General features: G+C 46.6%; 113 protein-coding genes (2 of these 113 cut by a window edge). 104 read left to right on the top strand and 9 right to left on the bottom strand.

From position 1 onward, the window contains the following. The 59 genes from pyrH to FS628_RS02950 all read left to right on the top strand — a co-directional run. Window positions 1–74, top strand: the final stretch of a protein-coding gene (gene pyrH / locus FS628_RS03225) for a UMP kinase (protein WP_017689153.1). The gene continues 655 nt to the left of window position 1, outside the view; the window shows 74 of its 729 coding nt (coding positions 656–729); its start codon lies beyond the left edge, outside the window; it ends in the stop codon at window positions 72–74. After that, entirely contained in the window at window positions 74–628 is a 555-nt protein-coding gene (gene frr / locus FS628_RS03220) for a ribosome recycling factor (RefSeq protein WP_017689152.1), read from the top strand. The genes pyrH and frr overlap by 1 nt, the downstream gene beginning before the upstream one ends. A gap of 89 nt (window positions 629–717) precedes the next feature. Next, entirely contained in the window at window positions 718–1,485 is a 768-nt protein-coding gene (locus FS628_RS03215; RefSeq protein ID WP_017689151.1) for an isoprenyl transferase, read from the top strand. 16 nt (window positions 1,486–1,501) lie between these two features. Further along, complete coding sequence (locus FS628_RS03210) at window positions 1,502–2,296, top strand: phosphatidate cytidylyltransferase (protein WP_145318849.1); 795 nt, start codon at window positions 1,502–1,504, stop codon at window positions 2,294–2,296. A gap of 68 nt (window positions 2,297–2,364) precedes the next feature. Next, window positions 2,365–3,504: a 1-deoxy-D-xylulose-5-phosphate reductoisomerase gene (locus FS628_RS03205; protein WP_145318847.1), complete on the top strand. Its 1,140-nt coding sequence runs from the start codon at window positions 2,365–2,367 to the stop codon at window positions 3,502–3,504. 113 nt (window positions 3,505–3,617) lie between these two features. Continuing rightward, window positions 3,618–4,889: an RIP metalloprotease RseP gene (gene rseP, locus FS628_RS03200; protein WP_145318845.1), complete on the top strand. Its 1,272-nt coding sequence runs from the start codon at window positions 3,618–3,620 to the stop codon at window positions 4,887–4,889. Between the two features lie 62 nt (window positions 4,890–4,951). Continuing rightward, window positions 4,952–6,406 carry a proline--tRNA ligase gene (proS, locus tag FS628_RS03195; RefSeq protein ID WP_145318843.1) on the top strand — a complete coding sequence of 485 codons (1,455 nt, stop codon included), beginning with the start codon at window positions 4,952–4,954 and terminating at the stop codon, window positions 6,404–6,406. A 382-nt stretch (window positions 6,407–6,788) separates the two neighbouring features. Further along, on the top strand, window positions 6,789–11,108 hold the full coding sequence (locus FS628_RS03190; RefSeq protein ID WP_145318841.1) for a PolC-type DNA polymerase III: 4,320 nt from the start codon (window positions 6,789–6,791) through the stop codon (window positions 11,106–11,108). A gap of 257 nt (window positions 11,109–11,365) precedes the next feature. Then, window positions 11,366–11,827, top strand: a complete 462-nt coding sequence (gene rimP, locus FS628_RS03185; protein WP_062833826.1) for a ribosome maturation factor RimP — start codon at window positions 11,366–11,368, stop codon at window positions 11,825–11,827. Window positions 11,828–11,950: 123 nt separating this feature from the next. Next, window positions 11,951–13,048, top strand: a complete 1,098-nt coding sequence (gene nusA / locus FS628_RS03180) for a transcription termination factor NusA (protein ID WP_062833827.1) — start codon at window positions 11,951–11,953, stop codon at window positions 13,046–13,048. A gap of 25 nt (window positions 13,049–13,073) precedes the next feature. Next, a complete protein-coding gene (rnpM, locus tag FS628_RS03175; RefSeq protein WP_036609307.1) occupies window positions 13,074–13,379 on the top strand; it encodes an RNase P modulator RnpM in 306 nt (101 codons plus the stop codon). Then, window positions 13,372–13,701: a YlxQ family RNA-binding protein gene (locus FS628_RS03170; RefSeq protein WP_145318839.1), complete on the top strand. Its 330-nt coding sequence runs from the start codon at window positions 13,372–13,374 to the stop codon at window positions 13,699–13,701. The genes rnpM and FS628_RS03170 overlap by 8 nt, the downstream gene beginning before the upstream one ends. After that, entirely contained in the window at window positions 13,694–16,279 is a 2,586-nt protein-coding gene (gene infB, locus FS628_RS03165) for a translation initiation factor IF-2 (protein ID WP_145318837.1), read from the top strand. Before FS628_RS03170 ends, infB begins: the two co-directional genes overlap by 8 nt. A 25-nt stretch (window positions 16,280–16,304) precedes the next feature. Next, entirely contained in the window at window positions 16,305–16,664 is a 360-nt protein-coding gene (gene rbfA, locus FS628_RS03160; RefSeq protein ID WP_017689140.1) for a 30S ribosome-binding factor RbfA, read from the top strand. Between the two features lie 19 nt (window positions 16,665–16,683). Then, on the top strand, window positions 16,684–17,661 hold the full coding sequence (locus tag FS628_RS03155) for a DHH family phosphoesterase (protein WP_145318834.1): 978 nt from the start codon (window positions 16,684–16,686) through the stop codon (window positions 17,659–17,661). After that, window positions 17,655–18,578 carry a tRNA pseudouridine(55) synthase TruB gene (gene truB, locus FS628_RS03150; RefSeq protein WP_145318831.1) on the top strand — a complete coding sequence of 308 codons (924 nt, stop codon included), beginning with the start codon at window positions 17,655–17,657 and terminating at the stop codon, window positions 18,576–18,578. Before FS628_RS03155 ends, truB begins: the two co-directional genes overlap by 7 nt. Before the next feature lie 70 nt (window positions 18,579–18,648). Then, complete coding sequence (locus tag FS628_RS03145; protein WP_440131239.1) at window positions 18,649–19,587, top strand: bifunctional riboflavin kinase/FAD synthetase; 939 nt, start codon at window positions 18,649–18,651, stop codon at window positions 19,585–19,587. Window positions 19,588–19,745: 158 nt separating this feature from the next. Further along, on the top strand, window positions 19,746–20,015 hold the full coding sequence (gene rpsO / locus FS628_RS03140; protein WP_056700672.1) for a 30S ribosomal protein S15: 270 nt from the start codon (window positions 19,746–19,748) through the stop codon (window positions 20,013–20,015). A 257-nt stretch (window positions 20,016–20,272) separates the two neighbouring features. Next, the gene (pnp, locus tag FS628_RS03135; protein ID WP_145318828.1) at window positions 20,273–22,375 is read left to right on the top strand and encodes a polyribonucleotide nucleotidyltransferase; all 2,103 of its coding nucleotides are present in this window, start codon (window positions 20,273–20,275) and stop codon (window positions 22,373–22,375) included. A gap of 174 nt (window positions 22,376–22,549) precedes the next feature. Beyond that, a complete protein-coding gene (locus tag FS628_RS03130; protein WP_145318825.1) occupies window positions 22,550–23,545 on the top strand; it encodes a polysaccharide deacetylase family protein in 996 nt (331 codons plus the stop codon). A gap of 97 nt (window positions 23,546–23,642) precedes the next feature. Then, on the top strand, window positions 23,643–24,926 hold the full coding sequence (locus tag FS628_RS03125; RefSeq protein ID WP_062833834.1) for a M16 family metallopeptidase: 1,284 nt from the start codon (window positions 23,643–23,645) through the stop codon (window positions 24,924–24,926). Beyond that, window positions 24,886–25,332: a dUTP diphosphatase gene (gene dut / locus FS628_RS03120; protein ID WP_186327706.1), complete on the top strand. Its 447-nt coding sequence runs from the start codon at window positions 24,886–24,888 to the stop codon at window positions 25,330–25,332. Before FS628_RS03125 ends, dut begins: the two co-directional genes overlap by 41 nt. A gap of 154 nt (window positions 25,333–25,486) precedes the next feature. Continuing rightward, complete coding sequence (gene dpsA / locus FS628_RS03115) at window positions 25,487–26,386, top strand: dipicolinate synthase subunit DpsA (RefSeq protein WP_145318818.1); 900 nt, start codon at window positions 25,487–25,489, stop codon at window positions 26,384–26,386. After that, window positions 26,383–26,979 (top strand): dipicolinate synthase subunit B, encoded by a 597-nt coding sequence (locus FS628_RS03110; RefSeq protein ID WP_145318815.1) that lies wholly within the window; start codon window positions 26,383–26,385, stop codon window positions 26,977–26,979. Before dpsA ends, FS628_RS03110 begins: the two co-directional genes overlap by 4 nt. Window positions 26,980–27,019: 40 nt before the next feature. Further along, entirely contained in the window at window positions 27,020–27,157 is a 138-nt protein-coding gene (locus tag FS628_RS31870) for a hypothetical protein (protein ID WP_222125172.1), read from the top strand. Window positions 27,158–27,358: 201 nt separating this feature from the next. Next, complete coding sequence (gene dapG, locus FS628_RS03105) at window positions 27,359–28,576, top strand: aspartate kinase (RefSeq protein WP_062833837.1); 1,218 nt, start codon at window positions 27,359–27,361, stop codon at window positions 28,574–28,576. A 47-nt stretch (window positions 28,577–28,623) separates the two neighbouring features. Next, window positions 28,624–29,502, top strand: coding sequence for a 4-hydroxy-tetrahydrodipicolinate synthase (dapA, locus tag FS628_RS03100; protein ID WP_145318812.1), 879 nt, complete (start codon window positions 28,624–28,626; stop codon window positions 29,500–29,502). Window positions 29,503–29,974: 472 nt separating this feature from the next. After that, complete coding sequence (locus FS628_RS03095; RefSeq protein WP_076208870.1) at window positions 29,975–31,654, top strand: ribonuclease J; 1,680 nt, start codon at window positions 29,975–29,977, stop codon at window positions 31,652–31,654. Window positions 31,655–31,934: 280 nt separating this feature from the next. Further along, window positions 31,935–32,642, top strand: coding sequence for a ClpP family protease (locus tag FS628_RS03090; RefSeq protein WP_145321357.1), 708 nt, complete (start codon window positions 31,935–31,937; stop codon window positions 32,640–32,642). Further along, the gene (locus tag FS628_RS03085; RefSeq protein ID WP_145318809.1) at window positions 32,639–32,869 is read left to right on the top strand and encodes a YlzJ-like family protein; all 231 of its coding nucleotides are present in this window, start codon (window positions 32,639–32,641) and stop codon (window positions 32,867–32,869) included. Before FS628_RS03090 ends, FS628_RS03085 begins: the two co-directional genes overlap by 4 nt. Before the next feature lie 90 nt (window positions 32,870–32,959). Then, window positions 32,960–35,698, top strand: a complete 2,739-nt coding sequence (locus FS628_RS03080) for an FtsK/SpoIIIE family DNA translocase (RefSeq protein ID WP_145318806.1) — start codon at window positions 32,960–32,962, stop codon at window positions 35,696–35,698. 190 nt (window positions 35,699–35,888) lie between these two features. Next, the gene (gene sleB / locus FS628_RS03075) at window positions 35,889–36,722 is read left to right on the top strand and encodes a spore cortex-lytic enzyme (protein ID WP_145318803.1); all 834 of its coding nucleotides are present in this window, start codon (window positions 35,889–35,891) and stop codon (window positions 36,720–36,722) included. A 128-nt stretch (window positions 36,723–36,850) separates the two neighbouring features. Further along, window positions 36,851–38,131, top strand: coding sequence for an EF-P 5-aminopentanol modification-associated protein YfmF (gene yfmF / locus FS628_RS03070; protein ID WP_145318800.1), 1,281 nt, complete (start codon window positions 36,851–36,853; stop codon window positions 38,129–38,131). A gap of 3 nt (window positions 38,132–38,134) precedes the next feature. Beyond that, on the top strand, window positions 38,135–39,415 hold the full coding sequence (gene yfmH, locus FS628_RS03065; protein ID WP_145318797.1) for an EF-P 5-aminopentanol modification-associated protein YfmH: 1,281 nt from the start codon (window positions 38,135–38,137) through the stop codon (window positions 39,413–39,415). A 1-nt stretch (window position 39,416) separates the two neighbouring features. Then, a complete protein-coding gene (gene ymfI / locus FS628_RS03060) occupies window positions 39,417–40,187 on the top strand; it encodes an elongation factor P 5-aminopentanone reductase (protein WP_145318794.1) in 771 nt (256 codons plus the stop codon). Window positions 40,188–40,308: 121 nt separating this feature from the next. Beyond that, complete coding sequence (locus FS628_RS03055; RefSeq protein ID WP_145318791.1) at window positions 40,309–40,572, top strand: DUF3243 domain-containing protein; 264 nt, start codon at window positions 40,309–40,311, stop codon at window positions 40,570–40,572. A 197-nt stretch (window positions 40,573–40,769) separates the two neighbouring features. After that, the gene (locus FS628_RS03050) at window positions 40,770–41,537 is read left to right on the top strand and encodes a DUF3388 domain-containing protein (RefSeq protein ID WP_145318788.1); all 768 of its coding nucleotides are present in this window, start codon (window positions 40,770–40,772) and stop codon (window positions 41,535–41,537) included. 66 nt (window positions 41,538–41,603) lie between these two features. Beyond that, complete coding sequence (locus tag FS628_RS03045; protein ID WP_145318785.1) at window positions 41,604–42,647, top strand: helix-turn-helix domain-containing protein; 1,044 nt, start codon at window positions 41,604–41,606, stop codon at window positions 42,645–42,647. Window positions 42,648–42,744: 97 nt separating this feature from the next. Beyond that, window positions 42,745–42,909, top strand: coding sequence for a hypothetical protein (locus FS628_RS31250; protein ID WP_167350848.1), 165 nt, complete (start codon window positions 42,745–42,747; stop codon window positions 42,907–42,909). 153 nt (window positions 42,910–43,062) lie between these two features. After that, the gene (locus tag FS628_RS03040; RefSeq protein WP_017689115.1) at window positions 43,063–43,554 is read left to right on the top strand and encodes a YajQ family cyclic di-GMP-binding protein; all 492 of its coding nucleotides are present in this window, start codon (window positions 43,063–43,065) and stop codon (window positions 43,552–43,554) included. Window positions 43,555–43,582: 28 nt separating this feature from the next. Beyond that, window positions 43,583–43,735, top strand: a complete 153-nt coding sequence (locus FS628_RS31245) for a hypothetical protein (protein ID WP_186327705.1) — start codon at window positions 43,583–43,585, stop codon at window positions 43,733–43,735. Between the two features lie 139 nt (window positions 43,736–43,874). Further along, window positions 43,875–44,462, top strand: coding sequence for a CDP-diacylglycerol--glycerol-3-phosphate 3-phosphatidyltransferase (gene pgsA / locus FS628_RS03035; protein ID WP_145318782.1), 588 nt, complete (start codon window positions 43,875–43,877; stop codon window positions 44,460–44,462). 107 nt (window positions 44,463–44,569) lie between these two features. Then, window positions 44,570–45,826, top strand: a complete 1,257-nt coding sequence (locus FS628_RS03030; protein WP_145318779.1) for a competence/damage-inducible protein A — start codon at window positions 44,570–44,572, stop codon at window positions 45,824–45,826. A gap of 243 nt (window positions 45,827–46,069) precedes the next feature. Further along, entirely contained in the window at window positions 46,070–47,134 is a 1,065-nt protein-coding gene (gene recA / locus FS628_RS03025; RefSeq protein WP_062833851.1) for a recombinase RecA, read from the top strand. Between the two features lie 278 nt (window positions 47,135–47,412). Then, window positions 47,413–48,150: a regulatory protein RecX gene (locus FS628_RS03020; RefSeq protein WP_145318777.1), complete on the top strand. Its 738-nt coding sequence runs from the start codon at window positions 47,413–47,415 to the stop codon at window positions 48,148–48,150. Between the two features lie 311 nt (window positions 48,151–48,461). Next, window positions 48,462–50,003: a ribonuclease Y gene (gene rny, locus FS628_RS03015; protein ID WP_036670418.1), complete on the top strand. Its 1,542-nt coding sequence runs from the start codon at window positions 48,462–48,464 to the stop codon at window positions 50,001–50,003. A gap of 163 nt (window positions 50,004–50,166) precedes the next feature. Further along, window positions 50,167–50,961 (top strand): TIGR00282 family metallophosphoesterase, encoded by a 795-nt coding sequence (locus FS628_RS03010; protein ID WP_062833853.1) that lies wholly within the window; start codon window positions 50,167–50,169, stop codon window positions 50,959–50,961. A 117-nt stretch (window positions 50,962–51,078) separates the two neighbouring features. After that, on the top strand, window positions 51,079–51,339 hold the full coding sequence (locus tag FS628_RS03005; protein ID WP_007430104.1) for a stage V sporulation protein S: 261 nt from the start codon (window positions 51,079–51,081) through the stop codon (window positions 51,337–51,339). 86 nt (window positions 51,340–51,425) lie between these two features. Then, the gene (locus FS628_RS03000; protein WP_440131238.1) at window positions 51,426–52,427 is read left to right on the top strand and encodes a dipeptidase; all 1,002 of its coding nucleotides are present in this window, start codon (window positions 51,426–51,428) and stop codon (window positions 52,425–52,427) included. 194 nt (window positions 52,428–52,621) lie between these two features. Continuing rightward, window positions 52,622–53,194 carry a phosphate propanoyltransferase gene (pduL, locus tag FS628_RS02995; protein ID WP_053783855.1) on the top strand — a complete coding sequence of 191 codons (573 nt, stop codon included), beginning with the start codon at window positions 52,622–52,624 and terminating at the stop codon, window positions 53,192–53,194. 313 nt (window positions 53,195–53,507) lie between these two features. Beyond that, on the top strand, window positions 53,508–55,064 hold the full coding sequence (miaB, locus tag FS628_RS02990; RefSeq protein WP_145318775.1) for a tRNA (N6-isopentenyl adenosine(37)-C2)-methylthiotransferase MiaB: 1,557 nt from the start codon (window positions 53,508–53,510) through the stop codon (window positions 55,062–55,064). A 302-nt stretch (window positions 55,065–55,366) separates the two neighbouring features. Continuing rightward, window positions 55,367–55,780 (top strand): RicAFT regulatory complex protein RicA family protein, encoded by a 414-nt coding sequence (locus FS628_RS02985; RefSeq protein WP_272907590.1) that lies wholly within the window; start codon window positions 55,367–55,369, stop codon window positions 55,778–55,780. A 211-nt stretch (window positions 55,781–55,991) separates the two neighbouring features. Beyond that, window positions 55,992–56,396 (top strand): PaaI family thioesterase, encoded by a 405-nt coding sequence (locus tag FS628_RS02980; RefSeq protein WP_145318772.1) that lies wholly within the window; start codon window positions 55,992–55,994, stop codon window positions 56,394–56,396. A gap of 78 nt (window positions 56,397–56,474) precedes the next feature. After that, window positions 56,475–57,278: an NUDIX hydrolase gene (locus tag FS628_RS02975; protein ID WP_145318769.1), complete on the top strand. Its 804-nt coding sequence runs from the start codon at window positions 56,475–56,477 to the stop codon at window positions 57,276–57,278. 67 nt (window positions 57,279–57,345) lie between these two features. Beyond that, window positions 57,346–57,903, top strand: a complete 558-nt coding sequence (locus tag FS628_RS02970; protein WP_145318767.1) for a cysteine hydrolase family protein — start codon at window positions 57,346–57,348, stop codon at window positions 57,901–57,903. Between the two features lie 194 nt (window positions 57,904–58,097). Continuing rightward, the gene (locus tag FS628_RS02965) at window positions 58,098–59,552 is read left to right on the top strand and encodes a nicotinate phosphoribosyltransferase (protein ID WP_145318764.1); all 1,455 of its coding nucleotides are present in this window, start codon (window positions 58,098–58,100) and stop codon (window positions 59,550–59,552) included. Between the two features lie 329 nt (window positions 59,553–59,881). Next, window positions 59,882–60,526, top strand: a complete 645-nt coding sequence (locus FS628_RS02960; RefSeq protein WP_145318761.1) for a hypothetical protein — start codon at window positions 59,882–59,884, stop codon at window positions 60,524–60,526. Window positions 60,527–60,637: 111 nt separating this feature from the next. Beyond that, window positions 60,638–61,657, top strand: coding sequence for an oxidoreductase (locus tag FS628_RS02955; protein WP_145318758.1), 1,020 nt, complete (start codon window positions 60,638–60,640; stop codon window positions 61,655–61,657). 74 nt (window positions 61,658–61,731) lie between these two features. Next, complete coding sequence (locus tag FS628_RS02950; RefSeq protein ID WP_145318755.1) at window positions 61,732–62,286, top strand: hypothetical protein; 555 nt, start codon at window positions 61,732–61,734, stop codon at window positions 62,284–62,286. A gap of 67 nt (window positions 62,287–62,353) precedes the next feature. Here FS628_RS02950 and FS628_RS02945 read toward each other — a convergent pair whose 3' ends face one another. After that, a complete protein-coding gene (locus FS628_RS02945) occupies window positions 62,354–62,872 on the bottom strand; it encodes a MogA/MoaB family molybdenum cofactor biosynthesis protein (protein ID WP_145318752.1) in 519 nt (172 codons plus the stop codon). Window positions 62,873–63,042: 170 nt separating this feature from the next. Between FS628_RS02945 and FS628_RS02940 the strand changes: the two genes are divergently transcribed. From FS628_RS02940 to FS628_RS02910, 8 genes are all read left to right on the top strand, one after another. Next, window positions 63,043–64,161 carry a CobW family GTP-binding protein gene (locus tag FS628_RS02940; RefSeq protein WP_145318749.1) on the top strand — a complete coding sequence of 373 codons (1,119 nt, stop codon included), beginning with the start codon at window positions 63,043–63,045 and terminating at the stop codon, window positions 64,159–64,161. Window positions 64,162–64,234: 73 nt separating this feature from the next. Then, a complete protein-coding gene (locus tag FS628_RS02935) occupies window positions 64,235–64,570 on the top strand; it encodes a four-helix bundle copper-binding protein (protein ID WP_145318746.1) in 336 nt (111 codons plus the stop codon). Between the two features lie 123 nt (window positions 64,571–64,693). Continuing rightward, a complete protein-coding gene (locus FS628_RS32545; RefSeq protein WP_256704105.1) occupies window positions 64,694–64,828 on the top strand; it encodes a hypothetical protein in 135 nt (44 codons plus the stop codon). Between the two features lie 278 nt (window positions 64,829–65,106). Further along, window positions 65,107–66,837 (top strand): arginine--tRNA ligase, encoded by a 1,731-nt coding sequence (argS, locus tag FS628_RS02930; RefSeq protein WP_145318743.1) that lies wholly within the window; start codon window positions 65,107–65,109, stop codon window positions 66,835–66,837. Window positions 66,838–66,842: 5 nt separating this feature from the next. Then, complete coding sequence (locus tag FS628_RS02925; RefSeq protein WP_186327704.1) at window positions 66,843–67,898, top strand: ATP-binding cassette domain-containing protein; 1,056 nt, start codon at window positions 66,843–66,845, stop codon at window positions 67,896–67,898. Continuing rightward, window positions 67,895–68,605 (top strand): hypothetical protein, encoded by a 711-nt coding sequence (locus tag FS628_RS02920; RefSeq protein WP_145318737.1) that lies wholly within the window; start codon window positions 67,895–67,897, stop codon window positions 68,603–68,605. Before FS628_RS02925 ends, FS628_RS02920 begins: the two co-directional genes overlap by 4 nt. 98 nt (window positions 68,606–68,703) lie before the next feature. Beyond that, the gene (locus tag FS628_RS02915; protein WP_145318734.1) at window positions 68,704–69,249 is read left to right on the top strand and encodes a hypothetical protein; all 546 of its coding nucleotides are present in this window, start codon (window positions 68,704–68,706) and stop codon (window positions 69,247–69,249) included. Next, window positions 69,246–69,872 (top strand): YdcF family protein, encoded by a 627-nt coding sequence (locus FS628_RS02910; protein WP_145318731.1) that lies wholly within the window; start codon window positions 69,246–69,248, stop codon window positions 69,870–69,872. Before FS628_RS02915 ends, FS628_RS02910 begins: the two co-directional genes overlap by 4 nt. 147 nt (window positions 69,873–70,019) lie before the next feature. Here the strand turns inward: FS628_RS02910 and FS628_RS02905 are convergent, their stop codons facing one another. Together FS628_RS02905 and FS628_RS02900 are read right to left on the bottom strand one after the other, a co-directional pair. Beyond that, window positions 70,020–72,110, bottom strand: a complete 2,091-nt coding sequence (locus tag FS628_RS02905; protein ID WP_145318728.1) for an ABC transporter ATP-binding protein — start codon at window positions 72,108–72,110, stop codon at window positions 70,020–70,022. Between the two features lie 12 nt (window positions 72,111–72,122). Further along, the gene (locus tag FS628_RS02900; RefSeq protein ID WP_145318725.1) at window positions 72,123–73,868 is read right to left on the bottom strand and encodes an ABC transporter ATP-binding protein; all 1,746 of its coding nucleotides are present in this window, start codon (window positions 73,866–73,868) and stop codon (window positions 72,123–72,125) included. 481 nt (window positions 73,869–74,349) lie between these two features. On the opposite strand from FS628_RS02900, the gene FS628_RS02895 reads away from it, so the two are divergent. Both FS628_RS02895 and FS628_RS02890 read left to right on the top strand, forming a co-directional pair. Next, on the top strand, window positions 74,350–74,646 hold the full coding sequence (locus FS628_RS02895) for a HesB/YadR/YfhF family protein (protein ID WP_017689086.1): 297 nt from the start codon (window positions 74,350–74,352) through the stop codon (window positions 74,644–74,646). A gap of 99 nt (window positions 74,647–74,745) precedes the next feature. Continuing rightward, entirely contained in the window at window positions 74,746–75,195 is a 450-nt protein-coding gene (locus tag FS628_RS02890) for an NUDIX domain-containing protein (RefSeq protein ID WP_145318722.1), read from the top strand. Between the two features lie 91 nt (window positions 75,196–75,286). On the opposite strand, the gene FS628_RS02885 is transcribed toward FS628_RS02890, so the two are convergent. The 3 genes from FS628_RS02885 to FS628_RS02875 all read right to left on the bottom strand — a co-directional run bounded on the left by FS628_RS02885 (window position 75,287) and on the right by FS628_RS02875 (window position 77,440). Next, entirely contained in the window at window positions 75,287–75,799 is a 513-nt protein-coding gene (locus FS628_RS02885) for an ADP-heptose synthase (RefSeq protein ID WP_145318719.1), read from the bottom strand. A 193-nt stretch (window positions 75,800–75,992) separates the two neighbouring features. Beyond that, complete coding sequence (locus FS628_RS02880) at window positions 75,993–76,436, bottom strand: DUF441 domain-containing protein (protein WP_017689083.1); 444 nt, start codon at window positions 76,434–76,436, stop codon at window positions 75,993–75,995. A gap of 5 nt (window positions 76,437–76,441) precedes the next feature. Beyond that, entirely contained in the window at window positions 76,442–77,440 is a 999-nt protein-coding gene (locus tag FS628_RS02875) for a YpdA family putative bacillithiol disulfide reductase (RefSeq protein ID WP_145318716.1), read from the bottom strand. A 178-nt stretch (window positions 77,441–77,618) separates the two neighbouring features. Between FS628_RS02875 and FS628_RS02870 the strand changes: the two genes are divergently transcribed. From FS628_RS02870 to FS628_RS31240, 6 genes are all read left to right on the top strand, one after another. Continuing rightward, window positions 77,619–78,212: a metalloregulator ArsR/SmtB family transcription factor gene (locus FS628_RS02870; RefSeq protein ID WP_145321353.1), complete on the top strand. Its 594-nt coding sequence runs from the start codon at window positions 77,619–77,621 to the stop codon at window positions 78,210–78,212. A 531-nt stretch (window positions 78,213–78,743) separates the two neighbouring features. After that, window positions 78,744–79,769, top strand: coding sequence for a ribosome small subunit-dependent GTPase A (gene rsgA / locus FS628_RS02865; RefSeq protein WP_440131259.1), 1,026 nt, complete (start codon window positions 78,744–78,746; stop codon window positions 79,767–79,769). 56 nt (window positions 79,770–79,825) lie between these two features. Then, on the top strand, window positions 79,826–80,164 hold the full coding sequence (locus FS628_RS02860; protein WP_145318713.1) for a L,D-transpeptidase: 339 nt from the start codon (window positions 79,826–79,828) through the stop codon (window positions 80,162–80,164). Between the two features lie 297 nt (window positions 80,165–80,461). Continuing rightward, a complete protein-coding gene (locus tag FS628_RS02855; protein WP_145318710.1) occupies window positions 80,462–81,001 on the top strand; it encodes a GNAT family N-acetyltransferase in 540 nt (179 codons plus the stop codon). Window positions 81,002–81,169: 168 nt separating this feature from the next. Further along, the gene (locus tag FS628_RS02850) at window positions 81,170–82,645 is read left to right on the top strand and encodes an aldehyde dehydrogenase family protein (protein ID WP_145318707.1); all 1,476 of its coding nucleotides are present in this window, start codon (window positions 81,170–81,172) and stop codon (window positions 82,643–82,645) included. A 246-nt stretch (window positions 82,646–82,891) separates the two neighbouring features. Beyond that, window positions 82,892–83,044, top strand: coding sequence for a hypothetical protein (locus FS628_RS31240; protein WP_186327703.1), 153 nt, complete (start codon window positions 82,892–82,894; stop codon window positions 83,042–83,044). A gap of 119 nt (window positions 83,045–83,163) precedes the next feature. Here FS628_RS31240 and FS628_RS32540 read toward each other — a convergent pair whose 3' ends face one another. Beyond that, window positions 83,164–83,403, bottom strand: a complete 240-nt coding sequence (locus FS628_RS32540; RefSeq protein ID WP_074094612.1) for a hypothetical protein — start codon at window positions 83,401–83,403, stop codon at window positions 83,164–83,166. Between the two features lie 421 nt (window positions 83,404–83,824). On the opposite strand from FS628_RS32540, the gene FS628_RS02840 reads away from it, so the two are divergent. The 11 genes from FS628_RS02840 to FS628_RS02790 all read left to right on the top strand — a co-directional run bounded on the left by FS628_RS02840 (window position 83,825) and on the right by FS628_RS02790 (window position 98,496). Continuing rightward, entirely contained in the window at window positions 83,825–84,145 is a 321-nt protein-coding gene (locus tag FS628_RS02840) for a hypothetical protein (protein WP_145318704.1), read from the top strand. 54 nt (window positions 84,146–84,199) lie between these two features. Next, window positions 84,200–88,204, top strand: coding sequence for a type VII secretion protein EssC (gene essC / locus FS628_RS02835; RefSeq protein ID WP_145318701.1), 4,005 nt, complete (start codon window positions 84,200–84,202; stop codon window positions 88,202–88,204). A gap of 16 nt (window positions 88,205–88,220) precedes the next feature. Then, complete coding sequence (locus FS628_RS02830; protein ID WP_145318698.1) at window positions 88,221–89,051, top strand: hypothetical protein; 831 nt, start codon at window positions 88,221–88,223, stop codon at window positions 89,049–89,051. A gap of 6 nt (window positions 89,052–89,057) precedes the next feature. Then, window positions 89,058–89,606: a WXG100 family type VII secretion target gene (locus tag FS628_RS02825; protein ID WP_145318696.1), complete on the top strand. Its 549-nt coding sequence runs from the start codon at window positions 89,058–89,060 to the stop codon at window positions 89,604–89,606. A gap of 183 nt (window positions 89,607–89,789) precedes the next feature. Then, window positions 89,790–90,065, top strand: a complete 276-nt coding sequence (locus FS628_RS02820) for a WXG100 family type VII secretion target (protein WP_017689071.1) — start codon at window positions 89,790–89,792, stop codon at window positions 90,063–90,065. Between the two features lie 158 nt (window positions 90,066–90,223). After that, window positions 90,224–92,302, top strand: coding sequence for a hypothetical protein (locus FS628_RS02815; RefSeq protein ID WP_145318692.1), 2,079 nt, complete (start codon window positions 90,224–90,226; stop codon window positions 92,300–92,302). 217 nt (window positions 92,303–92,519) lie between these two features. Beyond that, entirely contained in the window at window positions 92,520–93,272 is a 753-nt protein-coding gene (locus tag FS628_RS02810; protein ID WP_145318689.1) for a vWA domain-containing protein, read from the top strand. A 10-nt stretch (window positions 93,273–93,282) separates the two neighbouring features. Further along, window positions 93,283–94,125: a hypothetical protein gene (locus tag FS628_RS02805; RefSeq protein WP_145318686.1), complete on the top strand. Its 843-nt coding sequence runs from the start codon at window positions 93,283–93,285 to the stop codon at window positions 94,123–94,125. A 188-nt stretch (window positions 94,126–94,313) separates the two neighbouring features. Beyond that, entirely contained in the window at window positions 94,314–95,120 is an 807-nt protein-coding gene (locus FS628_RS02800; protein WP_145318684.1) for an SDR family oxidoreductase, read from the top strand. Between the two features lie 142 nt (window positions 95,121–95,262). Further along, the gene (hrpB, locus tag FS628_RS02795) at window positions 95,263–97,782 is read left to right on the top strand and encodes an ATP-dependent helicase HrpB (RefSeq protein WP_145318682.1); all 2,520 of its coding nucleotides are present in this window, start codon (window positions 95,263–95,265) and stop codon (window positions 97,780–97,782) included. A gap of 108 nt (window positions 97,783–97,890) precedes the next feature. Beyond that, window positions 97,891–98,496: a general stress protein gene (locus FS628_RS02790; protein WP_145318680.1), complete on the top strand. Its 606-nt coding sequence runs from the start codon at window positions 97,891–97,893 to the stop codon at window positions 98,494–98,496. A gap of 116 nt (window positions 98,497–98,612) precedes the next feature. Here the strand turns inward: FS628_RS02790 and FS628_RS02785 are convergent, their stop codons facing one another. Next, entirely contained in the window at window positions 98,613–99,014 is a 402-nt protein-coding gene (locus tag FS628_RS02785) for a YidH family protein (protein ID WP_145318677.1), read from the bottom strand. A gap of 62 nt (window positions 99,015–99,076) precedes the next feature. Here FS628_RS02785 and FS628_RS02780 point away from each other — a divergent pair, with 62 nt between their 5' ends. From FS628_RS02780 to FS628_RS02750, 7 genes are all read left to right on the top strand, one after another. Continuing rightward, on the top strand, window positions 99,077–100,225 hold the full coding sequence (locus tag FS628_RS02780) for an acyltransferase (protein ID WP_145318673.1): 1,149 nt from the start codon (window positions 99,077–99,079) through the stop codon (window positions 100,223–100,225). A gap of 368 nt (window positions 100,226–100,593) precedes the next feature. Continuing rightward, window positions 100,594–100,968, top strand: a complete 375-nt coding sequence (locus FS628_RS02775; protein ID WP_145318670.1) for a helix-turn-helix transcriptional regulator — start codon at window positions 100,594–100,596, stop codon at window positions 100,966–100,968. Between the two features lie 2 nt (window positions 100,969–100,970). Next, window positions 100,971–101,978: a Gfo/Idh/MocA family protein gene (locus FS628_RS02770; RefSeq protein ID WP_145318667.1), complete on the top strand. Its 1,008-nt coding sequence runs from the start codon at window positions 100,971–100,973 to the stop codon at window positions 101,976–101,978. Between the two features lie 265 nt (window positions 101,979–102,243). After that, on the top strand, window positions 102,244–102,684 hold the full coding sequence (locus FS628_RS02765; RefSeq protein WP_145318664.1) for a ribonuclease: 441 nt from the start codon (window positions 102,244–102,246) through the stop codon (window positions 102,682–102,684). A gap of 14 nt (window positions 102,685–102,698) precedes the next feature. Beyond that, the gene (locus FS628_RS02760; protein ID WP_145318661.1) at window positions 102,699–102,974 is read left to right on the top strand and encodes a barstar family protein; all 276 of its coding nucleotides are present in this window, start codon (window positions 102,699–102,701) and stop codon (window positions 102,972–102,974) included. A gap of 245 nt (window positions 102,975–103,219) precedes the next feature. Further along, entirely contained in the window at window positions 103,220–104,509 is a 1,290-nt protein-coding gene (locus tag FS628_RS02755; RefSeq protein WP_145318658.1) for an MFS transporter, read from the top strand. A 134-nt stretch (window positions 104,510–104,643) separates the two neighbouring features. Continuing rightward, window positions 104,644–105,336 carry a winged helix-turn-helix domain-containing protein gene (locus tag FS628_RS02750; RefSeq protein ID WP_145318655.1) on the top strand — a complete coding sequence of 231 codons (693 nt, stop codon included), beginning with the start codon at window positions 104,644–104,646 and terminating at the stop codon, window positions 105,334–105,336. A 190-nt stretch (window positions 105,337–105,526) separates the two neighbouring features. Here the strand turns inward: FS628_RS02750 and FS628_RS02745 are convergent, their stop codons facing one another. Next, window positions 105,527–106,093, bottom strand: a complete 567-nt coding sequence (locus FS628_RS02745) for a TraR/DksA C4-type zinc finger protein (protein ID WP_145318652.1) — start codon at window positions 106,091–106,093, stop codon at window positions 105,527–105,529. Between the two features lie 200 nt (window positions 106,094–106,293). Here FS628_RS02745 and FS628_RS02740 point away from each other — a divergent pair, with 200 nt between their 5' ends. From FS628_RS02740 to FS628_RS02690, 11 genes are all read left to right on the top strand, one after another. Then, entirely contained in the window at window positions 106,294–106,671 is a 378-nt protein-coding gene (locus FS628_RS02740) for a DivIVA domain-containing protein (protein ID WP_024630343.1), read from the top strand. A 42-nt stretch (window positions 106,672–106,713) separates the two neighbouring features. Next, on the top strand, window positions 106,714–107,148 hold the full coding sequence (locus FS628_RS02735; protein WP_145318648.1) for an Rrf2 family transcriptional regulator: 435 nt from the start codon (window positions 106,714–106,716) through the stop codon (window positions 107,146–107,148). 37 nt (window positions 107,149–107,185) lie between these two features. Further along, a complete protein-coding gene (locus tag FS628_RS02730) occupies window positions 107,186–107,683 on the top strand; it encodes a metallophosphoesterase family protein (RefSeq protein WP_145318645.1) in 498 nt (165 codons plus the stop codon). A gap of 251 nt (window positions 107,684–107,934) precedes the next feature. After that, the gene (locus FS628_RS02725; protein ID WP_145318642.1) at window positions 107,935–108,849 is read left to right on the top strand and encodes a sugar phosphate isomerase/epimerase family protein; all 915 of its coding nucleotides are present in this window, start codon (window positions 107,935–107,937) and stop codon (window positions 108,847–108,849) included. Further along, window positions 108,846–110,018: a Gfo/Idh/MocA family protein gene (locus FS628_RS02720; protein WP_076330735.1), complete on the top strand. Its 1,173-nt coding sequence runs from the start codon at window positions 108,846–108,848 to the stop codon at window positions 110,016–110,018. The genes FS628_RS02725 and FS628_RS02720 overlap by 4 nt, the downstream gene beginning before the upstream one ends. A gap of 246 nt (window positions 110,019–110,264) precedes the next feature. After that, a complete protein-coding gene (locus FS628_RS02715) occupies window positions 110,265–111,362 on the top strand; it encodes a Gfo/Idh/MocA family protein (RefSeq protein WP_145318639.1) in 1,098 nt (365 codons plus the stop codon). Window positions 111,363–111,673: 311 nt separating this feature from the next. Beyond that, window positions 111,674–112,165 (top strand): NUDIX hydrolase, encoded by a 492-nt coding sequence (locus tag FS628_RS02710; RefSeq protein WP_145318636.1) that lies wholly within the window; start codon window positions 111,674–111,676, stop codon window positions 112,163–112,165. Between the two features lie 272 nt (window positions 112,166–112,437). Next, window positions 112,438–113,034: a GNAT family N-acetyltransferase gene (locus FS628_RS02705; RefSeq protein ID WP_222125171.1), complete on the top strand. Its 597-nt coding sequence runs from the start codon at window positions 112,438–112,440 to the stop codon at window positions 113,032–113,034. A 215-nt stretch (window positions 113,035–113,249) separates the two neighbouring features. Further along, entirely contained in the window at window positions 113,250–113,828 is a 579-nt protein-coding gene (locus tag FS628_RS02700; protein ID WP_145321347.1) for a histidine phosphatase family protein, read from the top strand. Window positions 113,829–114,069: 241 nt separating this feature from the next. Further along, window positions 114,070–114,942 (top strand): DUF2971 domain-containing protein, encoded by an 873-nt coding sequence (locus FS628_RS02695; protein WP_145318633.1) that lies wholly within the window; start codon window positions 114,070–114,072, stop codon window positions 114,940–114,942. A 225-nt stretch (window positions 114,943–115,167) separates the two neighbouring features. Beyond that, on the top strand, window positions 115,168–115,343 hold the 5' portion of the coding sequence (locus tag FS628_RS02690) for a hypothetical protein (RefSeq protein ID WP_145318630.1). The gene runs 25 nt beyond the window's last position; the window shows 176 of its 201 coding nt (coding positions 1–176); the start codon lies at window positions 115,168–115,170; its stop codon lies beyond the right edge, outside the window.

Genomic DNA, 115,343 nt, shown 5'->3' with positions numbered 1-115,343 from the left:
CGGAACAAGGTAACATCAAACGTGTTGTTCTGGGTGAACGTATCGGAACAATCGTTAAAGGGAGTGTAGATTAATGCCACAAGCGGTTAAACAACATGCCGAAGAGCGTATGGAAAAAGCAATTCAAGCATTGCGTCGTGACCTGGCTACTTTGCGTGCAGGCCGTGCAACTCCAGCTCTTTTGGACCGAATTCAGGTAGAGTATTATGGAGCAATGACGCCATTGAATCAACTCGCTAATATCAGTACTCCGGATTCCCGTACACTGATGATTCAGCCGTGGGACAAATCTTCCATGGGTGATATCGAGCGTGCCATCATGAAATCGGACCTGGGTCTTACTCCAGCGAATGATGGTAGCATGATCCGTCTGTCCATTCCGGCATTGACGGAAGAACGCAGAGCGGAACTTGTGAAGCTGACGAAGAAGTTCGGTGAAGAAGGTAAAGTAGCGATTCGTAACATTCGCCGTGACGCGAATGATGACATCAAGAAAATGGAGAAGTCAGACATTTCCGAGGATGAATCCCGGAGACATCAGGACGATATCCAAAAATCGACCGACAAGTTTATTGCTGAAGTCGATAAGGTACTTGCTGCCAAAGAAAAAGAAATCATGGAAGTGTAAGACAAGCGCAGCCCCTCCAATACGGTGGGGTTTTGTCTCTTTTTCCAAGCTTCAGATAAAGAAACTTCAGGGATTTTGGAGGAACAGGAATGATCAAACGGGTTCGGTCGTGGTGGAATGGGGCTGACAAGCAGGAAACGCTGACTATATCCGAGGACAATATCCCGCAGCACGTCGCCATCATCATGGACGGCAATGGACGATGGGCCAAACGTTTGGGACTCCCGCGTATAGCCGGACACCAAAATGGCATGAAGGCGGTCAAACGTGCGACCATCGCGGCGGATGAACTGGGCATCAAATATCTGACGATGTACGCTTTTTCGACAGAAAACTGGACGCGTCCAAAAGAAGAAGTGGATTTTCTGATGCGACTTCCGCAAGAATTTCTGGCCATTGAGCTGGATGAACTTATAGAAAAAAATGTGCGCATTCGCATGATGGGCCAAGAGGAACATTTACCTTCTCATACCATCAATGCCTTGCGGGAAGCCATTCGTCTTACGGAACATAATACTGGTCTCGTTTTGAACTTTGCAATGAATTATGGAAGTCGTCGAGAAATGACAGACTGTGTTAAACAGATCGCTCTGCAGGTGAAATCGGGGGAACTATCGGCTGAGGACATAACACCTGAACTCATTGATAGACATATGTTGACGGTTGACATGCCTGATCCGGATCTGCTAATCCGGACGAGTGGGGAGTTGAGATTGAGTAACTTCATGCTCTGGCAACTTGCATATAGTGAATTATGGTTTACGGATATATACTGGCCCGAATTTGGCAAAAAGCATTTGCTTGAAGCAGTAGCCGAATATCAGCGCAGAACAAGGCGTTACGGCGGTTTGAAATAGATGGAGGATGAAGCCGTTGAAACAGCGATTAACGACAGGAATCATAGCAGGTGTGTTGTTTTTAGGTTTTTGCATGCTGGGCGGACCCTGGTACCATGGTTTGGTATTGCTTATGGCTCTCATCGGTTATTATGAATTTGTAAAAATGACCGGGGTGATGCCTTTTTCAGGTGTGGCCCTGATTGGATATGCGGGTGTTTTTGCCATAGTGTTTCCTTGGGAAATGCTTTGGGAAGCAAGACCGCTATCCTTATTTCAGGTCATCTGGATTGTAATGCTTGTACTAATGACAGCTTCGGTTGTCACTAAGAATAAGGTTCCCGTGAATACAGTAGCCATGCTTTTCCTTGGCGTACTGTATATAGGGATTGGTTTCTATTACATTGCAGAATCCAGACACCTGCATCATGGATTGTTCTGGACGTTCCTCTTGCTTGGCTCTATATGGGCAAGTGATGCAGGGGCTTATTTTGTAGGGAAATGGATTGGTAAAAACAAACTGTGGCCTTCCATCAGTCCAAACAAGACTGTAGAGGGTGCATTGGGTGGCATAGTGATTGCAATTATAACTTCTGTTGTTTTTGCATTAGTGTCAGATGGTTTGCTTTCTTGGCAGAGAGCGATCGTGATCGGAATTGCCTGCGCAGTTGTAGGACAGATGGGCGATTTGGTCCAGTCTGCTTACAAACGTGTATATAATATCAAGGATTCAGGCAGTCTTCTCCCGGGGCATGGAGGTATTCTTGATCGGTGCGACAGCTGGATTGTTGTTTTTCCATTCGTACATATACTAATGCTACTGCCCTACTAAAAAAGAACATGGTCTGAGATAACAGCATTGTTCACTGTAGCATTGGATAATTAAAGATGAGGTGCAGCATGAAAAAAATTGCGATTCTCGGGTCGACTGGTTCCATTGGAACTCAGACACTTGATGTAGTAGACATGCATCCAGAACTTTTTCAAGTGGAGGGATTGGCTGCCGGAGGCAATACAGACCTGCTGATTGAGCAAACCAAACGTTACCGACCGAAGAAAGTATCGGTGGGATCCAAAGAATTGGCAGAGAAGGTAGCTCCACATTTGCCTGCAGGAACGCAGCTGTTTTACGGCAACGAAGGACTCGTAGAAGTTGCAGCAGGAACCGATGCGCATACGGTTGTTACAGCGGTAGTGGGGAGTGTTGGATTGGAGTCAACGCTTGCTGCCATAGACGCAGGCAAACAGATTGGACTGGCTAACAAGGAGACATTGGTTACGGCGGGGCATATTGTCACTACAAGAGCTTCTGCTAAAGGAGTCTCTTTACTGCCTGTTGATAGTGAGCACTCTGCTATATTCCAATGCTTGAATGGTGAAAACAGAGAACGCCTGACAGGCATCACACTCACCGCTTCAGGTGGATCATTTCGTGATCTTACCCGTGAACAGTTGAAAAACGTTACTATAGAGGATGCGCTCAAGCATCCAAATTGGTCAATGGGCTCCAAAATCACGATAGATTCCGCAACGATGGTAAACAAGGGGCTTGAGGTCATTGAAGCACACTGGTTATTTGGTCTTCAATATGATCAGATTAACGTATTGCTTCACCCGGAGAGTGTTATTCATTCGTATGTGGAATTTGATGATACCAGCATCATCGCTCAACTAGGGAATCCGGATATGCGAGTTCCTATTCAATATGCACTGACTTACCCTGACCGTCTGCCATCACCAGCACAGCGTCTGTCTCTTGCTCAGGCGGGGAAATTACATTTCCGTGAGATGGATATGGAACGTTTCCCATGTTTAAGAATGGCGTATGAGTGTGGTAAAATGGGAGGAACCGCAACAACGGCGTTTAATGCAGCCAACGAGGTTGCTGTAGCCCGTTTCTTGCGTAAAGAGATTTCGTTCCTTAAAATAGAAGATATTATTGCTTCTGTGCTGGAAGCGCACCACAATGTGGACGAGCCTGACATGCAGGAGATCGCCCAATGTGATCTGGAGAGCCGTAAGCTTGCATCCAGTCTGTAATCTCTTTTTTCATAACAAAATGGAAGAAGTGATTCTCTTGTGCGACATCAGAGAATAATGATAATCTAGAGGGACAGACTGCGGTATGTGCCGTGAAGGAGGATGGATAGGGATTGGAAACCATACAAGTGGTATTTCTAACGGTGCTCATGTTCTTTGTCATCGTGACGGTTCATGAATGGGGGCATTATTACTTTGCCAAACGCGCCGGTATTCTTGTACGGGAATTTGCGATCGGTTTTGGTCCCAAATTGTTCTCATATAAAAGAAACGAGACCCAGTTTACATTGCGTTTGTTGCCTTTTGGCGGATATGCACGGATGGCAGGGGAAGACCCGGAACTGGTAGAGATCCAGGAAGGTCAGACCATTGCGGTAAGATCTGCAGACGATCAGGTGAAAATGATTTATCTGGATCAGTTGGATAACCGTAAAAATGTAATACGTGGTGAAGTCATCTCCATTGATATGGAGAGGGCCCTGAAGCTTCAACTGGATGTAGATGGTGAGATTCAGGAGTATCGCATACACCCCCAAGCCATGTTGGTGAGTCGTGGCAAACAAACACAGATTGCACCGAAAGATCGCCAATTCGGCAGCAAAACCGTTGGGCAGCGTGCATTGGCTATTTTTGCGGGACCCCTGATGAACTTTATCTTGGCATTTGTGCTGTTTGCTGTATATGCGCAGATGGCAGGAGTTCCGGTGGAAAACCCGAAAAATCTTGAAATTGGTGAAGTGCTTGAAGGTGGGGCAGCCGATCAGGCGAACCTGCAAAAGGGCGATATTATTGAAACCATCAACGGTACTGCTATTGGTACGGATTCACAAAAAATGGTAACAATGATTGCTGATTCCAAAGACAAGCCGATGGAGTGGACGCTGCGACGAGGCAGTGAAACGTTTAATATTACGATTACTCCACGTACCGTAGAAGGACAAGAGGGCGGGAAAGTGGGAATTGTGCCTACGTTACCTACCCGATCTGTTGGATTTGTAGAAACATTTACAGTATCCGGCGTAGCAATGGTTGATACAACCAAAGTGATATTTGAAGGTTTCAAACATTTAATCAATCAATTTAACATGGACGATATTGGTGGTCCGGTTCGTACATTTGAAGTGACAGGACAGATTGCAAAACAAGGAATTGAGCAGTTAACGAGATGGGCAGCTATTTTGAGTCTGTATCTTGGAATTTTCAACCTGTTGCCAATACCTGCACTTGACGGTAGCCGTCTTGTATTTTTGGGGATTGAAGCGCTGAGAGGCAGACCTGTTGATCCAAACCGTGAAGGCATGGTACATTTCATCGGATTTGCGATGTTGTTTGTTTTGATGCTGGCAGTAACATACAATGATATATTACGTTTAATTAACGGATAATTACGGTTGGACTACGCTCTGAGCATTCAGAGCTAGTCGTTATGGGAGGACGCTGGAGTCTTATGTCAAAGGAAAATGATAAACAATTCGTGACTGAAATTACACCACAGGGTGAGGATTTCTCGCGCTGGTATATTGATGTTATCAAAAAAGCGGATCTCATGGATTATGCACCCGTACGTGGTTGTATTGTGTTCAAACCAGACGGATTTGAAATCTGGGAGCATATCAAAGATGAGTTAGATCGTCGTTTCCGGGAAACGGGTCATCGCAATGCGTATTTCCCGATGTTCATCCCTGAGAGTTTCTTCCAAAAGGAAAAAGAGCATGTGGAAGGCTTTAACCCTGAACTACCATGGGTTACGGAAGCTGGCGGAGAGAAGCTGGAAGAACGTCTGGCGATCCGTCCTACATCTGAAACGATTATTGGTCACATGTATTCCAAGTGGATTCAGTCTTATCGGGATCTACCTGTACTGATCAATCAGTGGGCTAACGTGGTCCGTTGGGAAAAAAGAACGCTGCCTTTCCTTCGCACAAGTGAGTTCCTGTGGCAAGAAGGTCACACTGCACATGAGACTGAAGAAGAAGCGCGTGAAGAAACGATGAAAATGCTTGAAATTTATCGTGAAGTGGTTGAAGAGTATTTGGCTATCCCTGTAATTGTGGGTCAGAAAACCAAATCCGAGAAGTTTGCGGGTGCAGTGGATACGTACTCGATCGAAGCCATGATGAAAGATGGACGTGCTGTACAAGCAGGTACATCACACTACATGGGAACGAACTTCGCAAAAGCATTTGAAATTCAGTATCTTAGCCGAAACAATGTGTTGGAACTGGCTTACACCACTTCATGGGGGGTAAGCACACGTTTGATTGGTGCGTTAATTATGGTTCACGGAGATGACCGTGGTCTCGTGCTTCCGCCAAAAGTAGCACCGACGCAAGTGGTTATGATTCCAATTGGACCTCCGAAAACGCGTGATGCTGTTGTGGGACGTGCAGATGAGTTGTTCACTGAGTTGAAAAAAGCTGGCGTCCGTGTGAAAATGGATGACCGCAGCGATGTTCGCCCAGGTTGGAAATTCAATGAATACGAGATGCGCGGTGTTCCGATCCGTCTGGAAATCGGTCCACGTGATATGGAAAATGGCGTTTGTGTGCTCGTATCACGCATCACAGGTGAGAAGAAAGTGGTAGAACAAGCGAACTTGGTAGAAGAAATTCAGTCTATGTTGACACAGATACAGGTAGATATGCTGGAACGTGCTCGGACATTTATGTCGGATAACTTCTACTCTGTGGATACACTTGATGAGATGAAAGAACTAATGGAAAATAAACGCGGGTTTACACTGGCTGGCTGGTGCGGTTCAGAAACTTGCGAAGATAAAGTAAGAGAAGTTACAGGTGCAACAAGCCGGAACATCCCGTTCCAGCCTGCGGAAGAAAAGCATACGTGCCTGGCTTGTGGTGAACAGGCAAAACACACGGTTGTGTTTGCAAGAGCGTATTAAGTCAGGATAACCTGACTATATACATTGAACTAAACATTTACATGAGAACGTAGAGAACAGAAATAATCTGAAGAAGCGGAGCTAAAAGCTTTCTGAAAGAAAGCTACATCGGAAGCATACGCTGCGCCTTTATCCCCGGATTTTCCCCTTTGTAAAAGGGAATCAAAAAATCTGGGGATAACAGCGATCGGAAGGTTGTTCTGTTATCGGAGTGGTAAGTGTAAATATCTTTTTGTTCAATTTATATAACGGCACGTACGGACTGTAAGAGTAATGAATGGAGAGCTTCTGTCGGATAAAATGAGTCGGTGCGAGTTCGGATCGGTGACATTTTTGAATGCAGGGGCTTTTCATGCTTTAAGGGGGTACAAGGAGGAACACGATGAGCGGATTCGAAGAGAAGAGAAAACGGTTTGAGTTGTTGATGAAACAGGCAGAGCTTCCAGCTGGTCTGTTAGAGCCCTATTTTTTGGATGGATGGATTGAACAAGTAGAGACTAACCGCAGTAATCGGGAGTGGAATATCCTGATTGCGAAGGATACATTGGTACCCGCTCCAATTTATCGCACATTTTGTCTGCATATTCAGGAGAAGATGAATCATATCGCCAAGATCTCATTTGGCTTCAAATATACGGACCAAGTACAAAATGGCGATATCGTCAGTGAATATTGGAATCTGTTTCTGGAGTGGGTAACCCGTGAGATTCCATCTGTAAATGGTTGGATGAACCGGACAACCTTTAAATGTGAAGAGGATCTCCTGCAACTGACAATGAGTGATGCAACGTCGATGGAATTGGCTCGTAAGAAACAGATTGATCAGGCTATTACGAAATTCTATGACAAGTACTTTCATCTTCCTCTTCGCATCAAGATGCAAGTGGGCGAAGTGGCAAGCAATAAAGAGGCCATGGAACAGTTCCAGGCCCAAAAACGTGTAGAGGAACTTGAGGTCATCGAGAAGATGATGAGTGAAGTGGACACAGAAATCCCGGTGGATGAGGAGCAGGGCGATCTGCGTTTGCAGATGGGTTACGATATTAAGGAGCCAGCAGTGCCCATGCAGGAAATCCAGGATGAAGAGAAAAAGGTCACGCTTCAAGGTTCTGTATTTGGTCTGGATCGCAAAGAACTGCGAAACGGAAATACGTTGTTTACCTTCTACCTGACCGACTTCACAGACTCCATGCAAATGAAGATGTTTGCCAAAACAAAAGAGGATGTTAAAATTCTCAGTTTGCTGGCTAACGGTAAATGGGTGAAAGTGCGTGGCCGTGTAGAGTATGACCGGTTTATGCAGATTCCTGAACTCGCCATGATCCCTTCAGATCTGATTGAAGTCAAAGCACCGCCGTCTCGCAAGGATAATGCACCAGAGAAACGGGTAGAGTTCCATTTGCATTCTACGATGAGCACGATGGATGCTGTAACTTCGATCGACAAATACGTGAAAATGGCAGCGGAGTGGGGACACAAGGCGATTGCTGTCAGTGATCATGGTGGTGTACAGGTATATCCTGAGGCTTCCAAGGCTGCCAAGAAAAATGGGATTAAAATGATCTACGGCCTTGAGGCCAATGTAGTGAATGACTCCGTTGCAGTCGTAATGGCTCCACAGCCATTGGATCTCCAAACAGCGACATACATCGTATTTGATATCGAGACTACAGGTCTTTCAGTTACACAGAACAAAATTATTGAGATCGCTGCTGTTAAGATGCAAGATGGTAAAGAAATCGACCGGTATGCGACTTTTGTGAATCCGCATGAACGCATTCCCTACAATATTCAGCAATTGACTAATATTAATGATGACATGGTAAAAGACGCACCTGAATTGGAGCCAGTTATCCGAGAGTTTGTACAGTTTGCCGGAGATGGTGTACTTGTTGCGCATAATGCACGTTTTGATATGGGCTTTATTCAAGCTTCCCTGAAGCAGATTGGAATGCCAGAGCTTCCTAACCCTGTCCTTGACACGTTGGAACTGGCACGATTATTATTTCCAAAAAACAAGAACCACCGTCTGAATACGATGGCGGATAAATATAAAGTTGGACTTGAAAGTCATCACCGGGCCATTGATGATACGGTTGCTCTTGCAGGTATACTGATCGGATTACTAAATGATGCTGCCCAGATGAAAGGAATAACGAGGCTTGATCGCCTGAACGATTATGTAGGTGTCGACTTGTCGAATACAAGACCTTTCCATTGCGGAATCTATGCACTGAATGAAGTCGGCAAGAAAAATCTCTATAAACTGGTATCTCTCTCTCATACGGAACATTTCAAGCGGGTACCTTGCATTCCCAAGTCGAAACTGATTAATTTGCGTGAAGGACTCGTTATTATATCGGGTTGTGAAAAAGGTGAGTTCTTTGAAGCGGTGCTTAACAAATCGCTCGAAGAAGCGGAAGAGATCGCCGAGTTCTATGACATATTGGAGATCCAACCACTTACAATGTATATGCATTTGGTGGATAAAGGGTTGGTGGCTACACCCGAAGAAATCAAAACAGCGATCCGTAAAGTCATTGATATCGGGTCGAAATTGGGTAAGCCGGTTATAGCGACAGGCAATGTGCACTATTTGGAACCTCGTGACAAACTATATCGGGATATCACCATTCACGGCATTACAGGATTTAGTCCACTGAAAGATCAACGGAAACCAGATGCACATTTCAGAACGACGGAGGAAATGCTGGAAGAGTTCCAGTTCCTGGGCCAAGATAAAGCTTACGAAGTCGTTGTTACGAACACGGTGGAATTGTCTGACCGATTTGAAGAAATCAAACTGTTTCCGGACAAACTGTTTACTCCGATTCTGGAAGGTGCCGACGATGAAATTCGTAATACCTGCTATGACACTGCCAAGTCCATCTATGGTGAGGAATTGCCTGAAGTTATCGTGGCACGATTAGAGAAAGAACTGATTCCAATTATTAAATATGGTTTCTCTGCCAACTATCTGATCTCGGAACGGTTGGTTAAAAAATCGAATCAGGATGGTTATCTTGTAGGTTCGCGGGGATCGGTCGGCTCCTCTGTCGTGGCTACATTCCTAGGTATATCCGAAGTTAATCCATTGCCCGCTCACTATATTTGTGTGAATTCAGAATGCAAGCACAGTGAGTGGTTCCTAGACGGTAGTGTTCGGAGTGGATTTGACCTTCCCGAGAAAGAATGCCCAGATTGTGGTGGCACACTTAAAGGAGAAGGCCAGGATATTCCGTTTGAGACCTTCCTTGGATTTAAAGGAGATAAAGTTCCCGATATTGACTTGAACTTCTCTGGTGATTATCAGCCTCATGCGCATAACTATACGAAAGTACTGTTTAGTGAAAAAAGTGTTTTTCGTGCGGGGACCATTGGTACGGTGGCTGAGAAAACAGCATTTGGTTTTGCCAAGAAGTATGAGGAAGAACATCACAAGAAATGGCGCGGAGCCGAATTGAATCGTTTGGCTTCCGGGTGTACTGGGGTAAAACGGAGCACCGGACAGCACCCTGGCGGTATTGTCGTGGTACCCGATTATATTGAGGTCGAAGATGTTACACCCGTTCAGTTCCCGGCAGATGACGTTAATGCGGAGTGGAAAACAACACACTTTGATTACCATGCTTTTGAGGAAAACTTGCTGAAACTTGATATTCTGGGGCACGATGATCCAACTATGATGCGGATGTTGCAGGATTTGACAGGTGTTGATCCTACAAGCATTCCGATGAATGATCCCAAAGTTATGAGCATGTTTAACTCAACCGAGGCTCTGGGTGTTACACCTGAACAGATTCGCTCCCCTGTTGCGACGTTTGGGGTGCCGGAGATGGGGACGAAATTCGTTCGTCAGATGCTTATCGAATCCCAGCCGACATCTTTTGCCGATTTACTTCAGATTTCGGGATTGTCTCATGGTACAGGTGTATGGCTTGGGAATGCTCAGGATCTGATAAAGAATGGAACATGTAACATCAAGACGGTAATTGGCTGTCGGGATGACATCATGTTGTTCCTAATTTATAAGGCAGGTATGGACGCGAGTCTGGCCTTCAAAATTACGGAGAGTGTTCGTAAAGGGCGTGGTCTGCCTCAGGAATGGATCGATGAGATGAAGAATTGTAAAGTGCCTCAATGGTACATCGATTCATGTCTCAAAATCCAGTACATGTTCCCGAAGGCCCACGCGGCCGCTTATGTTATTTCGGCAGTACGTACTGCGTTCTTCAAGCTGTATCATCCCATTGAATATTACGCAACTTACTTTACCGTTCGGGCGGATGAGATTGATATTGAACTCATGTGTCAGGGATATGAAGCGATCTATCGCAAAATTGTAGAGATCGAGCAATTAGGTTTCCAGGCACCACCGAAAGAGAAAAACATGTTACCTGTCCTTGAAATGGGTTTGGAAATGGCAGCGCGCGGATTCTCACTTAAACCGATTGACTTATATCGTTCGGAAGCTACGAAATTTATCGTTGACGGGAAAACATTAATCCCTCCGTTCTCCGCGTTGGCAGGAATCGGAGACAATGCTGCACGTAATATTGCTGCGGCAAGAGAACATGGTGAATTCCTGTCAGTGGAAGATTTCCAGCAGAAGTCGAAAGCGAGTAAGACGATTGTTGAACTCCTGTCGACTATGGGGTGTTTCCGCGGTTTACCAGAGAGCAACCAGCTTTCCCTGTTCTAGGATTAGATTTGAATCATGGACAAGTGATTGGTGGGGGATGCGTAATTTTTCCTTCATTAGTAAGTAAACTGTCTGAATCATCGCTTACTTGTCACTATTACCAGACTATGTTATAATTTTTGAAGTGAACGAGATAGTACGAATTTCTAAAGAGTGGGGAAACCCACTCTTTAGTCTTTGGTATACAAGAATCTTGGGTATTTAATAATCTGCCAGTGCTTTTTTGCTGGTGTAACCTAAGTTGGAGGTTATTGGTTTTGAGCACAACGAACATTAAATCTACCGTGGAAGAAATGATCCAACCCTACTTGAACGAACAAGGCTTCGAGCTGGTTGACATCGAATACGTCAAAGAAGGCAGCAACTGGTTTTTGCGGGTGTATGTCGACAAAGAGGGTGGCATCGACATCGACGATTGCGTCTTGATCAGCGAAAAGCTGAGCGCCAAGCTGGATGAGAACGATCCGATTCCAACCATCTATTTCCTTGAAGTGTCTTCTCCCGGTGCGGAGCGTCCACTGAAAAAACCTGAGGACGTTACCAAAGCTGTAGGAAAAAATGTTTTTGTTACAACCTACGAGCCGGTGAACGGATTGAAGGAATTTGAAGGCAAGCTGCTTTCTTTTGATGACGGGGAACTCGTGATCGAGGCAGGCAAGAAACAGCATGCCATTTCTTATGATAAGGTTGCCAGTGCGCGCCTAGCTATTTTGTTTTAAGTGCCTTGTTCACTTTATTAATGAAAAAGACACATCTCACGATAACGGCAAGGTGCTCACGAGTTCAGAGCCTTTCGCCGTTTTACGTATGAGATGCCATGTTTGAAAGGGGGATCAACATTCATGAGTATGGATTTTATTGAAGCAATGAATGAATTGGAACGGGAAAAAGGGATCAGCAAGGATGTGCTGTTTGAAGCGATCGAGGCTGCACTAATTTCCAGCTACAAGCGGAATTTCAACACGGCCCAGAATGTGCGTGTTGACATGAACCGTAATACGGGAGTTATCCGGGTGTATGCCCGTAAATTGATCGTGGAAGAAGTCCTGGATTCACGTACCGAAATTTCATTGCCTGCTGCACGAGAAATCAACCCTCACTTCCAGCTGGAAGATATTGCGGAGATTGAAGTTACGCCGCGTGATTTCGGACGTATCGCCGCACAAACTGCCAAACAGGTGGTGACCCAGCGGATTCGTGAAGCCGAACGCGGCCTGATCTACAACGCTTTCGTAGACAAGGAAGAGGATATCGTTACGGGAGTGGTGCAGCGTCAGGATTTGCGCAATATCTACATCGATCTGGGCAAAATCGAAGCGGCTTTACCGCTGACCGAATTGATGCCGAACGAGAAGTTTGTTCATGGTGACCGTATTAAGGCGTATATCACCAAGGTCGAGAATACGACCAAAGGGCCGCAAATCATATTGTCCCGTACTCATCCGGGCCTCTTGAAACGTCTCTTTGAACTGGAAGTGCCTGAGATCTTCGACGGTGTAGTTGAGATTCGCTCCGTCGCTCGCGAAGCAGGGTTCCGCTCCAAGATTGCCGTTCATTCCCGCAACGAGGAAGTTGATCCAGTTGGATCTTGTGTAGGTCCTAAGGGAATGCGCGTGCAGACCATTGTGGGTGAGCTGCGCGGTGAAAAAATCGACATCGTTCGTTTCTCCGATCAGGTAGACGAATATGTTGCTAATGCACTGAGTCCTTCCAAAGTATTGGAAGTTCATGTATTTGAGGAAGAAAAGATGGCTCGGGTTATCGTTCCGGACTATCAACTGTCGCTCGCAATTGGTATCAAAGGCCAAAATGCCAGATTGGCAGCCAAATTAACCGGCTGGAAAATCGACATTAAGAGCGAGAGCCAGGCGGAACAGGAATTCGGCAGAGAAAAAGATTCTTCTTCTGAAATGCATCAGGATTCCGTCTCCGTCGACTAAAGTAAAGTACGGGGGGCGCTGACGTATGAAACCAAAAAAAGTGCCGCTGCGCAAATGTGTGGCATGCCAGGAAATGATGCCCAAAAAGCAGCTGATCCGCATCGTTAAAACGCCAGAGGATGAAGTGCTGATCGATTTGACTGGCAAAAAATCCGGACGTGGTGCCTATTTATGCGGCAAAGAGTCCTGTTTTAAGCTCGCACTCAAAAACCGGGCTTTGGATCGGGCGTTAAAAGGCAAAGTCTCACCTGAAATTTACGAGCAATTAGCAGCTGATTTCATCGCGGTTGAGGATGAATTCATAGCAGCACAGGAGCGTGAACATGACTAATATTAAAACGCTGTCTTATCTGGGACTCGCTATGCGTGCAGGTAAACTTGTAACAGGTGAAGAAATTGTACTTAAAGCGATCCGTTCTTCCGAAGCTAAGATGGTTATTGTTGCGGGTGACGCCTCAGCCAATACACAAAAGAAATTTCGCGATAAATGTGGAACTTATAAGGTTCCTCTGTTAATCGGATTTGACCGGGATAATTTAGGTTCAAGTATCGGTAAAGACACGCGTGTTGTTCTTGCAGTAACGGATCGAGGGTTTGCAAAAATGATCTCCAAGCAAGTCGGTATAATGTCGGAGGTGGAGTATATTGAGTAAACAGGAAAACAAGGATAAATTGCGAGTTTATGAATATGCGAAGTCCCTTAATATGAGTAGTAAAGAAATTATAACCATTCTTAAAAAGCTGGAAATTCCCGTAAACAATCATATGAGTGTCATGGAGAATGGATCAGTCGGTAAGGTGGAACAATTTTTTAAAGATATAAAATCCACTGCTGCTTCCAAACAAGGCAACGAAGCAAAACCAGTTGCTACTTCGGCAGTACGCAGTGACAAAACAGTGGACAGCAACAAGCCGGCCGGCGGAGTGAACACGCCGAATAGCAGTAACACATCCGGTAGTCCCGTACAAACAAAAATACAACAGGAAAAGCAGGTAGGTATGAACAATAGACCAAATTCCAACAATAACAATGGCACCCAAAGACCCAGCGGCCAAGACAGCCGCAACAGAACGAACTCTTCCCAAGGCTCAAGCCAAGGAGGACAATCAACTAACCGTCCTAGACCAGCTCAAGGTGGACAAAGCAGTACTGCATCCCGTCCGCAAGGATCGGGTCAACGTCCGGCTAACAGCGGTGGCGGCCAAGTAAGACCTTCAGGACCTAACAGTGGTGGCAATACAGGTACTGGCGGCAACCGTAGCGGTAGCCAAGGTCAGAGCCAAGGACAAGGCCAACGTAGAAGCGGCCCAGGTGGCACAACTGGCAACAACAATAATAGTGGCAACCGTTCTAACAGCGGTGGCGGTGGACGTCGTTATGATGACAATCGTGGCGGTAACTTCCGTGGTAACCGTGGTGGTAAGAACAACCGCAACAGAAATCAACAACAGTACCAACAACGCGAGAAAATTGATAACACACCTAAGAAAATCATCGTTCGTGGTGATATGACTGTAGGCGAAACGGCGAAGTTGCTCCATAAGGATGCTTCCGAAGTTATCAAAAAGCTCATCGCTATGGGTGTTATGGCAACAATCAACCAAGAGCTTGATATCGAAACGATCCTTCTGCTTTCAGGTGAATTCGGTGTTGAGGTTGAAGTGAAGATTGTGCTTGAAGATGACCGTTTCGAGACGCTGGAAGAGAATGATGATGCTGCTGACTTGCAGGCTCGTCCACCAGTAGTTACGATCATGGGTCACGTTGACCATGGTAAAACGACTTTGCTGGATGCTATTCGTTCCACGAATGTAACAGGCGGCGAAGCAGGCGGTATCACGCAACATATCGGTGCATACCAAGTCGAGATCAACAGCAAAAAGATCACGTTCTTGGATACTCCGGGTCACGAAGCGTTTACAGCGATGCGTGCGCGTGGTGCACAGGTTACGGATATGACGATTATTGTCGTAGCAGCAGATGACGGTGTTATGCCACAAACCATTGAGGCCATTAACCATGCCAAAGCTGCTGGACTTCCAATTATCGTTGCTGTCAATAAAATTGACAAACCGGGTGCCGATCCGGATAAAGTGAAACAAGAATTGACCAACTATGAACTCGTTCCGGAAGAGTGGGGCGGAGATACCATCTTTGTTAACGTATCAGCGAAACAAAGAATGGGTCTGGAAGGTCTGCTTGAAATGATTTTGCTCGTTGCAGAAGTGAACGAATACAAAGCGAACCCGGACAAACGTGCCCGTGGTACAGTGATTGAAGCTGAGCTGGATAAAGGACGTGGCCCAGTTGCCCGTATCCTCGTACAGCACGGTACATTGAAAGTCGGAGATGCTTTCGTAGCAGGTAACTGCTTCGGTCGTGTTCGCGCGATGGTCAATGACAAAGGTCGCCGTCTGAAAGAAGCTGGACCTTCGACACCTGTAGAAATCACAGGTCTGACTGAAGTTCCAGGTGCGGGAGATCCATTCATGGTGTTTGAAGATGAGCGCAAAGCGCGTTCCATCGCTGACAAACGTGCGATTACGCAACGTGAATCCGATCTGGGTACGCATACTCGTGTAACATTGGATGATCTGTTCCAGCACATCAAAGATGGCGAGATCAAAGATCTGAACGTAATCATCAAAGGTGACGTACAAGGTTCGGTTGAAGCATTGAAAGGTTCCCTTGCGAAGATCGAAGTTGAAGGTGTACGCGTGAAAATCATTCATAGCGGCGCTGGTGCAATCACCGAGTCCGACATCATTTTGGCTGCAGCATCCAATGCCATCGTGATTGGTTTCAACGTTCGTCCTGATAACCAGGCGAAAGCAACTGCAGATCAAGAGCAAGTAGACATTCGTCTGCATCGCGTAATCTACAGTGTTATCGAAGAAATTGAACAAGCGATGAAAGGTATGCTTGATCCGATCTACAAAGAAAAAGTTATCGGTCATGCTGAAGTTCGGAGCACATTCTCCATCAGTAAAGTGGGTACCATCGCTGGTTGTATGGTTACCTCGGGTAAAATTACGCGTTCTGCGGAAGCACGCCTGATTCGTGATGGCATTGTCCTTTACGAAGGTAAGCTGGATTCCCTGAAACGTTATAAAGATGATGCCAAAGAAGTAGCCCAAGGTTACGAGTGTGGTATCACACTGGATAAATATAATGATCTCAAAGAAGGCGACGTTATCGAAGCCTTCATTATGGAGACAGTACAACGATAAGCAAGGAAGCATGAGGTGAACAACGATGGCTAAGATTCGTACAGGTAGAGTGGGCGAGCAGATCAAGAAAGAAATAAGTCTGCTCATCCAGTCTGAACTGAAAGATCCACGTATCGGCTTTATTACGGTAACGGGAGTCGAAGTGACAGGAGACTTGTCGCAAGCCAAAGTTTATCTGAGTGTCTTCGGTGAGCAGGAACAAAAAGATAACACGCTCAAAGCTCTGGCAAAAGCAAATGGATTTTTGCGTTCCGAGCTGGGCAAACGTATCCGGTTCCGGCATGTTCCCGAGTTGATATTTAAGATTGACGAATCCATCGCTTATGGCAGCCGAATTGAGAAGCTGCTTGGCGATATTGGTTCCGACAAGAACGAATCCCAGTAACAGAATAGAGGAGACGGCAATGCACACTTATGAACAGGCGCTCCAGGCCGGAAAGCAATTTCTGCTGGAGCATGATGATTACCTGGTCGTGTCGCATGTACAGCCGGACGGTGACGCAGTCAGCTCGACGGTAACGGTGGGCTGGCTGCTGTCATGTCTGGGTAAGACATTCACGATGATTAATGAAGGTGAAATCCCGCAACGCATGCAATTTTTGTGGGAAGCAGGCAACATTGTGAACATGACCGAACAACCACCGCAGCGAAAATATAAAGCTGTGATCTGTGTGGATTGTGCAGATTTTGCCAGAGTAGGCTTGACGCGTCATTATTTCGAAGAAGATGCTGTTATCTTGAATATTGATCATCACCCTACAAATGACGGTTATGGTACAGTCAACATCATTAAGTCAGATGCTGCTGCAACGGCTGAAATTTTGTTCGATTTTCTTAATCTGTTCCAAGTAACATGGGATAAAGATGTTGCCACGGCAGTTTATACCGGATTGCTTACGGATACAGGTGGGTTCCGCTATGCCAATACCAGTCCAAATGTAATGACAACCGCTTCCAGACTGCTAGAACATGGCGTGGATGGACCTTATCTCGCCCAGACCTTGCTGGAGCAGGTGACTCTTCCACAAGTTCGGATTTTGAATCAAGCACTATCAAGCCTGAAGATGACAGATGATGGCAAGATAGCCTGGGTCGTTATTACACCAGATGATATGGTGGCTTGCGGAGCAGCTAATGAAGATCTTGAAGGAGTAGTGAACTATCCCCGCAATATTCAAGGCGTGGAAGTTGGTATCTTTTTCAAAGTCATCAATGATAATGCCGTCAAGGTTTCTCTTCGTTCGGCTGGCAAAATTGATGTTGCTGCGTTAGCACAGACCTTTGGTGGAGGCGGGCATGTTCTCGCAGCCGGATGTCGCCTGGAAGGCAATCTTGAAGATATTGTGGCTAAAGTGCTGAAGCAGGTGAATTCACAATGGTAAAACCATTTGAAGGTATACTTCCTGTGTATAAACCGGCAGGATTTACGTCTCATGATGTCGTGGCCAAAATGCGTCGTATTCTCAAAATGAAACGCATTGGTCATACAGGCACACTGGACCCGCAGGTTACTGGTGTTCTGCCGCTCTGTCTCGGAAGGGCAACACGCGTCGTTGAGTACATGCAGGAGCTCCCGAAGGAATACCTGGCAACGCTCAGATTGGGTCTGTCTACAGACACAGAGGACATGACTGGGGAAGTTATTGAACGGTCTGAAACGACTGTAGAAGTAACAGAGGAACAGGTTCAACAGGTACTTGAGCAGTTCCTGGGCACGATCTCTCAGGTCCCACCCATGTATTCTGCGGTAAAAGTAGATGGCAAACGTCTCTATGAACTTGCTCGTGAAGGGAAAACGGTAGAGCGTAAGAGCCGTGAGGTCACAATCTATGAGCTTGAGCTTACAGGGATTGAGACTCAGGGCGATACCATCGATATATCCTTCCGGGCCTTATGTTCAAAAGGTACCTATATCCGGACGTTGTGTGTAGACATCGGCCGACAACTCGGATATCCATCGACCATGGTTCGACTGGAGCGTACGATATCAGCGGGTATCTCTGCAGATCGTTGTCTTCGGATTGAAGAAGTGGAACAACTTATGGCCGACGGAACTTTGGCAGATGCGCTGATTCCAGTTGACGAGGCAATTGCTTCTATTCCAGCCCACAAGGTTGGAGAAGAACAGACCAAAGGAGCACTCCAAGGTCAGAAACTGGCTGCACGTCTTCTGGAACCGCCTGTAGAGCAACCTGGTTTACTACGGTTGTACGCTCAGGATGGTACGTTTCTGGGGATATTTGAACGGGATGAACTAAAACCAACGGTGAGGGCAGTTAAAGTCTTTTTGCCGGAATAAAGAGGTCTCGGACTTGGAGTCATGGTGATGATCAAGTTTGGCCTATCAAGTGAAATGCAGGTGAATGATTGTGAAAACCGTAATGCTAACCTATCCGCAGACGTTACATTCGACTGAGCTGAGCCCACTTCCCCAAGTGCTCGCGATCGGTCAATTCGACGGACTGCATCTCGGACATGCAAGTGTCATTTTGTCAGCTGTCCGCATTGCGCGCGAAACGGGCATGCAGGCAGCGGTCATGACCTTTCATCCACATCCGAAGGAAGTTATGCGCAAAGGGGATTACGAGGGTAGTTTAACTCCCTTGAGAGATAAAAAAGACATCTTGGCAGGAATGGGCGTTGATGTGCTCTATGTGGTGGAATTCAATGAAAAATTCTCACAGCTGACCCCTCAACAGTTCGTTCATGATCTGTTGATCCCTCTTCAGACACGAACAGCCGTGGTCGGTTTTGACTTCCGTTTTGGTCACAAGGGAGCAGGGGATGAACAGCTTCTTCGTACATTGGGAGAAGGACAAATGACGGTGGAGACCGTTCCTGCCTTTCTGTTAAATGGTCAAAAAGTGAGCAGCTCTCTCATTCGTGGTCTGTTGAAGCGCGGGGAGATGGATGAGGCCAGTCAGTGGCTTGGTCGACCTTATAGCATCAGAGGAACTGTCATTCACGGGGAGAAGCGTGGACGAACCATTGGATTTCCAACAGCGAACCTTGAACTCACGGATCATTACGTTACACCGTCGAAGGGTGTTTACGCTGTTCGGGTACAGCATGGCGAACAGGAACTGCATGGTGTGATGAATCTCGGTGTGAAACCTACGTTTCACGAAAGTGGGATGAAACCTACGTTTGAAGTGCACTTGCTGGATTTTGATGGACAATTGTATGACCAGGAATTAAAAGTTGAGCTTGTTCACTATATCCGCGCAGAACGAAAGTTTGACTCCATTGATGCATTGATTAGTCAGATTCGGGAAGATGCATTAACTGCTGGTCGCCTGTTATCTTAAGGTTTAGGAATTAATGCATGTTTACATTTACTTTGACTGGGCAATTATGATATACTGTACTACGTTGTCGTTTAGGACAACAATAACCTTGGCTTGGTTACTTGCTCTCACCGGCGGTGACGAGGCTAATGGCGATTATATTGAAGGAGGTGAACAGGATGGCATTGACTCAAGAACGTAAACAACAACTGATCGACGAGCACAAAACTCACGAGTCCGATACAGGATCTCCAGAGGTGCAAGTTGCTATCCTTACGGAAAACATCAGAAGTTTGACAGACCACTTGCGTACGCATAAGAAAGACCACCACTCACGTCGTGGACTTTTGAAAATGGTAGGTCAACGTCGTAAGCTTTTGGCTTACGTGAAAAACAAAGATGTTAAACGTTACAGCGCACTGATCGAAAAACTCGGATTGCGTCGTTAATTATCGTACATGTTTTCAAAACCAACCTGGCTGTTATCCGTCATTCTTTTGTCTAAAAGGACAAGCGGAACTTACAGCCGGGTTGTTTTGTAGATGAACATGTTGCCATATATTTGTAGATGGGGCTCCGTGAGGAGCTTTTGTTGTGCAGATTAGCATGTTTTAAGATCTTACATAGCTAATGAATGCAGGACAAGCAGGAAATACTGTGAATATGCAGAATCCATTGAGTTAGGACGAATAAAAGGAGGAATTTCATGGAACAGCGTGTTGAAATGCAGCTTGGCGGAAGAAAGCTTACGTTTGAAACCGGGCGTTTGGCCAAGCAGGCTAATGCTGCCGTTAAGGTAACATACGGGGATACCGTTGTATTGTGTACCGTGACAGCATCAAGTGAGCCGAAAGATTTGGACTTTTTCCCATTAACGGTGAACTATGAAGAAAGATTGTACGCCGTAGGTAAAATCCCGGGTGGATTTATTAAACGTGAAGGCAGACCGAGTGAGAAAGCCATTCTTTCAAGCCGTCTGACAGACCGTCCAATTCGTCCATTGTTCCCCGAAGGCTTCCGGAATGATGTACAAGTTCTGAATATCGTTATGAGTGTGGATCAAGACTGTGAACCGCAAATCGCTGCAATGATCGGTACATCAGCTGCACTGAGCATCTCGGATGTTCCATTCAGCGGACCTATTGGTGGCGTGAAAGTTGGACGTATTAATGGCGAGTTCATCATTAATCCAACGATTGCACAGCTTGAAGTCAGTGAACTTGAGTTGGTGGTTGCAGGAACTAAAGATGCCATCATGATGGTTGAGGCTGAAGCTAACGAATTACCGGAAGAAGTAATGCTTGAAGCAATCATGTTCGGACATGACGAGATCAAAAACATTGTTGCGGTAATCGAACAACTCGTACAAGTTGCCGGTAAAGAAAAAATGGCTGTTAAGTTGCATGCCGTTAATGCTGAAGTCAACAGCAGTGTACGTGATTTTGCAAGCGCTCGTCTGGTTGAAGCGGTTAAAATTGCTGAGAAGCATGCTCGTCAAGATGCAATCGATCTAGTGAATGACGAAACCGTTGCTCACTTTGAAGAGAAATATATTGAAACTCCTGAATTGCTCAAAGACGTGAAGGAAGTCCTGCACGATATCGTTAAAGAAGAAGTGCGTCGTCTGATCACACATGATAAAGTTCGTCCGGATGGACGTGGACTTGCTGAGATTCGTCCAATCGAATGTGATACTTCCCTGCTGCCACGTACGCATGGTTCAGGTTTGTTCACACGTGGTCAAACACAAGCACTTAGTATCTGTACACTTGGTGCACTGGGTGATGTTCAGATTTTGGACGGAATCAGCCTTGAAGAAACGAAACGTTTCATGCATCACTATAACTTCCCACCATTCAGCGTAGGTGAAGCTCGTCCATTGCGTGCTCCAGGCCGTCGCGAAATCGGACATGGTGCTCTTGGTGAGCGTGCGCTTTCCAAAGTAATCCCTTCCGAAACAGACTTCCCATACACGATTCGTCTGGTATCCGAAGTTCTGGAATCCAACGGTTCAACTTCCCAGGCAAGTATCTGTGCCAGCACACTAGCTATGATGGATGCAGGTGTACCAATCAAAGCTCCAGTTGCGGGTGTAGCTATGGGTCTGATTAAAGATGGAGATCATGTATCCATTCTGAGTGATATTCAAGGTATGGAAGATCACTTGGGTGACATGGACTTCAAAGTAGCCGGAACACCTGAAGGTGTAACTGCAATCCAAATGGACATCAAAATTGATGGGATCGATCGTCAAATTTTGTCTGAAGCATTGGCTCAAGCCAAAGAAGGTCGTTTGCACATCTTGAACAAAATGACTGAAGTGATGAATACTCCACGTGAGCAGTTATCACAATATGCGCCTAAAATTACGACTATGCATATCAATCCGGACAAAATCCGTGATGTTATCGGTGCAGGTGGTAAAATTATCAATAAAATCATCGAAGAAACCGGTGTTAAAATTGATATTGAACAGGATGGACGTGTCTTTATTGCTTCTTCCAACCAGGAGATGAACGATAAAGCCAAAGCGATTATCGAAGGTATTGTGCGCGAAGTATTGGTCGGCGAGATCTATGTCGGTAAAGTAAAACGCGTTGAGAAATTCGGTGCATTCGTAGAAGTGCTTCCAAATAAAGAAGGTCTGGTACACATCTCACAACTGTCAACTGAACGTGTTGCCAAAGTTGAAGATGTTGTAGCCATTGGAGATTCCATTACGGTGAAAGTAACGGAAATTGACCCACAAGGTCGAATCAACTTGTCCCGTAAAGCAGTTTTGACGGCTGAAGCTCCGGCTCAATCTTAGGATATCGAAGCGGCAGGCTATAAATGGATATATTGAATGAAGAGACAGAATGTGAATTTCTGGCTCTTTTTTTAACGCATAAATATGTTAAGCAAGGATAAACCATGGCTTTGTAATCATATTCTTGCCCTTGTCCTCATATGATGGGGACAAAGACGGCGGGAGGATGGAGCTGTGGGAAACCAATCCAAAAAACTGGCGGCTGTTCTGGCGGGTGTGACTGCGGTCATATTGATCGGACAAGTTGGCAGTGTACGTACATACATTACGGAAATCCGTGATGGGCCAGGTACGCAGAATGCTTTTGATATGTTCAAAGAAGCGACCGGAGAAGATGCCCTATTGTCGGCAATTCGGGATAAAGCGGCCGAAACGAGAATTGCTCCGGTGAATGCCAGAGTGGATCGGGTATGGAAAGCCATTCCTGGCTATAATGGCATGGAGATTGATGTGGAAGCGACATACCGTAAGGCATTGAGTGGAACGTTGAATACTAAGATAGCGTATGTCTATCGTCAGATTCAGCCGGAGATTCAGCTTAGGGATTTGGGTGCACATCCGATCTATCGGGGGAATGCGAGCAAGCCGATGGTTTCTTTTATGATTAATGTGGCCTGGGGGAACGAATATATTATACCGATGCTGGATACGCTTGATGCCGAGAAAGTGAAGGCCACTTTTTTTCTGGATGGAAGCTGGTTAAGCAAAAACGTTGACCTGGCCAAGGAAATTCAGAAACGTGGGCATGAGTTGTCTAATCATGCGTATTCTCACCCTAACATGAGTCGATTGAGCGCAGAACGGGCCAGGCTAGAAATTAGCAAAACCCAGGATCTGCTCCACACATCACTCGGTGTGGAAAATCGATGGTTTGCTCCGCCTTCCGGTGACTTTAATCAAAAGACCGTAGATATTGCTTCATCCATGGGACTGCAAACCGTGTTATGGACTGTAGATACTGTGGATTGGCGTAAGCCAAGCCCGGATGCCGTTGTTGCCAAAATTGCAAAAAATACCGAGGCTGGCACGTTAATTCTAATGCACCCAACAGCTTCTTCTTCAGGAGCTTTGAAGGGTATGATTCAGTCCATACGGGCTAAAGGTCTCGTGCTTGGAACGGTAACTGAGACGTTGTCTTCGGAACGCGTAAATGCATCCGCGGTTGAGTGAACGTGTTTTTTTTGTTAATATCAAAAAGTTGGAACCAAATGTCGATTTCAATTTTAATTGAGATCAAGGCAATTATAGAGATGTAGGAGGGCCAACCATGAAAAAAATTCAGCTGGGCAATGGCCTCAGAGTTGTCATGGAACAGATACCGACCTGCCGTTCTGTGTCTTTCGGAATATGGGTCAAGACAGGTTCGCGCAATGAGCAACCTGCAAGTAACGGAGTATCACATTTTATTGAACACATGTTGTTCAAAGGAACAGATCGTTATGATGCCAAGGCGATTGCGGAGCAATTTGATGCCATTGGTGGTAATGTGAACGCGTTCACTTCCAAAGAATACACATGTTATTACGCTAAAGTGTTGGATGAACATTTGCCGATTGCGGTTGATGTGTTGTCTGATATGTTTTTCCGCTCCAAAATGGATGATGGTGAGTTGATCAAGGAGAAAAACGTCATTCTGGAAGAAATCTCAATGTATGAAGATACGCCGGATGATATGGTTCATGATCTGATGGCCTTGGCCGCATATGGTGAGCACCCGCTAGCTTACCCTATTCTGGGTACGGAAGAACGTCTTAAAGCGATGGATTCCAGCCATCTGCGTGCATATATGAAGGAGCACTACACAATTGAGAACACGGTCATTAGTATCGCGGGTAATATTGATGATAGTGTAATCGATCTGATGGAGAAACATTTTGGTGCTTTTGATGTAAATGGAGTAACTGAAGCAGTCACGATGCCGGCATTCCAGAGCGGACAGCTTTTCCACAAAAAGAAAACGGAACAGAACCATATCTGTATCTCGTTCCCGGGTTGTAAAATCGGAGATCCACTGCAATTTGCTATGGTTGTTCTGAATAACGCTATTGGTGGAGGCATGAGCTCCAGATTGTTCCAGGAAATTCGTGAAAAACGGGGTCTTGCATACTCCGTGTATTCCTATCATAGCTCTCATGCGGACAGTGGACTTTTCACAATATACGCGGGTACAGCACCGAAACAGACAAAAGAAGTGCTCGATCTGACCAAAGAGGTTTTGCGTGACCTGGCTGTAAACGGCTTGTCCGAAGATGAACTTCGTAAAGGAAAAGAGCAACTGAAGGGCAGTCTGATTCTTAGCTTGGAAAGTACAGGCAGTCGCATGAATCGTCTGGGCAAAAATGAGCTGATGCTGGGCAGACACCATACGCTGGATGAGATGATCACTAAAATTGAGCAAGTTACAATGGACGATATTAACGCGGTACTCGATCTGATGTTCGCTGAGCCGTTCGCACTTGCCATGGTTGGTGCTTCAGATAAGACGATCGCTGGATTGAGAAGGGATGATTTTGTTGCATTACGTTCAAATACAGAAACTGCCGGGCAATGAAGATATTAAATTGCCACAAAAAATGTCTGAACTAGCATCCGGTTTTGATGTAGTAGCTGCACTTCAGGAAGAGGTTGTTCTGCAGCCGGGACAGCGTACATTGATTCCAACGGGGCTTGCGATGGCAATGCCTGCTGGATTAGAAGCACAGATCCGTCCTAGGAGCGGACTGGCTTTCAAACATGGAATTACCTGCCTCAACACACCGGGTACCATCGATGCGGATTATCGCGGAGAAGTTAAAGTGCTGTTGATTAATCTGGGTCAGGAACCGTTCACGATTGTAAGAGGAGAGCGCATCGCACAGATCGTCTTCCAGACTGTACCTACAGTTGAATTGACGGAAGTAGATGAACTTTCGGAAACGGTACGTGGCGAAGGCGGATTTGGTCATACCGGGAAATAAATAGCGTGAGTGCTACCATTCTTTGGAGTCGTCCCTGACAGGGCGGCTTTTTTTTGCGTTAAGATGCGAATAGTTGAATGCATTATTGTTTTCACCCCCCTGTGGGCCTCTGCATACGATAAGGCATACATGTGGTGAAAGGAGTGACGTCCCGATGCTGACCGGAGTCCGGATTGTAGTCCTGGGCGGAGATGCGCGGCAGCTTGAAGTCATTCAAAAGTGCGCTGAGCTGGATGCAACGGTAAGTGTGGTGGGTTTCGACAAACTGGAGCGTTCCATTCCAGGTATCGAACACCAGGAACTGGAGGACGAAGTGTTTGCTTCGGCAGATGTACTGGTGCTGCCTGTCGTCGGTTGCGATGATCAGGGGAAAGTAAGTACTTCGTTCAGTGACACACCGATCTATTTGAAAAAGGAACATGTCGCAGCATTGCCGGAGCATTGCATTGTGTTCACGGGTATGGCAAAACCATTCTTGCGTGAACTTTGTCTAGATAACGGGTTGCGACTTGTCGAAGTACTTGATCGTGATGATATTGCACTTTACAACTCTATTCCAACGGCTGAGGGAGCCATCGCCATAGCTATTCGGGAGACGGACTTCACAATCCATGGTTCGGAATGCATCGTGCTTGGTATCGGTCGAACAGGGTTCACTATGGCCAAAACACTGCAGGGACTTGGAGCAAATGTACGGGTAGGAATCAGGCGGAAAGAGGATGTTGCCCGCGCTACAATAATGGGCTGGAAGCCTTTCATGACAACGGATTTGGCCGCTCAAACCGGGGAAGTTGACTTGCTTTTTAATACGATACCGACTATGATAATCACAGCACAAATCCTGTCCAGAATGCCGCAAAAGGCTGTCATTATTGACCTCGCATCCGCTCCTGGCGGCTGTGATTTCAGGTATGCCGACAAACGCGGTATCAAAGCGCTACTTGCACCTGGCCTCCCCGGCATTGTTGCTCCCAAAACGGCTGGCGGCATTATTGCCGACGCGTTGATCCGTTTGCTTTTGGAAGAACAGAACGCACGGGAGGTTAAATCATGAACTGGCAGGGAAAAACGGTAGGTTATGCAATTACGGGTTCTCATTGTACGTTTGAAGAGGTTATGCCGGTAATTAGCCGCTTCGTGGCTGAAGGTGCCAATGTCATTCCGATTATTTCGAATTCGGTTCTGACGACGGATACACGCTTCGGCACGGCGCAAAATTGGCAAAAACAGTTGAAAGATATAACAGGTAATGATATCATTTCTACAATTGTTGAAGCGGAGCCATTAGGGCCTTCCAAACTGCTTGATGTGCTGGTCATTGCTCCATGCACAGGGAATACAACAAGCAAGCTGGCTAATGCGATGACCGACAGTCCAGTGCTAATGGCAGCCAAAGCGCAGATGCGCAATCAGCGTCCGCTTGTGCTCGCTATTTCCACGAATGACGGTCTGGGCTTGAATGCTGCGAATATTGCCAAACTGCTCGTGGCCAAATACTTGTATTTTGTGCCATTTGGGCAAGACGATCCAGTGAAAAAACCAAACTCGTTAGTCGCCAAAATGGAATTGATTCCAGAGGCTTGCTGGAGTGCGCTTGAGGGCAAACAGCTACAGCCGATGATTGTGCAGCGTTCTTCACAGGCTTGATGGAACAATGACAGGGTGACAACGTTATGCGCTTGGAGAAATGAATAAGGGGTTTGAGAGACAAAGAAAATCATGGGGGACGATATGCTGGCTTGATCAGCTACTTGTGTCCACGTTCCTGCCTATAAGGGCATTCCTGCTTGCCGGTATCAAGGTTAAGCAAGCGGGAGAGGTCTAGTGTGAATGAATGCGTCATGATCTCGATAACAACCGCGACCTTTGATTTGCGATTGTCCCAGACAATTACAAAATAACAAGGAGCGGCATGGAATGCCGTATAAATTGCTGAAATTATCGCATCAGAACGCTCCCTAGGGTGATCCATTTGTTGATTTGACCCGTGTCCAGTCTTCTTGCGTACACAAATGGAGGAATAAAGATGCGTATCATGGTACAGAAATTCGGAGGCACGTCTCTCTCCACTGTTCAGGCGAGAGAGCATGTGCTCCGTCACGTTAAACGTGAACTTGAGGCAGGATTGAGTCTGGTCATCGTGGTGTCTGCGATGGGGCGCCGCGGCGAGCCATATGCGACTGATACGTTGCTGGACTGGGCTGCTCAGAACGGAAACGCACTATCCGCACGCGAAAAGGATTTACTGCTGTGCTGTGGTGAAATCATATCTGCAACAACTTTGAGCAGTTTGCTCGAACATGAAGGCATTCCAACTACAGTGCTGACCGGTGCACAAGCAGGTTTTGTGACGGACGACAATTTCGGGAATGCCCGAATATTGGATGTCCGTCCTGTTCGTGTGTTGGAGCAGCTTCAGCTTGGACGCGTCGTTATTGTAACCGGATTCCAGGGCCAGACGGAGAATGGAGACTTCACGACATTGGGCCGTGGGGGAAGTGATACGTCGGCAACAGCTCTTGGTGCAGCATTACGTGCCGAAATGGTAGATATCTACACGGATGTGAACGGGATACTCACTGCCGATCCACGGATTGTTGAGGATGCGCGGCCACTGACTGTTGTGAGTTATGCAGAGATCTGTAACATGGCCCATCACGGCGCCAAGGTAATCCATCCACGTGCGGTTGAGATTGCCATGCAATCACAGATTCCAGTGCGGGTAAGATCTACTTTTGCGGATACGGAAGGAACGCTGGTTACACATCCGGAAGGATTCCAGGATGTGCAGACAGGCATTGTTGACCGTTATGTAACAGGTATCGCCTATGTAAGCAATGTAACGCAAATTACGGTGGATGTGCCTGGTGGTGCAGATCGATTGCAACTGAAAGTGTTCAAAACCATGGCTGAGAATTCGATCAGCGTTGATTTTATTAATGTTACCCCCTCGGGAGTTGTCTATACGGTTTTTGACAGTGATTCCGAGAAAGCCATACATGTATTGCAGGAGATTGGTCTTAAGCCACAAAGCCTGTCCGGTTGTGCCAAAGTTTCCGTCATTGGCGGAGGCATTAATGGTGTACCTGGAATTATGGCTCGTATCGTGGAGTCCTTAACACTGGCAGACATTCAGATCCTGCAATCAGCAGATTCGAATACAACAATCTGGGTACTCGTAAAAAAAGAAGATATGGTTCAGGCCCTGAGGGCACTTCACGCCTCATTCGAACTTCATTTGTAAGTAACTGAAGTTAGAGGAGCCAAACCTGTTTTGAAGGAGGAATCGAATTGGACTTTGGAAGATTGATTACAGCAATGGTCACTCCGTTCAATGAACAAGGAGAGATTCATTGGGAAGAAACGGCACGTCTCATCGACTATCTGATTGTAGATCAAAAGTCGGAGACGCTCGTCGTTTCTGGAACAACAGGGGAGTCTCCAACACTTAGTGATACTGAGAAAGTTCAATTATTCGAATTTGCAGTGAAACATGCGGCCGGTCGGTGCAAAATTATAGCCGGTACGGGAAGCAACAACACGGCACATTCCATCCATTTGACACAGGAAGCTGAACGTGCCGGAGTGGATGGCATATTACTGGTTGTTCCGTATTACAACAAACCGAGCCAGGAAGGTTTGTTCAAACATTTTGAAGCGATTGCGGGCTCTACCAAGCTGCCTATAATGCTTTACAACGTGCCAGGGCGCACAGTAACCAGCCTGTCAGCTGCAACAACGCTTCGTCTTGCACAGATTCCTAACATTGTCGCTACGAAGGAATGTGCGTCTATGGAGCAGGTTACGTTAATCGCAGCAAGTGCTCCGGAGAATTTCAGAGTTTATTCCGGTGATGATGCTTCAGGCTTGCCGGCGATCTCGGTTGGTGCTCATGGGATCGTCAGTGTAGCGAGTCATGTCGTAGGTGCAGAGATGAAGAAAATGATTGATGCCTTCTACGGTGGGGCGCCTCTTCAAGCTGCTCAGATTCATCAGCAGCTATTCCCGGTGTTCAAAGGTCTGTTTGAGTGTCCACAACCATTACCGAACCCCGTAGCTGTGAAATATGCGCTGACATTGCGTGGTTTGAATGTTGGGTCTGTACGTTTGCCTCTTATTCCTCCAACGGAAGAGGAGCAGGTGTACATCAAAGGGCTGCTTAATTTGTAATCAGTAGTGCATATGGAACTATTTTATTAATTATGGGATATCCTTCAGATCAGCAAAAGAACCGCTCCTCTTAGTCGAGGTTGCGGTTCTTTTTTTGATGCGTAATGTGAGGTTTCTTTTTCATTGCTAAGGGGAAACCTACAGGTTAACGAGAGAGTGACTTGTTTTTTTTGTTTTTAATCATGTATAATGATGTCAAGTGACTGGGTGCGGTATTTTTTTGAAATTGAAAGCGACATCGTTTCGTGGTGTGGCTTTGCGGTGAAAAAGGAAGGAACGGCTAAGAGGGCATTTCAATCCAACTTGTTGGTATAAGGGAATAACTTCGAAGAACTTCTTCCAGATATCGTGAATAAAGGTGTTCTTTTGCATTCATCCCGATAGGTGGGCATGTAATGTATGGACTACTTTTCTTAACTTACAATAAATAATAAGGTACGACGTCCAACTACCATAGGAGGTTTAGATTCATTTGTCTAAGAAAAATAATAACGATAAACTGATGATTTTTGCTTTGGGCGGCGTAGGCGAGATTGGTAAAAACATGTACGTCATCCAATACGCTAACGACATTGTAGTCGTAGATGCTGGTCTTAAATTCCCTGAAGAAGATATGCTTGGTATTGATATTGTCATTCCTGACATTTCTTACCTAACTGAGAACCGTGATAAAGTAAGAGGAATTATCCTTACTCACGGACATGAGGATCACATTGGTGGTCTGCCATATGTTCTCAAACATCTGAATGTTCCTGTATACGGAACAAGACTTACGCTTGGACTTGTAGAAAACAAGTTGAAAGAAGCGAACTTGCTGGGTGAAACAAAACGTATTCTGATTGATGCTGATTCCGAGATCCAACTTGGATCTGTTCTGAAAGCATCGTTCTTCGCTACTAACCATAGTATTCCGGATTCCGTTGGTGTATGTGTCGAAACACCGGAAGGTGCAGTAGTTCATACAGGTGACTTCAAATTTGACCACACTCCAGTCAATGGTCAATATGCAGATCTTCAGCGTATGGCGCAGATCGGAACCAATGGCGTGCTTGCGCTTTTGTCCGATAGTACGAACGCTGAGAAACCTGGATTCACACCATCGGAGAAAAATGTGGGTATCGTTCTGGAAGATATTTTCCGTAAAGCAAGCCAACGCGTTGTTGTAGCGACATTTGCTTCCAACGTACACCGTATCCAACAGGTGATTAACGCAGCAGAAGTAACTGGACGTAAAGTTGCAGTTATCGGACGCAGCATGGTCAATGTGGTCGGTATTGCTTCGGAACTCGGTTACCTTGAGATTCCGGATGGCATGATCATTGAACCTGAAGAAGTAGGCAAGATGGCTGCTGATCGTGTCGTGATTCTTTGCACAGGAAGCCAAGGCGAGCCAATGTCAGCATTGACACGCATGGCTCGTTCCACGCACCGTAAAGTGGACATCCTGCCAGGCGACACCGTAATTATCGCAGCAACACCAGTTCCAGGTAATGAAAAATATGTAGGCCGTACGATTGATGAACTGTTCCGTCTGGGTGCTAACGTGCATTACAGCGGTGCTAACAGTGGCGTTCACGTATCTGGTCACGGTAGCCAGGAAGAGCTGAAACTGATGCTTAACCTGATGAAGCCGAAATTCTTCTTGCCAATTCACGGTGAATTCCGTATGCAGCGCCGTCACGCAGTTCTTGCTGAATCTGTAGGTGTTGAGCCGGAAAACATTTTCATCACGGATATTGGTGAAGTGATTGAAATTCAAGGTGGAGCAGCACGTAGAGCAGGTAAAGTTACTGCAGGTAACGTGTTGATTGACGGCTTGGGTGTAGGTGACGTAGGTAACATTGTACTTCGTGATCGCAAATTGTTGTCACAAGATGGTATCCTTGTTGTCGTAGTAACACTGAGCAAACAGGATGGAAAAATTGTTTCCGGTCCTGACATCATCTCCCGCGGATTTGTGTATGTACGCGAATCGGAAGGCCTACTGGATGAGGCTAACCGGATCGTAAGCAGCACATTGCAGAAGTTGATGAGTGAGAACGTTAACGAGTGGGCTTCACTCAAAACGAATGTCAAAGATGCACTGGGACGCTTCCTGTATGAGCAAACTCGTCGCAGACCGATGATTTTGCCAATCATCATGGAAGTTTAAAATAGGCTAAACAAAAAACATATATTCAGGCACACAGTCGCCCCTTCTCTACGAGTAATATTGGACGGTTCCTCGTAGAGAAGGGGCTTTTTTTGCGTTTTTCAAGGAGATCGCCACAATGTGAAGCAATTTGATGTTGCGGGTATAAGGCGGTTGGAAAATTCCCCATACTAAGGAAATACATTAAATGTTTCTGGAGAAGGGGATTAATGAAATGAATGAACGTATGAATGACAAGCAGGCGTCAAAATCCAATCAGCCGGAGGTTGAAGCACCGGAAATGCCGATCAGGGAGGAGAAGGACATCTCTCCCGTGACGGAGGCTATTCAGCAATTTGGGCAGACACAGTCGCCAGCAGGCGAATCGAACATCTTCTGTATGACCATTATTGGACAGGTGGAAGGGCATTTAATTTTGCCACCACAAAATAAAACAACAAAGTACGAGCATATTATTCCACAGCTTGTCGCTGCAGAGCAGAATCAGCGTATTGAAGGTATTCTGATCATTCTGAACACAGTAGGCGGAGATGTAGAGGCGGGTCTGGCTATTGCAGAGATGATTGCTTCTCTGAGCAAACCTACGGTTACTGTGGTCATTGGAGGCGGGCATAGCATTGGAGTTCCGATCGCTGTAGCTTCGACGTATTCTCTCATTGCTGGAAGTGCCACGATGACGATCCATCCCATTCGTATGAACGGTCTTGTCATTGGTGTACCTCAGACATTTGAGTACATGGAGAAAATGCAGGAACGGGTTGTTCGTTTCGTCACTTCACATTCAAATATATCTGAAGAGATGTTCAAGGAACTGATGTTTAAGACCGGTGAGTTGAACCGGGATATTGGTACAGCTGTAGGAAGCGCAGATGCAGTGAAATATGGACTAATGGATGCAGTTGGCGGCATTGGTCAGGCCATTGCGCAGTTAAATCAGCTCATAGGCGACAACAGACAGACCCTGCAAGCGGGAGGTTATACCCAATGACACTATACACCGTGATGCCCCCTGAACAACTATGGTCAGGCATGTGGAAAGAGACTGAAGATACGAGAGAGATCAAGATGAATGGATTATTAATGCAGGTGAGACCAGTGAATGATAATGAAGCTGTTATTGTACGATTGCTGGATTGTCCACTTGAAGCCTATCTCAATCCTGCCAATATGCCGGGTTCAACCATCCCGCTTTCCGGTAACTCGGGGTCAGCATAACACGACGAATTCAGACAAATTGAGCAGAAAAAGAACATATGTACGGATTATATTTGTATGGTATAATATTCTTCTGGGGGTGACCTGATTTTGGCCAGAAGAAAAAAGAGGAAAAAAAAGGGCGCTGGTTTTAGTGGCGTTTTAAAATATGAGATATACGGGATTGTGCTTATAACCCTTGCTGTGATTGCATTATCGGGTGAAGCCACCGTTGGACGTTCGCTTTCCAAGATGTTCGGACTGATGCTTGGTAAGTTTTATTTTGCGATTCCACTTGTCGGTATATATTATGGCCTCATGGTGATGATTCATCGGAAATGGCCTAGTGGTTGGACCACACGCAAGACAGGACTGGTACTGCTGGTTTTTGCCTTAACCTTGATGAGCACCGTCTCTGCGATGCACCAGAAGCTCATTCCGGTTGGTGCGCTTGAGCCTGGTGCTGTTATTACACAGGTACATAATGATATGCAAACCGAGTTGCTAACCCCTGCTGCGCCAGGTGAGAGGGACTCTATGCTTAACAAGGATATCAGCGGTGGTTATATTGGAGCGGGGCAATTTGCTCTGTTCTTGTGGCTATTCGGCAGCCTTGGGGCAAGACTCATCATGATCGTCATGTTTGTGATCAGCTTTATGCTGATTACGAGTCTTTCATATGTGGATCTGATTCGAATATTCAGAACCAAGATATGGGATGCGGGGAGTACCATGTACAAGAAGCTGGAGTCCAGGCCAACTGCACGTTCTGCTTCAGCCGTTGATGGCAGGAAGAAAGGGAATGCTCGTAAAGTGGTACCTGTTCCTGTTGAAGATGATGAAGACGAATATGAGGATGAATTAGAGGAACAGCATCTGCCAAAACGAAAAGCGCCAATATTCTTCCAACTGTTTGGAAAATGGGGAGCTGATCGCGAACGTGCGAAGTCAGAACGTGAACTGAATCAGGTGGATTCAGCGGAAGCGGAACAGATTGTTTACCGGGCCGTTCAGAATCATGATTCGGAAGCATGGCAAGAAGAAACAGGAGACGTAGCGAACCACATTGCCTCGCCACCTGTTGCTGTACAAGCTAAACCTAATTCTGCACCGATCATTCGAGACTTCTTCGAGCATGTCAGAGCGGAAGATGCAAGCATCGAAGATGATCTGGACGATGCATATCCTTTCCCGGATGATCTCACTGATTCCAACTCAGCTCAAGAGGGCGAGCGTGCTATTAAAATAACGGATGAACTGGTAGAGACGGAGTGGTCTGCATCCGATGCGGGAACGGGCGTGCCGAATGCTATGGATGACATTCAGAGTGGAGAAAAAGTCCCAAGCGATGCAACGCTTGGGACAGATAGTCCAGTTCCTGAGGGGCAGGACGCACAACCAATCAAACCACCGCCTCCACCACCGAAGCCCTACAAGCTGCCTTCATTCCGTCTACTTGCCAAGCCGAACAACGGAGGCAAGGCGGGTGACCAGAAGGATTATATGCAGACAGCACGCAAGCTGGAAGCCACACTGGAGAGCTTTGGTGTTCGCGCCAAAGTGCTTGAAGTGGTTCGGGGCCCTGCGGTAACAAGGTACGAAATTCAACCCGATATCGGTGTGAAGGTCAGCAGGATTGTCAGTCTGACTGATGATATTGCGCTGGCCCTGGCGGCAAAGGATATCCGGATGGAAGCACCGATTCCCGGAAAGTCAGCTATTGGTATTGAAGTCCCTAATGGCGAGGTATCAGTTGTAACGATGCGTGAAGTGATGGAGACGGCAACGTTCCAGGATGCCGAATCCAAAGTCACTATTGCATTCGGCCGTGATATCTCCGGACAGACGATCATTGGTAATTTGGCTCGTATGCCCCATTTGCTGGTTGCGGGTGCTACAGGTTCCGGTAAGTCGGTATGTATTAACGGAATTATTACCAGTATATTGTACAAAGCGAAGCCAGATGAAGTGAAGTTTCTGATGGTCGATCCCAAGATGGTTGAGTTAAACGTATATAACGGAATTCCCCATCTGATGGCACCGGTAGTAACAGATCCTAAACGAGCGTCACTTGCTCTCAAAAAGATCGTCGTCGAGATGGAGAAGAGATATGAACTGTTCTCCAAATCAGGCACACGGAATGTTGAAGGTTATAATAATCTGATGAAAGATAATCCTGCAGCGGTGCTTCCTTATATCGTTGTCATCGTGGATGAGCTTGCAGATCTCATGATGGTTGCAGCCGGAGATGTGGAAGATGCGATTGCGCGACTGGCCCAGATGGCTCGTGCAGCCGGGATTCATCTAATTATTGCGACGCAACGTCCTTCCGTTGACGTTATTACCGGGGTAATCAAGGCCAACATTCCATCCCGAATTGCCTTCGGGGTATCCTCTCAAGTGGATTCCCGGACGATTCTGGATATGGGTGGGGCTGAGAAGTTGTTGGGCCGTGGAGACATGTTGTTCATGCCAATGGGTGCATCAAAACCGGTGCGTGTACAGGGTGCCTTCATGAGCGATGAAGAAGTCGAGAATATTGTTAATTATGTACGTGGTCAAGGTGAAGCGCAGTATGATGAGTCCATTGTACCTGAGGTGGATGACTCCGTGCAGGCAGCAGACGAAGTACAGGATGAGTTATATGAGCAGGCTGTACAGATTATATTGGAGGCGAAACAAGCTTCAGTATCCCTGCTACAACGCCGTATGCGGGTGGGTTATACCCGTGCAGCACGATTAATTGACTCCATGGAAGCCCGGGGTGTAATTGGTCCTTACGAGGGTAGTAAACCACGGGAAGTGCTGGTGTCACTTGAACAGTATCAACAAAATAAAATAAGCTCGTAGTTTGGTCTAGATACAATGGATCGTTTAGCCCTCAACCTTATTGGTTGAGGGCTTTTTGCTTGCCCATCGAACTGAAGTTTTGCCATCTACTCCAAAGATCGGATGTTTTGGTGCATAGGAAGCAAGCAGGCTTGTCATAATAACCTTAGCGATTCTGTTAATCCCACAAGAGAAAGGTAGAGCACAATCGATGCGAAAAATGAATCTTTGGCTTTTCACTGCTATTTTGCTGATATCCGCATTGGGAATTCGTTATTTGCTTCCTGGGAATGCAGCAACTGAAAGTTCCGCCGAGCGTACACCGCAGGTAGAAGAAAAGGCCTTGCCTACGTTTAGCAGCAATACAGTGAAATATGGTAGTTACGGTCAGGATGTATATGAGCTTCAGGGTCGTCTGAAGTACCTGGGATTTTACAATGGTAAAATCGACAGTAATTTTGGCAGCAGCACGTTGAAATCCGTCAAATGGTTTCAATCCGAGTTTGGGATGAAAGCAGACGGTGTGGTTGGTGCTGAAACCAAGCTAAAGCTGTATAACGCTTCAACCAAATGGTCGCCAACAGAACCACCATTGCACAAGGATTCCGCAGGTGGGGGTGGGGGAGGCGGCAACAACAACACAGCAGACAAAGAGCAAGATAATATGGGGTCTGCCAATGCACTCGGTCTCTCGGAGAATGAACTCAAAATTATGGCTAACGCAGTATATGGCGAGGCCCGGGGGGAACCGTTTGAAGGTCAAGTTGCAGTAGCAGCAGTAATTCTGAATCGCGTAAAATCACCAAGTTTTCCAAGTACGCCTTCTGGCGTAATCTTTCAGCCAGGTGCATTTACGGCTGTAGCAGACGGACAGATATATCTGGAACCGAACGCACAAGCCAAAAAGGCAGTTGAACAGGCATTGAATGGTTGGGATCCATCCGGTGGATGCCTCTATTATTTTAATCCGAAGACAGCAACATCCAAATGGATTTGGACCCGTCCACAGGTGAAAACAATCGGGCAGCATATTTTTTGTATGTGATGATGTTGGAAGCAACCAGAAGGCTTGACTTCGGTTGCTTCTTGCCTTTTGATTGGGTTAAAATGGTTGTTACGTTTAAGCTTGAACATGAGTGCACGATAAATGACGCCGTAAAGGGGTTTTGACATTTGAATACATCAGGATTCGAACGAGGCAGCAAGCGAGAGTTTCGTATACATGTGCTACCGACCAAACGTTTCAAAACGTTCGCAATATCGCTATATGCAGGAGTTCCTTTGCGGGAAGATACGGTAACCAAAGTAGCACTGACACCTTTTGTTTTGCGGCGCGGCACGGAGTCGTATCCCGAAACAACGCAATTTCGTGAGCAACTGGAGCATCTGTATGGAGCAGGTTTTGGTTTTGACGTCTATAAACGCGGGGATTACCAGATTGTTCAGTTCCGAATGGATACCATTAATGATTCCTTTGTTGGAGGGGATGAACAGCTACTGGATCGTTCATTTGCCTTCCTTGGAGAGGTTCTTACCCGACCTGCACAGGAGAATGGACATTTCAGGACGTCTTATGTACAAGCAGAGCGAGAGACGGTTCGTAAAAAACTGGAGTCCATCGTGAATGATAAAATGCGCTATGCCGCTGAACGCAGTATCGAGGAAATGTGCAAGAACGAACCATACCGTCTTCATCCACTGGGTCAGCGAAAGGATCTGCCTGGGATTGAACCTGACACACTGACTGCATCTTATCAGGAGTGGCTGCAACAGGCGAGTATGGATCTGTATGTGGTGGGTGACACGACATTGGAGGAGGTTGAGAACCTCGTTCAGCGTCATTTCAATGTAGATCGAACGTCTTCCTCCGATTACAAGACACAGGCAGCAGTACGAGGAGATAAGGAAGTCGAAACCGTTGTTGAGCGACTTAACGTGAGTCAGGGAAAACTCAATATGGGACTACGCACATCGATCACCTATGGAGATCCTCAATATGCAGCGGCATTAATGTACAACGGGATTCTCGGCGGATATCCGCATTCTAAGCTATTTGTGAATGTTCGTGAAAAAGAAAGCCTGGCGTATTACGCGTCTTCGCGCTATGACGGACATAAAGGCATTGCGACAATTCAATCCGGGATTGAAATCCCCAACTATGAAAAAGCCGTAACCATCATCAAGCAACAGCTGGAAGAAATGAAAAGTGGAACGATCAGTGATCTCGAAATGTCCCAAACCAAAGCGATGATTCGTAACCTGCTTAAGGAAATGCAGGATTCTGCCTTTGAGATGATCGCTTATGACTTCAATCGGCAGTTGTCTGGCAAAGAGAGAACGGCTGAAGAACTGTTGGCTCAAGTAGAACATATCAGCAAGGAAGATGTTCGTGAGGCGGCAGAACAATTCCGTCTGGATACGATTTATTTCTTGCGGGACGAGAAGGAGGAATAATCGGTGGAGAGCATTCGGTATGAGCATCTGCAGGAAACACTATATTACGAAGTGATGGATAACGGACTGCATGTCTATATTTTGCCTAAACCTGGATTCCAGAAAACGTATGCTACGTTTGCAACCAAGTATGGGTCAGTGGATAATCATTTTCAGGTTGAAGGGCAGGAAGAAGTGAAGGTCCCGGATGGGATTGCCCATTTCCTGGAGCATAAAATGTTTGAAGAACCAACGGGCGATATTTTTGCCACGTTTGCATCTCATGGTGCTTCAGCTAACGCGTTTACGAGCTTTGATCAGACGGTTTATTTGTTTTCAGCGACTGAACATGTGAATGAAAATATACAAACATTAGTCGACTTTGTGCAAAATCCTTACTTCACGGATCAAAACGTGGAAAAGGAAAAAGGCATTATCGGACAGGAAATTGACATGTATGCTGATAATCCGGATTGGCGTGTTTATTTTGGATTAATCGAAGCCATGTATCAGAAACATCCGGTGCATATCGATATTGCAGGAACGGTGGAGTCCATCCGTACGATTACGAAAGAGATGTTATATGAGTGCTATAACTCCTTCTATCACCCGAGTAATATGCTCTTGTTCGTGGTGGGTGGTGTAGATCCACAGGAAGTCATTGATATGGTTCGTTCGAACCAGAAACAGAAGGATTATAAGCCACAGGGAAGTATTCATCGCTTCTTCGAACAGGAGCCTGAGCAGGTAGGAGAAGCCAGACGGGAATCGAAACTGGCTGTTTCACTGCCCAAATGTCTGTTTGGATTCAAAGAGACGGACGTTGGACTTACCGGAGAACAATTGTTGCGAAGAGATACGACAACACAGTTAATGATGGATCTTCTGTTCGGTTCAAGCACACGGTTATTTCAGAAGCTTTATGACGAGGACCTGATCTCCGATAGCTTTGGACATGAGTATAACAGTTCGCCACAATATGCCTTCTCGGCTATCGGTGGTGATACGAAAGACCCGGATCAACTACTCGCACGTATTCGTGAAGAAGTGGATGCTATTGTGGAAAAAGGATTTGAATCCACGGACTTTGAACGTGCACGCAAAAAGAAAATAGGCGGATATTTGCGCATGCTCAATTCTCCGGAGAACATTGCACATGAATTTACACGTCAGCAATTCCGTGGCGGTGATTTCTTCAATATGCTCCCGCTCTATGAATCGATTACACTGGAAGATGTGAATCTCAGACTGAGAGAGCATATTCGCTGGGATCAACTGGCTGTATCGCTAGTCGTGAGTCCTTGATATGGAGAGGGGAACAGGACAATTGAAGGCAATTGGGGAAATGACTGTACTGGTTACTGGAGCAAGCGGTGGCATCGGAGCGGCTATCGCAGAACGTTTCGCCAGAGTTGGAATGAATGTCGTTATACACTATATGAAATCGCATGAAGCAGCGAATGAAGCGGCCAGACGATGCATGGAACAGGGCAGTGGCAAGATCATGACCGTGTCTGCGGATCTTCGCAGCCGTGAACAGATTGAGCGTATGCGTGAGAAGCTGGAGTCACACAATCTTATGCCAGATATCCTTGTGAACAACGCAGGGATCTCGCACTATGGAATGTTGTCTGATGTTACAGAGGAGATCTGGGATGAAGTGATGGCAATCAATTTGAAAGGTACATTTATGTGTACACAAGAAATGATGCCTCACATGATCTCCCAAAGGTATGGCCGAATTATTAATGTGTCGTCGATTTGGGGATTGTCCGGCGCCTCTTGTGAGGTGCTGTATTCCACAACCAAGGGCGGAGTGAATGCATTCACTAAGGCGCTCGCAAAAGAACTTGCGCCATCCGGAGTAACCGTAAATGCTGTGGCACCTGGCGCAGTTCAGACATCCATGTTGAACCATCTCGATCAGAGTGAACTGAAAATGCTGGAAGATGAGATTCCGGCAGGTAGACTTGCCCAACCTGATGAAATCTCATCACTGGTTTATTTTCTGGCGCTCCCTGAATCGGGTTATATCAATGGTCAGATTATTAGTCCAAATGGTGGATGGTTAACGTGAAGGTTGCTGGAAAGCAGCCGTCTCTGGATTATTTTTAAATGCTCGTATATAAAATGTCTCGAAAGCACATATTACAACTGGTTGATTTTAAATCTCATGCGACAGCTAAGGAGGATTTATCATGTCAACAGAAAAAACAGTGCTCTCCAGTTTTGACACATGGAAGAAGTTCTTGGGTGACCGCGTACTGCAAGCAGAGAAGATGGGAATGAGTGAAGATACCATCAACAAACTTGCGTATGAAATCGGCGATTTCCTCGATGAGAAAGTCGATCCGGCGAACCATTCCAACCGGGCATTGAAAGAATTATGGGATGTCGGCGATGCTGATGAGCGTCGTACGATTGCGACCCTGATGGTCAAATTGGCCAAACAAAACGCATAAGATTACAGATGAAGAGCTCCCGCAAGGGGGCTTTTCTCTAATGATTACAAACGGATTACAGAGCTGTTCTTGTAATTCATTTTCATTTTATATATCATTAACGTGACCCATTTTTAGAAGATGTCTCAGATTGTTGTCCAGCGGACACGTTCTGTTGCTGTCGAATAATGTGGAATAATGCATTACGGGGTGTTGAAATGGAATCTAAACAATGGTATATGGAATATAAAATACATAAGAACAGACCCGGTTTGTTAGGCGATATAGCCTCTATGCTGGGGATGCTTGAAGTGAATATATTGACCATTAACGGTGTGGAAGGCAAAACCCGAGGTATGCTCCTTGAATCGGATGATGATGAGAAAATTCGTTTGCTTGGTGAGATGCTTGCCAAAGTAAACAGCATCACCGTATCGGCTTTGCGTCAACCTAAATTGGTGGATATTCTGGCCGTACGTCATGGTAGATATATTGACCGTGACTCGGATGATCGCAAGACATTTCGTTTTACACGAGATGAACTTGGGTTACTTGTGGACTTTTTGGGTGAAGTATTTAAGAGGGAAGGCAATCAGGTCATCGGTTTGCGTGGAATGCCTCGTGTTGGCAAAACGGAGTCCATTATTGCGGGTAGCGTATGTGCAATGAAGCGATGGACATTTGTTTCCTCCACACTTCTTCGTCAGACCATAAGGAGCCAACTCTCCGAGGACGAATTGAACCCAAACAATGTGTTCATTATCGACGGTATTGTTAGTACCATTCGCTCCAGTGAGCGTCATTACAATTTGTTGCAGGATATTATGACCATGCCTAGCACCAAGGTTATTGAACATCCGGATATTTTTGTACAGGAATCCGAATATGATTTTAATAATTTTGATATTATTATTGAACTTCGCAACAATCCGAATGAAGAGATTATTTATGATACGTTTACGGCTAGCTACACCGACGAATTGTAAGGAACCGTACGGAATCATGGAATAGATTAGCAACAACTCAAGAGATAAACATAAGGGGGAGATGGCATGTCTGAACTGGGTCAGCAGTTAAGAGAGGCCCGGCTGCAAAAAGGGATGAGTCTTGACGATGTACAGGAAATGACAAAAATTCGCAAGAGGTATCTGGAGGCCATAGAAGCAGGAGACTACAAAGTGCTGCCGGGCAGCTTCTATGTGCGTGCTTTCATTAAAACCTATGCGGAGACCGTGGGACTGAACCCTGATGAGCTGCTGGAGGGACACAAAAAAGACGTACCGGCAGAAGAGGCGGAAGCAACGATGGAACCGGTTATTCAGAAGCGTTCCAGCCGTCCAGTTGAACGTAGTAATCGATGGATGTCTGTCGCACTGATGTGGACATTCCCCGTTTTGATTGTAGTTCTGTTGTATGTATACGTGGTGTATAACAATGGTGATGAAGCGGATAATCAGGGGCTGGATTCGGTCAAAATTACAGACAGTCAACAACAGCCTGAGGATAAACCGGATCAACCTGCCGATAACGGCCAGGCATCTAATCCGCCTGCGACAGACTCAGGCGCTGAGGGTACTGGTGAAGGCGACGCTGGTGGTAATGGTGGCGGTACGGACACAGAAGGACAGACAGACGGTCAAACGGATGGCCAAACGGATGGACAGACAGATGGAACTGAAGAAGAACCACCTGCCGACAATTCACCGTCTACTGTAACGGTCGCAGAAGATGGAAAATCAGGAAATATTACGAACTTTAAAGTTAACGGAAGTGCAGGCCAGCCTGTAACGGTTACAATTAAAGCAACAGGCAATAGCTGGCTGGAAGTTTACAAGGGCGAGAACTCCAGTGGAGAGAAGTTGGAGTATGGCAATACAGCCGATGGCGACAGCTATACCTTTGAACTGGATAGTGCGGGAATGTATATTAAGTCCGGTTACGCTGCAGCGACCACGATTGAGGTTGGTGGGCAAGTTGTAACGGATGGCAAGGCCACCAATCGGATCCGTCTGAAACTTGGCGAAGACAGTGGTAGTACAGCTTCATCCACAGGCGTTGAAACAGGTTCAACGGATGGTACAGAAGGTACCAATTAAGGGATTACCACGGGTAGCGAATAACCGAGTTTACTGCAGGAGACAATAACAGTGTCTTAACTTGCAGTTAACTTTTGGTGAAGTGAGGTGGATGGCTGTGACAGTCAGCTGGATCGTAACAGGTTTAGGGATCATTGTCAGCCTCCTGGGTTATTACTTGACTCCAAGTGCTTGGGGTTACGGAATTTTGGGTTTTGGACTTGCGCATGTGCTTTTGGGTGTGCTCGATATGTTCAGACAGCCCAACCGGAGCCGCTACTAGTTGGAAGCTGCACCAGAAAGCATTTTTGGCAACCACTTCAGTGGAGGTCAAAAATGCTTTTTTCTTTGAAGAAAACCTCTTGAAATTAGACTTTTGCTTAAGGTATCCTCTATAATGTTACAGAACATACGATTAACTGAAAGGGTGACTGGTTTGAGTTCAGAAAATTCATTTGATATCGTGTCCAAAATGGACTTGCAAGAACTGACAAATGCCGTTACACAAACCGAGAAGGAAATTGGCACTCGTTATGACTTCAAGGGCAGCAAGAGCAGTCTGAAACTGGATAAGGATGCGTTAACGATCGTATCTGATGATGAGACCAAACTCAAGGCTGTCATTGATGTGCTGCAATCCAAAATGGCGAAGCGTGGTCTACCATTGAAGAACATTGATTACGCCAAAGTTGAGCCGGCTTCTTCTGGTACAGTCCGCCAGCGTTTGAATTTCAAACAGGGCATTGACCAGGACATCGCCAAAAAAATCAATATCCTGATTCGGGACTCCAAGATGAAGGTGAAGAGTCAGATTCAGGGAGACCAGCTCCGGGTAACAGGTAAGAGTAAAAATGATTTGCAAGCGGTAATGCAGCTGCTAAATGGTGCTAACTTGCCTCTGGATTTGCAATATACAAATTTCAAGTAATAGGGCCTTTTTTTAGCAGAAGTGTTTTTTGACACTGTATTGGGGCGTATATTATACTAAGTGTGCATTGCTGGCAGTCATGCATCAAGTCCAGTCCTCATCGTTTGCTGACTTTGTGAAAAGCAGTACACTTCTGGAAGTCACCGGAACGTTTAAAGCGGTTTTGCTTTTGAGCGGTTGACTTTATTTTTTGCGTTTCTACATAGTGGGATCATGTTAATATGGATTGACATTGAAATTGTACATTTCATGTTCCGGATGATGATAACGGGATTAAGATGAATGTTTGGAGTAATGGAGGATATGAGGGAGGGCGTCTTGTGAATTTACCCAACCGGATTACGCTTGCACGAATTTGCTTAATCCCTTTTTTGATGGTGTTCCTGCTCGTGGATTTTCCATTTTATCCAGAGCCGTTGCAACTTGGAAGCCTTTCGCTTCCGTATAATCAACTGATTGCGGCTGTTATTTTTATCATCGCTGCAAGCACAGATGGAATTGACGGGTACCTTGCGCGGAAAAATAACATGGTTACCAATCTGGGAAAACTGCTCGATCCACTTGCAGACAAGCTGTTGGTTACCGCAGTTTTGATCTCGCTTGTAGAGATGGGCAAGCTGGATTCCTGGATTGCAGTCGTTATTATTAGTCGTGAATTTGCAGTTACCGGCTTGCGTCAAATTGCGTTGCTGGATGGTTCAGTTGTCGCCGCCAGTAATTGGGGTAAGCTGAAGACTGTAGTGCAGATTGTGGCGATTGTGTTGTTGCTGTTGAACAACTTCCCGTTTTCTTACACGGGTATTCACGTCGATATTATCGCAGTATGGGCAGCAGCGCTTATTACCATCTGGTCGGGTATCGATTACTTTATCAAAAACAAAAATTTGCTTCATTTAACGAAAGCATGACAGTTGGCGTTAAACTGGGTAATCATGAAGGAAGCATTGGGTCAGGGGCAATAGGAAAATATCCTATTGCCCTTTGATCACTCAACACGTGCACAGGAGGATACTTAATGAAGGCAGAAATCATTGCAGTTGGCACAGAGCTGCTGCTCGGACAAATCGTCAATACCAATGCCAGATACCTATCCCGTGAATTGGCTGCGATCGGGATCGATGTATATTTCCAAACGGTAGTTGGTGATAACCTGAATCGACTCAGTGAAGCTATTCGCATTGCGCAGGGCCGCGCAGATGTTATTTTATTTTCCGGCGGTATAGGGCCTACCCAAGATGATCTGACCAAGGATGCGCTGGCAGCCGTTCTTAACCGGAAACTGCATATAGATCGAATGGCCATGGACAAGATTGAGAGTTTTTTCAGAGATCGTAATGTGGACATGACAGAGAATAACCGACGTCAAGCGATCGTTATTGATGGTGGTACACCTCTTGCCAATGAAACCGGTCTAGCCGCAGGAAATGCGATTTCTGACAATGATAAATATTATATTGTGATGCCTGGGCCACCTAAAGAGTTGATTCCAATGTTTGAACAGGAAGTCAAGCCTTGGTTGTTCCAGCATGTACTTACAGAAGAAATGCCGATCTATTCCCGAATGCTTAAATTCGCAGGTATTGGTGAATCTGCTCTGGAAGATCGACTTCTGGATCTCATTGACGCGCAGACAGACCCTACGATTGCTCCTTATGCGAGTGAGGGAGAAGTTACAGTACGTGTCTCCACAAAGGCTGCAAGTGAGGGAGAGGCGATGCTGAAGCTGGATGCGATGGAGGCCCAGATTCGTGAGCGGTTGACCGAACATCTCTACGCGAACGAGGATGTGCCTATAGAGTACACAATTGTAACCATGATGTCTGACATGGGTCTGACGCTTAGCGCTGCTGAGAGCTGCACTGGAGGGCTTGTCATGCAAAGTCTGACATCTGTACCTGGAAGTGCATCGATGCTTAAGGGTGGAATTGTCTGTTACTCCAATGAGATTAAAGAAAAGCTGCTGAATGTGCCTCATGATTATCTGGAAGGTGAAGAGGCGCCAGGGGCGGTAAGTCCAGAGGTTGCAAAAGTGCTTGCTGAGCAGATCCGAATGATTGGCGATGCTGATTTTGGTCTGGCTGTTACTGGTGTAGCGGGACCGGGATATTCGGAACGCAAGCCACCCGGACTTGTCTTTATCGCTCTCGCTGAACGAGGAAAAGAAACCGAGATTCATGAGCTGCGCATCAATGGTAATCGCGAGACTGTTCGCATTCGCTCAGCCAAAGCAATTCTCTATCGCTTATGGCAAAAACTTGTGGCGATGGATTGATTAGTTAACAGTGTGGATTGCATTTAGAGTTCCAAGCAAGTATAATTAAGGAAGACGGAAGAACCGTAGAATTAGGCTTAACAGCCTTGTTTACGGTTCTTTTTTCTGTTTAATGGAAAGTTTCTTAGAGGAAGAGGCGCCTCGGCCTTTACAAAAAAAACGAATGTATGTTCGAAAAAAAGCTTGGCAAACGTGTTAAAACAAGGTATCATTATCTTATAAACAGTAAAGGGTGTGAGCTTATTGTCAGACCGTCGTGCCGCGCTTGATATGGCGCTCCGTCAAATAGAGAAGCAATTTGGTAAAGGATCCATCATGAAACTGGGTGAGTCCACTCATATGAACGTGGAAATTATTCCCAGTGGTTCCTTGGCTTTGGATATTGCATTAGGAACAGGCGGCTTGCCTAAAGGCCGTATTGTTGAAATATATGGACCTGAGTCTTCAGGTAAAACAACTGTCGCATTGCATGCGATTGCTGAAGTACAACGCGTTGGTGGACAAGCAGCATTTATCGATGCCGAGCATGCTCTTGATCCTCAATATGCAAGCAAATTGGGTGTTAACATTGATGAATTGCTTCTATCTCAGCCAGATACGGGTGAGCAAGGGCTGGAAATTGCAGAAGCTCTTGTGCGTAGTGGTGCAGTAGATATTGTCGTTATTGACTCTGTAGCTGCATTGGTTCCAAAAGCAGAGATTGAAGGCGAAATGGGTGATTCACACGTCGGTTTGCAGGCGCGTTTGATGTCCCAAGCGCTACGTAAATTGTCTGGTGCAATCAGCAAATCCAAAACAATCGCAATTTTCATTAACCAGCTTCGTGAGAAAGTCGGCGTTATGTTTGGTAACCCGGAAACAACACCTGGTGGTCGTGCCCTGAAGTTTTATTCCACGGTACGTCTGGATGTACGTCGTATTGAGAGTATCAAATCAGGAAATGACATGATTGGTAACCGTACTCGTATTAAAGTGGTGAAAAACAAAGTAGCACCTCCGTTCAAACAAGCGGAAGTGGATATCATGTACGGTGAGGGTATTTCGAGAGAAGGCAGTATCATTGATATTGGTACAGAGCTGGACATCGTTAACAAGAGTGGTGCATGGTACTCATACGAAGGCGAGCGTTTAGGACAAGGCCGTGAGAACGCGAAGCAGTTCATGAAAGAGCATAAGGACATTGCTGAAATCATTGAACAAAAAATTCGTGTAGCTAGCAACTTGACTACTGCAGTTCCTGCGCCAACTAGTGAAGAGCAACAAAAAGAAGCAGAAGAAGAACAAGAATTATTCGAAATCAACGAGTAATCTTCCTAAATCCTTCCTTGTAGGGAGGATCCAGAGGGCGCTGCCCTTTGAATTCCGTAAACCTGTCTGATTTGAGCTTGACTCGATTTGGATAAGGAATTGTGGTGGGAGTGTCTCGGTGTGCAACAGCCCCTGTCCCAATGGACAGGGGCTGTTGCACAATGACTGTGAGAGAAAAGGCCGGGCTGAGTTCCCGGCTTTTTGTATTAGCGCTCTCTATCTTCTGTGAATGTTAGCGTAAAGCTCAAACATAAAGAGTTATGAAAGGGGAGACCTGAATGGATCAACATGACGAGGATTTATATGAAGAAGCAGAAGGGGATGGCCTTTCCCAGTTTCCGGACAACGAAGAACTAACCATTACACGGGTAGAACGAACGAAGAGCAGACAAGCTCGTTATCGCATCACTTTTGGAATACACTCCATTACGGTCCTTGAAGACGTGATGATTAAATACAGGATGACGCAGGGCAACACCTTTATGAAGAAGGATCTGGAAGAAATCATCGTAGCTGACGAGCGACAACGGACCTATGCACAATCTCTGCGTTTTTTGGAGCATAAACCTCGTACACGGCATGAGTTAAGTCAGAAACTTCGTCAGAAGGAGTTTGCTGCACCATTGATTGAAGAGGCACTGGATCGGCTTGAGCGTGAGAACCTGGTAGATGACGATCTATTTGCGAAGGAATGGACAAGACAGCGTATGGAGGGCAAGCGGAAGGGAAAACTGTGGATAAGGCAAGAGCTGCGTCAAAAGGGCATTGCCAATGATCTCATTATTGAGGCACTCGAAGGTATCAGTACAGATGCGGAATTTGAGACTGCTCTGAGCGCCGGACGCAAAAAGTGGAATCAGGTCAAAGGAGACGTCAAAGAGAAGAAACATAAAACGCTTCCCTTCCTAATGAGACGTGGTTTTTCAATGGATATGGTGCGCCGTGTCGTGAATTGTTTAATTGAAGAAGATGAGGCTGGAGACCCTGAAGATGACGAGGCGTTGTTATGGGATTAGCAGACTGGAGTCTCTATACTGCATTCTCTTGACAATTTCTTTCGTCAAATACTAAAATGGACATGAGTCTGTAAGAAATGGACAACCCTTTTTCCTTCCAAAAAAGCGGTTTCGGTTTCTTAAGATTTATACCATTCTTAATTATGGGTTCGCTGGAAACAGTGAATAGTACATGGAGACATGTACATGTGAAATGAAAATCGGCGGGGGATCGCCGTGAGTATTCGTTATTCCCAAACATATGTAAGGTTTTGAAAACTGCAAATTGACCCAAGGAATGCCTTGGAGGAACCAACGAGGAGGTGAACAGTATGGAAATTGCAATCACGATCGCTCTCGTTGCAGCCGCGCTATTCATTGGGTTCGGAGTAGGATATTTTATTCGCAAATCTCTTGCAGAGGCTAAAATCTCTAGTGCGGAACAAGCTGCCGTACAAATCGTGGAGAACGCGAAGAAAGAGGCAGAAGCACTGAAGAAAGAAACGGTGCTGGAAGCGAAGGATGAAATTCATCGCATTCGCGCCGAAGCTGAAAAAGACACTCGTGAACGTCGGAATGAAATTCAACGACAAGAAAGACGATTGTTGCAAAAAGAAGAGTCGCTGGATAAAAAATTGGAATCACTCGAACGTAAAGAAGAGCAAGTGGCTAACAAAGAGAAACGAATTGATGAGACACAGCAGCAGATCGAAATGATCTACAAAAACCAGGTGACGGAACTGGAACGTATATCCAACCTCACTATGGAAGACGCACGCAGTATCATACTGTCCAACGTAGAACAGGAAGTTCGTCATGAGACGGCTCAAATGATCAAGGACATTGAACAACAGGCGAAGGAAGAAGCGGACAAAAAGTCCCGCGAGATTATTACGCTCGCTATCCAACGTTGTGCGGCTGACCACGTAGCGGAAACAACGGTATCTGTTGTTACCCTGCCAAATGAAGAAATGAAAGGCCGGATTATCGGTCGTGAAGGACGTAACATCCGTGCGCTTGAAACCCTTACAGGGATTGACCTCATTATCGATGATACGCCAGAAGCTGTTATTCTGTCGGGCTTTGACCCGATTCGCCGTGAAATCGCCCGTACTGCCCTGGAGAAACTGGTGGCTGATGGACGTATTCACCCGGCACGGATTGAAGAGATGGTTGAGAAATCCCGCAAAGAAGTGGATGAGCGCATCCGTGAATACGGTGAGCAAGCTACCTTTGAAGTGGGCGTGCATGGTCTGCATCCGGATCTGATCAAAATCCTGGGCCGGTTGAAGTTCCGTACAAGTTACGGTCAAAACGTCTTGAAACATTCCATGGAAGTCGCTTATCTGGCTGGACTGATGGCTGGCGAACTCGGAGAAGACGTAACTCTGGCAAGACGTGCAGGTCTATTGCATGACATCGGTAAAGCGCTGGATCACGAAGTGGAAGGATCACACGTCGAAATTGGCGTGGAACTGGCGAAGAAATACAAAGAACATCCGGTTGTAATCAACAGTATCGCGTCCCATCACGGAGATTGCGAAGCGACTTCGGTCATTGCCATGTTGGTTGGCGCAGCAGATGCGCTCTCCGCAGCAAGACCAGGCGCACGCCGCGAAACGCTGGAAACGTATATCAAACGACTGGAGAAGCTGGAAGAGATTTCGGAATCCTTCGAAGGTGTCGAGAAATCGTACGCCATTCAGGCCGGACGCGAAGTTCGCGTTATGGTACAGCCTGAGAAGATCGATGATGCTGAAGCCTTCCGCCTAGCCCGTGACATCACGAAGATGATTGAGAATGAACTCGACTATCCGGGTCACATCAAAGTCACCGTCATCCGGGAAACCCGTGCGGTTGAATACGCAAAATAGAGCATTACGGAAAAGTGGCCGCAGTAGTGGGCCACTTTTCCTGTTGATAGCCTGTTATAAGGTTATTTAGTAAAACAACACATCATGAAGCATGAGATAGAGTCCTGCAAGGTTCAACGTTTGAAGTAAAGGGGATTTGCAGGGATTGAGGAGGCAGTAATCAATGAAAGTTTTGTTTATTGGTGACATAGTGGGCAATGTGGGACGTAAGGCATTAAAGGAAAATTTACCGTACCTGAAATCGAAGTATAAGCCGCATGTGGTGATTGTTAATGGTGAAAATGCAGCGGCAGGTCGCGGCATTACAGGTGCGATCGCGAATGAGTTTTTCAACTGGGGTGTACATGGCATTACACTTGGTAATCATACCTGGGACAATAAGGATATTTTTGATTTTATAGATGATGAACCGCGCATGATTCGACCAGCGAACTTTCCACCAGGCACACCAGGACGAGGATATACGGTTGTCAAAGGTGAAGGCAAGGAGCTGGCCATTGTCAATCTGCAAGGAAGAACGTTCCTGCCTGCCCTGGATTGTCCATTCCGTGTAGCTGATGAGATCGTAGATGAGCTACGCCAGGACTACAAATGTATTCTAGTCGATATGCACGCTGAAGCGACTTCAGAGAAGATTGCCATGGGATGGCATCTGGATGGGCGTGCATCGCTCGTTGTAGGTACACATACGCATGTACAGAGTAATGATGATCGGATTTTGCCTGGAGGAACGGCTTACTTAACGGATGCGGGCATGGTAGGGCCGCGTGACGGCATATTGGGCATGGAGCGTGAAGCCGTGTTGCGCAAGTTCTACACCCAGCTGCCTGTGCGATTTGTTGTTGATGATGGCAAATGGCATTTTCATGGTGTCTTAGTAGAGATTGATGAAGCCACAGGCGCGGCAACACGCATCGAAAAAATTCGTCTAATGGAAGACGAGTGGCGCATGGAATAGGGGTATTGTCCCATTTTGCAGGGAAACCCGTCTAAAAAGAAGGAATTTTTTTGCCTCCCGCGAATAACATCTAGTAAGTGGAAACAAACTTTCAACATTCCCAGGGAGGTACTTACCATGGATGTATTAAAAGTTTCAGCAAAGTCCAATCCTAATTCTGTAGCCGGCGCTCTTGCAGGGGTTCTTCGTGAACGTGGAAATGCTGAACTGCAGGCAATTGGAGCGGGAGCACTGAACCAAGCCATTAAAGCGGTAGCGATAGCCCGGGGATTTGTAGCACCAAGCGGAGTTGACCTGATTTGTATTCCAGCTTTTACAGACATTGTGATCGACGGCGAGGACCGAACGGCCATTAAGCTGATTGTGGAGCCCAGATAATACATGCAGTATGCATTGAACCTGTTTACGATGTAGACAGGTTTTTTTGCGTTTTTTTGCAGCGAATCATAGAAGGAGGGTTAACGATGTCCATGTCTGATTGGCGTATAGCCGATTTTCACTGTGATGCACTGAGCAAAATCTTGATGCAGCAGACACTTTCATTCGAAGATGCTCCACAACTGGATGTGAATGTGCAACGTTTGAAAGAGGGTAATGTAGGGTTGCAGGCATTCGCCATTTATTTACCCGAAGTACTAGGCAGAGGCAAGTTTGAACATGTGATGGGGCAGTTGGATATTTACCGTAAGCGTGTAGAGAGAAGTCAGGAGCGGCCTGGCGGCACACAGACGTTGTTGTGGCGTGAACAGGTGGCTCAGGTGGGGCAAACAGAGGTTCCGTGGGGATTAATTACACTGGAGGGTGTGGATGGTCTGGAGGGCAACCTGTTCTATCTGGAGTTATGTTATCAGATGGGTGTTCGAATTGTTGGACTTACCTGGAACTATGCCAATTGGGCAGCTGATGGAATCATGGAGAAGCGTGGAGCGGGTCTGACCGAGAAAGGAAAAGAACTGGTGCACCTGTGTAATGAAGTCGGCATGCTGTTAGATGTGTCACATTTAACGGAGAAAGGTTTCTGGGAACTGGCTGACTTGAGCAAACGTCCTTTTATCGCATCTCATTCTAACAGTTATAGCGTATGTCCCCATGTACGTAATCTGAAAGATGATCAGATTCAGGCCATCATTGCCCGGCAAGGACGAATCGGACTGACGTTTGTCCCTTGGTTTGTTAAACAGGAGGGGGAGGTTCGTATAGAGGACCTGCTGCCTCATATCGAGCAGATCTGTTCCCTCGGCGGGCAGCATCATCTGATGATGGGGTCCGATTTTGATGGAATTTCAACGTATATTCAGAGACTTGAACACTCAGGACACTATCCGAGGCTGACGGAAATCCTGCTCAAGCATTATGATGAACAACTGGTACGTGGCTGGTTGTGGGGGAATGCAATGAGTTATCTGGGGGAACACTTGCCAGAGGGCAATCCGAAGATGCAGAAGAAGGGGAATTCCATGAAATAGTGAACTGGTGTGTGCGTTGAAAGTTTTGAATTGAAACTTGTTTTCCAAATAAAGGAGAGGAATGATGGCGAAATAAGTGTATTTCATGAATTTTCACCACTTCGTTTTCATTTCACTCCAAAAAGGGGTATAATACCATTGGATTGTTAAGAGCCTGAGTACAGGCCATAGATAAACAAGGAGTGAAATTTACGATGAGTAAAACAGTACCTGTGGGCGTATCTGCCCGTCACATTCATGTATCCCAAGAGCACGTTGAAATTTTGTTTGGTAAAGGTTATGAACTGACTGAATTTAAACCTCTGTCTCAGCCTGGCCAATATGCTGCTAACGAAACTGTAGCGGTTATTGGTTCGAAAGGACAGTTTGATAAAGTGCGTATCCTTGGACCTGTTCGCCCTGAAACGCAACTGGAGATCTCCATGACAGATTCATTTGCTATTGGTGTTAAAGCACCTGTACGTGAGTCCGGAAGCATTGAAGGTACACCGGGAATCACGATTAAAGGTCCTGCTGGCGAAGTTACGATTGATAAAGGTGTTATCGTTGCTGCTCGTCACATCCACTTCCACACTTCGGATGCTGCAAAATGGGGTATCGAGGACAAACAATTGCTGAAAGTTCGCCTGGGCGGAGATCGTGGTCTGGTACTGGAAAATGTACTGGCTCGTGTATCCGATTCTTTCGCACTGGACATGCATATTGATACAGATGAAGCAAACGCTGCTGGCGCTCGTAATGGCGACACTGCTGAAATCATCGACTAATAACATGAACAGCCTTCAGTCGCGAATTAGAGCGGCCTGATACCGTATAAACCTGAGCTCAGCCAACAAGGTCGGTTAATTCCAACCCTGATGGCAAGGCTCAGTTTTTTTTATTTGTTTCGGAGAGTTCTTCTGAGCCTTCTATGTTTCGGATTAGACGAAGGGACAGGCCGTTTGGATGTGGAACTACAGCCCAATTCATGCTATAATTTGCTGTAATGCTCTTTTGCTGTTCCAAGCAAGAAAATCACGTGGAACAGGGATGAATGAACGATTTTTTATTAATTGAGGCTGTAAGGAGTGACCGAAGGAAATGGCTAAAGACTCAAAAAAGGATTACTCCCAATATTTTGATTTCTCCGATGCCAAAGTAATTTCGCAAGATGAATTCAGCAAAAAGATAAGAATCCGGGGCCGTGAGATTAACATCAAGTCGGAACCCAATCATCGTCAGGAGAAACAGCGGGGCAAAGAAGACGTCCAGGTGCTTTACGAAAATGCCGTTCCCGATGAACTGAAAAACATAGGGAAAGGCAAACACTATATTGTATATACGTATGGATGTCAGATGAACGAGCATGACTCGGAGACCATCAAAGGACTGCTTGAGTCTATGGGATATCAGGCTACAGAGGATCGCAAAGAGGCTGATGTTATTCTGCTCAATACGTGTGCCATACGGGAAAATGCGGAAGATAAGGTGTTTGGTGAGCTTGGTCACCTGAAAACGCTAAAACTCGAACGTCCAGGATTATTACTTGGCGTATGCGGGTGTATGTCTCAGGAGGAAGGCGTCGTCAATCGAATCATGCAGAAGCATGGCTTTGTGGATATGATCTTCGGTACACATAATGTGCATCGGTTGCCACACCTGATTCAGGAAGCGCTGTTCAGCAAAGAAATGGTTGTTGAGGTGTGGTCCAAGGAAGGCGACATCATTGAGAACCTGCCGAAGAAACGTGAGGGGATGCGCGGCTGGGTGAACATTATGTATGGCTGCGACAAGTTCTGTACATATTGCATCGTTCCGTTCACACGTGGCAAAGAACGCAGCCGTCGCCCGGAAGATGTCATTGCGGAAGTAAGGGATTTGGCACGACAGGGCTTCAAAGAAATCACCCTGCTTGGTCAAAATGTGAATGCATACGGCAAGGACTTCACCGACCTAAACTACAGTTTTGGTGACTTGATGGATGCCATTCGCCAAATCGATATTCCGCGAGTACGCTTTACAACCAGTCACCCACGTGACTTTGATGATCGTTTGATAGAAGTGCTGGCGAAGGGCGGAAACCTGGTGGAGCATATCCATCTTCCGGTGCAATCTGGCAGTTCAGAAGTACTCAAACGTATGAGCCGCAAGTATAGCCGGGAACACTATCTGAAACTGGCTGACAAAATTAAAAAGGCCATCCCGGATGTTGTGTTGACAACGGATATTATTGTTGGTTTTCCGGGGGAAACGGAAGAACAGTTTGAAGATACCCTTTCCCTTGTCCGTGAAGTAGGGTATGATTTTGCCTATACCTTTATTTATTCCCCGCGTGAAGGTACGCCTGCTGCGGTGATGGAGGATAACGTACCGATGGAAGTGAAGAAGGAACGCTTGAAACGCTTGAATGAAACCATCAACGAATACAGCCACCGGAGCAATGAAGAGCAACGCGGCAAAGTCGTTGAAGTGCTCGTTGAAGGTGAGAGCAAGCGGAATTCCGAAGTTCTGGCAGGACGCACGCGCAGCAACAAACTGGTGCATTTTGAAGGACCCAAAGAATTGATCGGTACTTTCGTACAAGTGGAAATCACCGATCCGATGACTTTTTATATTCGGGGTAACCTGCTCTCTGAGCCGGTTGCTGCCAATCAGTAATACAAACCAATAAGATGAGAATTTTGGGGTTCAATATCAGGTTCGGACATTCGCGCAAGTAGCGGAGGGGACGGAATCGGTCTGTAGAAGCGAAGCGTTCGCCTTTTTCTCCGGATTTTAACCTTGAACAATTGTAATCAGAAAAATCCGGAGACAACAGCGATCAAAAGAACGATCCGTACCCGCAGCGGTCATGGAGCAGACGTTTGAACTCATTTGAGCCCAGGTTCTCATCTTATATCATCTCATAGAATGGAGCGATTTCAGTGGCGCAGGAAGAAGTGCAGTACAATCATTATGGAATGCCTACCTACGATACGCGCAATCTGGTCATACGCGACGACATTATGGGAAAAGCCAAAGAATTGGCTGATATGCTCGGAACGAGTGAGGAAGTTAGACAGTTTCAACAGGCTGAAACCAAAATTCGTGATCATGAGCGCATTCAACAGTTGATTGCAACCATCAAGAAGAAACAAAAAGAGATCGTTGCTTTTGAAAGCTTCAAAAATGTTGAGATGGTCAGCAAAATTGAACAGGAAATTGACGATCTGCAAAGCGAACTGGACAGTATTCCATTGGTTACGGAATTCCAGCAGAGCCAGAGCGATATCAACTACTTGCTTCAGCTTGTGATCTCTGTAATCCGAGATACGGTTTCCGAAAAAGTGAACGTGGAGGCTGGAACGGATTCACCTCCGACCAGTTGCGGTTAAATGACGGAAGGGTGCGGACGCAGTCCGCGCCTTTTTTGACATTACATTATTATCGTTAACATGGGGTGGCTATCGCCAGTACTCGGAATATACTTCCAAGCAAAGCTCCACACTGTGGGGTTATTTTGTGTGGTGCGACGTTTTTTTTAAATGATAAGGCACATGACATCAAGAGCTTGATACGTACAGTGCAATAAAGGAGAAATGAATAATGAGCATTTTGGACAAAATGGTAGAAGACGGAGATGGACGGTTCTGGGGATTTCTCGGCTGTCGTTATATAAAAGGGGACGGAAAAGAAGTGCAGATCGCGCTGACGGCAGGTGAACATCATACCAATTCCATGGGGATTATCCATGGGGGAGTATTGACTTCACTGATGGACCAGGCGATGGGAATGGTCGCCACAGCAGCAATGGAAGTAGACGGCTGTGTGACAACGAATCTGAATGTACATTTTCTCGCACCCATGAAACAAGGAGAATTGATGGTGACAGCTACGGTATTGCATCAGGCGGGACGTAGTGTTACGACTCATTCGGAAGTACGTGATGCATCGGGTACATTGGGATGCATGGCTACAGCGACATTCCGAATTGCACGTCCAAGAACGTAAAATAGGAATCCCGCAGTTGACAAAAGATATTATTATGTCATAATGAAATTATCAAAATGAAAATAGTCGGTGGTGCCCATGAACGAAAACTACGAACACTTCAATGCAGAGAGCGACGAACAAGCAGCACGTGCCTATAGTTCCAAGAAATATCGTACCCCAGATGGTGTTCCTGCGGATATCGTTATGTTCACCTTGACCAAGCGGGAGCGCAAGACGGTGACCAAGACACTTCCCATTCGGGAATTGAAAGTGATGCTGATTAAGCGTAAGGGCTGGCCTTTTGCAGGTAGATGGGCATTACCCGGTGGATTTTGTCAGGAGAATGAATCCATCTACGGTGCAGCAAAGCGTGAGCTGATGGAAGAGACAGGTGTAGACGGTGGACACCTAGAGTACTTGAATGTATACAGTCAGCCGGGTCGTGACCCGAGGGGCTGGATTATCTCTCATGCATTTTTCGCGCTTGTGGAAGAATGGATGCTGGATCAACGCCAAGCAGCAGATGATGCTGAGGATGTTGGATTGTTCACCATTCAGGAGGCGCTGCAAGAACTGGAACTGGCCTTTGATCACAGAACAATCATTGAAGATGCATATCGACGTATTCAACAGCAGATGCTGGAAACGACGATTGCTAGGCAATTCCTGCCACGGGACTTTACGTTAAGTGAATTATATCAGGTTATTCAAAGTGTTGTACCGGATTTTGAAGAACCAAACTTCATTCGTAAGATTACGTCTACCCGCAGTCGCAAAGGCATAGTGGAAGAAGTACGGGATGAAGAGGGTAACCTTGTGAGTTCTAATCAGTATTCACAGCGTCCGGCGCAGCTATATCGTTTTACAGAACTTGTACCACGGCTGTCGATCTATACGTAATAATGGTAGGTGTGTCAATCTGAACTGAATCAGGATCAAATCATTCTGGGCCAAGGGAGTGTTGACGATGAAAGCACTGATTGTCATTGATTTTACACAAGATTTTGTGACAGGTTCTCTACCTGTAGGCCAGCCAGCGGTTGAGATCGAAGAGACGATCGCAGCTGTAACGGAAGCTTATTGTAATCATAAACATGAAGTGATTATGGCTGTGGATCTGCACGAAGAGAATGATCCGTATCACCCGGAGACAGCCCTTTTCCCGCCTCATAACATCCGAAATACGGAAGGAAGGCAGTTATATGGTCGTCTTGCCCAAGTGATGGAAGAACGGAAAGCGGATATTCGGTGGATGGATAAGACAAGGTACAGCGCATTCTGTGGTACAGACCTGGAACTCAGACTGCGTGCACGTGGCATTACAGATATTGCACTCATTGGGGTATGCACGGACATTTGCGTACTGCATACTGCAGTGGATGCTTACAATAAAGGTTTTCATATTACGGTATATGAAGATGCCGTTGCCAGCTTCAATCCGGCAGGACATGAGTGGGCACTTGGACATTTTCGTTCCAGCCTTGGTGCTTCGGTAGTTAAGGCGAGCGAGACAGTCCTGGCTTAATTTACTCGACAATCATGTCTGTCTGACCTAATGTTAGGAACCGGATGAATGTGGTGAATGGTTATAGAGTTTGTACGGGAGACTTGTTTGTTAATACGGATGAACAGAATCATGAAGAATAAGTCTCCTTATGTTAGCCCGTGTCCACAGGTGAAATCTGCGGGCGCGAGCGGAAGTCAGAGAGGATGAGACAAATGCAGACAACTAGCCTGGCTTTACATACGGATAAATATCAGATCAATATGATGTACGCCCATTGGGTGAATGGTACACACAAACGGAAGGCAGTATTTGAAGCCTATTTCCGTAAGCTTCCATTTGGCAATGGATATGCGGTATTTGCCGGATTGGAACGGATTGTGAACTATATCAGTCAGCTTCGGTTCACGATGGACGACATCAAATTTTTATCCAAACAAGAGGAAAATTACGATCCGGTCTTTCTGGAAGAGTTGCTCCAGTTTTCATTTCAGGGGACAATTCATTCCATGAAGGAGGGTGCAATTGTTTTCCCTGACGAACCGCTCATTCGGGTAGAAGGCTCCATTATGGAGACACAATTGGTGGAGACGGCGATACTTAACTTCATGAATTACCAGACGTTGATTGCAACCAAGGCTTCGCGGATCAAACAGGTGGCACAGCAGGATACCTTACTCGAATTCGGTACACGGCGTGCACAGGAAGCGGATGCTGCTATCTGGGGCGCACGTGCCTCGTATGTGGCAGGCTTCCATGCAACGTCCAATATGCTGGCCGGAGAGCGCTTCGGAATCCCAACAGCAGGTACACATGCCCATTCTTGGGTCCAGAGCTTTATGAGCGAGCAGGAGGCGTTTGACGTGTATGCCAAAGTGTTGCCTGATCAGGTTACGCTGCTGGTCGATACCTTTGATACGTTGAACAGTGGGGTACCTCACGCGATCAAGACAGCCAAGAAGTTGGAGAGCCAGGGCAAAAAGATGAATGCCATTCGTCTCGACAGTGGTGACCTTGCGTACTTGTCGATTCAGGCACGTCAGATGCTGGATGAGGCTGGCTTGGATTATGTGAAAATTGTTGCATCCAATGATCTGGATGAGAATACGATTTTCAACCTGAAGGCTCAAGGAGCACGGATTGATACATGGGGTGTCGGTACACAGCTGATTACCGCTTCTGACCAACCATCTTTGGGTGGAGTATACAAATTGGTGGAGCGTGAAGTAGACGGTACTATGCTGCCTACGATCAAGATATCTGCCAATCCTGAAAAGGTGTCTACACCAGGTAAAAAAGAAGTGTTCCGGATTATTGATCCGAAGCATGGCAAAGCGATTGCAGATTATATCTGCTATCCAGGGGAAGAGCAGCCGCTACAAGGCGGACCGCTCAAGCTGTTCAACCCGCTACACCCTTATCTGAAAAAGACCGTTACCCGCTACGAAGCGGTAAATATGCTGGAGCCGATCTTTGTGAACGGACGCAAAGTGTATGACCTGCCTAATTTGGATGAGATTCGTGCGTATCATCGAGAGCAGATGGACCTTTTCTGGCCTGAATACCAGCGGAAACTCAACCCGGAGATCTACCGTGTGAACATCAGCCCAGCAGCTTGGAATATGAAGCAAAAGCTCATTGCGGAACATGTGAAATCGACAGAGGAATGATCCGCACATAAGATATACAGAGAGGCATAACCAGTTAGGAATACTGGCTTATGCCTTTTTGATATCTTGATAATCTGGACCAGGGATGTAAGAAATCTCATGGACAGACTGCCTAGGTAGCAGGCTATACTTGAATTTAGCTTGCTCAGCTTAAAGGGGAAATGCAGTCATTATTTCTCGGGAAAGCGCAGGAGACGCCAAATTCTGCATCTTTCGCAATTTTAAATTTGCTTCAACATATTAGGGTAGCTCCTTCAGTGCCGATTGAGTGTCCTGGTATTGTTTCAATACCATTGTCGCCGGGGATGAAAGTAAGAGGAGGTGCAGACATGAGATGGATATTAGGACTGGTTTGGGTCGCTTTTATAGCCTATGCATTGTTGTTGGCACCGGGACAATCACCTGGAAGTGACCCTATATTCAAAGAACTGATCACACTGCAAAGTAAAGAGCCTTGGTTACTTACTGTATTTTCGTGGTTAGGTATTTTCCCGGCAGTTTTTGCCTGTATGCTGTTAAGAACATCTGCAAAAGAGCGAAGTGGTGTACCTGCTTGGCCTTTTGTCATACTTTCTTTCGGACTGGGTGCTTTTGCCCTGCTTCCCTATTATGCATGGTCATCATCCGCGAATAGATCTTCGGGCTACGCAAGCTTGCATTTTGGTCGTCAGCGGGAGTCGGGTATTGGACGGGTAGCAGCACATAAGCTGACGCATGTAGTCCTTTTGCTGTTGACGCTGGGGACAGCATTCTATGCAGTGACGCAAGGTCATCCGGATGTATATATGGAAGCATTCAAGCAATCTTCATTTGTACATATCATGACGATTGATTTTGTTTTGCTGACCTTACTTTCCATGATTGCGATATACAGGGATGCTGTAGCAAGTCGACGTTCATCTGCTTGGGCTGCGGCAGGGATTATCCCCATTGTGGGCCCGCTAATCTATCTGTTGACGCTTAGGAGACACTGAGCTTGAACAGGAATTATTAAGAAATAATCAATAGGTAGCTGTTAAGCCTGAATGCGAACAATTCATGTGCTTAATGGAAAAATATAAAAGATTATTAAGGAGTGAAATATGATGAAAAATCATTTTAACGCATATGTAGTCCGCAAAGAAGACCAGGGGGGAGTAAAAGCAGCTATAGAGCAACTGAAGAAGGAAGATCTGCCGAATGGAGATGTAACGGTACAGGTGCAGTATTCCAGTGTCAATTATAAAGACGGGCTCGCTACCCTTGAGAAGGGTGGTGTAGTTCGTGAATACCCCATGGTACCTGGAATCGATCTGGCAGGAACGGTAGAGGAATCGGTAAGCGGACGTTTTGCACCGGGAGATCGGGTGATCAGTACAGGGTTTGAACCAGGCGTATCCCATTATGGGGGTTACAGCGAGTATGCTCGTCTACGCAGTGAATGGTTGGTACCTCTGCCACCGGGCCTCAGTGAAAAAGAAGCCATGGCGATTGGGACCGCAGGATTCACCGCTGCACTTTCAGTAGATGCGCTGTTCCAGGCTGGAGTTACACCGGAGATGGGCAAGGTTCTGGTTACGGGTGCAACGGGTGGCGTTGGCAGTATGGCAGTTGCAATCCTGGCGAAGCTGGGCTTCGAAGTAACAGCCAGCACAGGTAAGAAGGAGCAGGAAGAGAAATTGCTTCGAAACTTGGGGGCCTCAGAAGTTATTACTCGCGAAGAAGCCGATGCTCCAGCTAGAGGAGCTATGGGGAAACAGCTATGGGCGGGAGTTGTTGATCCGACAGGAGGCCCGGCACTCGCGGAGCGATTGAAACAGATCCAATACGGAGGCGCGGTTGCGGTATCCGGATTAACTGGAGGGACGGCTTTTGAATCCACGGTACTTCCGTTTATATTGCGTGGCATCCAGCTTATTGGCATAGACTCTGTATTTTGTCCAATGGAACGTCGGGAACGATTGTGGAAACTGCTCGGCGGAGAATGGAAACCAGAGCGTGCGCTGGAACTGGGAATACAGGAAATTTCTTTAGACCAATTGCCTCATACGCTGGAGACGATACTCCAAGGTGGTGCAGTAGGTCGTACCGTGGTCAATACGATATCAGATCTGCCAGCCGAATAAGATTCTTAGTCCTTAGACATGCTAATTCTACCTGAATGGGTCACAGTACGTGTGGCTGGAAAGGAAGGATTGGCATGTGGTTTGGTAGAAAGGTGCGAAGTCTGGTTGGAAGAACAATCAAGTCAGTACTTGGAAGTTGCGTGGTGATCACGAGTGCCTGGGCCCTGGTGGCTTGTTCGGCATCATCCATTGAGCAGGAGCGGAAGGTCTATACGCGCGAAGCGACGGATGAAGGAAATATACGTGCACAGAGTCAAGGACACGGATTAAACGGTGCATTGGCGAATGAGATGAGTAAGAGTTTTGAAGCAAAGGGCATCCAGCTGATGAATAACATGTCTGCCGATGACGGCCATGGTGGGATCTCTTATATGTATTTGTTGAATGGAAGTGGCAGACACATCGTGAAAGTCCATATTTTCAGTGATAAGGCTGCACGAGTTGCCGGCATGAAACAAATGTATAGTGAGCATAGTGATGAGGCTGTCTTGGAAAATGTGCTTGGCCGAACAACGATTCGCAGCAAAGATTACGTTTCGCTGGTCTATACGGCTTCCGGTGGCGAAAAGGATGAGTATGAGCAGGACGTTATGCAGGTGTTCCAACATGTGCTGGAGCAACTAAGGTAGTAGAGCGAGATACCTTGAGTACCTTGCCGTATAGCTGAAAATAAACCCGAAAAACCCGTCTGATTCTTCAGACGGGTTTATATATTTCACGCATGACATGTCGCAGTTCAGGCAAAATGAGTTTTTCCATGGCCAATTTGACAGCTCCTTTGGAGCCCGGCATGGAGAACACAGCTGTTCGTCCAATCGTTCCAGCGACGGCTCTGCTCAGGATGGCAGCGGAACCGATATCTTCGGTGTAACTGAGAAAACGGAAGATCTCACCAAAGCCCGGAAGTTCTTTGTCGAGCAGTGAAGACACCGCTTCGTAGGTTGTATCTCGGGGTGCAATCCCTGTTCCGCCGCTAAGCAGCACGGCTTCGATATCATCTCGAACGGCTGCATCTTGCAGGATGCTTCGAATGTTCTCCGTTTCATCTGGTGTGATGATGTATTCAACAATCTGATAACCGGCTTCATTCAGAAGCTGCTGCATGAGCTGGCCACTGGTGTCAGTGTCTTTGGTGCGTGTGTCCGACACCGTAACAATCATGCACGATACCGTGTCAGGGGCTTCCTGGCGATGTTGTTCCACTGAATTAGTCATGAAACTTCCTCCTTCAATCAACATGTCCTCATAGCATAGACCATCCGTAAGAATCAGGCAATGTACTGGGGAAGAGTTGAACGTTATTGCACAACGGATGCGGGATGGTGTACACTCGCTAGATATAGATAGATCAGGTTACAAGAGGACAATCAGAGAGGTGTTTAAGGATGAACGAAACGATTTCAAAAGAAAAATCCATACCTGTATATATACTGTCAGGCTTTTTGGGAAGTGGCAAAACAACACTGCTTGTTCAGTTGATCGAACATTGGCAACAGCAGGGTTTGCGTCCCGCAGTGGTCATGAATGAGTTAGGTGAAGTCAATCTGGATGGTCAGATTGTGGATTCTACCGTTCCGATGACGGAGATGTTAGGGGGCTGCATCTGTTGTACCGTACGTGGCGACTTGGGATTGCAACTTGCTGAGCTCGTTCAAGAGGAATCCCCCGATGTGATCATCATTGAAGCCACCGGTGCCGCGAACCCAATGGAGATTTTGGATGCAGTCACAGAGACTTCACTCTACATGCGATTGGAACTAAAAAGTCTCATTACCGTTGTGGATGCAGCACATCTATCTGGTCTGTATCAGGAGCAGAAGGGGCAGACCTTCAAACTGATGCAGGAGCAGATTCGTTGTGCGTCTGTGCTTCTCTTAAACAAAACAGATCGGGTGAATGCACAGGAACTGAAGGATCTGGAACAGCTTTTGGCAAAATGGAATGGCTTCGCACCTGTAATTCCTACGGTTAAATGTGAGGTGGAGATGGATCTGTTGCTTCGCAGCGGTGCAGACGTGCACGTGCGTGATTCAGCTTCTGAAGCAGGTAAGCCGGCTCACCAAGAGCCTCATGTGCATACGGAAGCCTGTGGTACACATGGATGCAATCATGAACATGAACATACACATCATACAGTCCAAGGCGATGCTACGAATACTGATGTTTCCCATAGCCATGACCATGATCACGTGCATGAGCAATCCACTCCTCACGCATCACACGAACATGTCATGGTGTATACGCATTATTTCAGTCATCCGGTGAACAGTGAAGCATTTGAACAATTTGTATCTGCTTTGCCGCGAGATGTGTATCGAGCGAAAGGCATTTTATCGTTTAGTGACACGGCGAGCCGCTTCTGGTTCCAGTATGCTTACCGTGAATCGGATTATATGAAGATCACACCTCAAGGAGATGTCCCTAATGTTGCTGTGTTTATAGGTGAACATTTTGACCAAACTGTCATTCGTGACCAATTACTGGAATTGGAAGCGATAAAGTAGGTTAGATGATTCAATATTCCTCCGAACTGGGTATTAAGAAGCATAGCAAACTTTGCCTGGGAGGTAACTTTAAATGACACAACAACAATATCAACAATGTATCGATGCTTGCCTGGAGTGCATGAATGCTTGCAACGTATGTTACATATCGAGTCTGAAAGAATATGATCTGGCGATGCTCCGTGATTGCATTCGTTTGAATCGGGAATGTGCGGAGATCTGCAGCTTTGCTGCACAAGCCATGACACGTGGAAGTGATTTCATTGCCGAAATATGCGAATTGTGTGTGAAAGCTTGTGAAGCTTGTGCCGCAGAGTGTGGCAAACACCAGCATGATCACTGCCAAGCATGTGCAGAGGCTTGCCGCAGTTGTGCAGAAGCTTGCCGTTTGATGGCAGCAGTGGCGTAAATATTATTTCTCTGGAATATATATAATTAGAACCGATAATAATCCTGATCCCCTAAGGAAGGCAGTGAACACAGGCATCTGAGACGATGTACCTATGTGTTGCCATTCAATAGGGGATTTTTAATGCAGGTTGCCAAGTCTGATCGTGGTATGTATAATGATGGCAATGAATTGAAACGAAGAATATCTATGATCGGGAGAGTAGCCAGATCCATACATGACAGCGAGCCGGGAGAGGTGGAAGCCGGTATGACATGACCTGAGTGAAACGCACCCGTGAGATGGTTATCCGAAAAGATGTATGCATCCTGATCGTGGGTGTACTATATCTGTCTGAGGGTAATTCGGCTTGCGACCGTTATACGCATCGAGCGGAGCAGATTCTACTGGCATGCATGTTGATGCACATCAGGAGTAACTGTTCACTTAGAGTGGTACCGCGGGAACTGTTAAGTCAGCTCTCGTCTCTTATTTAGAGACGAGAGCTTTTTTGTGTTTATTTTCAGCCAATATTGAATTGATAAGGAGTGTTCGACATGTTGATGAAGCAGGCTGCGGCCTATATTGCTCCCTTAACCGGATTGAATGAAGAAGTGGTTCTGAGATTACTGGAAGTCCCACCACAGGCGGAGATGGGAGACGCAGCATTCCCTTGTTTTGCATTGGCGAAGTCATTGAAGAAAGCACCGGCAGTCATTGCTACCGAGCTCGCAACTGGATTGCAGACAGCAGGACTTGAAGCGACTCCCGCCGGGCCGTATGTAAATATCCGTTTCAATCGGGAGGAGCTTGCGCCGAATCTGCTGAAAGAACTGGGGGATGCCGCATTCGGTAAGCTTCAGATTGGCGAAGGCTCACGTGTTGTAATTGATATGTCTTCCCCTAACATCGCAAAACCCTTCGGAATCGGACATCTACGTTCTACTGTAATCGGTGCAGCACTGTATCGGTTGTATAACGAAGCGGGTTATACCTCTGTAAGTGTGAATCATCTGGGAGACTGGGGAACCCAGTTCGGCAAGCAGATCGCAGCGTACAAACGGTGGGGCAATGATGCAGCGTTACAGGCAGACCCGATCCGTACGTCCCTGGAACTGTATGTGCGCTTCCACGATGAGGCGGAGAACGATCCTTCACTGGAGATTGAGGCACGGGAGTGGTTCCGCAAGCTGGAGCAAGGGGATGAGGAAGCACAGCGGTTATGGGCGTTCTTTGTGGATGTGAGCATGAAGGAATTCAACCGGATGTATGAACGTCTGAACGTACAATTTGACCATACGCTGGGGGAAAGTTTTTACAATGACAAGATGGGCGCGGTGGTTGAAGAACTCAAGGCGAAAGGCTTACTGGAAGAAAGTGATGGAGCACTCGTGGTTCGGCTGGAGGATGAGAACATGCCCCCGTGCCTGATTATCAAAAAAGACGGCACAACGATCTACCCTACACGTGATTTGGCTACAGCGGTCTATCGTCATGAGGTGATGAACGCAGATCGGTTGTTATACGTGGTCGGAGGTGAGCAGAAGCTTCATTTCCGTCAGGTATTTGCGGTCTTAGCACGGATGGGGCATGAATGGTCTGCAAATTGTGAACATATTCCGTTTGGATTAATGCGTTTTGAGGGACGGAAAATGTCTACGCGTCGCGGTAAAGTCGTCTTTTTGCAGGAAGTATTGGATGAGGCAGTCGCTCGTGCACTGCAGATTATTCAGGAGAAAAACCCGAATCTGGAGAACCCTCAGAAGGTGGCTGAGGCGGTCGGTGTAGGTGCCATTATCTTCGGTGATCTGCGTAATAATCGGCTAAACGATGTAGACTTCTCCCTGGAGGATGCGGTGAGTTTTGAAGGGGAGACTGGACCATATGTGCAATACACCCATGCCCGGATTCAAAGTGTACTTGCCAAAGCTGAAGAGGCGAAACGTGTGGAAAATGAAAACCAATTACCTCAATCCAGCCTTGCGGAAGGTGAGAATGACACAGTAACCACTCCATCCCGTATCGGAGATACCTCATGGACATTGCTGAAGCTGCTCGGTGATTATCCCGAGTATTTGGTAAAAGCAATTCATCGGAACGAGCCTTCGGTCATTGCCAAATATACGATAGATGTCGCTCAAGCGTTCAACCGCTTCTATCACGCTGAACGGATTGCGGATGCGCCATCTGAGGTAAGATCCTTCCGAGTGACATTAGCTGAACGGACTGCCGAACGCCTCGCGTACAGTTTACATTTGCTAGGTGTGCAAGCTCCAGAACGGATGTGATCCCAGTGATATGGAGTACACGTGGACTTTTCAAGAAATCTGATCAAGCTATACCAGATTCATTAGGTCGAGGTTTGCAGCTTCAACAAGTGAGCAAAAGACTAGGTAATGCTCAAGTACTTGATCAAATTAATCTGGAAGTGAAGCAGGGAGAATGTGCTGTACTTGTTGGCAGAAACGGTTCTGGCAAAAGCACGTTACTCCGTATACTGGCGGGTATTTTGTTACCTGATACAGGATCGATTCAGCGCACGATGAAAGGTTCTGAGAGGTATGCAGTAGATGGCTTACCACGTTTACCTTTTACTTCAAGAGAGTACTTGTGGGACATGGGAAGGATTCGGGGCATTCGCCCCGAAATACTGCGTGGGCGGATTAGAGAACTTAGTGAACTTTTATATCTGGATACCGCGATCGATCAGAAGTTACCCTTATTATCGAAGGGCACACTGCAAAAAGTAAATTTGATTCAAGCTTTATTACCTGGGCCGGGTGGTCTTTTGCTGCTGGATGAACCGTTGTCAGGCTTGGATATTCCAGCTCAAGAGGCGATAGTATCTTTATTGGTGCAATGGAAGGTTGAAGGGACATCCATCGTTACAGCTTGCCATGAGCCATTGTTAATTGAACGTTTGGCAGACCAGGTGATTGTGCTAAAAAAAGGTAGCGTGCTTCGATACTGGAGTCGTGAGGATATATTACAAGTAGGCGAACCAGTTGTACATATTCAAAGTCTAACGGAGGCTGGTGAGGATCTCGCTAACGATCCATCCATTTTACAACAACCGGGGGTACTATCTTTAGTTCGTAATACGAGCTCGGGGAATTCCAATTCTTGGTTGTGGGGCTGGAAAGTGGTTCAACAATCAACAGATGATGTCCTCAGAATGATTCTGGCATCAGGCGGTTCAGTTGTGTCTGTACAACAGGAGGAAAGTCAATTACACATGGAAAGTTTGCTGGAAGGACAACATCCAGCTGCACATTCGAGTCATGGAGACGTCACAGAATCTGCGGACTTAGGCTTTTCCATGGACGCTATGGGGAGGAAGACACAATGATCTATCTAACCCGATATTTATTAAGGCATCACATTCGCTCACAGAAATATTTTGCACCGGTTATCTTTTATATCATCGCCATGCTGCTGATCTATTCCTACAAACCCAACCCAATTGCGGACAGTTACAGTGTCACGGCCATGCTGTTATTTCTGGCAGCTGCTTGGCTCGGAGTAATGGTGATGAATACCGAACCTGCAAAGCAGTATCAATTACTCGTCCTTCATGGAGGAAGCAGGCGTAAGGTTGTAACAAGCCAATTGATCTGTGCCTGGATAATGCAATTCATACTCACCGCAATCACTGTGCTATATCCCGTCTTCGCGGGAATGTTCGATAGACAGCCCACAGGCGAGGAGTGGATGATGACTTGGTGCGGACATCTGGGGCTATCGTTACTGGGTTTGGGCATCGGTGTATTCTTTCAAAAATCGTATATCCATTTACTTAGTCGTAGCATGCCTGCCCTCATTATTGTATTATTACTATCGTTTGTCCAAGGTTCCTTAAGTGAACGTCTGCCTGAATCGTTACAATGGCTTGGGCGCATTCTGCCACCAGCCTTTTATCTGGTTCGTGAGATGATGTTATTTGAAGATTCGAAGATGGGCGCCTTTGTTTCGGTTACGCTGTGGACTGTTCTCTATGCATTGGGGCTACTCGTCATCCATGTATGGCTGTCCGGAAGAAGAGATCTACGGAGTTAGAAGCCGCGCTTCCCGATAACTTGAATGTTGCTCTTGGTTTGGTTAGGATAGAGGGACATGAATGGATAACATTGTACGGTTGAAGGGGGCGCTCGCATATGCAAAATACAGACATCCAGAATGGTGACATGCTGGACAGCGAACACTCCAGGGAATTGTTTGCATATTACGGATTGGCAGTGTACTACGGGCAGGCGCTTGAACAGCAGCTGGTCAATCTGATTTTATTAATGAAATTGTCTCAGGGCAAGGCTGTGTCTGAAGAGGATCTGGAAGATCTGTACGAGCGAAAAATGAGCAGTTCACTAGGACAACTCATTCACGAAGTGCGCCATCATTTTACATTCTCCGAGGAAGAAACTCTTCAATTGAATGAATTGTGGCAGCAACGTAACCGTATCGTACATCATTACTTCAAGGAACGAATCCATGAGACATTCAGTCTGGAAGGACGATCACGCATGATTAAGGAATTGGAGGATTTCAAAGACCGTGCTCAGGAGCTGGAGATCAGTCTTCAGCAATATACGGGTGCCTGGATTGCAGAGCTTGGTTTGGATGCCGAATCGGCAGCAGCCCTGCAAACGCTGGAGCGTATGCATGCCGAGAGCATGCAATCACGGGCTTTGGAAGAGGATGAATGAGCAGCAAACGCAAAACGAAACGCTGGATTATAATTATGGCTCTGGCCGTAGTATTGGTAGGAATTTTATGGACTGTGGTTACGGCAGTACGTATATCAGCCTATACGAATGAGGACTCATCCAGGATATCGGATGCAGCGATCATTCTGGGCGCAGCCGTGGCGGGGGATAACCCTTCACCTGTATTTCGTGAACGTATTGAACACGGGATTGAATTATACCGTCAAGGTACAGTTCGTAATCTGCTTTTTACAGGTGGGTCAGGTGATGATGGAGAACATACGGAGGCTGAAGTTGGTCAGAAGTATGCCATTGAACATGGAGTAGATCCAGCGGACATTCGCATAGAGACCGAATCCAGAATCACCGAGGAGAATCTGATCAATTCAATTCCAATAGGTGAACAGGCCGGTTACGAAACGTATACGATTGTGAGTGACCCTTTACATATGAAACGGGCCATGAAACTGGCTGCCGGACTGGGTATGGATGCTGTACCCTCCCCGACACGAACTACGGCGTATCAAACCTGGCGCAGCAAGTTTCCTTTTCTCGCAAGAGAGACCGTGATGTACATGGGATATACGATCAAAGGATGGATAGACAATCCGCAGCAGCCGTGAGGTTGCGGGTATCGGAACCTGGCTCCAGGCGAAAAAAACGATCTACACCGCAAACCCCTAAGGTAGCCATGTAGATCGTTTTTTGTGTTGCCTTTTGAGCGCGCATCATTTCTAATTGGTTGTAAAAGAGGTTTCCGTTTTACTCAGTTATGCATTGCCTCCGGCAAAGGAGGTTGAGGTTGGAACGGAATCACCTGAAGGACTCTCGATAATTGCGCCGACTGCTGCTTGTGCACCTTGCTGAAGCTGATACATCTTAAAATAGCGACCTTTAAGCTCCATCAGTTCATCATGTGCACCCTGCTCAACAATACGCCCGCGATGCAGAACCAGAATCTGATCTGCCGATCGAATGGTGGACAGACGGTGAGCGATGATGAAGGTAGTACGTCCTTTTTTGAGGACTTCGAGTGCGTTCTGAATCAAAGCTTCTGTTTCCGTATCAATATTGGCTGTCGCTTCATCCAAAATGAGGATGGCGGGATCGAACGCCAGTGCCCGAGCAAAGGAGATCAATTGGCGTTGTCCAGCAGACAATGTACTTCCTTTTTCGATGACAGGTTCGTCAAAGCCTTGAGGGAGATGAGCCAGTATACGTTCAGCGCCTACATCACGCAGCGCCTGTTCAATTCGCTCACGGGAGATCTTCTCATCGCCGAGACTGACGTTGGAAGCAATGGTACCTGTGAACAGATACGGGTCTTGCAGTACAATCCCCATATGCTCCCGAATCCACTGCTTGGGCAGATCCTTGACGTTCTGACCGTCAATCGTAATCTTGCCTTTTTGCGGATCATAGAACCGGAATAGCAGATTGATGATCGAACTTTTACCCGAACCGGTATGACCGACCAGAGCGACCGTCTGACCTTGGGATGCTTTGAACGAGATATTATTGAGTACGAAATCCTTTTTATAAGCAAAGGATACATCGTCAAATACAACATTTCCCTTGTATCTTGGCATGGAGCCATCGGTTACAGGTTCTCCCTTTTCATCCATCAGCTCAAAGACACGCCCAGCGGATACGAGGGAGGAGTCCAGGTTGGCGAGCTGATTCACCATGCCGGTGATCGGCTGGAACAAGCGGCCCAGGACATCGACGAAGGCATATAGAACACCCAGTGAAATAATACTTGTGCCATCCAGCACGCTTGAACCGAAGTACCACAGGACAACCGCAAAAGCGATATTCCGTAATACGTTAACCAGGTTGTGTGAGGTGAAGGCATTCAGGTTCAGCATTTTGTTCTGGTGTTTCATATAGTCATCATTCAAATCTTCGAATTCCTGCTTGGTTTGTTTCTGATGGCGGAATACGCGGATAATGGACATCCCCTGAATGGACTCGTTAATGATCGCATTGATCTCACTCAGCCTTGACCGAATGATCGTGTTGTAGCGAGTAGCGAATTTGCGATAGAGTACAATCCACGCAATGAGCATCGGCACGACGAATAACGAGATCAGGCCAAGGCGAACATCAAGCAGGAAGAGTGCGACATACACACCTGTAATCGTGATGATTCCTGAGAAAAAGTTCGAAAGAACGGCAACGAACAGATCCTTGACGGCTTCTGTATCGTTTGTGACCCGAGATACAACTTTACCTGCGGGCAGATTATCAAAAAAATGCACCGGCAGTCGCTGAATATGGGCATACACATCGTTGCGCAGTCTTTGAATGACCTTGTTGGCCGAGGATTGCAGCCAGAATGTTTTACCAAACTCCATAATGACCGAGATCACGAGGAAGATCATGTAATACACAATTAATTGATAGATGCTGGGCATCTCCGGTTTGTAAAAAGCAAACAGTTCACCAGCGGACAGGGGTGCTGCCGCATATTGGCCTGTCACTTCGCCTGCACGTGTCACCGTGAGGGTTCCATCCGCATATGTGCGGTCCCCGTCCGGTGCGCTTACCGGTTCGTTTACAAAATAAAAGCTTCTACCTGCTTGTAGTACCCGCACTTCGGGACCTTTGTTTTCATCGGGTTCGAACAAGCCTTCGCGTTTGTAGTTCTTGCCGTTGTAGACTGCGGCTTCATCTGAAGCAGTCGTCTCATAGAAAGGCTGCTCAATCGCGAGCAAATGATTGTCGATCATGGATTTGGCAATGAACGGCCCCGCGAGTTCGGCTGCAACACCAATGGTAAGCATAATTAATGCAGCGATAAATGTTCCTTTGGCTTTCAAGGCGTAATCAAGCAGCCTCTTGCCTGTATTAGACTTCAATGAATTGACCTCCTACGTGGACAAATTGGACTCGACCTGTTGCCGTTCATACTGTTCACGGTACCAGCCGTTCATGGCTAACAGTTCCTGGTGAGTGCCTTCTTCCGTAATTTTCCCGTGCTCCAGTACGATGATTCGATCTGCGTGTTCGATAGCGGACAGGCGATGAGTCGAGATCAGTGTGGTTTTGCCCGAGCGTTTGTTGCGAATATTTTCAATGATTTTGGCTTCAGTACGTGCATCGACAGCAGATAAGGCATCATCGAGGATCAGAATATCAGGATTAGCAATAAAGGCACGCGCCAGTGATACCCGCTGTTTCTGTCCGCCGGACAGAGAGATTCCTTTTTCACCAACAAGTGTATCCAGTCCATCGGACAAAGTCCCCAGATCCCCGTCAAAAGCGGCGGTACGAATGGCTTCCATAATCACTTCATCACTGGCACCAGGTTTACCGAATTGAATGTTCTGACGAACTGATTTGGAGAACAGAACTTGTTCCTGTGGTACGTAACCGATCCAGCTGTGCAAGTCATCTTTGGCGATATCCTGAATCGGATGACCCGAGATGCTTAATTTACCCGATCCCGCAGGGTATTCGTGAAGCAACTGTTTGAGCAAAGTGGACTTGCCGCTACCCGTTCTACCTACGATACCCAATGTTTGACCACGTCGCAGCGAAAAGCTGATATGACTGAGATTGTCGACAGTGGAACTGGGATAACGGAAGGTAACATCCTGCATCGCAATTTCATCCGGATTCGTAACATGAGCAGGTTGATCAACATCTTGTACAGCAGGTTCTACGGATAAAGTCTCATTGACCCGGTCAAGTGAGGCGCTACCACGCTGCATCAGGTTAATCAATTCGCCGATAGCGAACATGGGCCAGATCATCATCCCCAGGTACATATTGAACGATACGAGATCCCCCAGGGTAATTTCATTATGAAATACAAGATATATGCCGTAGGCAAGTGCAATCACATAACTGAGCCCTACGAAGAGCCGGATGGTGGGTTCAAATAGGGCATCCATTCTGGCAACAGCCAGATTTTTGCGATACACATCTTCGGTCACGTCGGCGAACCGTTTCTCGTCCAGACGCTCCTGGACATAGGCACGCACGACACGGATACCGGCGATGGATTCCAGCACCTGGTCATTCATATCTCCGAAAGCATCTTGTGCCAGGGTGTAACGTTGATGTACAGCTTTACCATAGATCATCATGGCAATGGCGATAAAAGGTAGAGGCAGGATTGCTGCCAGGGTCAGTTTCCAGCTGACCAGAAAACCCATGGCGAACAATACGGTAGCCAGAAAGGCCGTAGAGTCTGTTAAGGTCAGCATGCCGAAGCCTGCTGTGGTGGCAATGGAACGAAGATCATTGGTGGCCCGAGCCATCAGATCACCGGTTCTGTTTTTCTCGAAAAAGGGAGGAGTCATTCGTAACAAGTGGTCCATGAAGCGTGAACGAAGTAGCCGCTCAACCAGATTGGCACCACCGAATAGTTTGTGCATCCAAACGTATGTAACCAGATAGATAATGATGACGGTTCCCAGAATAAGCAAAATGTAACGGGTGAGTGAGGCCCCTGTAATCGAACCACGCACGATCTCGTCGATGGCATTGCCAAGAAGACGGGGAGGCAGCAGTTCGGCAACGCCCACCAGAATAAGCAAAATGACGCCAGTAAGGTATCGTTTGCGTTCCAGCCGGAAGAACCAGGCCAGGTTTTTAAGTACAGAGAACAAATGTTATCCCTTCCTTTCAATGTCCGTGAAATACAGATTCCGTTCATGTATGCCGAAATATACCCACAAAAAAAGACATACCGCACGCAGGCGGTATGTCTTGATATAATCATACGCAGCATGGCTCCATGAGCAGAGCCGCCACCATATCGTTTCATTGTGAGTAAACATAACAGAGTTTCTCAATAAAGAGACTCCTGTGATGCCGACTTATGAACGGAATAATGATTTCGGGTGTGCTCCGGTATTTAATTGTGTGCTGAATTGACCAATCATATGTTTGTTAAACACCGTAATCACCCTTTCTTTTTTGGAAATAAATACAATGTAGACCTCGTATGTTTGCATCTTAACACCGGATTTTACAATCTGTCAAACATTTTTCACAACTTAATTTGTCTTTATGTGGTCACTCGGGTTTGTATTCAAGTCTTTGTAGAGATATGATGGAACATATATATACAGAAGGAGCTGACACCAAATGAGTACCATACATGTATCCGATCAAGCTGCTCGCTGGTACAAGGAAGAACTGAATTTGAACGAGGGAGACAGCATCCGATTTTTTGCTCGTTATAGCTCTGGCGGAGGTCTTCACCCTGGGTTTTCGCTGGGCATTGCTGTGGAGAAACCAAGACACCCTGCGGACCAAACTGAAGTGTCGGGTATCCAATTCTTTATGGAAGACCATGATTATTGGTATCTGAAGGGGCACCAACTGCATGTGGATATCGTTGATGAAGGTCAGGATATCGAGTATCGTTATACCGAAATCTAGGGTGATTTTGAGATATACCCTAATTCTTGAAGTATTCTGTAAGGCAATAGATGAGTCACAGGTCGCCACCGGCTTCCAAATAGGAGGAGGGGATAAGCATTGAATCTGCCAGCCCGAGATTTGGCCCAGTATATCGCAAAACGCTCTCATATTGTTGTAAAGGCGGCTGTGCGGGCTGAGAACGAACAAGGTGAATTGCTGCTGATTCAGCATGCTGAGCATGGTCATTGGCGGATGCCAAACGGTGAGATGCGCCCGGGTGAGGCCGTTGAGGATGCCGCACATCGGGAGCTATGGGAAGAAACAGGTTGGACAACCGATAACATGACACTCGAAGGGTTGTATTCAGGACCTGATCTTCGGTATCTGCATTCAAGCGGAGATGAAGAGTATTATGTTATTGCCCTGTTTCGGACCGTAATCATTCAGGATGACCTTGTGGAAACACGTGTAAATAGTGATGCAGGTCTGAAGTTCTTTGCTTTGGAGTCATTACCACCTCTGAATCAGATTAGCCGAATCCTGTTAGCCCGTGATATTGCAGAATAAATAAGCATGCGCAAAAATGACCTCGTCATCCACGATAAAGTGGGTGACGAGGTCATTTTTTTGAATCTGACTCACGTATTCAGTGCATTATTTATACCTGATCGAGAGGTTCATCATCCATCGCAAAATCAAAATCATCAATATCGAATACCTGTACGGGTGACTCCGATTCAAAAATACGTGCGATCAGTTCAACCTGATCAGTGAGAATCGGAATACTGAGGCGCTGAGATGTCAGGAGCAGTTCGGTCTCAATGGGATCGAAATATTCCCCGTACTGTGCCGTATCTATTGCATTGATAATGGCAATCGATACTTGATCACCAAATAGAATGGAGGGGCTTTTTGCCCATGGAACAAGCAACGCACGCTCTATTTTTTTCTTATTCAATGGTTCCTCGAAATAAGAAATCATTTCATTGATTTTGGATTTGACATGCTGGTCGTCTGCCGGGTTATCCATCATAGGATCAGGACTGGTCTGAAATTCATATAGCTCAAGGATGGTGGTATAAGGAACAATATATTCTACAGGCGCGGGCGGCGCGAGCAATTGACCGTAAATGGCCACCATCACGGCTTCTGTAATAAACTGACGTGACATGGTTCCTGAATCCTCCTGCGCCATTAATAGTTGCAAAGTGAATCTATACGTTTATGCAACAGCATAACCACAATATGGATGATTCTGCTGTAGACTCGTGTACATGATTTGCATGAATAGAAGTATATCACACAACGGTGGGAAATACAGCCAATCTGCAGAGCATGTCAGGTCACAACCATCATAACCTGCATCAGGATTTTCCCAGTAGCAACGATAATATTCCCGCCGCAATCAATGGCCCCACGGGCACACCTTTGAACAGGGCAACGCCAAGAACCGTTCCAATCAGGAGCCCCGCAACGATAGTTGGTTGTGTTCCCATCAGCGTAGCGCCTCGTCCACCGAGATAAGCCACTAGTAATCCTACACCAATGGCGAGCAGTGATTTCCAGTGCAGGAAAGACTCGCCGATGGTCTGCAGACTCATCTTGCCACTGGCAAGTGGTGCCATTACGCCAATAGTCAGAATGATGATACCCAGTGTGAGTCCGTATTTTTCAAGCCATGGAAAAGCCTGATTCAGGTTCAGGACCCGTAACAACAACAGAAATACCATCGCTACGGTCACAGGTGTGTTGCTGCTAATAATCCCAAGGGCCGCAAACACGAGCAACAGCAGGGAAGTCATGTCCATGGTTTTCATTTCCCTTCAGTCTGATCGCGTTGTTTGCTAACGATATGTTCCGCGATGTACCGTCCATGCCAGCGTCCGGATTCAATAAAGACTTCATTGGCATTACGCCCCGAAGCAATGACTCCACCTACATATACACCAGGTACGCTGCTTTCCATCGTTTGTGCGTCGTATAGAGGTTTATCCATATCATCAGACATCTCCACACCTACCGATGTGAGTAGTTGACGATCCGGACGGAAACCGGTCATTGCCAGTACAAAGTCATTCTCCAATTCACTAGTGGAGCCATCCGTGTGTATCAGACGAATGGAATCATCCAATATTTCATTCACGCGTGATTCCAGATGCAGTGTGATACGGCCTTTCGTCACCATGCTCTCAAATAGCGGACGTACCCATGGTTTAATATGCTGGGACAGACCACTGCCGCGATAAACCATATCGATATGCGCTCCGACACGAACCAGTTCCATGGCCGCATCCACGGCTGAGTTGCTCCCGCCAATAATGGCGACACGCGTACGAGTATAAGGGTGGGCTTCCCGGAAGTAGTGGGTTACTTTATCTTTGTCTTCCCCGGGAATGCCCAGATAGTTAGGATGGTCAAAATAACCGGTAGCAACAACGACATTGCGTCCAACATGTACGATGGCCTCCCCGCGTCGATTGAGCGTATGTACCTCAAACGTGCCATCATCCTTGCGTTTGATCTCACGGGCTTCCTCATAGTTATGAACACGCAGGCCAAAATGTTCGGCTACCCTGCGATAATAGGCGAGTGCTTCATAACGAAACGGTTTATCATTTGGTGTGCTGAACGGAACGTTTCCGATCTCAAGCAGCTCGGCTGTGCTGAAAAACTGCATATGGGTTGGATACAGATAAATAGATTGGACGATATTGTATTTCTCAACAATCACAGCGGACAGTCCCAACCGCTCGCATTCAATGGCAGCAGACAGACCGCATGGGCCTCCGCCGATAATAATGACATCTTCCATGTTCTTAATCCTCCTTATTTCAAGCAATATAATCCTACCGTAAAAAACGGGCCAATGCCAGTTCAAGCGTGAGTTTAACTCAGGCAGACAGACTTGACCTCATAGGAGTTGACTTAAAAAGAAGAATAGACTAATATCGAATTAGATATTCATCTAAATGAAAGCGAGATGAACGATGATGCAGCTGGAGAAAATAGTGGCTTATCATAAAGCGTTGGCTGACCCAACCCGGCTTCGCATGCTGCTGCTGTTGGCACAGGGTGAACTGCACGGGCAGGCACTTGCCGAGCGGCTCAATCTGTCACAGCCAACCGTTACACATCATGCATCCAAGCTTAGAGAAGCAGCGCTGATCAAGGAGAGACGGGAGAAGAATACCGTGTATTTCACACTCAATCCTTCGTTTATTCACGAAAATGCACAGGCTTCGGTTGATTTTATCTTTAAGCGAGAGGAGGTAACGGATATGAGTGATGTGAACGAAACGTTGAAAGCTTCGGTCATGAGGAATTTTTTCTCCAAAGATGGACGATTGCGTCAGATTCCGGCTCAATACAAGAAAAAACTGATAGTACTCGGTCATCTGGTCGAGCAGCTTGAATTCGGTCGCAAGTACACGGAGAAAGAGATTAATACATTTATACAGCAGTATCATGAGGATTTTGCGACCATTCGGCGGGAGTTCATCATGCATCAGTTCATGTACCGGGAAGAAGAGATCTATGAACTGAATCCGAAGGAAATGTGGACGCGCTGGGATCAGGTCAAATAGATTAAGACTGGTACAATTTATTTGGGCTTGACAACAACAAAGTACACTGTGTAACATAATGGATAATTCTACAAGGGAGGCGATTGTTTATGACAAACTTAAATGCTGTATACGTTAATTTGAATATGAACAGCGTCTCCGGAACGGATCAAAGCATGTAATTTTACGTTAGGTGGATAGTAATATCCAATGGTAACGTAAAATATCGCATGCTCAGATGAAGCCACGGGTGACGAACCCGTGGCTTTTTTGTCTGCAATAAAGGGTGTTCCTTGAATTGAATGTAGCGGATGATCAATGCTCTATCCGTTATATCGATAACAAGGGCAGTCTTTCATTCGGATAACTACGTATTGCCACGGGTGTGTTTATACTCGTGGTTTTTTTGTTTTGATCTGGAACCGGAGACCAATGTTCAATCGGCTTGAACGAAGTAAACAACTTATTTTGGGAGGAATTTTTATTTTAGATAACCATATTGAGAAGTACGGCTGGTCTGCAAAGTGGCAGGAGCTATGGCAAGAGACAGGGATGAAAGATCAGGAGAGCAAACCAGCCAGAATTATCGCAGACCATGGACATCTGCAACGTTTGATCACAGAAGAGGGCGAGTGCTGGGGAAGAATTTCGGGCCGAATGCGTCATGATAGTCTGGAGACCAGCTTGGTGCCAGCAGTTGGAGATTGGGTGGCGATTACGGGCCAGTCAGGCGAAGAAGCAATTATTCACAATCTGGTGCCACGCCAGAGCCGGGTGTCAAGACAGGCCGCAGGTCCGGTGACCAAGGAACAATTAATCGCCGCAAACGTTGATACATTGCTGATTGTTGCTGCACTTAATCATGACTTCAATCTTCGACGGCTCGAAAGATATGTGATGATGGCTTGGAATGGTGGCGTAAGACCGGTCATTGTTCTGAGCAAAAGTGATCTGTGCCCGAATGTGGAAGAGCAGATCCGAAGTGTAGAGGGAATTGCTCCAGGCGTCGAAGTGCTGGCGATATCCGCTGTGGAGGACCAAGGTAAGTCTCTACTTGAAAGATATCTACAGCCAGGGTTGACTGTTGCACTGACAGGTTCTTCTGGTAGCGGTAAGTCTACGCTTGTGAACTGGATGATGGGCGAGGATGTACAACTTACCCAATCCGTCCGTGAGGGAGACAGCCGTGGAAGACATACCACAACTCATCGAGAGATGTTTGTGCTTCCACAGGGAGCGGTATTGATCGATACTCCGGGAATGCGTGAGCTTAATCTCTGGGATGAAGGCAATGATGGACTTTCGCATGCGTTTGGAGAAATTGAAGAGCTCGCGGCTACGTGCAGATTTCTGGATTGCAGTCATACACGGGAAGCTGGATGTGCAGTGAAGGAAGCCATAGAGGATGGCTCATTGGATGAAAAACGGCTGAGCAATTATCTGAAAATGCAGAAGGAATTGCAATATCAACAACGTAAAGAAGAGGTAGCAACAAGAAGGCGAACAGCTTCCAGCAAACCGGCCAGTAGTCGCAAACCCAAACACTCCCGTAGTGTGAAAGAGTGGGAAGAAGTCTGAAATCAGGCGGGCATCATCCGGTATCTTGCATAAGATAGGTCAGGAGGGATGTCATTATGCCAGATTACAGGATCATTGTGGATCTATCCGACCACATGTTATATCTTCTGGATGGTAACCAGGTGATTAAGGGCTATCCAGTGGCAACCGGCAAGATGCTCACGCAGACTCCTAGCGGGGAGTTCACTATTATTAACAAACAATCCAATCCAGGAGGGCCATTTGGCGTGTTGTGGATGGGACTGTCTGCACCCCATTATGGCATACACGGAACCAATGAGCCTTGGTCCATTGGCAAATCCGTCTCCAATGGTTGTATACGCATGTACAACTCGGACGTATTGGATCTGTCTTCCAAGGTTTCTGTAGGCACGAGAGTAACGATCCGGCCGTAGGGCCGGATTTTACTTTATAAGTGCGTGTTCAAAAAGATTGGTTTTCAGTACCGAGAAGATGGGATGAAGCTAGAAATGGAGTAGCAGAGCGTAGGGAAAACTACGTGAGCAACGGACATTTCGGCTGAATTCCATATTCGATGCTGATGATGCCGTTAGGCATCCTTCGTAATCAAAAGCGGGCTTTTTGAACAACCTCTATAAGAGGAACTGAAGTGGATGAGTTTGGAATTATCGAAAGAAGAACATATAATATGGTAAAGCTACGGCAGTTACGAGAGAAAGCGAGTGATAGCCATGCAGATCAGGCAGGCGCGTGAAGGGGATGCACAGGGAATAGCCCATGTACATACAGAGAGTTGGAAAACAACGTATCGCGGAATTGTGCCCGACGATTTTTTGGATCATTTGACTATAGAATCAAGATTGTCCCAGTGGGAAAAGACGATTCGCTCTGACGAAAAGGATCAGATCCTGGTAGTAGCTGAACAGCATGATGGGAACATTGTCGGATTTGCCTGTGGGGGTAGGGAGCGTGAAGGCAAATTAGCTTATGATGGAGAGTTGTACGCCATATATTTGCTGAAGGAAATGCAACAAACGGGGATAGGTCAACAACTGGCTACACATGTTGTTAATCATCTGCGAACCCATAATATGAAAAGGTTGATCATATGGGCTTTGGAGCGTAATTCAGCGTGCCGTTTCTATGAAAAGATGGGAGGCTCTCCAGTCCATACACAGTCCATCCGCATCGGGGGTCAAGATTTGATTGAAGTTGGCTACGGATGGGAAGACTTGAGCCTCTTTGGAGAGAAGAGCTTGCCTGAAAGATGAAAGGCATGCAGGGAGCGAAGAAATTGGTGCATTGTATTGTTTCCTTAAGCTCAAGGAATGGAAGAGTTAATTCAAGTCTGCACGTTTGCGTAATTCTGAACAAGGTTAATGATGTATTACACTGTTTTGCAGGTGTGACATTCAATCTTGATCAGGAGGCGTATTCAGATGACTTTAATGGAAACCGAACATACAACATGGACGAAACAATATATTAATGGCCAATGGGTAGATGGCTCCGGCGAGAAAACAATGGAGAATATCAACCCTTATACGGGAGAAGTTATTGCCACATGGCGCTCTTCCAATAAGAAAGACATAGATAACGCTTATGAATCAGCTCAGGAAAATTCGATTGAATGGGCAAAGTCTCTACCTGCTGTGAAGGAAGAGGTACTGCGTAAAGTTTCATCCCTGATGGCAGAGCGGAAAGACGAGATCGTTCAACTGCTGATCACGGAATCCGGGAGTACCCGAATCAAATCGGAGGCGGAGTTCGCAGCGGCTAAACGCATTGTGGACGAAGCAGCCTCATTTCCTTATCGGATGAAGGGGGAGATTATCCCTTCCAACACCCCTGGTAAAGAGAACCGTGTGGTTCGTGAGCCAAAGGGAGTGATTGGTGTCATCGGACCATGGAATTTCCCTTTGCATCTATGCATGCGATCCGTAGCTCCGGCAATAGCCCTTGGTAATGGTGTGGTTATTAAACCGGCATCGGACACTCCGATTACGGCAGGCTGGCTCATCGCCGATTTGTTTGAACAAGCGGGACTGCCTGAGGGCGTGCTGAATGTGGTTGCTGGAAGTGGCAGCGAGATTGGGGATTACTTTGTCGCTCATCCGGTTCCTAAAGTGATCTCATTTACGGGTTCTACGGAAGTCGGACAGGGAATTGGCAAATTGGCTGGTGAACATTTAAAAGAAACGGCACTGGAACTGGGCGGTAACAATGCCATGGTTGTGCTGGAAGATGCCGACATTGAACGTGCTGCCGAAGCAGCGGTCTTTGGCAAGTTTCTGCATCAGGGACAGATCTGTATGGCTCTGAATCGCATGATTGTACATGCCGATATTTACGACAAGTTCGTTGAATCATTTGTTGCCAAAACGAAGAATATCCAGTCAGGTGATCCATCGGATGCCAAAACACTGGTTGGTCCTCTCATTCGGGAACAAGAGGTAGAGCGATTACTGGAGCTTGTGAACAAAACCAAAGCTGAAGGAGCACAGTTATTGCTCGGAGGGACCAGCAAAGGCAGTGTGTTATCACCGACTGTACTTGCGGATGTCAAACCTGAACAAGATATTGTGCAGCAGGAATTGTTTGGTCCAGTGGCTGTGATCATGAAGGCAAGTGATGAGCAGGAAGCTGTGCGTCTGGCGAATGATACCCCGTATGGACTCAGTGGTTCGGTATTCACCAAAGACCTCAATCGAGGATATCAGGTCGCCCAGCATATCGAGTCCGGCATGGTGCATGTGAATGATCAGTCCGTGAACGATGAAGCGCATGTGATGTTTGGCGGTGAGAAAGCTTCGGGAATTGGACGCTTCGGCGGAGATTGGGCGATTGAGAAGTTCACACGTACTCGCTGGATCAGCATTCAGCACCAATATCGAGACTATCCGGGAGTAGATTAAGTCGAAAAAAGTTGAATTAGCAGGGTCAATTGTGGAGGGTTAGAACGGGTCACCTAAAGATCGACAAATCATGCGAAATTCCGTCTCCAGCTTGAAGGGACAGGCTGTTTGCACGATTTTACACCTCAGAAAAATACTGCTTAGCCTAAGGGCGAAAAAGCTGTTTGGGGCTGTCTTTATCTGGTTATTTATGGATACACGGAAGAACCGATCCGTAAATCCAATGGAAAAGGGGCCCAGAAATTCATGTCCATTGACCGCTTTATTCTGAGGAAGCTGGATACCTGTCAGGAAGAACATACACGTGCCAATTTGGTTCGGCTGTTTGTCATTCGTATTCGTAAAGCCGAGATTGCGGAAGAACATGATGCCACCTATGTCCTAAGCAAACTACATTAAATGATGACCAATATGGATCCCAATCTGCGGTTAACGTGTATACACAAAAAAGGAAGCTTGTCTTTAGCGACAGCTTCCTTTTTCATGTCTTATAATGAACGTAACTTGATGAACTCCTTTTAATATAACGATAAAGCAAGGGAGTCATTTTCACTTCGACTGTGGAGAATAGCTTCTCCGTTAACAATCTCAATACTAATCAAAGAATGCAGACATTTTTGAATGGCGCGTTTACCGTTGCTAATTTTATGCTCAAGAGCACTGCTAAGCAATCTTAATGTCTTCTGCATAGGTTGTTTGTTTTCTTGATTAAAATATACAGGGATTGATTTGTTTTGAAAGGTTATTAGGGTTCTCACTTGAAATCACCTCACGGGAGTTATTTCATACAGGTAATATTAAATTCCAATGCTTAAAATTACCTTAAAATCAGCTTATGAAAACATAAAGGTGAGTAATGTTTGAAAAGTGTTCACAATTAGATTGTGGGCGAAGTAATAAAAGTCCTGAAAAACTGAAGTTATTTCCCATTTAAATGGAACAAAAACAAAAAGTTTCGCATCCTCGCAATATTTAAATGCATAACTGCCACAAAAGTTCTGAGTCGAATGTACGATATTTTAATATATACGTGGGTCATATGTAACAAAATTACAGGAGGTACATTGCAAACAGGGTGTTTATGTAAGAAAATAGGGTTGGTATAACGATTCATTCTCTTTTTTTTGATTTAATCTGACATTAGGACAATTTACATATGAGACCATGGGAGGGATTCGAATGATTCTTACCGTGTATTCCGGCCGCGAGGAAGGCGAATGGTTCGATATCGAGGTTCCGGACGAGTGTACCATTGAACATTTGAAGACATTACTCGGCGTTCGTATTTTCGGACAGGCACCGGGAGACGGCATTCAGTACATCCTTGAAGCAAAGTTCCCGGAAGGTCTGTGGTTCTCTCCACAGAACGCGCAGCAGTTAATGGAAACCGGGTTGCGGCAAGGCAGTTGCGTACGTGTCCAGCGGGCATTTTCAACGACTTCAGAAGAAGCGCCTGTATATGGAAGACGTTCATTGTTTCAGCAGGACAGCAACAAATAGGGCTTTTGAACGTATACATTCATTATTGAACGAACTAAAGGAGGTCTTCTCTTCGTGAATGTGTTATATCAGCGTTCTCCAAGAATGACACCGGTTCTCAAGGAAGAAGGACTTGAAATACTCAGGCCTCCAACAGAACCGAGCAAACCCACGTTTTCCATGATATCCATTATTGTGCCGATCATGATGACCATGGTCAGCATTGGTTTCTACGTATATATCAACATGACCGGCAAAATGGGCAACAGCAATTATATGATGTTTCAGATGATGACGGTCATGATGATGCTTACTTCTTACACCATTCCATTCTTCGTGTATCTGAGCAACAAGAAATCGTATCGCAAAAAATTGGAAGAACGCAAAGTCATGTATCTTGCTCAACTGGACAAACACCGCGAAGAACTGAAGGAAGCGCAGGCGGAGCAAGTGAAGAGTCTGTACGAGATTCACGGTGATCCGGGTGTGTGTCTTCAAGTGGTGAAGAATCGGAACAGTTCCTTGTGGGAACGTTCACCGGAGGACGATGATTTCCTTCAAGTGCGTATCGGTACGGGAGAGATTCCATTCCGAATCAAGCTTCAGGTTCCACGGATTGATGGCTACGAAAAGGATGAGCTCATCGAGGCTGCCCATGAACTTGCGGCCGAATTCCAGACGGTACCGGATGCTTCCATCACATTGCCACTGTTTCAATCGAAAGTTATGGGGCTGGTCGGTGATCGGGATGAGGTTCTCGCTTCCCTGCGAGTCATCATCTCACAACTGACGGTACGGCATTCACCGGATGAACTCAAGCTTGCTGCATTCTATGAAGAGAAAGACAACAAGGAATGGGATTGGCTTCGCTGGATGCCTCATATCTGGGATGAAGACCAGGGACAACGCTATATGGCCGACAGGCACAGCGGTGCGCATCAATTGGCGGACAGCTTGTTTTCCGTGTTGAACCGGCGCCGTAACAATAAGGAAGACCGTTACAAGAAAAGCGTGCAAACGCCGTGTTACGTTGTGATTCTCTCCGATACACAATTGATTGAAGAAGAACCGCTACTTCCGCTACTATTGGAGTCGGCTCAGGAGATCGATGTATGCACCATTATACTGGCTAATCGCAAGGAGTCTCTTCCAATGCACTGTCAATTGATTATGGAAGCCTCCAAGGGCAAAGGTGTGTATATCAAAAAAACCGAAGATGCGGATGTTATTCAGCAAACGTACAAGCCTGATGTAATCTCGAAGGAGATGGCAGAGGCACTTTCCCGATATATGTCACCGATTCGTTTGAAGCGTTCATCTGCTTCGGATATCCCGCAACTGCTCCCGTTATTCGATATGCTGAGCACATCACGTGTGGAGGATCTGGATGTGGTGTCCAGGTGGGGACAGACGAGATATCCTGACACACTTCCCGTACCTATGGGCGTAAGAGCTGGTGGCAAAAAAATTGCTCTTAACCTGCATGATAAAATCGAACGTCAGGGTCATGGCCCCCATGGTCTGATTGCGGGTACAACCGGTTCAGGTAAAAGTGAGGTCATTCAGTCCATCGTAGCCTCACTGGCTGCTGAATTTCATCCACATGATCTGGCGTTCATGTTGATTGACTACAAAGGTGGCGGGATGTCCAATACATTTGTTGATCTGCCACATGTAGTGGGTACGATCACCAATCTGGATGGAAATCTGATTGAGCGGGCGAATATTTCCCTTCGTGCCGAACTGGTCAGAAGGCAAAAAATATTAAATGATGCGGGAAACCTCCAGCACATTGATGAATATTACAAGATTCTGCGTTCCAGACATGAGCAACCACTTCCGCATCTGGTCATTATCATTGATGAGTTTGCTCAATTGAAGCGGGACCAGCCGGAGTTCATGGATGAATTGATCAGTATAGCGGCCATTGGACGGACACTTGGGGTCCATCTAATCCTGGCAACCCAAAAGCCAGCTGGCGTTGTGGATGATAAAATATGGAGTAATTCTCGCTTCCGGATCTGCCTACGCGTACAGAGTGAGGGAGACAGCAGGGACATGATCAAGATCCCAAATGCTGCCTGGATTACGAAGCCGGGGCGTGGATATTTTCAGGTCGGTAGTGATGAAGTATTTGAAGAGATGCAATTCGCCTGGAGTGGTGCGCCGTATAACCAGCAGGAGGACGCAACGACTGTATTGCCTGTTATGGAAGTGCGCCTGAACGGTAAGCGGGAACCCCTGCTAACCGGAGAGCGGAGAGCCGTTCTTAAAGGGGAAGATGTTCCGAAACAGCTCCAGGTCTTTATTGACTATGTAGCGAAGGCTGCAGCAGATGCAGGTATCCGTCGTTTGCCAGGACCGTGGTTGCCACCTTTACCAGAGACACTGGAATGGGAAGGTCTTCAGGACTGGCAGGAAGAAGAGAATCGCGATGTGCTACTTGATGGCGGCGCGAGTGGTCTCAAACCACTGGTTGGATTGCTGGATGACCTTCCTAATCAACGCCAGCAGCCGCTTGCATTGCCTGTGGATCAAGGCCATCTGGTCGTGTACGGCATGCCGGGACTCGGAAAAACAACATTTGTTCAGACCTTGTTGATGTCCTTGGCACGTTCCCACAGAACTGAACCTTGGCATGGTTACATTATCGATATGGGACGCATGATGAAGGATTTTGCAGCACTTCCTCAGATCGGTGGCGTGATGATGGCTGAGGAGGAAGACCGGATCAAACGGTTATTCCGCTATATTCTCAAGCTGTTAGCACAACGCAAAGATATCATCTCGGAGGCGGGCGTTAAAACGATTTCGGCCTACCGTCGGACAGCTCATGCGGCCGTCCCGCAGATTGTGGTGGTTATCGACGGTTATCTTTCATTCCGTAATGCCTACCCGGAAGAAAATGAACTTCTGGAGACGATCCTGCGTGAAGGCGGCAGTCTAGGCATCACATTTGTGCTAACTGCCAATCGTGTAACGGATGTATTTGAGAAATTCAGAAGCAATATTCCTAATGCAGTTTCATTTGAATTATCCGATCCAAGTGATTATTATTATGCCGTGGGAAGGCCCTCCAAGGCACCAAACCAACTTCCGCCAGGTAGAGGTCTGGTTAAAGGGCAGGTGCCACCGTTGATGTTCCAGGCGGCATTACCTTCTTCTGGAGCAGATGAGGGCAAGCGTTCCTCCGCACTGCGCCGGACGATCGCTGAGATTCGCCAAGGCTGGACAGGGGAAGAAGCACCACAGATTGCTCCCCTTCCGGAAGAGATCAGACTCAAGGATCTACTCATTCGGACAGGAACATATGGTCAGGCTTGGGATACTTCGTCTGTAACTGTACCTGTAGGGCTGCTTACGGACGATCTGGAACCGTTCCAGCTTAATCTTCGTGAAGGCCCGCATTTCATGGTAACGAGTCCGATGGAAGGCGGCAAAACGACATTTTTGTTAACCTGGATGTTATCACTGGCTTATCATGCTTCTCCGGAAGATGTGCAAATATACACGGTAGATATGCGTTATGGTGCAGGTGGGCTGGGAGAAATCAGCAGTTTGCCCCATGTCCGTGGACACGTATCGCGAGAAGAACAGCTTGCACCTGTGATTCAACAGTTGTACGATGAAGTTCTGAAAAGAGGCGAGATTTCCGGTGGACCGGAACTTGTGCTCGTCATCGATGATGCGGACACCTTGTCCAAGCAGCTAAACGATTTTAATGTAAAAGATCAATTGGGAGCGATTGTTCGTCAAGGAAGGGATCGCGGTGTTCATGTTATTCTCTCAGGGGTACCCGCAGACTTCCCGACCTTTGGTTCTGACTGGGTAACGGATGTGAAGGCTTCCCAGAGCGGAATGCTATTCGGGACTTTAGACCCTAACGATCTCTCGTTCTTCCGTATACCTTATTCCGAATCCGGAGGTAGTTCAGCTGGGCTGAAGGTACTGCCTCCAGGTCAAGGTTATTATGTAAAACGTAAATATTCCAGGGTTAAAGGTGCAGTTCCATGTGATGACAGCTGGAAAATGACCGATTGGATTTCTGAAATTCGTGACCGATGGCATGTTGTAGTTTGAGGGGAGGTGGCTCATAATGTTGACGGTTCATGATTCTAAGCAAAAGGTAGTCACGTTGCAAACAAAAGAACTTTTTTTCCTGGCCGGTATTCTCGGTTCAGACCGACTGCTTGGTGTGGAAGATCCGTTTCGCGGCTATATGGCGGAGGATATCGCGATGGAGTGGGAGCGTGTCAAGACCTCCCTGCTTGACAAAGGATATCTGATTCAGGATCAGGAGACGGATGAGCTGATCATGACACCGACCGTTTTCTCCAGAGTAGCCATTGCCGGACTGTCCGACAGAGCTTGCTGGATTCGCTACACGATCAACGGCAAGTCATACGAGAGTTATATCCATTGCACGGATGAGCGGGTCGTTGAAGTTTCCCGTGTTGCCGATGTACCGGACTCGTTCCGGCTAAGCGATCTGGGGAGTGTTCGTGAGGCCATTGATGTCCTGATTGAGCGGATGAAATGGAGCGGCCATTCTCCTGCGGGGAAACCGGCATTAATGTGCTCCAAGAAAAAGTTTTATGACGTTATGAATGAACTGGAAAACAGCAAGGTACAGACCGTAGCAGATGAACTCGCACAGGAGACAAGTGATCCTGAGGGGTCACTTGCGCTGGCACGCTGTCTGGTGGGTAAGGAGTCAGATGGGGAGCTTCGGTTGCTTGTATGGAATGAAGACGGGTGGAAGTCGCAGTCGGCAGCATTTGCTGCAAGTGCGGTCTCCAACTGGTTGTTCCGGATGAGCACCGCCGCTTCAGATGATTGGCTTGTTGCAGCACTGACGACTAGAGAACAGTTTCACGAGATGCTGCTGGACTGGCTTAAACAGCCTGCAGGGGAAGAGGAAAGGTGATGGTAAATGCGCATTCGTGTGGAACCGGATGTGCTTCGGGCACTGAGCAGGCAGATTCAGTATGCAGCGGAGCAAATACAGCAAAAGATGACAGTGTTGGATCAGGCGATTCATTCGCTGGAGTGGGAGGTTGAATCCCGTGCAGCGGTGATGAGTGAATGGAATCACAGTAAAAGACTGGGCGAGGATGCGCTCCGTCGTTTGATGGACTTGAGCGTACAGCTGGGACGCAAAGCGTTGTTATTCCAGCAGGCAGACATGGAGTATCGTTCCGTGCTGAGTCATGTGAACACAGCCTATGGTAATGCGGTCAATATGCTGAATGTTCTTCAGAACAATCGTACAGGAGAAATCATGCCTGCACATTCTGCAACTGTAGCAGTAGTATCCGATCCCCTTTCCGCAATGGCGGCGGTATATCGTGTACAGGATGCCGCGCCGCCTGATGGCTCCCCGGCTACACTGGTGCAGGCCATGCAGCCTGAGCCTGTAGCATGGAGATTCACAGATCCTTCCTTTCGGGGAAGAAGAGGAACCGAGCCTGTGGTCTCCTAAAAAGGGAGAATAAATGGACAGCAGAAAGTGAATTTTTTTGTAAATAGGCTGTTAGGAGAAGTTTCAAATGCTGAAAATGGGGTAAATAGGAGTAGGTCCTTCGGCTTTTGTCCGATTGATCCTGGTATAGTACAATTTGAACAAGTAAAAAATTAATTGCACAAACCAAGGAGGAATTTACCAATGGCAGGACGTATTTTAGTTACCCCAGAGCAGCTTGATCAAGTTTCTAACCAATTTAAACAAAGCGGTGAGCAAAGTCAGCAAATCGTATCTACATTGACTCAATCCATCACAAGCATGGAAGGACAATGGGAAGGTATGACAAAACAACGCTTCTTCCAGGAGTTCCAAGAAGCTAGCAAACAAATGCAATCATTCGTTCAAACGCTGAACAGCATCAGCGCTGAACTTACAGCTATTGCTAACAAATTCCGTACAGCTGACCAAGCTCGTTAATCTGCTTTACATAGATCAGGCCGATTTGAAGTCTGAATTCGCCCTGAATTATAGGTGGGTAGCAAGCTGAAGATGTACAACTACAGCAAAAACCGGGCGTTTTCACAACACCCGGTTTTTGTTGCAACTATGACACTAGGACAGAGAGAGGGATAAGCATGTCTTTTCAACCAAATCCCGGGGATGAAGTGGTGATTAACGACATTGCCTATACGATTGGGCAACATCCGGCTGCGCCGGGTCTGGCTTACGCCCAAGCCGGAAGGCAGGGGATTGTTTATCAATTGATACCCCGTAATGGTTCCATTCATGGGTCCAAAGCACTAAAAGTATTTTTTCCTAAATTCCGTATACCGGCTATGGTATATCAGTCTGAGCATATGGAGTCCTATAGTGAACTGCCAGGTTTGCAGGTATGCAAGCGTGATGTGCTCACTCCGGAAAGAAACGGAGCGCTCATTGGAAAACATCCCGATCTGTTATATGCGGTATTGATGCCATGGGTGCAAGGTCAGACCTGGTTCGACGTGATCAGTGATCAAAGACAGTTGACGGCAGAAGAGAGCCTGAAGCTGGCCAGAGCGCTTGCCGGAACGGGTTCGGCGATGGAGCAACGCGGATTGGCTCATTGCGATATGTCCGCACCCAATGTAATGATTCCGTTTTTTTCCGAAGTGGAGAACCTGGGGAAGACGTCTGCGGTAGAACTCGTGGATGTCGAGCAGATGTACGGTTCCAAGATGGATCGTCCGGATGCCCTGCTTGCCGGGTCACCCGGTTATGCGGCCCATCGAACAGTGCACAGCGGTTTGTGGAGTTCGTATGCTGACCGATTTGCCGGAGCCGTAATTATTGCTGAGATGTTAAGCTGGTCAGACCCGGTTATTGTAGAGAAAGCTTGGGGCGAAAGCTATTTTGACCAACATGAAATGCAGACGGTGAGTGAACGCTATTATGCAATGCGGGAGTCACTGGAGAAGCGTTGGGGTTCGAAACTTTCCGATCTGTTTATTCGCGCCTGGGAAAGTCACGATCTGAGCAGTTGTCCGACGTTTGGTGAGTGGTATGTCGCACTGGCGGCGGTAGACGTCCATCAGGCTCATGCTGCTGCGGCTGCGACCTCAGAAGAAGAGGTTGCTGAGCAGCCAGATGCTGTGAATAGTAATCTGAAAAAAAGCTCAGAACCAGCAAGTGAAACGACGAATGTTCAAGAGGGGAACAACTCTCAAACACAACAATCTCCTGATCAGGAAGCGGTTGTGAATCGTTTATTCCTGCAAGCAAGAGCCCTTGAGGATGAAGACAAGCCGGCTGCTGCATTGGAAGTGTATCGTTCGCTGTATCATTTTATTCCGCATAACAGTGCGATGCAGATGGAAGTAGAGGCTGCAATCAAGGAACTGGATGCCAAGCTCCATCCAAAAGAGGATACAAGTAAGCCTGTACCAGTCCCTTTCTACAGATCCAAAAAGTTCATGATCTCTTCTGCTGTGCTGATTGTATTGCTGGCAGGAACCGTGCCAACGGTCAAAATACTCGCGGATCAGGCAGAGGTGAAGCAGAAAGAACAACTGGAAGCTACACGACTGGCAGAGGTCAAGGCTGCAGAAGACGCTGAAGCTGCGAAGGCGGCAGCGCTCAAACAGCAGGAAGAACAAGAAAAGCAAAAGGCTGCGGAGGCCGCAAAACTGGACGCAGAGGAAAAGAAAAAGCTTGCTGAAGCCAAGAAAAAGGAATCAGAAGCGAAGAAAAAAGAAGAAGAACGCAAGGCACTACAGGCCAAGTATGACAAGCAGGCAAAATATGAAGCCTATCTGGTGAAGCAGGAGCAGCAGAAGAAAGAAGCTGCCAAGAAAGCACAGCAGGAGAAGTATGATAAACAGGCAAAATATGAAGCTTATCTGGTCTGGAAAAAAGAGAATGATGCCAAGCTTGCAAAACAGGAAGCGGAGCGCAAGGCAGCAGCTGAAGTACAGCGTCAGCAGGAGATCGCTCGGGCAGCTGCGCTCAAGAAAAAACGTGCCGAGAATGTGGTCACGCTGATTGCTCATTACAATAAAACGTATAATGCGCAAATAGGCAGAAAAATTGAAAATGCGGAATCGTATGCCCGTGATTTCAAAAATCTCTACAATACCGATGCTGCCTATTTCAAAGGTGTCGGCAAAGTAGCGGCTCGAATGAGTGCCATTAACAAATTCCTGAGCAACAACAGCTACACGTTGCCCAACCTATAGTACGTTTTCAAAAAAGTCGGTTTTCAGTACCGAGAAGATGGGATGAAGATAGAAATGGAGTAGCAGAGCGTAGGGAAAACTACGTGAGCAACGGACATTTCGGCTGAATTTCATATTCGATGCTGAGGATGCCTACAGGCATCCTTCGTAATCAAAAGCGGACTTTTTGAACAACTTCTTATAAAATAACGTGAACGACGGAGGTGGCTCACCCTAGATGAACTACACGATTCAAGCATCACAGCGTACACCCGCACTTATTATTTATTTAATTGATATTAGCGCCTCCATGAATATGGTTCTGGAAAATCGTCGGCGGATTGACGTTGTCTATGATGCACTATCACTTGCAATCCGCCAAATGGTGTTTCGGTCCACGAAGGGAAATCGTCTGACACCTCGCTATCGCATAGCGATATTAGCATATAGTGATGATGTATATGACTTGTTGAACGGAATCAAAGGGATTGACGAAATCGCTGCAGTCGGTTCGTTGCCTGACCTGACACCGAGACGGTTTTCGGATTCTGCGAAGGCTTTCCTACAGGCGGAAAAGATTCTACAGGCCGAAATTCCGAATATGCAGGATTGTCCTGCGCCGCTTGTATGTCACATGACCGATGGGGTGGCTACAGGTGAAGATCCCGAGCCCATTGCCAAAAGAATCATGGGCATGAGTGTGCCGGACGGCAATGTGTTGGTCGAGAATATTTTTATATCCGATCATCTGCTGGAAGGGCCGATTGCTGAACCTAGAAGATGGAAGGGCATCTCTCCGGAAACGAATCTTCAGGATGAGCATGGAGAGAAGCTGCGCAACATGTCATCCGTCCTGCCCGAAAGTTATCGGGAAATGCTTGTTGAAGCTGATTATTTGCTTGCTCCCGGTGCACTCATGATGCTGCCAGGTACCTGTGCAGAATTGGTATCGATCGGGTTCCAGATGTCCGCTGCTACGCCTGTGAGATAGGAGGGGAATCATGAGAGCGATGCGATTGGCAACATTGTCTGCTGGTGATAAGGGGGGCCATGTCGAGCAACGGCATGGCAACTTTCGGTATGTGAGTGTGCAGACCGGAGAACAGCCATTAACTCGTTATCAAGGTGCATTCAAGTGCAGATATGGTTACGGCAGAGCCGCAGAGACGGTTAATCAGGGTGATTCCGGACAGGATTTTGCTGCGGTCCGCATGAATGGGAACGTCTGCAATTTTGTATTATGTGATGGAGTAGGCATGAGTTATCTGGGCGACTTTGCAGCACGGTTTCTGGGAAATGCTTTGCTGGATTGGCTGGAAACGACGCAGCACCCGACGGTTGAGGCCGTGGAACGTCTTCTTCATGATCTGACCCTTCCTGCATCCGAGCAACTGGAGAAATTACAACCACTGGAAAGTTCCCCTCTGTTGCTGCGTGAAGTATTAATGGAAAAGCGAAGCCGTGGGAGTCAGGCCATGTATGTCTGTGGGCGGATTGAGCTCACGGGAGGAGGACGCAAAAGCCGTGTATGGTTAGCGTGGCAAGGAGATTCACGTATTCGCCTTTGGCGCAATAATCAGGAACAGTCTGACATGTTCCAGGCACATTGCAAAACGAATGAGCGTTGGTCTACACTTGATGGTCCCGTGGGTGGCAAGCCGCACATCTATGAGACGAAAGGTACAGCAAGTGACTCGCTACGTCTTCAGTTATATACAGATGGACTGAACGACCTGGATGCGATCCAGGCCTACGTGCCTGATGAACACATTCAGGTATTGCTGGATGCTACACATACGGGTGGTCTTGAAGATGATGCCGCTTTCATTGAGTTGGAATGGTGAACTGCCGGACACAAAGTGTTGGATAGACCTGATGTAGCCGTAACAGTGGTGAAGATCAACTGTGAAAAAACTTGCTGGTGTTGATTTAAAAGACACTCTTTTTGGGTAATATTGTGAAGAATTGACTTTAACGATGAGCTTGACCTTACATTCTTACATAATTGCTAAATTGAAGGAGTGGATGGATAATGACACAACATAACGGCAAGTCACGGTTTCAAGGCAAGGTGGCGATTATTACCGGAGCAGGCTCAGGAATTGGGAAAGCCACTGCGGTTAAGTTGGCCAAGGAAGGTGCACAAGTTGCACTGTTTGATCTGGTGAATGATCGGATCTCGGAAACGGAAACAGAGATTAATGCGGTGCATCCAGGTGCGGCGCGAGCATTCGATGTTGACATTTCCGACCCGTCACGTGTGGAAAAAGCAGTACTTGAAACCGTCGAGTTATTTGGCGGGTTGGATATTGTTTTTGCCAATGCGGGCATTAACGGTGTATCGGCACCGATTGAAGAGATTCAGGTTGAAGATTGGCAGCAGATTATTACAACCAACCTGGATGGCACATTTTTCACCGTTAAATATGCATTGCCTCACTTGAAAAAACGGGGTGGCGGCAGCATTATCATTACAAGTTCGATTAACGGCAATCAACGCTTTTCAAGCTTTGGTATGTCGGCGTACAGCACATCCAAGGCAGGGCAGGTTGCTTTTGCGAAAATGGCGGCGCTTGAGCTCGCGAAGTTCAAGATACGTGTAAACGTGATCTGTCCAGGAGCAATTGCGACCAATATCGATCAAAGTACGGTCAAAACGGATGATCTGCAACAGATCATTATTCCAATGGAGTTCCCGGAAGGCCAGCAGCCACTTGCAGATGGACCGGGTCAGCCGGAACATGTTGCGGATCTGGTAAGCTTTCTCGCTTCGTCTGAATCCAGACATATTACGGGAGCAGAGATTGTCATTGATGGTGCTGAATCACTGCTCAGCTAAATAGGTATGTTGCGTAATTTCATGATGCTAAATAAGTGTGTCTCGGATAGTCGTTCCTCTGGAACGGCTTTTTTTGTTATAATGCTAACATTCGAACAGTGATACTGAAGAGCAGTAGGGTACATTCATTAGGAGCGATAATATGCATATAGATTTACCGATACAAGAGATTATTCCGGAGTTAAGACAGTTATTTCGGGATCAGGATACAGGTGTGTTAATTGCAGAACCGGGTGCGGGAAAAACGACTGTCGTACCGCTCGCTATGCTGGAGGAGCCGTGGGTTGCCGGACGGAAAATCATTATGCTGGAGCCCCGAAGGCTGGCCGCACGTTCAGCTGCGTCGAGGCTGGCGGCTTCGCTTGGGGAAAAGGCTGGGCAGACCGTAGGATATCGGGTACGCATGGATACACGGGTGAGTCAGGCGACACGCATTGAAGTTGTGACAGAAGGCGTGTTGACCCGGATGTTGCAGCAGGATCAGGGACTTGAGGACACGGCGATGATTATATTCGACGAATTCCATGAACGTCATCTACATGGGGATCTGGGTCTGGCTCTAGCATTGGAATCGCGAGCGATGTTGCGTCCGGATCTGAAGCTCCTGGTGATGTCGGCAACCCTTGATCCTGTTCCCGTGTGCGCATTGCTTGGCGAAGATACAAGATCAATTCACTGTCCGGGACGTACGTTTCCGGTGGAAACACGATATGTGCCGAGACCAGCAGCTATGCAGCTGGAACAATTCACGGCTCAGACCATAGTCAAGGCATTGACCGAACAAGAGGGGGACGTGCTTGTTTTTCTTCCTGGCGCTAAAGAGATACACCGTACAGAGCGGGAGTTATTGCAGGGTTCTCTTCCTGCACATGTGAAAGTTCATTCTCTGTATGGCAGTATGCCGGTGGAACAACAGGATGAGGCTATACGGCCAGCCGCTGAGGGGTCGCGCAAAATTGTGCTCTCCACCTCCATTGCTGAATCCAGTCTCACACTCCCTGGAGTTAAGATTGTGGTAGACGCGGGGCTGAGTCGAGCATCGGCATTCTCGCCGCGTACAGGCATGAGCAGACTTGTCACCCAGCCGGTGTCCAAGGCGTCAGCCGATCAACGACGGGGGCGTGCAGGGCGAATCGCCCCAGGGGTGTGTTATCGGCTCTGGAGCGAAGAAGTCCATGGCGGGCTGCCCGAGGCAACTCGGCCAGAGATCACTTCCGCGGATCTTGCGCCGCTGGCGCTGGAGCTTGCCGTCTGGGGTGTTCAGTCCCCAGCAGAGCTGCAATGGCTGGACACCCCGCCTGACGCCGCCTACGGCCAGGCACAGGCGCTGCTGCGCCAGCTGGGCGGCCTGGACGACGCAGGCCGCATCACGCCCTTCGGGCGGCGGATGAACACGCTGGGCGTGCATCCGCGACTGGCCGGCATGCTGCTCCGCGCGGCGGAGCTTGGGCTGGCCAGCTACGCCAGCATGCTGGCGGCACTGCTGCAGGAGCCTGCCGGCCTCCGCAGCAGTGGAAGTGCAGGCGCGGGCACGGACCTCCGCCCGCGCGTAGAAGCGCTGCTGACCGCGGACAGCAGCGGCATGCCGCAAGCGGCAGCGGCTGTCGCAGACGGCGCGGCCGTGCGGCGCATGCTCCAGGAGAGCCGCCAGCTGCGCTCGGCGCTCGGCCCCGCGGCCGATCCGGTGCGGCCGGATGAGGACAGCTGCGGATTGCTGCTGTCCTTTGCCTATCCGGACCGGATCGGGCAGCGCCGGGAGGACGGCCGCTATCTGCTGAGCAGCGGCCGCGGCGTACGGCTCGCAGCGACAGAATCGCTGAGCCGTTCAGCTTATCTGGTCGCAGCCGAGGCAGACGACCAGGGCGCAGATGCGCGCATCCTGCTGGCTGCGCCGTTGCAGGAGCATACATTGTTGCAGGCAGGCCAGCACCTGCTGCACAATGAAGTGCAAGTGGCTTGGGATTCCAACACTCGGAGTGTGCGGGCACATAAGAGACTACGGATCGGAGCCATTGTAATTAAAGAGAGCAGTATTGCACAGCCGCCTGAAGATCAGGTGCTCGAAGCACTGTTAAGCGGAATACGAATGGAAGGTCTGGATTGTCTGCCCTGGAACAAAGCATCCAGACAACTTGCGGACAGGCTGCGCTTCCTGCATCTCCATCTACCCGAGTGGCCAGACCTGATCGAAGATGATCTGACCGAAGAGCTGGCAGAACATCTCACACCTTATCTGACAGGCATGAGATCTGCAGCCGACCTGAAGAGATTATCGATGCATGATGTACTGCTCGGTGGACTGAGCTGGGCTCAGCGACAACAACTGGACGATGAAGCACCAACTCATATACAGGTGCCCAGTGGTTCCCGTATTCCCGTGGACTACAGCCGTCCGGAAGATCCTACGCTTGCGGTAAGACTACAGGAAATGTTTGGACAACAGGAGACGCCTCGTATAGCTGGAGGGCGAGTTCCGTTGACCATCCACCTGTTGTCACCAGCCCAGCGACCTGTACAAGTCACGCGAGACTTAGCTAATTTCTGGCGAGAGACATACTTTGAGGTTAAAAAAGATCTGAAAGGCCGTTATCCGAAGCACTATTGGCCGGATAATCCGCTTGAAGCAGTCCCGACCAACCGAGCCAAACCACGGGGGAAATGATGAATTAATTTGTCTTTTCAGATTAGTATATGGATTGCAAGCGTTTGAAAGAAAACAGGGCGGGTAATAACATAGCGAACCACTCAATAAGATGAGGAGGGATTTACTATGCAGAAGAAAATCGTAGGTGTGTTTAATACAGAACGTGAAGCATCGCAGGCTATCGAGGGTCTGAAAGCACAAGGATTCACTTCAGACGAAATCTCCGTGGTTACGCAAGATCGGGATGAACTGAAGGCGATTCGGGAAGAGACAGGGACGAAAGCCCCTGAAGGCGTGGCTGCTGGTGCAGCAACAGGTGGTGTACTTGGTGGCGTAGCTGGTCTGCTCGCAGGTATCGGTGCACTGGCCATACCCGGCATAGGTCCCATTCTGGCCGCAGGCCCCATTGCAGCAGCATTTACCGGTGCAGCTGTAGGTGCGGGAGCTGGTGGACTGGTGGGTGGATTAGTAGGTCTTGGTATTCCGGAAGAGGATGCCAGACAGTATGAGGAGTATGTACAAAATGGTAAAATCCTGCTGCTCGTAGATTCTACGGATCGGGACTCCGATGTGTACGATGTGTTCAGCGGCAACAGTCAGATTAACCGAGACAGAGCCGAAGCAGCTCATCGCGGAGATGTGCCTGCCGAACGTCCGGATCTGGACATGGAAGAACGCAGATTGGAAGCCCAAAGCAAGGCAGCTCGATTGGGTAATAATACTTTCCTGTAAATAAAATGACATATATGATCCACAAGATGGTCATTAGCCGGTTTCCTTAAGGGAAGCCGGCTTTTGTCCCTGTGTTATAGTTGTACATAATAAATGACGGTGGTGTTTTTACCCAGTCAGGCAGGGAATAACAATACATACAGCAGAATAGCCAAAGCGAGTCCTATCACCAGAAGCATCATGGTAAGAAACCGGATTAATCCGGTCGATGCCTGAAACGTCTGTTCATTGATTTGTGTACGCTTCCGATGATAGGCCGCTGCCGAATATAAAATGATGGATATACCGCCAACCAGAGAAGTGATACCTGTGATAATCGCGGCAATGTGCGCAAGACGGTCATAAGCCGAGGAATTGAAGCCAAATCCTGCAGCAAGAAAACCGATGCCTGCCATGGCAATACCGGTGCGTACCCATGCCAGAAAAGTTCGCTCGTTAGCCAGATGTTGCTGCACATACTTGGAGTCGATAGTGGTTAACTCCTTGTCAGTTAAAGAAATATGAATCACTCCGTTCATCAGATCTACGGCTTCATTGTACTTTGTTTTTATCGTAAAACCAAGAAAGGACGGCTGAATGTATGCCTCGCAGAGAACGTATTACAGAAATTGAGAGCTTGAGGGGAATAGCCTTTGCAGCAGTGGTTCTCCAGCACTCCATTGCACATTACTCCCTTGTACCGGAAACGAGACTGGAGGATGGCGTGTTATTGGCTATACTGCTGATGCTCTCCAAATTTGCAGTTCCTTTGTTCATATTCATAACAGGTATGGTGCTTTTTTATAACACGGGAGACAAGCTGCATTATGGCCAGTTCATGAGAAAAAGAGTAACCGATGTCATCGTTCCTTATCTTGTCTGGTCACTCATCTACTTTACACTTGCACCGCGAGGCTGGACCGGATTCGGATGGAATGACATCCCAGACCTTGGCCTGAAGCTGATTACTGGCAAAACAACTTCACACTTCTGGTACATTATTATGCTGATCCAGTTTTATCTGTTATTTCCGCTCTTCTTGCGAGCCATTCGTTATGTATATAACCGATATGAGGCCAAGGGCCGCATGTTTGCGCTGCTGATTACGGGTGCTGTGTATCTGGTGCTTGCAGATCAATTAGGTAACATCGCCAGATTCATGGAATGGCTGAATATCCCGGTACTGACGGATGCTTTTACAACGTATGCAGACCGCAATTTCCTCTATTTCTTTATTTATTTTGTGCTTGGTGCAGCGGCGGGATTATCTGTCCAGCGCTGGAATGAATGGATTCATCGGTTACGTTGGGTATATTGGACGATGTTTATTGTGCTGGGTCTTCGGTTTACATATTTATTAATGCTGGAGTTTCAGAAGCCGGAGGGAATCAAAATTACGTTTTATACGGTCAGCCTGATCCGTCCTGATATGGCACTCTTTCTAATTGCTTCGATTATGGTCATGTATCAACTGGCTGGTAAGTTGCATAATTTCAAGGCTATACAATTGCTTGGATGGATTGGTGGTGTATCGTACGGCGGATATCTGATGCATATGTTGATGCTGCGGTACAGCTACATTCCGGATGAACTGTTTTATGTCGCTATGGGCTGGAACCCTGTCGTTCGAATGATCATCACCTGGTTGTTGGCTCTCGCCTTATCCTGTGTGCTGACATGGCTCATCTCCCGCGTAAGCTGGGGTAAATGGATTGTGGGAACCGTACCAAAGTCTGTTCGCAATAAATGAATATATCAACATATGAAAAATTCATAACAAAGTAAAGGCATAAAGGAAGTATTGCAGAAGCACAGGCACACCGATGCGAGCAAAATTGCGAGCGTTGCATCCTTGTGTTTAATACATGGAATTGGCATGGCTCATATTATCTCCTGGATATACCGACTTTTAAGGTTATTTTAAAATTTCATTACATGAAAAATTCACAAAAGTAAACCTGTTACTGTGCTTCCTCTATGTTGGTGCGTATTCACACCATTACTTTCTCGCCCTCTTATAAGATCGATAAAAGGGAGGCAAAGCGGAGAAAGATGGCAGAACCCGAACATAAGTTTTATAATACTAGATATATAGGTTCTGACAGGAGGGGTATGAACGTGGCTTTTATGATTGCACAACGGGCATTTATCAAGCTCTATCTGATTACGATGGTTGAACAGCACAGGGGGTATGGTTACGAGATGCTGGAGGCGATGAAGCAGGAATTCAAAGACTACGGTTATGTACCACCCCAGAGCGAAGTATATCGGGCATTACATGAATTGGTACAGCAGGGTGTATTTTATCGCACGAAGAAGCTGAAGGGCAGTGATCCAAAGGTCGATTTTCAGGAAATCGTTCTATATCACTTCACGGATGATGGTGCGGAGAAAGCTGAATTATACAAGAAACAGGTCAAAACGGATCTGGATCGTTGTCTCGGCATGTTACACAAGGCAGATGAGGACAATTACGGTACGAAAGGAAGATGAGCATGAACAGACAGTTACAGTGGGGTGTACTCGGTACGTCAACCATTGCCAAAAATGCAGTCATTCCGGCGATCCAGCAGTCTGAGCGTGGTGAGGTGTTGGCGATTGCCAGCCGCAGCAAAGAAAAGGCGGAAACCCTTGCCGAAGAACTCGGCATTGCCAGAGCGTATGGCAGTTATGAAGAGCTCATCGCTGATCCGGACATCGAAGCCGTCTACATTCCTTTGCCTAACCATATGCACAAAGAATGGACCATTAAAGCTGCACAGGCTGGCAAACACGTGTTGTGTGAGAAACCTGCTGCCCTGAATGCAGATGAATCGGCAGAAATGATTGAGGTATGTCATCAGCAAGGCGTTCTATTTGCAGAAGCGATTATGTATCGATATCATCCCAAGCACAGACGTGTACAAGAAATTATAGCCAGCGGGGAGATTGGCACTGTCAGAGCCATCCATGGTAACTTCACCTGTAATACCGCTGATGATAAGGAGAATGTAAGATTCAAAAGAGAGATGGGCGGCGGATCTTTATTCGATCTTGGCGTATATCCGATCTCGGCGGCCCGGATGTATCTGGGACAAGAGCCGGAAGCGGTGACAGTACACGCTCTATTTTCGGACGAGCATGATGGAGTAGATATGATGGCCTCGGGACTGGTAGAATTTCCGAATTCGGTAGCCTTAACCTTTGACTGTGGCATGTGGGCTTCAGGAAGAGCAGAGATGGAGATCCTGGGTACGGATGGGCGAATCGAACTGCCAAAAGTATTTGGCTGGGAGAACAGTGATATTCCACCTCAGATTATTGTGCACACGGATTCGGTCAGTCGTGAGGAACGTGTATCGGTATCCAATTCCTATGTGCTTCAGGCGGAGACGTTTGCAGCTGCTGTACTTGAAGGAGAAGCCTTGCCTTTCAGTCCGGAAAATACCATTCAGAACATGCGTGTCATTGATGCGTGCCTGGAATCGGCACGAACTCGTCAACGTGTGCAGCTGATCGATTAGACCCATTCAAACCAAACATACTAGAACATGTAGACTCCATATTTAGATATGAGAGTCTTTTTTTTCTGTCTTAAAATGTTGTAAATATAATATTTTACAATTTAAACTCCTTGATTTGATATTTCTACCAAAATGGTGTGATATAAATAGTCATGAGATGACTTGTTTACTATAATCTAGCAGAACATCCAACTAGAGCGTTGCGGCTTACAGAACACATATCGTGACAGGTTCATCTACTTCGAAGGATCGGGAGGCCGAATTAATGAAAAGATTACTATCAACCGCTGTACTGGCATTGTTGTTAACGTTCGTTTTCCTCACAGGTTCACAGCTCACTCCAGTTCCACAGCAGAAGGCATCTGCTGCAACATGTACCATTATCAATACGTTTACGGGTGTAGCAAACTATTTGAGTGCAAACGGAACGTTACCATGTAACTTTATTACCAAATCACAGGCAACCGGACTCGGCTGGGTAGCGTCAAAAGGAAACTTGGCTGTCGTCGCTCCCGGGAAAAGCATCGGCGGAGACACATTCGGTAATCGGGAGGGTCTTCTGCCCGCAGCAAGCGGACGTACATGGCGTGAAGCGGATATCAACTATACTTCCGGTTTCCGTAATTCGGATCGGATCGTGTACTCCAATGATGGACTCATCTACAAAACGACAGACCACTATGCATCATTTACACGGATGAAATAAAGGAAGGAACAGCCATGAATATTGTGATTCTGGATGGACAAGAATTTGCTAGTAGCGCTGAACTTCATCAGCAATTAAAGGATAAGCTGCATCTGCCGGATTTTTATGGCGGTAATCTCGACGCTTTGTGGGATTGTCTGACGGGTACGATTGAATTTCCACTTGAGCTAAAATGGACCAACTACCGAATCAGCCAAGAACGACTGGGGAATGAAGCAGACCGGGTACGCGATCTGATGCTCGAGGTACAGGCTGAGCAGTCCGGATTTCAATTGCGTGTTGAGAAGTAGGGAGACAATGAAGGCAGTTCTAATACGATTAGCCCAACCTAACAGACCACATGTGGTCTGTTTTTTGTGTATAGGAAGTGGATCAAAAGGTCCGCTGTTGCTTACGAATCATCTGAAAGAAGAGCGAAATTTCACTTTTCTTACTTATCGTTAAAATTATTTTCACGGAGGTATTGATTTCTGCATAACTTACGTTAAAATAAAATTAACATGAAAAATATTTTAACGTTAGGGAGTGGAAAGCCATGAACGATAGCACAGCAGTTGGCAAACAAGGTATAGGTGAATTAATACGAATCAGGCCTTACATGCAGTTTATGCTTAGTAAAGTTGTATCCAGATTTGGTGATTCCATTGATTCGATTGCATACAGCTGGATGGTATATATTCTAACCGGTTCGAAAGTGCTGATGGGTACGCTGCTGGCGGTGAATTTCTTGCCCAATATCCTCCTGGGTCTGTTCGCCGGTGCTTTGGTTGATCGCATGTCTCCCAAAAAAGTGATTGTGACTACCAATACCGGTCGCGGGTTGTTCGTGGGTATTACAGCCCTATTGTTTGGACTGGGGCAACTCGAAGTCTGGCATCTGTTTGTCATCACGATTCTGAATTCTTTGCTGGAATGCTTCACTGTTCCTGCTGAAGTGTCCAGTGTGCCCAGATTGCTCCCCCAATCGATGCTGCTCTCTGGTAATGCCATGTCGTCTTCCGCAACCAGAGTGGCAGAGCTCGCAGGACTTGCAGTGGCGGGTGCACTCATTGCCACAATAGGCATTGCCTGGACGATCCTGATTGATGCTGGGTTGTTTGCACTAAGTGCTTTAATTATGAGCAGAGTAGGCTATCCTGAACCATCAACATCTGCTAACAGTGAAGATAAAACATCAAATGAAATAGATTCTCTTCCATCCTCAAAAAGTAGTATATTCTCCGAAATGGCTGAAGCTTTTCATTTTCTCCGTAAACATGCCTTATTGTTAATCGTCTCCATCCTGTTTGCCTTCGTTAATTTCTGTCTGATGCCGTTCAATGTTCTCCGTACACCCTATGTCATTGAAACGCTGCATGCAGGTGCGTGGGGATTAAGTCTGCTCAGTGGGTTGATGGTGGGAGGCATGTTGCTTAGTGGTGTATGGTTGACACAAAGGGGAGCGAATTATCGTAAAAGTGTGCTTGTCATCAGTGGGGTAGTCATGTTGGGCCTCAGTTATGCGATGACGGCACTCCCGGCGTATATGACGTCCTTCCAATTGCCGGTTGCCGCTACCTTTTGTCTGCTGATGGGGATGGGCATTCCACTGGCTACGACACCGCTGGCTACCTATCTTATGGAGGTTACCCCTTCCGAAATGCTGGGCAGAGTGTATGCCCTTCAGAGTATGCTTGTCCTGAGTGTCGCACCCCTTGGGAGTTTGGCTTCGGGAGCGCTTGCAGATTGGATGACCATGCCTGTTCTTTTTATCGTCTTTGGTATTATGCTTGCCATGTCAGCAGGTATGCTGCTCCTAAGCAAAAGTTTTCGAACGGCTTTGTAAAGTACATTCAGAAGCGATTATTATCCGATTTTATGTAGCATGCCAGCTCCGGCTTGTTTTGACCGAAGCCCTGATGCAGCGGTATAATAGAGGCATCGATGGGCAACAGGTACCCCGGAAATGAGGATACAGGGATGCAGCACAAAGTTCTTTCCACAATTGAAGAAATTAAAATCTACTCCGATCCGTATCGGATACAGATTATGAATATGTTTAATAAGCAGGGCAGGGCCTCTACGGTCAAAGAGATCGCCGATCAGATGGGTGAGGTGCCCGCCAAAGTGCACTATCATGTGAAAAAGTTGGAAAAAATCGGTCTGCTTACTATCGTTTCCACGCGTGAGATTAATGGGATTATTGCGAAATACTACGAACCATTCACCGGAGAGATCCATCTTCGTCACGAAGATGAAGATAAGGAAAACTCACCATTGAAACAGGTGTTTCGGTCCGAAACGCTCAAGTTATTGAGTGAGATGTTTGAACAGAGTCGTCAGCGATTCATGCATCAGGCGGAAAACGAAGATCGGATGTTTCTTTCGGACATCACGCTGTATGCAACCCGTGAGGAAGTAGAGCAGTTGTATAAAAATATCATTAAACTCTGTGAACCCTATACAGCGAAAGAGAATCATCAAGGGGAACATGAGGTCTTTCAGTTATTTTCTGCTCTCTCTAAACCGTTAGAGAAAATACCTGCATCTAAGACAGATGCAAAAGAGAAAAAGAAAGCTACGTCCGGTAAGGCCAAATCAACTTCGAAGACGTCTCGATCTGTTTCTAAGCGGCAGGAATCTGCGTCGTCTGGCAGTGGGTCAGAAGAATAAACGGACAGAATATAGGGGTTCAGCGTTATCGCTGGAAGCAAGCAAAGGCAAACGTGAGAGACTGCTTTGGAGAAAACTAGAAAAAGCCGCCAATGGCGGCTTTTTAATGCGTGACAAGAAAGGCTAATAGTGGAGCATCCTAATGAATCGAATTCAATTTTGACGCTTACCGTTTCAGTTCATAACGGTGTTACATGTTCTCATCATAGCCCTTCACATCACGTTTGGCTGCGGTTGCGGGGGAGTTGGATGTACCATATTCTTCTACTGCTTCCCAAGCATCCGCGTTGTCGAATTTGCCGGCGTTCTGCTGTCTTCCTTCTCCAGCACCACTTGGAGGCATGGTCATGACCTCTTCTTCAACGGGCCGATCGTTGCTGATCTCCCGGTTAGGCGTGTCGTCAATACAGTAAGCCGTATATGGGATTGCCTCAAGGCGTTCGAAAGGAATATCTTCTCCGCACGTTACACAGGTTCCGTATGTACCTTGTTCCATACGTTCCAATGCGTCGTTCACTTGATTGAATTCGTCTGTTAATGTATCGTCGATCGCAAGATCACGGCTGCGTTCAAATGTTTCTGTACCGGCATCTGCCGGATGATTGTCATAGGAGGACAACTCACCGGTTGAATCTTTCAGCGACTCGACTGGAGCACCGTCTTCCATGCTGGATTCAAAATGACGCTGCAAGTTTTCGCGTTGCTCCAAAAGGGCGTTTTTCAGTTCTTGACGTTGATCTTGGGTTAATGTACTCATAAGGACATGCTCCTTTCCCATTGTGGGGTGTAGTGTGTCCTTACCCGATTTGGATGAAAAGCAATCATTTTCGTCAGAAAAAGGGTCGTATCGTTTTATATCTGACGGATTATGTGTTATAAAAAATAGAGAGAGAAAATGCCGTATATTTTTCACTGGAAAAAGGAAGCACGGCTTGGCTTATAATGGAGGTTGTCAATATGGATGAACATATGAAACGAAGATTGGATAAACAAAGACAATTGTTCAAACAATTGGGTGTACAGCTAGATGCGTTATCGATTCATGAAAAACAATTCAATTATAAACTTCGTGGTTATGATCCGGATGAGGTGGATGCTTATCTTGATCTGGTCATCAAAGATTACGAACGTTTCTATGCCAATATTGCAGATCTGATGGACAAATGGCAAGAACAGCAGTTAACGATTCGGGATCTCAAATCGTCCGCGAAACCGGTGGAAGATCCGACCAAGATTGATCGTAAACAGCTGGATGATATTGTGAAACAACTGGAATACAGTGTGCGACAACTCAAGATCAGAGCACGTCCCGAACAGGATCTGTTCTCTGAATAATGTGAGTATGTCTGAGATGATATTAAATAAAGGTGGTTAATCATGAGTACTCATTTTTCGGTCAGTGTGCATTGTCTGTTGTTATTGTCACTCAGCGCGCCTGAACGAATCACGTCTGCACATATCGCAGGTAGCGTGAATACCAACCCTGTCGTCGTCAGACGTATTCTGGGCGGGCTGAAAAAGGCAGGATTAGTGAACTCTTCTCCTGGAACAAGAGGCTTCTATCTGGCGAAGCCATCAAGTGAAATCACATTAGCCATGATCTATCAGGCTGCCAAGGATGAAGGGCCACTGTTCCCGATTCATGGTAATTGTAACCCGGATTGTGAGGTGGGCTTGCATATTGACAGCCTGCTGACTAATCTGTATCAGGTTGCCGAGGCCAAGGTAGAGCAGTTCTTCGCATCCATTACGCTTGAAGATATGGAGCGTTCCAGTTCCCAGATGCAAGCTGTCTCATCGCAGACAGAGTAAATTGTAGTAAAGACTTAAAGGAAAGGTGGGTTGTCATATGAAAATTGTAGTCATCTCCGACACGCATTGTTCACGAAAATCACGCAAGTTACCTGCGCGGCTTCTTGATGTACTGCCGAGTGCCGATCTCATTCTTCATGCTGGTGACTGGTCGGATTGGAGTGTACACCCATTGCTTAGTGAGTATGCACCGGTTGAAGGGGTAGCAGGTAATACGGACCCGTCTGAAATCGCTGAAAAACTCGGGTATTCCCGCATTGTTGAAGTAGAGGGACTTCGTCTGGGTCTTGTTCATGGTCATCAAGGCTCAAAGGGTACGGAGCAGAATGCGATTCATACCTTTGCAGGCCAACGGGTGGATGCTGTGATCTATGGACATTCACACATTCCGGTGATGCATACCGTAGACAACATGTTGGTATTTAATCCTGGATCGCCTACGGATCGGCGTTTTCAAAAACAATATTCATTCGGGATTATGACGATCGATCAGGGTAAAATACAGGCTGAGCATGTGTTCTTTGACCGGGATTAGAGAAATTTGCGGGTTACTAACTATAAACGTTTAAAAGGCATCTTTGAACAGAAGCGGATTCTGTTTCAGGGGTGTCTTTTTGACTTTATGGTCATTTCATCTCTTGGGAGTTATCTCTGAATGGGGAATGTGCTCTGTTCGTTATCTGTCATTCATCTGTTGGCGTTTTCCCCTATGGTCACGTTCAGTGTGGTGATACAATGCCTTTACGACATGAATTGAATACGTTTACATAAGGAGATGGAACATAGATGAAATTGTCTGTATTCACCGTAGCTACCCCAGATTTGAATGCAGAAGAGTTGGCATCAGCTGCAGCAGCAGCCGGGATCGATGGAATCGAGTGGCGTTTTCGCGGAGTTCCTGAAGAAGCGATATCCGAGGAACCTTCTTACTGGAGAAATAATCGATGCTCGGTAGATCCAAGTCGCTGGGAGGAACAGATTCCTGTTTTCCGTGAAGCGGCGGTAAGCCAAGGTAGAAGATCCATTGCACTCGTACCGTATCTGAACTGTGGAGATCTGTCTGCTACAGAGCAGGCGTTTCAGGCTGCGGCTGGATTGGGAGCATCTATGATGCGTGTGGGGGTTCCCGGATATGATCGCAAGACCAGCTATCCTGAGTTGTATCGTAAAGCCGTTCATTATCTGAGTGAAGTACAGGACCTAGCCAAACAGTACAAGATCAAGGCCCTTGTAGAGACGCATCATCAGACGATTGCACCGACAGCTTCGCTGGCCTATCGACTTGTGCAATCGCTGGACCCGCAGCATGTTGGTGTACTGTACGATCCAGGGAACATGGTACATGAAGGATACGAGAATCATCGGATGGGACTTGAGTTATTGGGCCCTTATCTGGCTCATGTGCATGTGAAGAATGCCGGGTGGTTTGAACCAGAAGGGAAAGATTCGCAAAAGGCTAATGTGACTGAGAAGAGCAGCGGAGTGGCTCTGAATACAGCCTGGAAATGTCACTGGACGCCGTTGACTGAAGGCATGGTGGATTGGGTACAGATGTTCCGGGATCTGAAAGCCGTCGGATATGACGGATACTACGGAATTGAGGACTTTAGTGGTGCCTTGGAATCCAAGGCGATGTTACAGCATTTTGCAGACGTTTTCGCCGAAATTGAGCGTCGTGTGGACGAGGAGGAGCAGTCATGAGTATCGTACGAGTAGCGGTGATTGGTATAGGAAACATGGGAGCAGCACATGCCAGAACGTTGGTGGCTGGAGAAGTACCCGGTGCAGAGCTGGTCGCCGTATGTGATGTAAGAAGAGAGATGGAGAGCTGGGTATCCAGTCATCTTCCGGCAACGGTCACCTATTGGCAGGATGCTGAGCAGATGATGGCTTCGGGTACGATTGATGCAGTCATTATTGCAACGCCGCACTATGATCACCCGGAACAAGCCATTCAGGCGTTCCAGCATGGCTTGCATGTCATGATTGAGAAGCCAGCCGGCGTGTATACGAAACAGGTACGCAAGATGAATGAAGCGGCCGCAGCCAGTGGCAAAGTCTTTTCCATGATGTACAACCAGCGGACCAACCCACTCTACATTAAACTGAGAGACTTAATCGCTTCGGGAGAACTAGGAGAGGTACGGCGCACCAACTGGATTATTACGAACTGGTATCGATCCCAAAGTTACTATGATTCCGGCGGCTGGCGGGCAACTTGGGCAGGTGAGGGTGGCGGTGTACTGATTAACCAAGACCCCCATCAACTGGATCTGTGGCAGTGGACCATCGGCATGATGCCGGTGCGAATGCGTGCTTTCTGTTCGTTTGGCAAGTATCGGAACATTGAAGTGGAAGATGATGTAACAGCTTATGTAGAGTATGAAAATGGAGCAACAGGTGTCTTTGTAACGACTACTGGTGAAGCACCGGGTACGAACCGATTTGAGGTCAACGGAGACCGAGGTAAAATCGTGATCGAAGACGGAAAACTTACGTTCTGGCGACTTCGGGAATCTGAACCTGAATTCAATCAGCGGTTTACCGGAGGTTTTGGACAGCCAGAATGCTGGAAGTGTGAAATCCCGATTACAGGTGTGGAAACGGGGCACCCGGGTCTGATTCGCAACTGGGTTGATGCGATTCGTACAGGCGCACCACTTATTGCTCCCGGTGAGGATGGTATACACGGATTGACATTGTCGAACGCTATGTTGCTGTCCACCTGGACGGATAACTGGGTGGATCTACCGATCGATGAGGATCTGTTCTATGAGCATCTGCAGGAACGCATTGCTGGTTCAACGACGAAGAAAGACAAGGCATTCAGTGGCAGTCAACCTGCTGATCTGAGTCAGACGTTTAAATGAAGACGATTTGTTATATAAGTTGAACTAATCATTTACACGTAACGGAGAGGACAGAAAAAACCTGGAAAGCGAAGCGTTCGCCTTTATCTCCGGATTTTCCCCTTTGGAAAAGGGAATCAAAAAATCTGGGGATAACAGCGATTGGAAGGTTATTCTGTCATCGTAGTGTCTGTGTTAATAATCTCTAGTTCAGCTTATATAGACGAGTTCATTGTAATCAAAATTTTATAATAAGGATGGGATGACATGGCTAAAGACGGGATGTTTTATGCACCAAAAAGTGTTACCAAAGAGGTCGTATGTGGTCCGGGTGAGTTCACGATTGCTGCTGTTGCGCTGGATCACGGGCATATTTACGGCATGGTTGGGGGATTGTTGGAGGCTGGAGCTACCCTCAAGTGGGTATATGATCCAGACCCGGCGAAGGTAGCGGCATTTCAGAAGCAGTTCCCACAGGCTCAAGTTGCTGGATCTGAAGCAGAGGTGCTTGCAGATGATGAGGTGTTGCTGGTGGCAAGTGCAGCGATCACTTCAGATCGTGCGCCGCTTGGCATGAGAGTTCTGGCCGCAGGCAAGGATTATTTTACAGACAAAGCCCCATTTACCACGCTGGAGCAATTAAAGCTTGCACGAGAAGAAGTGAAGCGAACGGGCAAAAAGTATATGGTGTATTACAGTGAACGACTGCATGTAGAAAGTGCGATCTATGCGGGGCAGCTCATTGAACAAGGGGCAATCGGCAAAGTAGTGCAAGTTATGGGTACAGGCCCGCATCGCTTAAATGCCGGAGGAAGACCCGACTGGTTCTTCAAGCATGAGCAGTATGGCGGCATTCTCTGTGATATCGGGAGTCACCAGATCGAACAATTTCTGACGTTTGCATCATGTACGGACGCTGAGGTAGGGTTCAGTCGTGTGCATAACTTCAATCACCCACAGTTCCCGGAACTGGAAGACTTCGGCGAAGCTTCTCTGATTGGTGACAACGGAGCGTCCGGTTACTTCCGAGTGGACTGGTTCACACCGGATGGTCTGGGCACATGGGGCGATGGGCGTACAGTTATTCTGGGAACGGACGGTTATATCGAGCTGCGGAAGTATATCGACATCGCAAGGGAACCTCAGGGGGATCAGGTGTACCTGGTCAATCATGAAGGAGAGTACCGCTATAATGTAAAAGGCAAGGTCGGTTACCCGTTCTTCGGCCAACTCATTCGCGATTGTCTGGACCGGACCGAGACCGCCATGACACAGGAACATGCATTCAAAGCGGCAGAACTCTGCCTGATTGCACAACATAAAGCGATGAGCGAGCGCGTGGTGTGGAGTAGCGGAGCGAAGTAGATATTTTAGGTGAAGGGGAGGAAAGGTTGATTACTGAAGGTTAATGGTAATTCTTCTATTGTTGAGTGAAGAAAGAGCAGCCCAAATGTTAAACTGCATCCAACAGGTTAGTCTCTTCTAACGAATGGAGCAGTTCGCACTGGGGCTGCTTTTTTTGAGTATGTTCGTGACTTCGCAGATGGATTAATATGGGTTATATTATAAGTAGTTCGGATATTCGTTAAAAAGAGAGGTATTTACGAAGTTCGTATATATGATGTTATCGGAAATCATGTGCAAATTTAAAACCCAAAAAGATGGAGGACACTCTTATGTTTTTCGTTAATTCGAGGGCAATAATTGAAAGATATGTTAATAACGAAATTGAAATTGTTGTTCAAGATAGAAACAAACCTGGCGCTCCAAAGAAAATTGAACTTCCAGGTGCAAGGATAGAGATGTATGAATCTTTAACAGCAGCTCTCCGTAGGGAAGTCAAAGAGGAGACTGGACTTGATGTTTATGAGATTGAGGGAGAAGAAAGCAGAATAGATACAAGTGATAGCAGTACGGATTTTGTAGTCGAATGTGTGAAACCGTTTGCTGCATATCAGACAACAATGGGACCAATAGATTCAGTTGGATATTATTTTAGATGTAAAGCAGATGGTGAGTTATTAAATAATGGTGATGATTCAGCGGATGTCAGATGGGTTTCGGTAAATCATCTTGCCAACTTGATGAATAAAGATCCTTTACTATTTTCCGATGTTGACCGTGCAGGGATTAAATACTATCTTAAAGAACATGGAAAAACAATTTAAAGTAGATTCGAAGAAGGCACATGACACCACATAACACAGTATTCACGCTTCGAGCCCTTCGGCCCTCGGTCCACTTGAGGCATTTCGGAGAAGAGGGCTCAGGTGGACACATCTACAAGGCTAAGTGGCAGAGCCACCCAGCACTTTAGTCGCTTTGCCTGACTACTTAAGCAGTTTAAGCCTTTTCGACGTTGTGAATACAAGAACGTTATCGGAAATCAATGCAAACAATATTTGTATTAGGGAAAACGAAAATTGAGGAGGGTCAAACGATGGAGGATAATTCAATGAAAATAGATTATAGTCAATACTTTTGGCAGGATGATAAAGTCAGATTACGTGCAATACATTCAGCAGATTGGAAAGGAGATTATATTAGTAATTTTGATACTCCTGCACGTCGTCTTCTAGAATGTTCGACAGAATTGCCGCCTACTATTGCGGGTTCAAAGAAATTTGCAGAGGAAAATGCTGATTTTTCCTCAACAAATGGAAGAATAATGTTTACTCTTGAGACCTTAGAAGGCGAAAGCATAGGAGGTATCAATCTTAATAGTATTGATGAAAGAAATGGTACGTTCAGTATCGGAATAGTAATCGATAAAGAATATCGTGGTATGAGTTATGGTACAAGAGCGATGAAGATTCTGTTAAGGTACGCATTCCTTGAACGAAGGCTTAATAAATTCAATGACTATGTTCTTGAGGGAAATGAAGCATCTGCAAAGATGATGGAGAATCTCGGATGTATTCAGGAAGGCGTACGGAGACAGGTCGTCTATATCAATGGCAAATTTATGGACTTCATTTTGTATGGATTAACGAAAGACGAATTTGTTGAAAAGCATAAAGAAGAGTTAAACCTCTAGAACTGACTTCCACCGGACAAATGTGAGTTAAAACGAGGAAGGCATTGACATCAGATAACAATATATTCACGCAGCGGCTCCTTACGGAGCCTTGGTCTGCTGGATGGATTTCAGGGAAGTGGACTCAGCAGACACATCCGAATTCGTCGGACGTCGTGAATACAGGAACGTTATATGAAATCAGCGTAAATGCATTGGAAAGGCAAAATTTATATATGACAACAACCATTGGATTAATAAGGCATGGAATAACTGAATGGAACTCTCTCGGTAAGGCACAAGGTATTTCAAATATTCCATTAAATGAGGAAGGATTGGCACAGGCTATAGCAACTGCTAAAAGAGTTTATAGTGAACAATGGGATTTTATTTACTCGAGTGACTTAATAAGGGCTTTGCAAACAGCTGAAGTTATTAGTAATGCATTAGGAATAAATTCGGTAACTACTGATTACCGGTTAAGAGAAATTTACTGTGGTCAAATTGAAGGTACCACCGAAGAAGAGCGAATTATGAAATGGGGAACTGATTGGCGTTTGAAAAGTTTGGGAATGGAGCCTTTTGAGGAAGTTGCAAAACGTGGTATAGACTTTGTTCGAGAAGTCAGTATTAAGTATCCGAATAAACGAATTCTAATAATTAGCCATGGAGTATTAATTGGACTGACACTACAACACTTATTTCCGAAGATCTTTAATAAAACAAATATAAAAAATACATCAATTACGATTATTAAACTGAATGAAAGAGAATGGGAATGCGTTCTATTCAATTGTACAAAGCATCTCGAATAAAAAGAAAGATATTGTTAAGTATCTCTAAGAAGACGATAATATCATATGACAACACATTCACGCATCGTTCCGCAAGAGGGATTTCGGTGGAGTAGATTCAGCGGACAACCCTGCACTACCTAACCGCATCGTGGCCGCCCCTTTGGGGCTTAAGGTAGTGAGGGCTCGTGAATGCATCAACGTTATATGAAAGATACGCAAATGTAAAATATTAAAATATTGAACACGTAGGAGAACTAACATGGACACACTTTATAAATATCGAGCAATAAATGAAAACACATTTAAGATTTTTTCGAGTAGCGAGTTTTGGTATGCAAAGATAGATAGCCTTAATGATCCAAATGAAGGGATGGTTCGAAAGGTATCCAGCCAGTTAGCAGAACAATTTATTAGGAAGACAAAAGAAAACCAGCTTTCTGGCTTTATCTTTAGTAGGGTCTTGGCAAAAGACGCTACTTTCTATGGGTTAAATAAACAAGAAGCAAGAAACTTTGATAAGAGAATTCGTAGTAAAAAAACTTTCGACAAGAAGTACGACTTGATTAATAATTTCTTGAAAGAGAAAACCGGTAGATATTTATCAAACCCCGAAGGGTTCATAAACTCAATCAATGAGAAAATTAATAATGCTGGGATATTAAGTTTAAGTGACAACCCCTTGCAAAGTTTAATGTGGTCACATTATGCGGATAGCCATAGCGGAATAGCTGTTGGGATTAGCGGATACAGTAGTGATTCATACAAGAAAGTTACATATAACGTATCTCCCAATATTCCTGAAGTTAACTTAGAAAAGTACAATGGTGTCTTAAATATGTTTGTAAATCATAATAGCTTTGAAATCGCATTTAATGACCCAGCACTGCAAACCATTTTGTTGACTAAAACTTTAGATTGGGCATATGAATCTGAATGGCGCGGGCTAATGGAAGCTTCCGGAGGTTACCCAATTGATGGCTATATTTCTGAGATTATTTTCGGATTGAGATGTAAAGAGGAACATAGACAAAAAGTTATTTCACTTTTAAAAGACAATAGAATTAATGTAAGTCTAAAAGAAGTATATAAGAAGGAAGATAGTTATGACTTGTATTTAAGAGATTATATGTAGTTTATCAAAGAGGGCGTATCCTTTATATAACACTATATCTACGCTGAGGGGGACAAGCCCCCTTGATCTGCCCGATGCATTTCGGAGAAGTGTGATTTGGCAGACAACCCTACAAGGCTAAGTCCGTTGGACCCGTTCGCGTTGCTCTCTTAAGCCTTTCGGGTTCGTAGATATAACAACGTTATAAGAAATCGGCATAAAGAAATAAAGACATAGGAGGATCAAATGTTACGTTTTATTGATGATGAATTAAAAACACAAACTTATGAGTTATTATCATTTTTTGAGAAGAATCGAATTGAATTTGAATTTTATGATTTGGATAATCCCGAGGATTATGAAGAAGATATTATTATTGATTTGGAATCAAAGATGAATTTTGGTTTGCCCTCATTGCGAGG

This window comes from Paenibacillus xylanexedens, from assembly GCF_007676705.1.
Classification (GTDB): Bacteria; Bacillota; Bacilli; order Paenibacillales; family Paenibacillaceae; genus Paenibacillus; species Paenibacillus xylanexedens_C.
This window is presented reverse-complemented; position numbering and strand designations above follow the sequence as displayed.

Bases quoted from the DNA above. Each gene is read 5' to 3' on its own strand.
- frr (WP_017689152.1), top strand. From the start codon at position 74: ATGCCACAAGCGGTTAAACAACATGCCGAAGAGCGTATGGAAAAAGCA.
- FS628_RS03215 (WP_017689151.1), top strand. From the start codon at position 718: ATGATCAAACGGGTTCGGTCGTGGTGGAATGGGGCTGACAAGCAGGAA.
- FS628_RS03205 (WP_145318847.1), top strand. From the start codon at position 2,365: ATGAAAAAAATTGCGATTCTCGGGTCGACTGGTTCCATTGGAACTCAG.
- proS (WP_145318843.1), top strand. From the start codon at position 4,952: ATGTCAAAGGAAAATGATAAACAATTCGTGACTGAAATTACACCACAG.
- FS628_RS03190 (WP_145318841.1), top strand. From the start codon at position 6,789: ATGAGCGGATTCGAAGAGAAGAGAAAACGGTTTGAGTTGTTGATGAAA.
- nusA (WP_062833827.1), top strand. From the start codon at position 11,951: ATGAGTATGGATTTTATTGAAGCAATGAATGAATTGGAACGGGAAAAA.
- rnpM (WP_036609307.1), top strand. From the start codon at position 13,074: ATGAAACCAAAAAAAGTGCCGCTGCGCAAATGTGTGGCATGCCAGGAA.
- FS628_RS03170 (WP_145318839.1), top strand. From the start codon at position 13,372: ATGACTAATATTAAAACGCTGTCTTATCTGGGACTCGCTATGCGTGCA.
- rbfA (WP_017689140.1), top strand. From the start codon at position 16,305: ATGGCTAAGATTCGTACAGGTAGAGTGGGCGAGCAGATCAAGAAAGAA.
- FS628_RS03155 (WP_145318834.1), top strand. From the start codon at position 16,684: ATGCACACTTATGAACAGGCGCTCCAGGCCGGAAAGCAATTTCTGCTG.
- truB (WP_145318831.1), top strand. From the start codon at position 17,655: ATGGTAAAACCATTTGAAGGTATACTTCCTGTGTATAAACCGGCAGGA.
- rpsO (WP_056700672.1), top strand. From the start codon at position 19,746: ATGGCATTGACTCAAGAACGTAAACAACAACTGATCGACGAGCACAAA.
- pnp (WP_145318828.1), top strand. From the start codon at position 20,273: ATGGAACAGCGTGTTGAAATGCAGCTTGGCGGAAGAAAGCTTACGTTT.
- FS628_RS03125 (WP_062833834.1), top strand. From the start codon at position 23,643: ATGAAAAAAATTCAGCTGGGCAATGGCCTCAGAGTTGTCATGGAACAG.
- dpsA (WP_145318818.1), top strand. From the start codon at position 25,487: ATGCTGACCGGAGTCCGGATTGTAGTCCTGGGCGGAGATGCGCGGCAG.
- FS628_RS03110 (WP_145318815.1), top strand. From the start codon at position 26,383: ATGAACTGGCAGGGAAAAACGGTAGGTTATGCAATTACGGGTTCTCAT.
- FS628_RS31870 (WP_222125172.1), top strand. From the start codon at position 27,020: ATGAATAAGGGGTTTGAGAGACAAAGAAAATCATGGGGGACGATATGC.
- dapG (WP_062833837.1), top strand. From the start codon at position 27,359: ATGCGTATCATGGTACAGAAATTCGGAGGCACGTCTCTCTCCACTGTT.
- FS628_RS03090 (WP_145321357.1), top strand. From the start codon at position 31,935: ATGCCGATCAGGGAGGAGAAGGACATCTCTCCCGTGACGGAGGCTATT.
- FS628_RS03085 (WP_145318809.1), top strand. From the start codon at position 32,639: ATGACACTATACACCGTGATGCCCCCTGAACAACTATGGTCAGGCATG.
- sleB (WP_145318803.1), top strand. From the start codon at position 35,889: ATGCGAAAAATGAATCTTTGGCTTTTCACTGCTATTTTGCTGATATCC.
- ymfI (WP_145318794.1), top strand. From the start codon at position 39,417: ATGGAGAGGGGAACAGGACAATTGAAGGCAATTGGGGAAATGACTGTA.
- FS628_RS03055 (WP_145318791.1), top strand. From the start codon at position 40,309: ATGTCAACAGAAAAAACAGTGCTCTCCAGTTTTGACACATGGAAGAAG.
- FS628_RS03050 (WP_145318788.1), top strand. From the start codon at position 40,770: ATGGAATCTAAACAATGGTATATGGAATATAAAATACATAAGAACAGA.
- FS628_RS03045 (WP_145318785.1), top strand. From the start codon at position 41,604: ATGTCTGAACTGGGTCAGCAGTTAAGAGAGGCCCGGCTGCAAAAAGGG.
- FS628_RS03030 (WP_145318779.1), top strand. From the start codon at position 44,570: ATGAAGGCAGAAATCATTGCAGTTGGCACAGAGCTGCTGCTCGGACAA.
- FS628_RS03020 (WP_145318777.1), top strand. From the start codon at position 47,413: ATGGATCAACATGACGAGGATTTATATGAAGAAGCAGAAGGGGATGGC.
- rny (WP_036670418.1), top strand. From the start codon at position 48,462: ATGGAAATTGCAATCACGATCGCTCTCGTTGCAGCCGCGCTATTCATT.
- FS628_RS03010 (WP_062833853.1), top strand. From the start codon at position 50,167: ATGAAAGTTTTGTTTATTGGTGACATAGTGGGCAATGTGGGACGTAAG.
- FS628_RS03005 (WP_007430104.1), top strand. From the start codon at position 51,079: ATGGATGTATTAAAAGTTTCAGCAAAGTCCAATCCTAATTCTGTAGCC.
- FS628_RS03000 (WP_440131238.1), top strand. From the start codon at position 51,426: ATGTCCATGTCTGATTGGCGTATAGCCGATTTTCACTGTGATGCACTG.
- pduL (WP_053783855.1), top strand. From the start codon at position 52,622: ATGAGTAAAACAGTACCTGTGGGCGTATCTGCCCGTCACATTCATGTA.
- miaB (WP_145318775.1), top strand. From the start codon at position 53,508: ATGGCTAAAGACTCAAAAAAGGATTACTCCCAATATTTTGATTTCTCC.
- FS628_RS02985 (WP_272907590.1), top strand. From the start codon at position 55,367: ATGCCTACCTACGATACGCGCAATCTGGTCATACGCGACGACATTATG.
- FS628_RS02980 (WP_145318772.1), top strand. From the start codon at position 55,992: ATGAGCATTTTGGACAAAATGGTAGAAGACGGAGATGGACGGTTCTGG.
- FS628_RS02975 (WP_145318769.1), top strand. From the start codon at position 56,475: ATGAACGAAAACTACGAACACTTCAATGCAGAGAGCGACGAACAAGCA.
- FS628_RS02970 (WP_145318767.1), top strand. From the start codon at position 57,346: ATGAAAGCACTGATTGTCATTGATTTTACACAAGATTTTGTGACAGGT.
- FS628_RS02965 (WP_145318764.1), top strand. From the start codon at position 58,098: ATGCAGACAACTAGCCTGGCTTTACATACGGATAAATATCAGATCAAT.
- FS628_RS02960 (WP_145318761.1), top strand. From the start codon at position 59,882: ATGAGATGGATATTAGGACTGGTTTGGGTCGCTTTTATAGCCTATGCA.
- FS628_RS02955 (WP_145318758.1), top strand. From the start codon at position 60,638: ATGAAAAATCATTTTAACGCATATGTAGTCCGCAAAGAAGACCAGGGG.
- FS628_RS02950 (WP_145318755.1), top strand. From the start codon at position 61,732: ATGTGGTTTGGTAGAAAGGTGCGAAGTCTGGTTGGAAGAACAATCAAG.
- FS628_RS02945 (WP_145318752.1), bottom strand. From the start codon at position 62,872: ATGACTAATTCAGTGGAACAACATCGCCAGGAAGCCCCTGACACGGTA.
- FS628_RS02940 (WP_145318749.1), top strand. From the start codon at position 63,043: ATGAACGAAACGATTTCAAAAGAAAAATCCATACCTGTATATATACTG.
- FS628_RS02935 (WP_145318746.1), top strand. From the start codon at position 64,235: ATGACACAACAACAATATCAACAATGTATCGATGCTTGCCTGGAGTGC.
- FS628_RS32545 (WP_256704105.1), top strand. From the start codon at position 64,694: ATGCAGGTTGCCAAGTCTGATCGTGGTATGTATAATGATGGCAATGAA.
- argS (WP_145318743.1), top strand. From the start codon at position 65,107: ATGTTGATGAAGCAGGCTGCGGCCTATATTGCTCCCTTAACCGGATTG.
- FS628_RS02920 (WP_145318737.1), top strand. From the start codon at position 67,895: ATGATCTATCTAACCCGATATTTATTAAGGCATCACATTCGCTCACAG.
- FS628_RS02915 (WP_145318734.1), top strand. From the start codon at position 68,704: ATGCAAAATACAGACATCCAGAATGGTGACATGCTGGACAGCGAACAC.
- FS628_RS02910 (WP_145318731.1), top strand. From the start codon at position 69,246: ATGAGCAGCAAACGCAAAACGAAACGCTGGATTATAATTATGGCTCTG.
- FS628_RS02895 (WP_017689086.1), top strand. From the start codon at position 74,350: ATGAGTACCATACATGTATCCGATCAAGCTGCTCGCTGGTACAAGGAA.
- FS628_RS02885 (WP_145318719.1), bottom strand. From the start codon at position 75,799: ATGTCACGTCAGTTTATTACAGAAGCCGTGATGGTGGCCATTTACGGT.
- FS628_RS02880 (WP_017689083.1), bottom strand. From the start codon at position 76,436: ATGGACATGACTTCCCTGCTGTTGCTCGTGTTTGCGGCCCTTGGGATT.
- FS628_RS02875 (WP_145318716.1), bottom strand. From the start codon at position 77,440: ATGGAAGATGTCATTATTATCGGCGGAGGCCCATGCGGTCTGTCTGCT.
- FS628_RS02870 (WP_145321353.1), top strand. From the start codon at position 77,619: ATGCAGCTGGAGAAAATAGTGGCTTATCATAAAGCGTTGGCTGACCCA.
- rsgA (WP_440131259.1), top strand. From the start codon at position 78,744: ATGAAAGATCAGGAGAGCAAACCAGCCAGAATTATCGCAGACCATGGA.
- FS628_RS02860 (WP_145318713.1), top strand. From the start codon at position 79,826: ATGCCAGATTACAGGATCATTGTGGATCTATCCGACCACATGTTATAT.
- FS628_RS02855 (WP_145318710.1), top strand. From the start codon at position 80,462: ATGCAGATCAGGCAGGCGCGTGAAGGGGATGCACAGGGAATAGCCCAT.
- FS628_RS02850 (WP_145318707.1), top strand. From the start codon at position 81,170: ATGACTTTAATGGAAACCGAACATACAACATGGACGAAACAATATATT.
- FS628_RS31240 (WP_186327703.1), top strand. From the start codon at position 82,892: ATGTCCATTGACCGCTTTATTCTGAGGAAGCTGGATACCTGTCAGGAA.
- FS628_RS02840 (WP_145318704.1), top strand. From the start codon at position 83,825: ATGATTCTTACCGTGTATTCCGGCCGCGAGGAAGGCGAATGGTTCGAT.
- FS628_RS02830 (WP_145318698.1), top strand. From the start codon at position 88,221: ATGTTGACGGTTCATGATTCTAAGCAAAAGGTAGTCACGTTGCAAACA.
- FS628_RS02825 (WP_145318696.1), top strand. From the start codon at position 89,058: ATGCGCATTCGTGTGGAACCGGATGTGCTTCGGGCACTGAGCAGGCAG.
- FS628_RS02820 (WP_017689071.1), top strand. From the start codon at position 89,790: ATGGCAGGACGTATTTTAGTTACCCCAGAGCAGCTTGATCAAGTTTCT.
- FS628_RS02815 (WP_145318692.1), top strand. From the start codon at position 90,224: ATGTCTTTTCAACCAAATCCCGGGGATGAAGTGGTGATTAACGACATT.
- FS628_RS02810 (WP_145318689.1), top strand. From the start codon at position 92,520: ATGAACTACACGATTCAAGCATCACAGCGTACACCCGCACTTATTATT.
- FS628_RS02805 (WP_145318686.1), top strand. From the start codon at position 93,283: ATGAGAGCGATGCGATTGGCAACATTGTCTGCTGGTGATAAGGGGGGC.
- FS628_RS02800 (WP_145318684.1), top strand. From the start codon at position 94,314: ATGACACAACATAACGGCAAGTCACGGTTTCAAGGCAAGGTGGCGATT.
- hrpB (WP_145318682.1), top strand. From the start codon at position 95,263: ATGCATATAGATTTACCGATACAAGAGATTATTCCGGAGTTAAGACAG.
- FS628_RS02790 (WP_145318680.1), top strand. From the start codon at position 97,891: ATGCAGAAGAAAATCGTAGGTGTGTTTAATACAGAACGTGAAGCATCG.
- FS628_RS02785 (WP_145318677.1), bottom strand. From the start codon at position 99,014: ATGAACGGAGTGATTCATATTTCTTTAACTGACAAGGAGTTAACCACT.
- FS628_RS02780 (WP_145318673.1), top strand. From the start codon at position 99,077: ATGCCTCGCAGAGAACGTATTACAGAAATTGAGAGCTTGAGGGGAATA.
- FS628_RS02770 (WP_145318667.1), top strand. From the start codon at position 100,971: ATGAACAGACAGTTACAGTGGGGTGTACTCGGTACGTCAACCATTGCC.
- FS628_RS02765 (WP_145318664.1), top strand. From the start codon at position 102,244: ATGAAAAGATTACTATCAACCGCTGTACTGGCATTGTTGTTAACGTTC.
- FS628_RS02760 (WP_145318661.1), top strand. From the start codon at position 102,699: ATGAATATTGTGATTCTGGATGGACAAGAATTTGCTAGTAGCGCTGAA.
- FS628_RS02755 (WP_145318658.1), top strand. From the start codon at position 103,220: ATGAACGATAGCACAGCAGTTGGCAAACAAGGTATAGGTGAATTAATA.
- FS628_RS02750 (WP_145318655.1), top strand. From the start codon at position 104,644: ATGCAGCACAAAGTTCTTTCCACAATTGAAGAAATTAAAATCTACTCC.
- FS628_RS02745 (WP_145318652.1), bottom strand. From the start codon at position 106,093: ATGAGTACATTAACCCAAGATCAACGTCAAGAACTGAAAAACGCCCTT.
- FS628_RS02740 (WP_024630343.1), top strand. From the start codon at position 106,294: ATGGATGAACATATGAAACGAAGATTGGATAAACAAAGACAATTGTTC.
- FS628_RS02735 (WP_145318648.1), top strand. From the start codon at position 106,714: ATGAGTACTCATTTTTCGGTCAGTGTGCATTGTCTGTTGTTATTGTCA.
- FS628_RS02730 (WP_145318645.1), top strand. From the start codon at position 107,186: ATGAAAATTGTAGTCATCTCCGACACGCATTGTTCACGAAAATCACGC.
- FS628_RS02725 (WP_145318642.1), top strand. From the start codon at position 107,935: ATGAAATTGTCTGTATTCACCGTAGCTACCCCAGATTTGAATGCAGAA.
- FS628_RS02720 (WP_076330735.1), top strand. From the start codon at position 108,846: ATGAGTATCGTACGAGTAGCGGTGATTGGTATAGGAAACATGGGAGCA.
- FS628_RS02715 (WP_145318639.1), top strand. From the start codon at position 110,265: ATGGCTAAAGACGGGATGTTTTATGCACCAAAAAGTGTTACCAAAGAG.
- FS628_RS02710 (WP_145318636.1), top strand. From the start codon at position 111,674: ATGTTTTTCGTTAATTCGAGGGCAATAATTGAAAGATATGTTAATAAC.
- FS628_RS02705 (WP_222125171.1), top strand. From the start codon at position 112,438: ATGGAGGATAATTCAATGAAAATAGATTATAGTCAATACTTTTGGCAG.
- FS628_RS02700 (WP_145321347.1), top strand. From the start codon at position 113,250: ATGACAACAACCATTGGATTAATAAGGCATGGAATAACTGAATGGAAC.
- FS628_RS02695 (WP_145318633.1), top strand. From the start codon at position 114,070: ATGGACACACTTTATAAATATCGAGCAATAAATGAAAACACATTTAAG.